Source organism: Rhizobium sp. NZLR10, assembly GCF_019685125.1.
GTDB lineage: Bacteria > Pseudomonadota > Alphaproteobacteria > Rhizobiales > Rhizobiaceae > Rhizobium.
In genome coordinates this window covers 57,672-170,491 of record NZ_JABDWE010000018.1, presented here as the reverse complement: position 1 = coordinate 170,491, position 112,820 = coordinate 57,672, and the positions used below count along the sequence as shown (strand labels likewise).

Annotated in this window: 110 protein-coding genes, 1 tRNA gene and 1 other RNA gene (2 of these 112 cut by a window edge); 65 read left to right on the top strand and 47 right to left on the bottom strand. The window is 61.9% G+C overall.

All coding sequences use genetic code 11. From position 1 onward, the window contains the following. The 8 genes from HJB82_RS24625 to HJB82_RS24590 all read left to right on the top strand — a co-directional run. Positions 1-408, top strand: the end of a protein-coding gene (locus tag HJB82_RS24625) for an aminotransferase (protein ID WP_221141777.1). Its footprint begins 2,514 nt before the window's first position; the window shows 408 of its 2,922 coding nt (coding positions 2,515-2,922); its start codon lies off the left edge, out of view; it ends in the stop codon at positions 406-408. 522 nt (positions 409-930) lie between these two features. Further along, positions 931-1,125 (top strand): hypothetical protein, encoded by a 195-nt coding sequence (locus tag HJB82_RS24620; RefSeq protein ID WP_003544544.1) that lies wholly within the window; start codon positions 931-933, stop codon positions 1,123-1,125. A 129-nt stretch (positions 1,126-1,254) separates the two neighbouring features. Beyond that, the gene (locus HJB82_RS24615; RefSeq protein WP_221116509.1) at positions 1,255-2,250 is read left to right on the top strand and encodes a P1 family peptidase; all 996 of its coding nucleotides are present in this window, start codon (positions 1,255-1,257) and stop codon (positions 2,248-2,250) included. Between the two features lie 43 nt (positions 2,251-2,293). Then, positions 2,294-3,214: a LysR family transcriptional regulator gene (locus HJB82_RS24610; protein ID WP_207582501.1), complete on the top strand. Its 921-nt coding sequence runs from the start codon at positions 2,294-2,296 to the stop codon at positions 3,212-3,214. Positions 3,215-3,366: 152 nt separating this feature from the next. Beyond that, the gene (locus HJB82_RS24605) at positions 3,367-4,896 is read left to right on the top strand and encodes an ABC transporter substrate-binding protein (protein ID WP_221141776.1); all 1,530 of its coding nucleotides are present in this window, start codon (positions 3,367-3,369) and stop codon (positions 4,894-4,896) included. Between the two features lie 182 nt (positions 4,897-5,078). Continuing rightward, positions 5,079-6,026 carry an ABC transporter permease gene (locus HJB82_RS24600; protein WP_221141775.1) on the top strand — a complete coding sequence of 316 codons (948 nt, stop codon included), beginning with the start codon at positions 5,079-5,081 and terminating at the stop codon, positions 6,024-6,026. A 3-nt stretch (positions 6,027-6,029) separates the two neighbouring features. Then, the gene (locus tag HJB82_RS24595) at positions 6,030-6,890 is read left to right on the top strand and encodes an ABC transporter permease (protein ID WP_207582498.1); all 861 of its coding nucleotides are present in this window, start codon (positions 6,030-6,032) and stop codon (positions 6,888-6,890) included. A 36-nt stretch (positions 6,891-6,926) separates the two neighbouring features. Beyond that, positions 6,927-8,318, top strand: a complete 1,392-nt coding sequence (locus tag HJB82_RS24590) for an amidase (protein WP_207582497.1) — start codon at positions 6,927-6,929, stop codon at positions 8,316-8,318. Here the strand turns inward: HJB82_RS24590 and HJB82_RS24585 are convergent, their stop codons facing one another. The 3 genes from HJB82_RS24585 to HJB82_RS24575 form a co-directional block, all read right to left on the bottom strand. After that, complete coding sequence (locus HJB82_RS24585) at positions 8,319-9,176, bottom strand: NlpC/P60 family protein (RefSeq protein WP_207582496.1); 858 nt, start codon at positions 9,174-9,176, stop codon at positions 8,319-8,321. A 47-nt stretch (positions 9,177-9,223) separates the two neighbouring features. After that, positions 9,224-9,574 (bottom strand): MarR family transcriptional regulator, encoded by a 351-nt coding sequence (locus HJB82_RS24580; protein WP_003589207.1) that lies wholly within the window; start codon positions 9,572-9,574, stop codon positions 9,224-9,226. 175 nt (positions 9,575-9,749) lie between these two features. Next, positions 9,750-11,141 (bottom strand): M17 family metallopeptidase, encoded by a 1,392-nt coding sequence (locus HJB82_RS24575; protein ID WP_221141774.1) that lies wholly within the window; start codon positions 11,139-11,141, stop codon positions 9,750-9,752. A 142-nt stretch (positions 11,142-11,283) separates the two neighbouring features. Here HJB82_RS24575 and HJB82_RS24570 point away from each other — a divergent pair, with 142 nt between their 5' ends. Beyond that, complete coding sequence (locus tag HJB82_RS24570) at positions 11,284-12,120, top strand: tetratricopeptide repeat protein (RefSeq protein WP_207582494.1); 837 nt, start codon at positions 11,284-11,286, stop codon at positions 12,118-12,120. Positions 12,121-12,127: 7 nt separating this feature from the next. Here the strand turns inward: HJB82_RS24570 and HJB82_RS24565 are convergent, their stop codons facing one another. The 10 genes from HJB82_RS24565 to HJB82_RS24520 all read right to left on the bottom strand — a co-directional run bounded on the left by HJB82_RS24565 (position 12,128) and on the right by HJB82_RS24520 (position 21,666). Next, positions 12,128-12,760, bottom strand: a complete 633-nt coding sequence (locus tag HJB82_RS24565) for a LysE family translocator (protein ID WP_207582493.1) — start codon at positions 12,758-12,760, stop codon at positions 12,128-12,130. Positions 12,761-12,835: 75 nt separating this feature from the next. Next, entirely contained in the window at positions 12,836-13,822 is a 987-nt protein-coding gene (locus HJB82_RS24560; RefSeq protein WP_207582492.1) for a type II secretion system F family protein, read from the bottom strand. 17 nt (positions 13,823-13,839) lie between these two features. After that, positions 13,840-14,847: a type II secretion system F family protein gene (locus HJB82_RS24555; RefSeq protein ID WP_207582491.1), complete on the bottom strand. Its 1,008-nt coding sequence runs from the start codon at positions 14,845-14,847 to the stop codon at positions 13,840-13,842. A 5-nt stretch (positions 14,848-14,852) separates the two neighbouring features. After that, entirely contained in the window at positions 14,853-16,328 is a 1,476-nt protein-coding gene (locus tag HJB82_RS24550; RefSeq protein WP_207582490.1) for a CpaF family protein, read from the bottom strand. A 31-nt stretch (positions 16,329-16,359) separates the two neighbouring features. Beyond that, positions 16,360-17,637, bottom strand: coding sequence for a CpaE family protein (locus HJB82_RS24545; RefSeq protein WP_207582489.1), 1,278 nt, complete (start codon positions 17,635-17,637; stop codon positions 16,360-16,362). 14 nt (positions 17,638-17,651) lie between these two features. Continuing rightward, complete coding sequence (locus tag HJB82_RS24540; RefSeq protein ID WP_221132980.1) at positions 17,652-18,410, bottom strand: CpaD family pilus assembly protein; 759 nt, start codon at positions 18,408-18,410, stop codon at positions 17,652-17,654. Beyond that, on the bottom strand, positions 18,407-19,906 hold the full coding sequence (locus HJB82_RS24535; RefSeq protein ID WP_207582487.1) for a type II and III secretion system protein family protein: 1,500 nt from the start codon (positions 19,904-19,906) through the stop codon (positions 18,407-18,409). The genes HJB82_RS24540 and HJB82_RS24535 overlap by 4 nt, the downstream gene beginning before the upstream one ends. Before the next feature lie 12 nt (positions 19,907-19,918). Further along, entirely contained in the window at positions 19,919-20,734 is an 816-nt protein-coding gene (cpaB, locus tag HJB82_RS24530) for a Flp pilus assembly protein CpaB (protein WP_207582486.1), read from the bottom strand. Between the two features lie 110 nt (positions 20,735-20,844). After that, on the bottom strand, positions 20,845-21,357 hold the full coding sequence (locus HJB82_RS24525) for a prepilin peptidase (RefSeq protein WP_207582485.1): 513 nt from the start codon (positions 21,355-21,357) through the stop codon (positions 20,845-20,847). A 123-nt stretch (positions 21,358-21,480) separates the two neighbouring features. Further along, on the bottom strand, positions 21,481-21,666 hold the full coding sequence (locus HJB82_RS24520; protein WP_007634070.1) for a Flp family type IVb pilin: 186 nt from the start codon (positions 21,664-21,666) through the stop codon (positions 21,481-21,483). A gap of 380 nt (positions 21,667-22,046) precedes the next feature. On the opposite strand from HJB82_RS24520, the gene HJB82_RS24515 reads away from it, so the two are divergent. From HJB82_RS24515 to HJB82_RS24485, 7 genes are all read left to right on the top strand, one after another. Continuing rightward, complete coding sequence (locus HJB82_RS24515) at positions 22,047-22,457, top strand: pilus assembly protein N-terminal domain-containing protein (RefSeq protein ID WP_221141773.1); 411 nt, start codon at positions 22,047-22,049, stop codon at positions 22,455-22,457. Positions 22,458-22,571: 114 nt separating this feature from the next. After that, positions 22,572-23,207, top strand: coding sequence for a TadE/TadG family type IV pilus assembly protein (locus HJB82_RS24510; RefSeq protein WP_207582483.1), 636 nt, complete (start codon positions 22,572-22,574; stop codon positions 23,205-23,207). Next, complete coding sequence (locus HJB82_RS24505; RefSeq protein ID WP_207582482.1) at positions 23,207-23,788, top strand: TadE/TadG family type IV pilus assembly protein; 582 nt, start codon at positions 23,207-23,209, stop codon at positions 23,786-23,788. The genes HJB82_RS24510 and HJB82_RS24505 overlap by 1 nt, the downstream gene beginning before the upstream one ends. A 109-nt stretch (positions 23,789-23,897) precedes the next feature. After that, a complete protein-coding gene (locus HJB82_RS24500) occupies positions 23,898-25,118 on the top strand; it encodes a phosphopentomutase (protein WP_207582481.1) in 1,221 nt (406 codons plus the stop codon). Next, the gene (locus HJB82_RS24495) at positions 25,115-26,083 is read left to right on the top strand and encodes an adenosine deaminase (RefSeq protein ID WP_207582480.1); all 969 of its coding nucleotides are present in this window, start codon (positions 25,115-25,117) and stop codon (positions 26,081-26,083) included. Before HJB82_RS24500 ends, HJB82_RS24495 begins: the two co-directional genes overlap by 4 nt. 111 nt (positions 26,084-26,194) lie before the next feature. Continuing rightward, positions 26,195-26,824, top strand: coding sequence for a uracil phosphoribosyltransferase (upp, locus tag HJB82_RS24490; RefSeq protein WP_003544477.1), 630 nt, complete (start codon positions 26,195-26,197; stop codon positions 26,822-26,824). 126 nt (positions 26,825-26,950) lie between these two features. Then, positions 26,951-27,520: a TIGR02281 family clan AA aspartic protease gene (locus HJB82_RS24485; RefSeq protein ID WP_207582479.1), complete on the top strand. Its 570-nt coding sequence runs from the start codon at positions 26,951-26,953 to the stop codon at positions 27,518-27,520. A 4-nt stretch (positions 27,521-27,524) separates the two neighbouring features. Here the strand turns inward: HJB82_RS24485 and deoA are convergent, their stop codons facing one another. The 9 genes from deoA to HJB82_RS24440 form a co-directional block, all read right to left on the bottom strand. Next, complete coding sequence (deoA, locus tag HJB82_RS24480; protein ID WP_221141772.1) at positions 27,525-28,832, bottom strand: thymidine phosphorylase; 1,308 nt, start codon at positions 28,830-28,832, stop codon at positions 27,525-27,527. A gap of 1 nt (position 28,833) precedes the next feature. Beyond that, positions 28,834-29,610 carry a deoxyribose-phosphate aldolase gene (gene deoC / locus HJB82_RS24475; RefSeq protein ID WP_207582477.1) on the bottom strand — a complete coding sequence of 259 codons (777 nt, stop codon included), beginning with the start codon at positions 29,608-29,610 and terminating at the stop codon, positions 28,834-28,836. Continuing rightward, the gene (locus HJB82_RS24470; protein ID WP_221141771.1) at positions 29,603-30,412 is read right to left on the bottom strand and encodes a purine-nucleoside phosphorylase; all 810 of its coding nucleotides are present in this window, start codon (positions 30,410-30,412) and stop codon (positions 29,603-29,605) included. The genes deoC and HJB82_RS24470 overlap by 8 nt, the downstream gene beginning before the upstream one ends. After that, positions 30,409-30,798: a cytidine deaminase gene (locus HJB82_RS24465; RefSeq protein ID WP_207582475.1), complete on the bottom strand. Its 390-nt coding sequence runs from the start codon at positions 30,796-30,798 to the stop codon at positions 30,409-30,411. The genes HJB82_RS24470 and HJB82_RS24465 overlap by 4 nt, the downstream gene beginning before the upstream one ends. A 1-nt stretch (position 30,799) precedes the next feature. Beyond that, a complete protein-coding gene (locus HJB82_RS24460) occupies positions 30,800-31,771 on the bottom strand; it encodes an ABC transporter permease (protein ID WP_207582474.1) in 972 nt (323 codons plus the stop codon). Between the two features lie 10 nt (positions 31,772-31,781). Further along, positions 31,782-32,885, bottom strand: coding sequence for an ABC transporter permease (locus tag HJB82_RS24455; protein WP_207582473.1), 1,104 nt, complete (start codon positions 32,883-32,885; stop codon positions 31,782-31,784). A 7-nt stretch (positions 32,886-32,892) separates the two neighbouring features. Then, positions 32,893-34,404 carry an ABC transporter ATP-binding protein gene (locus HJB82_RS24450; RefSeq protein WP_221141770.1) on the bottom strand — a complete coding sequence of 504 codons (1,512 nt, stop codon included), beginning with the start codon at positions 34,402-34,404 and terminating at the stop codon, positions 32,893-32,895. An 88-nt stretch (positions 34,405-34,492) separates the two neighbouring features. After that, a complete protein-coding gene (locus HJB82_RS24445) occupies positions 34,493-35,485 on the bottom strand; it encodes a BMP family protein (protein WP_207582471.1) in 993 nt (330 codons plus the stop codon). Positions 35,486-35,801: 316 nt separating this feature from the next. Beyond that, positions 35,802-36,119: a hypothetical protein gene (locus HJB82_RS24440; RefSeq protein ID WP_207582470.1), complete on the bottom strand. Its 318-nt coding sequence runs from the start codon at positions 36,117-36,119 to the stop codon at positions 35,802-35,804. A gap of 227 nt (positions 36,120-36,346) precedes the next feature. Here HJB82_RS24440 and HJB82_RS24435 point away from each other — a divergent pair. Then, positions 36,347-36,436, top strand: a tRNA-Ser gene (locus tag HJB82_RS24435). A 255-nt stretch (positions 36,437-36,691) separates the two neighbouring features. Here the strand turns inward: HJB82_RS24435 and HJB82_RS24430 are convergent. Then, positions 36,692-37,429 (bottom strand): hypothetical protein, encoded by a 738-nt coding sequence (locus HJB82_RS24430; protein ID WP_207582469.1) that lies wholly within the window; start codon positions 37,427-37,429, stop codon positions 36,692-36,694. Between the two features lie 221 nt (positions 37,430-37,650). Here HJB82_RS24430 and HJB82_RS24425 point away from each other — a divergent pair, with 221 nt between their 5' ends. Together HJB82_RS24425 and HJB82_RS24420 are read left to right on the top strand one after the other, a co-directional pair. After that, a complete protein-coding gene (locus HJB82_RS24425; protein WP_207582468.1) occupies positions 37,651-37,860 on the top strand; it encodes a KTSC domain-containing protein in 210 nt (69 codons plus the stop codon). 380 nt (positions 37,861-38,240) lie between these two features. After that, positions 38,241-38,480 (top strand): CrpP-related protein, encoded by a 240-nt coding sequence (locus HJB82_RS24420; RefSeq protein WP_207582467.1) that lies wholly within the window; start codon positions 38,241-38,243, stop codon positions 38,478-38,480. On the opposite strand, the gene pncB is transcribed toward HJB82_RS24420, so the two are convergent. The 8 genes from pncB to HJB82_RS24380 all read right to left on the bottom strand — a co-directional run bounded on the left by pncB (position 38,462) and on the right by HJB82_RS24380 (position 47,485). Then, the gene (pncB, locus tag HJB82_RS24415) at positions 38,462-39,766 is read right to left on the bottom strand and encodes a nicotinate phosphoribosyltransferase (protein ID WP_207582466.1); all 1,305 of its coding nucleotides are present in this window, start codon (positions 39,764-39,766) and stop codon (positions 38,462-38,464) included. The genes HJB82_RS24420 and pncB overlap by 19 nt on opposite strands. 187 nt (positions 39,767-39,953) lie before the next feature. Beyond that, a complete protein-coding gene (locus tag HJB82_RS24410) occupies positions 39,954-40,319 on the bottom strand; it encodes a hypothetical protein (protein ID WP_221132970.1) in 366 nt (121 codons plus the stop codon). A gap of 130 nt (positions 40,320-40,449) precedes the next feature. Beyond that, the gene (locus tag HJB82_RS24405; protein ID WP_207582464.1) at positions 40,450-41,406 is read right to left on the bottom strand and encodes a glyoxylate/hydroxypyruvate reductase A; all 957 of its coding nucleotides are present in this window, start codon (positions 41,404-41,406) and stop codon (positions 40,450-40,452) included. 8 nt (positions 41,407-41,414) lie between these two features. After that, positions 41,415-43,052 (bottom strand): ABC transporter ATP-binding protein, encoded by a 1,638-nt coding sequence (locus HJB82_RS24400; RefSeq protein WP_207582463.1) that lies wholly within the window; start codon positions 43,050-43,052, stop codon positions 41,415-41,417. Then, positions 43,049-44,197: an ABC transporter permease gene (locus tag HJB82_RS24395; protein WP_207582462.1), complete on the bottom strand. Its 1,149-nt coding sequence runs from the start codon at positions 44,195-44,197 to the stop codon at positions 43,049-43,051. The genes HJB82_RS24400 and HJB82_RS24395 overlap by 4 nt, the downstream gene beginning before the upstream one ends. After that, positions 44,197-45,285 (bottom strand): microcin C ABC transporter permease YejB, encoded by a 1,089-nt coding sequence (locus HJB82_RS24390; protein WP_207582461.1) that lies wholly within the window; start codon positions 45,283-45,285, stop codon positions 44,197-44,199. Before HJB82_RS24390 ends, HJB82_RS24395 begins: the two co-directional genes overlap by 1 nt. A 150-nt stretch (positions 45,286-45,435) precedes the next feature. After that, positions 45,436-47,265, bottom strand: a complete 1,830-nt coding sequence (locus HJB82_RS24385; protein ID WP_207582460.1) for an extracellular solute-binding protein — start codon at positions 47,263-47,265, stop codon at positions 45,436-45,438. A gap of 16 nt (positions 47,266-47,281) precedes the next feature. Beyond that, entirely contained in the window at positions 47,282-47,485 is a 204-nt protein-coding gene (locus tag HJB82_RS24380) for a hypothetical protein (protein WP_207582459.1), read from the bottom strand. A gap of 46 nt (positions 47,486-47,531) precedes the next feature. Between HJB82_RS24380 and mepA the strand changes: the two genes are divergently transcribed. The 6 genes from mepA (at position 47,532) to HJB82_RS24350 (ending at position 53,576) form a co-directional block, all read left to right on the top strand. After that, positions 47,532-48,608 carry a penicillin-insensitive murein endopeptidase gene (gene mepA / locus HJB82_RS24375; RefSeq protein ID WP_207582458.1) on the top strand — a complete coding sequence of 359 codons (1,077 nt, stop codon included), beginning with the start codon at positions 47,532-47,534 and terminating at the stop codon, positions 48,606-48,608. Between the two features lie 111 nt (positions 48,609-48,719). Continuing rightward, positions 48,720-49,100, top strand: a complete 381-nt coding sequence (locus tag HJB82_RS24370; protein WP_164006080.1) for a methylglyoxal synthase — start codon at positions 48,720-48,722, stop codon at positions 49,098-49,100. 17 nt (positions 49,101-49,117) lie between these two features. Continuing rightward, the gene (locus HJB82_RS24365; protein ID WP_221141769.1) at positions 49,118-50,143 is read left to right on the top strand and encodes a glucokinase; all 1,026 of its coding nucleotides are present in this window, start codon (positions 49,118-49,120) and stop codon (positions 50,141-50,143) included. Positions 50,144-50,291: 148 nt separating this feature from the next. After that, entirely contained in the window at positions 50,292-52,079 is a 1,788-nt protein-coding gene (locus HJB82_RS24360) for an ABC transporter ATP-binding protein (RefSeq protein ID WP_207582455.1), read from the top strand. A gap of 15 nt (positions 52,080-52,094) precedes the next feature. Next, complete coding sequence (dapB, locus tag HJB82_RS24355; protein WP_207582454.1) at positions 52,095-52,919, top strand: 4-hydroxy-tetrahydrodipicolinate reductase; 825 nt, start codon at positions 52,095-52,097, stop codon at positions 52,917-52,919. Positions 52,920-52,940: 21 nt separating this feature from the next. After that, entirely contained in the window at positions 52,941-53,576 is a 636-nt protein-coding gene (locus HJB82_RS24350; protein ID WP_164006076.1) for a 2,3-bisphosphoglycerate-dependent phosphoglycerate mutase, read from the top strand. 44 nt (positions 53,577-53,620) lie between these two features. Here the strand turns inward: HJB82_RS24350 and phnF are convergent, their stop codons facing one another. Then, positions 53,621-54,358 (bottom strand): phosphonate metabolism transcriptional regulator PhnF, encoded by a 738-nt coding sequence (phnF, locus tag HJB82_RS24345; RefSeq protein WP_221116492.1) that lies wholly within the window; start codon positions 54,356-54,358, stop codon positions 53,621-53,623. A gap of 108 nt (positions 54,359-54,466) precedes the next feature. On the opposite strand from phnF, the gene phnG reads away from it, so the two are divergent. From phnG to HJB82_RS24270, 15 genes are all read left to right on the top strand, one after another. Next, on the top strand, positions 54,467-54,943 hold the full coding sequence (phnG, locus tag HJB82_RS24340) for a phosphonate C-P lyase system protein PhnG (protein WP_207582452.1): 477 nt from the start codon (positions 54,467-54,469) through the stop codon (positions 54,941-54,943). Next, on the top strand, positions 54,943-55,551 hold the full coding sequence (phnH, locus tag HJB82_RS24335; protein ID WP_221141768.1) for a phosphonate C-P lyase system protein PhnH: 609 nt from the start codon (positions 54,943-54,945) through the stop codon (positions 55,549-55,551). Before phnG ends, phnH begins: the two co-directional genes overlap by 1 nt. 4 nt (positions 55,552-55,555) lie before the next feature. After that, complete coding sequence (locus tag HJB82_RS24330; RefSeq protein WP_221116490.1) at positions 55,556-56,662, top strand: carbon-phosphorus lyase complex subunit PhnI; 1,107 nt, start codon at positions 55,556-55,558, stop codon at positions 56,660-56,662. Then, positions 56,659-57,534, top strand: a complete 876-nt coding sequence (locus HJB82_RS24325; RefSeq protein WP_207582449.1) for an alpha-D-ribose 1-methylphosphonate 5-phosphate C-P-lyase PhnJ — start codon at positions 56,659-56,661, stop codon at positions 57,532-57,534. The genes HJB82_RS24330 and HJB82_RS24325 overlap by 4 nt, the downstream gene beginning before the upstream one ends. Then, on the top strand, positions 57,531-58,307 hold the full coding sequence (gene phnK, locus HJB82_RS24320) for a phosphonate C-P lyase system protein PhnK (protein WP_207582448.1): 777 nt from the start codon (positions 57,531-57,533) through the stop codon (positions 58,305-58,307). The genes HJB82_RS24325 and phnK overlap by 4 nt, the downstream gene beginning before the upstream one ends. Positions 58,308-58,387: 80 nt before the next feature. Continuing rightward, on the top strand, positions 58,388-59,095 hold the full coding sequence (phnL, locus tag HJB82_RS24315) for a phosphonate C-P lyase system protein PhnL (RefSeq protein ID WP_207582447.1): 708 nt from the start codon (positions 58,388-58,390) through the stop codon (positions 59,093-59,095). After that, entirely contained in the window at positions 59,092-59,709 is a 618-nt protein-coding gene (locus tag HJB82_RS24310; protein WP_221141767.1) for a DapH/DapD/GlmU-related protein, read from the top strand. The genes phnL and HJB82_RS24310 overlap by 4 nt, the downstream gene beginning before the upstream one ends. A 128-nt stretch (positions 59,710-59,837) precedes the next feature. Next, a complete protein-coding gene (gene phnC / locus HJB82_RS24305) occupies positions 59,838-60,683 on the top strand; it encodes a phosphonate ABC transporter ATP-binding protein (protein WP_207582445.1) in 846 nt (281 codons plus the stop codon). Between the two features lie 86 nt (positions 60,684-60,769). After that, positions 60,770-61,675: a phosphonate ABC transporter substrate-binding protein gene (gene phnD, locus HJB82_RS24300; protein WP_207582444.1), complete on the top strand. Its 906-nt coding sequence runs from the start codon at positions 60,770-60,772 to the stop codon at positions 61,673-61,675. A gap of 65 nt (positions 61,676-61,740) precedes the next feature. Then, positions 61,741-62,700, top strand: a complete 960-nt coding sequence (phnE, locus tag HJB82_RS24295; RefSeq protein ID WP_207582443.1) for a phosphonate ABC transporter, permease protein PhnE — start codon at positions 61,741-61,743, stop codon at positions 62,698-62,700. Positions 62,701-62,707: 7 nt separating this feature from the next. Further along, complete coding sequence (gene phnE / locus HJB82_RS24290; protein WP_221132961.1) at positions 62,708-64,051, top strand: phosphonate ABC transporter, permease protein PhnE; 1,344 nt, start codon at positions 62,708-62,710, stop codon at positions 64,049-64,051. Between the two features lie 144 nt (positions 64,052-64,195). Further along, positions 64,196-64,891: a DUF1045 domain-containing protein gene (locus HJB82_RS24285; RefSeq protein ID WP_207582441.1), complete on the top strand. Its 696-nt coding sequence runs from the start codon at positions 64,196-64,198 to the stop codon at positions 64,889-64,891. A gap of 13 nt (positions 64,892-64,904) precedes the next feature. Further along, complete coding sequence (locus HJB82_RS24280; protein WP_207582440.1) at positions 64,905-66,044, top strand: alpha-D-ribose 1-methylphosphonate 5-triphosphate diphosphatase; 1,140 nt, start codon at positions 64,905-64,907, stop codon at positions 66,042-66,044. Continuing rightward, on the top strand, positions 66,041-66,637 hold the full coding sequence (phnN, locus tag HJB82_RS24275) for a phosphonate metabolism protein/1,5-bisphosphokinase (PRPP-forming) PhnN (protein ID WP_207582439.1): 597 nt from the start codon (positions 66,041-66,043) through the stop codon (positions 66,635-66,637). Before HJB82_RS24280 ends, phnN begins: the two co-directional genes overlap by 4 nt. Positions 66,638-66,655: 18 nt before the next feature. Next, positions 66,656-67,159 (top strand): GrpB family protein, encoded by a 504-nt coding sequence (locus HJB82_RS24270; RefSeq protein WP_221116486.1) that lies wholly within the window; start codon positions 66,656-66,658, stop codon positions 67,157-67,159. A 29-nt stretch (positions 67,160-67,188) separates the two neighbouring features. On the opposite strand, the gene HJB82_RS24265 is transcribed toward HJB82_RS24270, so the two are convergent. Together HJB82_RS24265 and polA are read right to left on the bottom strand one after the other, a co-directional pair. Next, positions 67,189-69,534: a DNA translocase FtsK gene (locus tag HJB82_RS24265; protein ID WP_221141766.1), complete on the bottom strand. Its 2,346-nt coding sequence runs from the start codon at positions 69,532-69,534 to the stop codon at positions 67,189-67,191. A 267-nt stretch (positions 69,535-69,801) separates the two neighbouring features. Continuing rightward, complete coding sequence (gene polA, locus HJB82_RS24260) at positions 69,802-72,801, bottom strand: DNA polymerase I (RefSeq protein ID WP_221141765.1); 3,000 nt, start codon at positions 72,799-72,801, stop codon at positions 69,802-69,804. Between the two features lie 509 nt (positions 72,802-73,310). Between polA and HJB82_RS24255 the strand changes: the two genes are divergently transcribed. Further along, entirely contained in the window at positions 73,311-73,727 is a 417-nt protein-coding gene (locus HJB82_RS24255; protein ID WP_164006058.1) for a MarR family winged helix-turn-helix transcriptional regulator, read from the top strand. Between the two features lie 19 nt (positions 73,728-73,746). Here HJB82_RS24255 and HJB82_RS24250 read toward each other — a convergent pair whose 3' ends face one another. Next, positions 73,747-76,125, bottom strand: a complete 2,379-nt coding sequence (locus HJB82_RS24250; RefSeq protein ID WP_207582435.1) for an EAL domain-containing protein — start codon at positions 76,123-76,125, stop codon at positions 73,747-73,749. Positions 76,126-76,347: 222 nt separating this feature from the next. Here HJB82_RS24250 and HJB82_RS24245 point away from each other — a divergent pair, with 222 nt between their 5' ends. The 7 genes from HJB82_RS24245 (at position 76,348) to HJB82_RS24215 (ending at position 86,214) form a co-directional block, all read left to right on the top strand. Then, the gene (locus tag HJB82_RS24245; protein ID WP_207582434.1) at positions 76,348-77,736 is read left to right on the top strand and encodes a dipeptidase; all 1,389 of its coding nucleotides are present in this window, start codon (positions 76,348-76,350) and stop codon (positions 77,734-77,736) included. Positions 77,737-78,096: 360 nt separating this feature from the next. After that, entirely contained in the window at positions 78,097-78,765 is a 669-nt protein-coding gene (locus HJB82_RS24240) for an SH3 domain-containing protein (RefSeq protein WP_221141764.1), read from the top strand. A 459-nt stretch (positions 78,766-79,224) separates the two neighbouring features. Then, positions 79,225-79,446, top strand: coding sequence for a hypothetical protein (locus HJB82_RS24235; protein WP_164006054.1), 222 nt, complete (start codon positions 79,225-79,227; stop codon positions 79,444-79,446). A gap of 331 nt (positions 79,447-79,777) precedes the next feature. Continuing rightward, positions 79,778-82,117, top strand: a complete 2,340-nt coding sequence (locus HJB82_RS24230) for a transglycosylase domain-containing protein (protein WP_221141763.1) — start codon at positions 79,778-79,780, stop codon at positions 82,115-82,117. Between the two features lie 381 nt (positions 82,118-82,498). After that, on the top strand, positions 82,499-84,415 hold the full coding sequence (gene dnaK / locus HJB82_RS24225; RefSeq protein ID WP_007634141.1) for a molecular chaperone DnaK: 1,917 nt from the start codon (positions 82,499-82,501) through the stop codon (positions 84,413-84,415). A gap of 86 nt (positions 84,416-84,501) precedes the next feature. Then, positions 84,502-85,629 (top strand): molecular chaperone DnaJ, encoded by a 1,128-nt coding sequence (dnaJ, locus tag HJB82_RS24220; RefSeq protein ID WP_207582431.1) that lies wholly within the window; start codon positions 84,502-84,504, stop codon positions 85,627-85,629. 384 nt (positions 85,630-86,013) lie between these two features. Continuing rightward, on the top strand, positions 86,014-86,214 hold the full coding sequence (locus HJB82_RS24215) for a hypothetical protein (RefSeq protein WP_007634143.1): 201 nt from the start codon (positions 86,014-86,016) through the stop codon (positions 86,212-86,214). Positions 86,215-86,359: 145 nt separating this feature from the next. Here HJB82_RS24215 and HJB82_RS24210 read toward each other — a convergent pair whose 3' ends face one another. Further along, complete coding sequence (locus tag HJB82_RS24210) at positions 86,360-86,725, bottom strand: helix-turn-helix domain-containing protein (RefSeq protein ID WP_207582430.1); 366 nt, start codon at positions 86,723-86,725, stop codon at positions 86,360-86,362. A 376-nt stretch (positions 86,726-87,101) separates the two neighbouring features. Between HJB82_RS24210 and recF the strand changes: the two genes are divergently transcribed. From recF to HJB82_RS24195, 3 genes are read left to right on the top strand one after another with little or no spacing between them, the layout of a single operon-like run. Further along, a complete protein-coding gene (gene recF / locus HJB82_RS24205; RefSeq protein WP_207582429.1) occupies positions 87,102-88,226 on the top strand; it encodes a DNA replication/repair protein RecF in 1,125 nt (374 codons plus the stop codon). Beyond that, positions 88,223-89,047, top strand: a complete 825-nt coding sequence (locus tag HJB82_RS24200; RefSeq protein WP_207582428.1) for a molybdopterin-synthase adenylyltransferase MoeB — start codon at positions 88,223-88,225, stop codon at positions 89,045-89,047. The genes recF and HJB82_RS24200 overlap by 4 nt, the downstream gene beginning before the upstream one ends. After that, positions 89,044-89,532 carry a GNAT family N-acetyltransferase gene (locus HJB82_RS24195; RefSeq protein ID WP_221141762.1) on the top strand — a complete coding sequence of 163 codons (489 nt, stop codon included), beginning with the start codon at positions 89,044-89,046 and terminating at the stop codon, positions 89,530-89,532. Before HJB82_RS24200 ends, HJB82_RS24195 begins: the two co-directional genes overlap by 4 nt. 22 nt (positions 89,533-89,554) lie before the next feature. On the opposite strand, the gene HJB82_RS24190 is transcribed toward HJB82_RS24195, so the two are convergent. Beyond that, on the bottom strand, positions 89,555-90,556 hold the full coding sequence (locus HJB82_RS24190) for a D-glycerate dehydrogenase (RefSeq protein ID WP_221116479.1): 1,002 nt from the start codon (positions 90,554-90,556) through the stop codon (positions 89,555-89,557). 184 nt (positions 90,557-90,740) lie between these two features. On the opposite strand from HJB82_RS24190, the gene HJB82_RS24185 reads away from it, so the two are divergent. Beyond that, positions 90,741-91,280, top strand: coding sequence for an SH3 domain-containing protein (locus tag HJB82_RS24185; RefSeq protein ID WP_207582425.1), 540 nt, complete (start codon positions 90,741-90,743; stop codon positions 91,278-91,280). Here the strand turns inward: HJB82_RS24185 and HJB82_RS24180 are convergent. Beyond that, entirely contained in the window at positions 91,273-92,265 is a 993-nt protein-coding gene (locus HJB82_RS24180) for an adenosine kinase (protein ID WP_207582424.1), read from the bottom strand. The two genes, HJB82_RS24185 and HJB82_RS24180, sit on opposite strands and share 8 nt — an antisense overlap. A 510-nt stretch (positions 92,266-92,775) precedes the next feature. Here HJB82_RS24180 and HJB82_RS24175 point away from each other — a divergent pair. After that, on the top strand, positions 92,776-93,723 hold the full coding sequence (locus HJB82_RS24175; protein ID WP_207582423.1) for an AEC family transporter: 948 nt from the start codon (positions 92,776-92,778) through the stop codon (positions 93,721-93,723). 72 nt (positions 93,724-93,795) lie between these two features. Here HJB82_RS24175 and HJB82_RS24170 read toward each other — a convergent pair whose 3' ends face one another. Further along, positions 93,796-94,353 (bottom strand): cytochrome c family protein, encoded by a 558-nt coding sequence (locus tag HJB82_RS24170; protein ID WP_221116478.1) that lies wholly within the window; start codon positions 94,351-94,353, stop codon positions 93,796-93,798. 153 nt (positions 94,354-94,506) lie between these two features. On the opposite strand from HJB82_RS24170, the gene HJB82_RS24165 reads away from it, so the two are divergent. Both HJB82_RS24165 and HJB82_RS24160 read left to right on the top strand, forming a co-directional pair. Continuing rightward, positions 94,507-95,262, top strand: coding sequence for a 3-deoxy-manno-octulosonate cytidylyltransferase (locus HJB82_RS24165; protein WP_207582421.1), 756 nt, complete (start codon positions 94,507-94,509; stop codon positions 95,260-95,262). Positions 95,263-95,272: 10 nt separating this feature from the next. Next, a complete protein-coding gene (locus tag HJB82_RS24160; RefSeq protein WP_207582420.1) occupies positions 95,273-96,127 on the top strand; it encodes a prephenate dehydratase in 855 nt (284 codons plus the stop codon). Positions 96,128-96,192: 65 nt separating this feature from the next. On the opposite strand, the gene HJB82_RS24155 is transcribed toward HJB82_RS24160, so the two are convergent. From HJB82_RS24155 to HJB82_RS24135, 5 genes are all read right to left on the bottom strand, one after another. Beyond that, entirely contained in the window at positions 96,193-96,561 is a 369-nt protein-coding gene (locus tag HJB82_RS24155) for a VOC family protein (RefSeq protein ID WP_207582419.1), read from the bottom strand. A 131-nt stretch (positions 96,562-96,692) separates the two neighbouring features. Further along, positions 96,693-96,953 carry a hypothetical protein gene (locus HJB82_RS24150; protein WP_207582418.1) on the bottom strand — a complete coding sequence of 87 codons (261 nt, stop codon included), beginning with the start codon at positions 96,951-96,953 and terminating at the stop codon, positions 96,693-96,695. A gap of 72 nt (positions 96,954-97,025) precedes the next feature. After that, the gene (locus HJB82_RS24145) at positions 97,026-97,718 is read right to left on the bottom strand and encodes a YafY family protein (protein ID WP_049731259.1); all 693 of its coding nucleotides are present in this window, start codon (positions 97,716-97,718) and stop codon (positions 97,026-97,028) included. A 4-nt stretch (positions 97,719-97,722) separates the two neighbouring features. Next, on the bottom strand, positions 97,723-98,682 hold the full coding sequence (nudC, locus tag HJB82_RS24140; RefSeq protein WP_207582417.1) for an NAD(+) diphosphatase: 960 nt from the start codon (positions 98,680-98,682) through the stop codon (positions 97,723-97,725). Continuing rightward, positions 98,679-99,089 (bottom strand): HIT domain-containing protein, encoded by a 411-nt coding sequence (locus HJB82_RS24135; RefSeq protein ID WP_207582416.1) that lies wholly within the window; start codon positions 99,087-99,089, stop codon positions 98,679-98,681. Before HJB82_RS24135 ends, nudC begins: the two co-directional genes overlap by 4 nt. 88 nt (positions 99,090-99,177) lie before the next feature. Between HJB82_RS24135 and ffs the strand changes: the two genes are divergently transcribed. From ffs to HJB82_RS24120, 3 genes are all read left to right on the top strand, one after another. After that, an RNA gene (gene ffs, locus HJB82_RS24130) (signal recognition particle sRNA small type) lies at positions 99,178-99,274 on the top strand. 45 nt (positions 99,275-99,319) lie between these two features. After that, positions 99,320-101,197: a DNA polymerase III subunit gamma/tau gene (locus HJB82_RS24125; protein ID WP_221141761.1), complete on the top strand. Its 1,878-nt coding sequence runs from the start codon at positions 99,320-99,322 to the stop codon at positions 101,195-101,197. A 22-nt stretch (positions 101,198-101,219) separates the two neighbouring features. Beyond that, complete coding sequence (locus HJB82_RS24120; protein WP_007634163.1) at positions 101,220-101,543, top strand: YbaB/EbfC family nucleoid-associated protein; 324 nt, start codon at positions 101,220-101,222, stop codon at positions 101,541-101,543. A 28-nt stretch (positions 101,544-101,571) separates the two neighbouring features. On the opposite strand, the gene HJB82_RS24115 is transcribed toward HJB82_RS24120, so the two are convergent. Continuing rightward, complete coding sequence (locus HJB82_RS24115) at positions 101,572-102,201, bottom strand: MOSC domain-containing protein (protein WP_207582414.1); 630 nt, start codon at positions 102,199-102,201, stop codon at positions 101,572-101,574. Positions 102,202-102,258: 57 nt separating this feature from the next. Here HJB82_RS24115 and recR point away from each other — a divergent pair, with 57 nt between their 5' ends. After that, positions 102,259-102,864: a recombination mediator RecR gene (gene recR, locus HJB82_RS24110; protein ID WP_003589338.1), complete on the top strand. Its 606-nt coding sequence runs from the start codon at positions 102,259-102,261 to the stop codon at positions 102,862-102,864. Positions 102,865-103,049: 185 nt separating this feature from the next. Further along, positions 103,050-104,321: a lytic murein transglycosylase gene (locus tag HJB82_RS24105; RefSeq protein WP_221141760.1), complete on the top strand. Its 1,272-nt coding sequence runs from the start codon at positions 103,050-103,052 to the stop codon at positions 104,319-104,321. 4 nt (positions 104,322-104,325) lie between these two features. Here the strand turns inward: HJB82_RS24105 and HJB82_RS24100 are convergent, their stop codons facing one another. Continuing rightward, positions 104,326-104,778 carry a GNAT family N-acetyltransferase gene (locus HJB82_RS24100; protein ID WP_207582412.1) on the bottom strand — a complete coding sequence of 151 codons (453 nt, stop codon included), beginning with the start codon at positions 104,776-104,778 and terminating at the stop codon, positions 104,326-104,328. A gap of 8 nt (positions 104,779-104,786) precedes the next feature. Beyond that, positions 104,787-106,418: an MFS transporter gene (locus HJB82_RS24095; protein WP_207582411.1), complete on the bottom strand. Its 1,632-nt coding sequence runs from the start codon at positions 106,416-106,418 to the stop codon at positions 104,787-104,789. Between the two features lie 244 nt (positions 106,419-106,662). Between HJB82_RS24095 and rimP the strand changes: the two genes are divergently transcribed. The 5 genes from rimP to rbfA form a co-directional block, all read left to right on the top strand. Beyond that, on the top strand, positions 106,663-107,268 hold the full coding sequence (gene rimP, locus HJB82_RS24090; RefSeq protein ID WP_012559489.1) for a ribosome maturation factor RimP: 606 nt from the start codon (positions 106,663-106,665) through the stop codon (positions 107,266-107,268). A 59-nt stretch (positions 107,269-107,327) separates the two neighbouring features. Beyond that, the gene (gene nusA, locus HJB82_RS24085; RefSeq protein ID WP_207582410.1) at positions 107,328-108,929 is read left to right on the top strand and encodes a transcription termination factor NusA; all 1,602 of its coding nucleotides are present in this window, start codon (positions 107,328-107,330) and stop codon (positions 108,927-108,929) included. Beyond that, a complete protein-coding gene (locus HJB82_RS24080; RefSeq protein ID WP_207582409.1) occupies positions 108,926-109,624 on the top strand; it encodes an RNA-binding protein in 699 nt (232 codons plus the stop codon). The genes nusA and HJB82_RS24080 overlap by 4 nt, the downstream gene beginning before the upstream one ends. A 101-nt stretch (positions 109,625-109,725) precedes the next feature. Beyond that, positions 109,726-112,482 (top strand): translation initiation factor IF-2, encoded by a 2,757-nt coding sequence (gene infB / locus HJB82_RS24075; RefSeq protein WP_207582408.1) that lies wholly within the window; start codon positions 109,726-109,728, stop codon positions 112,480-112,482. A gap of 159 nt (positions 112,483-112,641) precedes the next feature. Further along, on the top strand, positions 112,642-112,820 hold the 5' portion of the coding sequence (gene rbfA / locus HJB82_RS24070) for a 30S ribosome-binding factor RbfA (RefSeq protein WP_164006026.1). 226 nt of this gene lie beyond the right edge of the window; 179 of the gene's 405 nt are visible here — the first part of the coding sequence; its start codon is at positions 112,642-112,644; the stop codon falls past the right edge of the window.

Here is a 112,820-nt window from a genome sequence, read left to right as displayed (position 1 = left end):
GAGGGCACGTTCTTTTCCTCTACCGGTGGCAGCCCGGTCAGCTGCATCGCCGGCATGGCGGTGCTCGACATCATGGCCGAGGAGATGCTGCAGGAAAATGCCCGGACGGTCGGCGATCATCTGAAGGCGCGGCTTGCCGCACTGATCGACCGCCATCCTATTGCCGGCGCCGTGCATGGCATGGGGCTCTATCTCGGCCTCGAATTCGTCCGCGACAGAACGACGCTGGAGCCGGCCACCGAAGAGACGGCGGCAATCTGCGACCGGCTGCTGACCCTCGGCGTCATCATGCAGCCGACCGGCGATCACCAAAACGTGCTGAAGATCAAACCGCCGCTCTGCCTCAGCATCGAAAGCGCGGATTTCTTCGCGGACATGCTGGAGAAGGTGCTCGACGAAGGCTGGTGAGAAAGGCTCTCTCCGGATTAACCAAATCGGTCATTTCGAGGCATTTCGATTTTTAACGAAACGGGCCATTGCCTGATTCAGCCGGGCTTCCTATGTCTGCTGCGGCGATCGATAGAACGCTGATTCTGTCATGCGAATTTTACGAAGAGCTGATATGTTTCTTTCCGTAAGTTTCCACTTGGATGGAATGAAATTTTTCGGATCGTCGATTTTTTGACACGTTTCGGAATATGTTTCTGACAGGCTGTAGGGTAATCTCTATCAAGTTGGTAGATTATCAAAGACAGCCATCGCCGGCCCCGGGCTCTTCCGGGACCTCTCAAGTGCAACGCCAACGCAAGGAACGAGCATGATAGATATCGATATTCTCGCCGATCTCCTTGGGCGATTTGTGCTTGGCAATGACCGTCCGGGCGCCCTCTCCCGCCCGAACTGTCGAATGTGACGTTCGTCCTCCTTTCAACGGTACCAGACAAGTCAATTCGCCATGGCCGCGCATGTCGCGTGGCAGGAGTTCTATCTATGAAGAAGCAAGTTATCGAATATGCAGGCGTTCCTGTCGGGATCGTCATTCCCGATGAAGACCGGCTGAAGTTCATCGCCGTGAAATTTCATGTCCACGACCTCGACGAGCAGCGTTTCGGCTCGCCGGACGAGGTGCGGCTGGCCATCCACGATCTGATGACCCGCCGTCATCCGAAGCCGCTTCATGCCTGAGGGCATGAGGCCGGCACTCGCATTCACGGCTTTTCCCGATGTTCGACCGGTCCCGCCATTCGGGGCCGGTCTTGTTTTTTGAGGGTAATTGCAGTCCTATCGGCGGCCTTTCCGCATAAGGATCCGCCGTTGCCCGATCTTCTCAACCTCATCACCGACATCGATGGCGTTTCCATCGGCCATGCGACCGACCTTGCGCTCGGTTCCGGCGTCACGGTTATCGTCTTCGACGCGCCGGCGGTCGCCTCCGGCACGGTGCTCGGCGGCGCGCCGGGCGGACGCGACACCGGCCTGCTCGATCCGTCGATGACCGTCAACGCCGTGGATGCCTTCGTGCTCTCCGGCGGATCGGCTTTCGGGCTGGATGCCGCCGGCGGCGTGCAGGCGGGATTGCGCGAACTCGGCCGCGGCTTTGCAGTCGGGCCGGTGCGTATACCGATCGTGCCGCAGGCGATCCTGATGGACCTCTTGAACGGCGGCGACAAGGATTGGGGGCTGCACGCGCCCTATCGCGATATGGGTTACGCCGCCTTGAAGGCGGCCGCCAAGGGCGCCTTTGCGCTCGGCACTACAGGCGCCGGCACGGGTGCGACGACGGCCACGTTCAAGGGCGGGCTCGGCTCGGCCAGCGCCGTCAGCAGCGCCGGCCACCGCGTCGCGGCTGTTGTCGCCGTCAATGCGCTCGGCTCGGCGACGATCGGCGACGGGCCGCATTTCTGGGCGGCACCCTTCGAAAAAGACGCAGAATTCGGCGGGCTCGGCATGCCAGATGCGGCCGATCACAGGATGCGGCTCAAGGGCATGAACGGGCCGGCGACGACGATCGGCGCGGTGGTGACCGACGCGCAGCTGACCAAGGCGGAGGCGCACCGGCTGTCGCTGGCCGGCCATGACGGGCTTGCTCGGGCGCTGCTGCCGGCACACCTGCCGCTCGACGGCGACACCGTCTTTGCCGCCTCGACCGCCAGGCATCGCAGAGACGACATGGCGAGCCTGATGGAACTTTGCCACCTTGCCACTATCGTCATGGCACGGGCGATCGCACGTGGCGTCTACGCCGCCACCGCGCTGCCGGTCGAGGGCGGGCAAATGGCTTGGCGCGACCGCTATCCTGACGGTCATTGATTGAATAGGGTCGCAACCCGGGCAGAATGGCGGAGAGACGTGAATGCAGATCCGGGCGCTGATGTATTTCGACGAGCTGGTCAGGACCAATTCTATGCGCCAGGCGGCCGAGAACCTCAACGTCGCGCCGACGGCGATCAGCCGGCAGATCGAGAACCTCGAACATCATTTCGGTGCGCCGCTCGTCGAACGCAGCGCCCGCGGCGTCAAGCTGACGGCCGCCGGCGAGCTGCTTGCTGCCCGCGCTGGCCGGACGCTGCGCGAACTCGATCACGTGCAGCAGCTGATCGAAGACCTGAAGGGCCTGCAGCGTGGCCGTGTCAGCATCTATGCCAACGGCGCGACCGTCGCCAATCTGCTGGCGCCGGCGCTGGCCGAATTCAGCCTGAAATATCCGCAGCTGCGTTTTAGCGTGATGATCACCAGCGCGCGGCAGGCGATCGATGCCGTCAACAGCGCCGAGGCGGATATCGCGGTGACGCTTTTTGCGCCGATCCTGTCCGGCACCAAAGTGCGGCTGCGCTCCGAGATCGCCTATGATCTCATCGCCACGCCGCAGCATCCGGCGGCCGCGCATGCCGAAATCCCGCTGAGGACGCTCGCCGACTACGCGTTGGCACTGCCGGATCAATCCTTCGGCTTCCGCCAGGCCTTCGACACGCTGTTCGAGAAGGAGGGGTTGAGCCTCGATCCGGTCTTCGTCACCAGCTCGCTCGAAATGTTGAAGGAACTGGTGCTCAGCGGGGCCGCAGCCACGCTGTTGCCAGCACTTGCCGTCCGCCGTGAGATCGAAGCGGGCCAGCTTCTGGCCATTCCGCTTTCCGGCAAGACCGGCATCCGCACCCATGTCGATCTCTGCGTCGCGCCCGACCGGCAGCTGTCTTTCGCCGCGACGAAGCTGCTCGACTTCATCGAGAGGTTCATGCGCGAGCAAACGAACCGCCGAGCCGAGGCAAAAGCCTGACGCTTCCGGCTTGCCTTGACGGCCGATTTGCTGTGTAGCTTTTTCGGCTACACTGAGCACACAAAATCGTCATTGTGTGTGCACCTGGATAGTGTCACTCTTTTCGCAAAAGGGGCCTCCGCCAACTGAGCGTGGCCAGACAAGGGAACATGATGATCGAGCTTTCCTTTGCGCCGTCAGCGCGTTTCGTCCGACGGCTTTCCCTCGGTGCCGTCGTTTCGGCCGGCCTCGTGATGACGGCGATGACGCCGGCGGAAGCGGCAAAGACCACCCTCACTCTCGGAATGAGCGTCGAGCCGACCGGCCTCGATCCGACGATCGCAGCACCGGTGGCGATCGGCCAGGTGACCTGGCAGAACGTGTTCGAGGGCCTGGTGACGATCGATCAGGCCGGCAAGATCCAGCCGCAGCTGGCAAAGAACTGGAAGGTCTCCGCCGATGGCCTCACCTATACGTTCAAGCTGCAGGCCGGCGTCAAATTCCATAACGGCGAGGCCTTCGATGCCGCTAGCGCCAAGTTCTCGCTCGACCGCGCCCGCGGCGCGGATTCGGTCAATCCGCAGAAGCACTTCTTCGCCTCGATCGCCTCGATCGATACGCCCGATGCCGAAACCCTGGTGCTGCATCTCTCAGCGCCGACCGGCAGCCTGATCTACTGGCTCGGCTGGCCGGCATCGGTGATGGTCGCGCCCAAGACGGCGGCCGACGACAAGACGACGCCGGTGGGCACCGGCCCCTTCAAATTCGCCAGCTGGGCGAAGGGCGACAAGGTCGAACTGGAAAAGAATGCCGATTACTGGGACAAGGATGCGGCCGCCAAGCTCGACAAGGTGACTTTCCGCTTCATTGCCGATCCGCAGGCGCAGGCGGCTGCGCTGAAATCCGGCGATCTCGATGCCTTTCCGGAATTTGCCGCACCCGAGCTGATGACTTCCTTCGACGGCGATGCGAGGGTGGTCACCAGCATCGGCAATACCGAACTCAAAGTCGTCGCCGGTATGAACAATGCCAAGAAGCCGTTCGACGACAAGCGCGTGCGCCAGGCGCTGATGATGGCAATCGACCGCAAGACGGTGATCGACGGCGCGTGGTCCGGCCTCGGCACGCCGATCGGCAGCCACTACACGCCGAACGATCCGGGCTATCAGGACATGACAGGCGTGCTCCCCTATGACGTCGAGAAGGCAAAGGCGCTGCTTGCCGAAGCCGGCTATCCCAACGGCTTCAGCTTCACGATCAAATCGCCGCAGATGGCTTATGCGCCGCGCAGCGCTGAGGTGATGCAGGCGATGTTTGCCGAAATTGGCGTGACGATGACTATCGAGCCGACCGAGTTTCCAGCGAAATGGGTCCAGGACATCATGAAGGACCGCAACTTCGACATGACAATCGTCGCCCATGCCGAGCCGCTCGACATCGACATCTACGGGCGCGATCCCTATTATTTCAATTACAAGAACCCAGCCTTCAACGCGCTGATGCAGAAGGTCCAGGAGACGGCCGATCCCGCCGCGCAGAGTGCGATCTATGGCGAAGCACAGAAGATCCTCGCCGAGGACGTGCCGGCGCTCTACCTCTTCGTCATGCCGAAGCTCGGCGTCTGGGACAAGAAGTTGAAGGGGCTGTGGGAAAACGAACCGATCCCTTCCAACGTGTTGTCTGGGGTTTCCTGGAAAGAGTGAGGCGGTAGGTTTGTTAGGTGGGTGGTTGCGCCGGCTTTGGGGAGATCCGACATGCTTTTGGCCGATATAGCGCGCAGCCCTGCCCCTGCCTCACTAAGTCCATTCAGCCCGGGACGACATTGTTTAATTTCGCTGGCGGATGGCGCGGGGAGCCGCCGTGCCACCCCGGCAGCGTGGCCCACATGATCGCGCTCCTCGCCCGCCGTCTCACCGGTCTCCTCGTTACGCTTCTGATCGTCTCACTGCTGATCTTCGCCGTCATGGACCTGCTTCCCGGCGATCCCGCCTCGATCATGCTCGGCACCTCTGCAAGCCCGGAGACGCTGGCGGCGCTGCACCATGATCTCGGCCTCGACCAGCCGCTCATCCTGCGTTACGGGCAATGGCTTGCCGGTGTAGTGTCAGGCAATCTCGGTCAATCCTACACCTACGGCGTTCCGGTGGCGGGGCTGATCGTCGAGCGACTGGCGGTGACGCTGCCGCTGGCGCTGATGGCGGTCGTGCTTTCGGTGATGATCGCCGTGCCGCTTGGCGTGCTGGCCGCCTCGCGCCGCGGCGGCATCTTCGACATCATCGCAACGCTGTTTTCGCAGATCAGCATCGCCGTGCCCGCCTTCTGGGTGGCGCTGCTGCTGATCATCCTGTTTTCGACGATGCTCGGGCTGATGCCGGCGGGCGGCTTCCCGGGCTGGAGCGCCGGCGTTCTACCGGCGCTCCAGGCTCTGGTGATGCCGGCCGTCGCACTGGCTATGCCGCAGGCCGGCGTGTTGACGCGGGTGGCGCGTTCAGCGGTGCTCGACACGATGCACGAGGATTTTGCCCGCACCGCGGTGGCCAAAGGGCTTTCACGCAGCGCCGTGCTGTGGCGGCATATCGTGCCGAATGCGCTGATCCCGATCCTGACCATGATCGGGCTGCAGTTTACCTTTCTCATCGCCGGCGCGGTGCTGGTGGAAAACGTCTTTAACCTGCCCGGACTCGGGCGGCTCGCGCTTCAGGCGCTCTCCCAGCGCGACATCATCGTGATGCAGGATGTCGTGCTGTTCTTCGCAGCCCTCGTCATCGTGATGAATTTCATCGTCGACCTCTCCTATCTGGCGATCGATCCCAGGATGAGAAAGGCGGCATGAAGCATGGCTCCTGCTGTTCCTGCCGTCGCCAGCCGCGGCCGAGCCTTTATACTTAGCCGGCGAATGAACCTGATCTCGGGAGCGGCGATCATCGGTCTGCTGATGGCCGTTGCGCTGCTGTCGCTCGTCTGGACACCGCTGCCGCCAGCGAGGATGCAAATCATTCACAAACTGCAGCCGCCTCTTGCCTTCGGCGTGCTCGGCACGGATCAGTTCGGCCGCGACGTGCTTTCCATGCTGATGGCGGGCTGCTGGAATTCGCTGTCGATCGCCATCACCGCGGTTGCGATCGGCGGAACGATCGGCTCGATCGCCGGCATTTCGGCGGCGGCCATCCGCGGCCCTTTCGAAGCGCTGCTGATGCGCATCTGCGACGTCATCTTCGCGTTGCCGCCGATCCTGTCCGCCATGGTGCTTGGCGCCTTTCTCGGGCCTGGCCGTTTCACCGCGATTACCGCGATCGCGGTCTTCATGATTCCGGTCTTTGCACGCGTGACGCTTGCCACCTCGCTACAGGCATGGAGCCGGGATTATGTGACGGCGGCGCGCGCGATCGGCAATACGCGCCTGACGATTTCTCTCCGTCATGTGCTGCCGAATATAGCGAGCCAGATCATCGTGCACGGCGCAATCCAGCTCGGGCTGGCGATCCTCACCGAGGCGGGCCTCAGCTTCCTCGGGCTCGGAATGGCGCCGCCGGCGCCGACCTGGGGCCGGATGCTCGCCGATGCACAAACCTATCTGGCGTTGGCGCCCTGGCTGGCGATCCTGCCCGGCCTTGCCATCGCGCTTACCGTCTTCGGCTTCAACATGCTCGGCGACGGGTTGCGCGATCTTCTCGACCCGCGCGAGGCGAGCCGCTGATGTTCTTCCGAGACGAAACGCCCGAAAGACCATGCCATGACCGAAACCGACCTCACCATCCGCGAACTCAGGCAGCACTTCGCCGATAAAAGCCTCTCACCCCTCGAATACTGGCTCGCACTCGAAGATCATATCGCGGCCTGGGAGCCTTCGATTTCAGCACTCTACCTCTACGACCCGGAAGCAGCGCGCGCGCTGGCGAAGGCCTCGACGGAGCGCTGGGCGAAGGGCGAAACGCTGGGAGTCCTCGACGGCATCCCGGTGACGTTGAAGGAACTGATCGCCACGAAAGGCCAGCCGGTGCCGCTCGGCACGAAAGCAGTGGAACTCAAACCGGCTGATGCCGATGCGCCCGCCGCCGCGCGGCTTCGGGAAGACGGCGCGGTGATCTTCGCCAAGACCACCTGCCCCGATTACGGCATGCTTTCCTCCGGCCTTTCGAGCTTTCATCCTCTCAGCCGCAACCCCTGGAATACGACGCAAAATCCCGGCGGATCGAGTGCCGGGGCGGCCGCGGCCGCGGCGGCCGGATACGGACCGCTGCATATCGGCACGGATATTGGTGGCTCAGTGCGCCTTCCCGCCGGCTGGACCGGCATTTTCGGCTTCAAGCCGAGCCATGGCCGCATCCCGGTCGACCCCTATTATGTCGGGCGCTGCGCCGGGCCGATGGCGCGCACGGTCGAGGACGTGGCCTCCTCGATGGCGACGCTGTCGAAGCCGGACTGGCGCGACGGAACCAGCCTGCCGCCGAACGATTTCAACTGGATGGATCTCGACCTTGACGTGTCTGGCATGAGGATCGGGCTGATGCTCGATGCCGGCTGCGGGCTTGCAGTGGACGACGAGATCAAGGCCGCGGTCGAAGCGGCGGCGCGGCACTTCGAGGATGCCGGCGCGACCATCATCGCCGCCCAACCGGTGCTGACACGCGCGATGCTCGATGGGCTCGACGATTTCTGGCGCTCCCGCTTCTGGGGCGATATTGCGGAGCTCGACGAAGAGCGACGCAACGGCATCCTGCCCTATATAAGGGATTGGGCGAAGGGCGGTGCCGATATCGCAGGCGTCGATGCGGTCAAGGGTTTCAACCAGACGATCGAGATGCGCAAGAACTGCGGACGGCTGTTCAGCGAGGTCGACGCCGTGCTTTCGCCGACCAATCCGATCATCTCCTACCCGGCCGAATGGGCATCGCCGACCAACGATCCGGCCCTGCCCTTCGAGCATATCGGTTTTACGGTGCCCTGGAACATGTCGGAGCAGCCGGCCGCCTCGATCAATTGCGGTTTCTCCCGGTCGGGCATGCCGATCGGGCTGCAGATCGTCGGGCCGCGTTTTGACGACATGCGGGTGCTTCGGCTGTCGAAAACCTTCGAGGATTGGGCGGGCGGGGTGAGCGCCTGGCCGCGGCGACCGATCCGCTGATCAGCCGGTCGGGCGGCGGTAGCCGGTTGGCTGCTCGTAAAGCCAACCGATACGCTTTACGGCGGCCTCGAAATTCTCGCGCGCCACCGTCATGCTGTGGCCGTTGGCGTGGAGGATGGTTTCCGGATCCTCGAAGACGGCGACATGGCCCTTCCAGAAGACCAGGTCGCCGCGGCGGATTTCGGCGCGGTCGATCGGCTGGCCGAGGCCGGCCGCCTGCATGTCGGTATCGCGCGGCGCATCTCGGCCGCTCATCAGCATCGCCAGCTGGACGAGGCCGGAGCAATCGATGCCGAGGCCGGAGCGTCCGCCCCAGAGGTAGGGCGTTTCCAGAAAACGGGCCGTGATTTCGACATAGTCGGCGCCAGCGAGGGCGCCGATCGGCTGGAGGTGCTTGGCAAAAATCGCGGTTCCGTCATCGAGCACGACATAGTGATTGCCGCGCGCTTCCGCCTCGCCGGCGACATGGACGCGGCTTCCCATCGACAGGATGGCCTGGTGCGGCTTGCGCAATTCCGGCTCCGAATAAAGGAAGGTGCGCTGGACGGTGACGATGTGGGTGGGGGGCGGCCGGCCTTCCGACAGCGCGTCTGCAGAGAGATAACCGACGTAACCGTCCGAAGCGGCTTTCACCCAGCACCAGCCGCCGGCGCGATCGAACACCGTCACGTCCTCGCCAAGAAGCAGTTCGGTATCGATGCCACGCGCAAGGTCCGGTTCGGGGCGCAGGCCGACGACCGGAACGGCGACACGCGCCAGGGCGCCGTCCACGAAGCGCAAAGCCTCTACCTTGCCTTCGAGCCCCGCTTCGGCGAGATCGGGCCGATAGGCATGCAGCCGGCGGTCGAGCATCGTCATTGGCATTCCTTTCAAGTGGCCTTTCAAGTGGCCATTCAGATGGCCTCTCAGAGCGGCAGCCGGCGGGCCTGATCACGGACGAGGTCGCCAAGCTTTTCCAGGTACAGCGCGCCGCCGACGGTGCGCTTGATGATTACGCTGCGCCGGTCGGCATCGTCGCGCACACGATCGACCAGGCCCATTTCGCCCATCGTATCCAAGGCGCGGGTGATGACCGGCTTGGTGACGTCAAGGGTGGCGGCAAGCCCACGCACCGTATGCGGCGGCGGCACCAGATAAATATGCAGCAGGATCGCCATCTGGCGCAACGTCAAATCGCGGTCATCGTGACGGACCTGATCGAGCGCCACGCCATGCCAGAGCCCCAGCGCCTGCGAGGCGGTCAATTCGATCGGCACGGCCCCTCCGGAAGATCGTTACGCTAACGTTTCATTTTCCGGCAGTTGGCATCGACATGCAAGAGGCGGCAGGAATTGCCGCCCGGCACGGTGAATAAAATTTTAACGATCGGCAGCGACGTGCAGCGCATGAACAGGGTCACGCGATGCGCCTCCACTCCAGCTTGCCATGGCGTCAGCGCAGGCTCTCGCGGATATGATGGAAGAGCGCGCGGATTGCCTGTGCTTCACCACCGCCCGGCGAATGCGGCCGTTCGGACTGCGCCCAGCCGTAAATGTCAAAATGCGCCCAGCTCTTCGCCTTGCCGACGAAACGCTTGAGGAAGAGGGCCGCGGTGATCGCCCCCGCCATGCCGCCGGCCGGCGCATTGGTCAGATCGGCGAACTTGGTGCGGATATCCTTTTCGTAACCGGAATAGAGCGGCAGGCGCCAGATCGGATCGTCTGTTTCCAGGCTCGCTTCGGTCAGATCATGCGCCAGATTGGCGTCATCGGTGAAGAAGGGCGGGAGGTCAGGACCGAGGGCGACACGGGCAGCACCGGTCAGCGTCGCCATGTCGATCAAGAGCTCGGGCTCGTCCTCGTCGGCATAGGCGAGCGCATCGGCTAGGATCAGACGGCCTTCAGCATCGGTATTGTCGATCTGGACGGTCAGACCCTTGCGGCTCTTGTAGATGTCGCCGGGGCGGAAGGCATTGGACGAGATGGCGTTTTCGACGACCGGGACGATGACACGCAGGTCGACCTTCAGCTTGGCGTCCATGATCATCAGGGCAAGCCCCATGACATTCGCCGCGCCGCCCATATCCTTCTTCATCAGCAGCATGGAGGCGGCAGGCTTGATATCGAGACCGCCAGTATCGAAGCAGACGCCCTTGCCGACGAGTGTCACCTTGCGATGGCCCTTTTTGCCCCAGCGCAATTCGAGAAGGCGCGGTGCATCGGCGCTGGCGCGGCCGACGGTATGGACCAGCGGGAAGTTTTGCTCGAGCAGGTCGTCGCCTTTGATAACCGATATCTCTGCCTTGTAATGTGCGGCCAGGCCGCGGAAGGCCGCCTCGAGCTGTTCCGGCCCCATATCATTGGTCGGGGTATTGATGAGGTCGCGGGCGAGAAAGACGCCGGCGAGCTGGCGCTTGATGTCGGCACTGTCGGCATCGCGGGGGATCATCAGCGTCGCCGCCGGCGTTTTTTCGGACTTGTAGCGGTCGAAACGGTAGCTGCCGAGACCAAAGCCGAGAGCCAGGCGATTTGCCGTCAGCGGTGCAGTCTCGATGTGCCAGTCGCCGGCCGGCAGCGCCCGGGCGAGCCTGCCAGTAATATAAGGCTGCTCGGATGGATTGGTGCCGAGGCCAAAAAGCGCGCCGCCGAGATGGCCTTCGGCCGTCGGGATCAGCAGCACCGACCCGCCTTCGGCCTTGTAGCCCGCCCTGCGCGCCCAATCGAGCGCGATCGGATCGATCGTGCCGGTCTCGATATGGGCGGGGGTGACGGCAAAGATCGGCAGCGTCGAACCGCCCTTGGTGTTGAAAGGGGTCGCTCTCTCGATGAACTGATAGGGGGCCATGATTATCCTTCGGCGGTCGTAAGGAATCACTCCTTAACGGTCTGTTAGGGTTAACAGACTATTGCTGGAGCGAAGATTGCGTCAAACCTTTCCCTGTTCCGCTTCGAGGTCAGGCGCCGATTTCGGAATTCAGGAACGCGTCATGCCCGCCTCGCTTACATCCACATTCACGAATCGTATCCTGCAGGGCGCTGCGGCATCGCTCATCGTCCTGGCGGTTGCCGGCTGCTCGACGACCAAGGACCGGATGACGACAGGCTCGGTGCCGAAGCTCACCAAGCCGGTTGAAGAGATGGACGCGACCGAGCTGCGCTCGGCAACCGACCGGCTCGGTCAGGCCTATGAAAAGAACCCGCGCGATCCCGTCACCGGCGTCAGCTATGCCAACCTGCTGCGCATGAACGGCCGTGACACGCAAGCGCTCGCCGTCATGCAGCAGGTGGCGATCAGCAATCCCGCCGACCGCAACGTGCTGGCCGCCTACGGCAAGGCGCAGGCAGCGGCCGGCCAGTTCCAGCAGGCGCTCGATACGATCGGCCGCGCCCAGACACCCGACCGTCCGGACTGGAAGCTGATCTCGGCCGAAGGCGCGATCCTCGACCAGATGGGCCGGGCAAGCGACGCCAGGCAGCGCTACCGCGACGCGCTCGACATTCAGCCGAACGAGCCCTCCATCCTGTCCAACCTCGGCATGTCCTACGTGCTGACAGGCGATCTGCGCACGGCCGAAACCTATCTGCGCTCCGCCGCCAGCCAGCCGACCGCCGACAGTCGCGTCAGGCAGAACCTTGCCCTCGTCGTCGGCCTGCAGGGACATTTCCCCGAGGCCGAGCAGATCGCCCGGCGCGAACTTTCGCCGCAGCAGGCCGATGCCAATGTCGCCTATCTCAGAGGCATGCTCTCGCAGCAGAATTCCTGGCAGAAACTCGCCGCCAAGGACAAGACGCCGGGTGCCGCGGAGGCCAGCAATACCAACTAACAATGGTCTAGCGGACACTCAGGCCCGAAAGAATGAGACGAAGTCCGAGGCCGCCCATCACGGCACCGGCGGCCCGGTCTATCCAGCTCTTCGCAGCGAGATAGAGCCGCCGCGGATGGCGGGCCGAAAAGGCGAAGGCCACGATCGAATACCACCCCGCTTCCACCGCAAAGACGCCAAGCGGCAGCGCAACCATTAGATCGAGCGGCACCGTCCTCGGTAGAAGCGCGGCAAAGAGGCTGGCATAGACGATGATGGTCTTCGGGTTGCTGAGTTGGGTCAGCAGCGCGGTCGTGAAGCTCAGCATCGGCGCGCGTTGGCTATCGCCGGCGTCGGAAACCTCCAGCGGCTGGCCAGCACCTCTCCAGATATTGACGGCGATATAAATGAGATAGGCGCCGCCTGCGACCTTCAGCAAGACATAGAGCCATTCGAACTGAGACAGCAGCGCCGTCAGCCCGGCGAGTGCCAGCACGGCAAAAACGACGCCGCCGGCGCCCATGCCGAGTGCGGCCGCAAGACCATCCAGCCGTGACCGCGAAATGGCAATCCTGGAGACGACGACGAAGCTCGGGCCGGGGCTCATAGCGCCGACTGCCAGGGCTGCCATGATGCTGATGAAAACGCCTGCGGAAGACATCCGAAAACCCTCGTTTGAGATCGGAGGTTACCGCATAATTCCTCAAATCGGAATCGATTTAAGCGGCGGCAATCATCAGAACTTGTCTGAGACCTGAATGCCGGCCGGGCCAAGAATAACAGCGATCAGCACCGGCAGGAAGAACAGGATCATCGGCACCGTCAGTTTCGGCGGCAGGGCGGCCGCCTTCTTTTCGGCTTCGTTCATGCGCTCGTCGCGGCCTTCCTGGGCGAGGACACGCAGCGCCTGCGCGACCGGCGTGCCGTAGCGATCGGCCTGGATCAGCGCTTGAGTGACCGAGCGTACCAGCTCGATCTGGGTGCGCGTGGCAAGATTTTCGAGCGCCATGCGGCGATCCGGCAGGAAGGAGAGTTCAGCCGTGGTCAGCACCATCTCCTCGGCGAGCGCCGGCGACTGCTCGCCGAGTTCTTCCGACACGCGACGCATCGCGGCCTCGATCGAGATGCCGGATTCGACGCAGATCAGCATCAGGTCCAGCGCATCCGGCCAGGCACGTTTGATCGAGTGCTGGCGCTTGCCCATGCGGTTCGAGACATAGATGTTCGGCGCGTAGAAACCGACATAGCCGATGGCGATGACAGCGAACATGCGGATGGGCAGGCCCCTTTCGGCGAGATGGCCGAGACCGAAGACCCAGAAGACGGCAAGCGCCAGGAAGAGGAAGGGCAGCAGGAAACGCGCCACGAGGAAGGTATTCAGCGCATTCTCGGAGCGAAATCCGGCAGCACGCAGCTTGTTGACGGTATTCTCGTCGACGAGCGCCTTGCGCAGGTTGAAGCGTTCGACGATCTGGCGGACCGAACGATTGTTCTGGCTCCTGAGCGAGGCTTTGCCGGCGCCGGTTTCGGCGTTCATGCGGGCGCGTTCGCGAGCGCGGATCTGCTCGCGCTCGGTCGAGACGGCCTTCATACGCTTGTTGAGATCGCCGCGCTCGAAGAAGGGGATGGCGATCGTGTAAAACGTGGCGAAGACGGCGACCGCGACGAAGAGCGCGATCAGCATGCTCGGATTGGTCAGGGTTGCGGCAAGGTCCTGCGACATGGGGTGCGTCCTTCCGTCTAGATGTCAAAATTGACCATGTTGCGCATGACGAAGATGCCGATCGACATCCAGATCGCCGAGACACCCATGATGAAATGGCCGCGCGGATCGGTGAAAAGGATCATCATGTAGTTCGGCGACGTGAGATAGACGAGGGTCGCGACGATGAAGGGCAGAGCACCGATGATGACGGCCGACGCCTTGGCTTCCATCGAAAGCGCCGAGACCTTGGCCTTCATTTTCCTGCGCTCGCGTATCACCTTGGAAAGGTTGCCGATTGCTTCCGACAGATTGCCGCCAGCCTGCGACTGGATGGCGATGACGATGGCGAAGAAGCTGACTTCCTGGAGCGGCATTTGGGTCGTCATGCGGGCGCAGGCGTCGGGGATGCTGAGGCCCACCTGCTGCGCCTCGATCACGCGCCGGAACTCGCTCTTCACCGGCTCGGTACCTTCGGTGGCGATGAGACGGATCGCATCGTTGAGCGGCAGGCCCGATTTGATCGAGCGGGTGATGACGTCAAGCGCATTGGGGAGCTCGTTGAGGAACTTGTTCTGGCGGCGCTTGATCAGGAAACCGACGATCCAGCGCGGCAGGCCGAGACCGGCGACGACGGCAATACCGATTATCACCATCAACGATACACCGATGATGAAAGCCATGAGCAGCAGCACACAGGCGAAGATGGCGCTGATGAGATAGAATTTCCCGACCGTGATCGTCAGGCCGGCCTGCACCAGCCGGGATTTCATCGTCAGGGTCTTCTTGGTCTTTTCGTGCTGGCGCTTTTCCAGATCCTTCAGATTGTCCTGCACCGATTTCCGGCGCTTCGACATTTCCTGCACCCGGTCGCGGGCGGCCTTGACCTTGACCCGGTCGCTTTCAGCCGATTTGACGCGGTTGATGCGGCTTGCCGATTTCTTGTCGGCCTCGATCCGGGAAAACATCAGGGCATAGGCGACCGCCGCCGCGGAGATGGCGGCGAGGACGACGATTGCCAGCACTATCGGATCGAACCCGAACATCTCGCCTAATCCTTCGTTTTCGCTTCCATCGCGTCAAGGGCAGCGGCAAGACGCTTTTCCTCGTTGAAGTAACGGGCGCGATCCCAGAAATGCGGCTTGCCGACGCCGGTCGACATGTGCCGGCCGATCAGGCGGCCGCCCGCATCCTCGCCTTCGATCTCGTAACGCATCAGGTCCTGGGTGATGATGACGTCGCCTTCCATGCCGATCACCTCGGTGATCTGGGTGATGCGGCGCGAACCGTCGCGAAGGCGCGCCGCCTGGATGATCACGTCCACCGAGCTGGAGATGATCTCACGCACCGTCTTTGCCGGCAGGGTGAAGCCCCCCATGGCGATCATCGATTCGATACGGCTCAGGCATTCGCGCGGCGTATTGGCGTGGATGGTGCCCATCGAGCCGTCGTGACCGGTGTTCATCGCCTGCAGCAAGTCGAAAACCTCAGGTCCGCGCACTTCGCCGACGATGATGCGCTCGGGACGCATACGCAGGCAGTTCTTGACGAGATCGCGCATGGTAATCTCGCCCTCGCCTTCGATATTCGGCGGGCGCGTTTCGAGACGTACGACATGCGGCTGCTGCAGCTGCAGTTCGGCGGTATCCTCGCAGGTGATGACGCGTTCATCCCTGTCGATATAGTTGGTGAGGCAGTTCAGCAGCGTCGTCTTGCCCGAGCCGGTACCGCCCGAAATGACGACGTTGCAGCGCACGCGCCCGATGATCTGCAACACGGTCGCGCCTTCCGCCGTGATCGCACCGAAACGGACGAGCTGATCGAGCGTCAGCTTGTCCTTCTTGAACTTGCGGATGGTGAGCGCCGGCCCGTCGATCGACAGCGGCGGCGCGATAACGTTGACACGCGAGCCATCGGGCAGGCGGGCATCGCAGATCGGGCTCGATTCGTCGACACGGCGGCCGACCTGGCTGACGATGCGCTGGCAGATCGAGAGAAGCTGCGCATTGTCGCGGAAGCGGATCTCCGATTCGATCGTCTTGCCGCCGACTTCGATGAACGTCTGGCCGGCGCCGTTGACCATGATATCGGCGATATCGTCGCGCGCCAGCAATGGCTCCAGCGGACCGTAGCCGAGAACGTCGTTGCAGATATCCTCGAGCAGCTCTTCCTGCTCGGAGATCGACATCGCATAGTTCTTGATGGTGATGATGTCGTTGACGATGTCGCGGATTTCCTCGCGCGCGCTTTCGCCGTCGAGCTTGGAAAGCTGCGAAAGATCGATCGTATCGATCAGCGCGGAAAACACCTGCGCCTTGGTGTCGTAATATTCATCGGTACGAACAGGGCGCTTGCGCTGCGGCGTCTGCATCGGCGGCGGCGTCACCTGCTGGCGTGCGGGCTCGCGAGCGGGTTCGACCAGAATCGAGGGGGAAGAGGCCGCAGGGGCAGCGGCCGGAGCCGGCGGCGGGGGAGCAATCGCCCCTCCAACCTTTCCGGAACCTTCGTTTCCGCGTTTTCCAAACATGCCGCTTAATCCAATCTGCTTGTTCTACTTGCTACTTGCGCTTCAGGAGGCCCAGCAGTCCGCCCTTCTTCGCCTTCTTGATCGCGACACGGCCGGTGACGATGTGCGATATCTGCGAAAAGGTTTCCGCCGTCGGCGACTTCGGGTCGACTTCCGAGATCATCCGGCCGCTATTGGCGGCATTGCCGAAAAGATGGATGTCGAAGGGAATGATGGCGATCGGATCGATCTCCAGCGGCTCACAGAAATCCGATGGTGAAATCTCCGGACGTTTCGGCATGCCGACCTGGTTGAGGATCAGATGCGGCGGCTTGTCGTTCGGCCGCATCTTGCGCAACGCGTCCAGCATGTTCTTGGCATTGCGCAGGTTGGCGAGATCGGGAACCGCTGTGATGACCACTTCGTCGACACTCGACAGCACCGAGCGTGTCCATTCCGACCATGTATGCGGAACGTCGAGCACGGTAACGGGCGCGCTGCGCTGCAGCACATCGAGCACCGGCTGGAACGCCTGGCCATCGAAATCATAGGCACGGTCGAGCAGCGAGGGTGCCGCAAGCAGGGAGAGATGTTCGGAACATTTCGTCAGCAGGCGGTCCAGGAAGACCTCGTCGAGACGGTCGGGCGCGAAGACAGCTTCGGCGATGCCCTGGGCCGGATCCTGGTCGAAGTCGATGTTCGCGGTGCCATAGGGCAGGTCGAGATCGGCGAGGATCGTCTCGGATGAGAAGAGGTTGGAAATGCCGAAGGCACAATTATGCGCGATGGTCGAGGCGCCAGTACCGCCCTTCGAGCCGATGAAGGCGATGCTGCGGCCGAGCGGCTCGGCTTCCGGATCGACGAAGATCGAGGCCATCGACGCCAGGATATCGGGCATGGCAACGGGCTGGACCATGTATTCGGAGATGCCGTTGCGGATGAGGTCGCGATAAAGCCCGATATCGTTGTAGTAGCCGATAATGACGACTTTGGTCGTCGGATCGCAGACGGCGGCGAGCGGCGCGAGTTCGGAGAGCAGGTTTCCGGCATTCGCCTTGGTCTCGAGGATGATGAGGTTCGGCGTCGGGGCGCCGGAGAACATATTGGCGGCAGCGGCGATGCCGCCGCTGGTGATGCGCATGCTGACCTTTGCCACGCGCCGATCATTGGCGCAGCGTTCCATGACCTGCTGCAGAGCCTCGCTCTCACAGAAGGCATGCACGGAGATGCGCGGCAGCGGCCGCATGTTTTCCAGATCGGCCATGCGCACCGCCTCCTCGGCGTGGCGAAGCTCGCTTTGATTCTTGATTTCGTACTCTATCGCGCTCATCGTCCCGTTCCGCCTCAGAAGCTGCTGTCGCTGCCGGCGACCTCTTCGATCGTCGATGTCGTCGTCCGATATTCCTGGATCGCGTTGTTGCGGCGCTGCGCGTCGATCGGGGTCATGCCGCGGGGCGCCACCAGATCCTCCGGATTGGCGATCTGGGCGGCGAGGTTGTTCTGCGAGGCGCAGCCGAAATTATAGTAATTCTGGTTGGTCAAATCGCTAGAGATGTCCTTCGGCCACTGGCCGCATTGCGTGGTGATCGCCGTGGTGCCGGTAAAGCTCAGCCGGATCGGTGCCGCATCGCCGGGGCCGACCGCGGCGTAGGAGGTGTTGACGATTTTCGAGCTTGCGATCCCCCTCCTCGCCAGCTCGGCACGGACCTGATTGCGCAGTTGATAGGCTGCCGCCGAATTGGGCGAGCCTTGCGGCGACAGCACGTAAACCGGACCCGAGGCGCGCGCGATGTAGTTTGCGGCAAAACCGCGAATGAGGTCGCGCTGGGCGTTGGTCAGGCGGCGATCGGTGGAGGCGACGGGAATATCCACCGTCTGCTCCGCTTCGGTCACGATGATCGGGTGACGCGCGCGATAGTCGTCGGGAATACCGCCGGTCGTCAGCTGGTCATGTGGGCCGGCGCATCCGGAAAGGACGGCCAGCGACATGGCAACCGTGGCAAAAAGCGCCTTCGAGATTCCGAGGCGGGGTGTCGTCGAATTGATATGGGCCATCACCTGATCCCTGTTCTCTTCCATTGCTGCCGACCATGCGCCGCTCATTTGTAGATGAACCCAATTGAGCCGTGGAACTGCGCGTCGGCAACGGGCGCCTCGCGGCGACCATAGACTTTGTTGACTCGGTTGAGGAAGAAGGTTGCACCGTCATTCTCAGGGCTGAAATTGTCGTCCGGCCGGTTGAGCTGATTGCGCGCCACCGGACGCACGAGATAGGGCGTTGCGATGATGACGAGCTCGGTTTCCTGACGCTCGAAACCCTTCTGACGGAAGAGGGTGCCGAGCAGCGGGATCTTCGAGACACCAGGCGTGCCGCCCATCGTCTGGGAAACGTTGTCGCGGATCAGGCCGGCCAGCGCGATCGAGCCGCCCGAGGGCAGCTCCACCGAGGTCTCCGCCGAGCGGCGCTGATAGGTCGCGCCGCCGCTGCCGGCCACCGGTTCGGAGACATTAGTCTTGATCTGCAGGCTGATGCGTCCCGATGAGAGCACGACCGGCTTGAAGGCGAGGTTGATACCGTAGTTGAACGGCACGACGGTGACGTTGCCGTTGCTGTCGGTTGTCGAATAGAGCTGTTGGCCGCCGGAATTGAAGGTCGCGGCCTGGCCCGATATTGCCGTCAGCGTCGGCTCGGCAAGCGTCTTGACGACCTTGGCCTGCTCCAGCGCGTTGAGGTAGGTCGAAATGTCGTATTTTCCGATCGTGCTCTTGAACAGCGCCGCCAGGCCGCCGCCAACGACGGATGTGGCGCTGTCGGCGCTGGGGCTGCCGAGCTGTGCGACTGTCATGCCGGAGGAATTGGAAACCAGATTGTCGAAGCCGAGCTGCTTCAGCACCTCGCGGCGGACCTCGGCGATCGTCACCTTGAGGGTGACCTGGTCCTCGCCCTCGATCTGCAGCAGGTTGACAACCTGCGAGCTCTGACGGGCTTCGGCAAAGAGCGCCACCGAGCTGTCGCCGCCGGTGCCCGATGCCGTCTCGCTTCTGGTCGTCGCTTCGCCGCCCTTCAGGAAGACCTGCGCCAGATCGGCCGCCTGTGTGGCATCCTGCGGGGTGCGCACGGTGCCGGTCAGCACGATGTTGTCGGAGACGATTTCGACGTTGATGTTGGAGTCTGGAATGAATCGGCGGAGATTGACTTCGAGGCCGGAAACGTCGCGCTCGATCTCGATGTCGAGATTGACGATTTCCTGTCCACCGGCGCCGAAGACGAAGATATTCGTCTGGCCGACCTTTTTGCCAAACAGGTAGATGCGCCGCGAGGTGCGGGTCACGGCATCGGCCATGGTCGGATCGGATACGAGGATATCATGCGCATCCTCGGGCAGATCGACGACGACAGCCTTGTTCAGCCCGAGCTTCAGCCGGCGGTGGGCATCGCGGCCGGTTTGCGAGATGCGGACCAGGTTTTCGGAATCGGCGCGCGCCTCGCCTGGTACAAGAAGCAGCGCGAAAGAGGCCGACATTATACCGGAGACGGCGACTGCCAGCGACAGGCAGCCTGTCAGGAGAAGTCCGGCGCGCCGCGTAGAATTGCCCATGTGCACGTCCCTTTACTCCGCCTTCGGCGCTGCGCTGGCATCGGTGACGATGGCGCCCGATTTGATGACCTGGATGCTCGCACTGCCGTTATCGCCGCTCAGCAGATAGTCGGCTGCGCTGGTGTCCTGCTCCTGCGCATCGGCGACCGAGCGTAGCGCGAGCGACAGCCGGTCCGCCATCTGCTGGGCGACAGCGAGCACCTTCGTTTGATCGGGGGTGAGTTCGAGCGTCGCCGTCGTGCCGACCACGGCCTTCGAGCCGTCGTCCTTTTCCTGGATCTGCTGGTCAATGGCCAGAACGCGGACATTGCTCAGCACGGTCTCGGTGATGAGCTTGTTGGCTTCGGTGCCCTTGCGGACCATGATGACGTCGACGCGGTCGTTCGGCAGGATGAAGCCGCCGGCACCTGTTGCCACCGATATCTCGGTCGCGACGGCGCGCTTGCCGGCCGGCAACAGCGAGGAAAGGATGCGGCTGCTGGAATCGGCGACCTTTTCCGGCCGGATCGGTTCGCCTTCGAAGATCGGCAGGCGCACGACGGCACCCTGCAGATCCTTGATCGCATCCGGCTTGTCGGCTTCGGTGATCAGGCCCGGGACAACGGCGCCCTGCGGCCAGGCCATCCAATGAACGGACTGGTCGCTCAGCCTTTCGCCGACCGCCAGATTGGCGCCCGAGACCAGGACGTTGACCGTCGGTTCCTTCTCGATGACCGACTGGACCTGGGTAACGACACCGCCACTGCCTGCCATGCGCATCGCCAGGAGGCCGGCGAGGCCGGCTGCCACCACGGCGACAGCAAGGATTATAAGGCGGGCCGGTTTCATCGATCATTCCTCAGGGCACGATATGTTCGCCCTGCAGAATGCTCAGCAATTGGTATAATTATGGTTAATGGAACGCTTACATTTTAAGTTAACGGGCATTTAAAATGCCGTTATTTCAGGCTTTCCAGCGCAGCTAGGAAGAGCGGCGAAGAAGGGAAGGCCATGAAGCCGCCGATCGCGATGGCGATGCCGTAGGGGATCTTCTTGGCCAGCAGGACCGAATTCGGCACCGGCAGGCCGATGGCAAGGATGGTGTTCGATTGCGCTCTCACCAGCAGGATCAGCAAGGTTATCAGACCGCCGATCATGGCGACGTCGACCATCAGGAAAGCGAGCGATTGATTCAGACCAAACCAGAGCGCGGTGGCGCTCAACAGCTTGGCGTCTCCGCCGCCCATCACATTGAACGCAAAAAGAGCGAAGCAGGCACTAAAGACGATTGCCGCGCCGGCAAGATGCAAACCGATCATCTCCCAGCCCAGGCCGGACAGCGGCGCGAGGATGAAGAAAGAGGCAATCAGGATCAGGGAAACGCGGTTCGGAATCGTCATGGTGAACAGATCGGAAAAGGCCGCCATGGCGAGGCAGAGCGGCAATATCACAAACACTGCAGCGGCGATCATGTGTATACCCCGTCATAACGAGATGCGAAAAGGCTCACGGCCATTCAGCCTGTGAGCCCGCTCGATAGATCAGTCGGAGCCGATCCGGCCGTATAATATGGGCGCCAAGTGGCTGCCCCTATCTTAGTTCGACGCCGTAACGCCGGTGTTCATCTTGGTGCTCAGATTGTTGAACGTGGTGCTGATGCTGTTGCCGAGAGCCGTTGCGCCGGTAATCAGCGCTACGGAAATGAGGGCAGCGATCAGGCCGTATTCAATTGCGGTCGCGCCGGATTCGTCCTTCAGAAAACGGCTAAAAAGCTTGGTCATGGTAACTCCTAACTCCAGTTGATGTTCAGCACGTCCGCCAACTGTTTGCCGTTGATCGGATGGCATCAACCTAGCGAATGGGCGTTTCCATCGGCTTAAAGAAAAGAGTTAACGAGGCGTCAACGAGACACCAGCCCCTTGCAGGGTAAGTATTTTCTTATGCGACTACTTCAATATTTAACAATCTTCCCGGAATAACCGCTGGATTCATCCGGTAATAGCACAGGTCTTACTTCCAACCGGAGCGTGTGCGGTCCTGAGGCCGTGCCAAATCGGATCATTGCGCCTCATCCCGGAACAGGGAGGCGGGCTTAAGGCTTCGTTCACCATTTTTTTCCATTCTATGCGGATATTGCGCTGTGATCGTGAAAGAGGACCAAATGTCATCGAGCGGCAAAACCATTTTCTTTGCCGGCATGATCGCCGTTTTCGGTAATTCGGGAGTTTCCTCGGCCGCAGGCGATGACATGCTGCGCGTCTATATGGATCACGCGCGCGTATTGAAGCTCGACCGCCCCGTCAGCAAGGTCATCGTCGGCAATGCCAAGGTCGCCGATGCGACCGTCGCCGACGCCAAGACCATCGTTCTCACAGGACGCAGCTTCGGCACCACCAATCTGGTTCTACTCGATGCCGATGGCAATGCGATCCTCGACGAGCGTATTCTGGTGTCGATCGATGAGGGCAACACGGTGCGCGTATACCGGCAGACCGAACGCTCCGTACTGTCCTGCACGCCGAACTGCGAGCAGCATGCACAGCAGGCGACCACCAGCACTACCTCGCCCTGATTGGCTTACCTCTCTTCTTCGGCCATTCGTTAAAATCGTCGCCTCAGACTGAAACGGAAAATCAACGAACGGACCCTAGTGTGGCGGACAGAGAATGTCGCTCGGGTCCAGGCAATGACGGTAATTGATCAGAAGACGGATAAAGCGCGCGTCTGCGCGCCGTTCCGTTTTTCACGGTTTCGCGCTCTCGGCCGATCGCGCGAGGGTTCCGCGGCGATCGAATTCGCGTTGCTTGCCATTCCCTATTTCCTGGTGATTTTCGCAGTCCTCGAAACCTTCGTCGCCTTTGCTGCCGAGGAACTCGTCTCCAACGCCGTCGATACGATGAGCCGCAAGATGCGAACCGGGCAGATCACCTATAATCTTGGCCGCACGACCGATATGAACCAGGCGCAGTTCCGCCAGGCTTTCTGCGATGAGATCTCGATCCTGATCCGCTGCTCGACGAGCGAAGTGGCTACGCCGAGCAAGCTCTACCTGGATGTACAGACATTCAGCACCTTTTCGGCCATTCCGACGACGATTCCCAAGCTTTCGACCGACAAATATGCCGACCTCAACACGGCGGCCTTCAAATATGCGCCGGGCGGCGCAGGCACCATCAACATGGTCCGCGCCTACTATCGCTGGGAAATCACGGCGGATCTGGTCCGGCCCTATATCACGACGATACGTCCCTCCGACGGTTCGATGCCGAGGGAATATCTGATCATCGCGACCGCGGCCTTGCAGAACGAGCAGTATCCATAATGGCGTTACGCAACCCGTTCAGCAGACTGGTATTGACGGCGCGGCGGCTGGCCCGAGACCGCAAGGGCGCCGGAGCGATCGAATTCGCGATCCTCTTTCCCGTGCTCGTCATGCTCTATATCGGCGCTTTCGAGATCACGATCGGCCTCAGCGTCAGCAAGCGGGTGACACGCGCTGCAGGGACGGTGGCCGACCTCGTCACCCAGCAGCAATCCATCACGAAGAGCACGCTTGCACAGATGCCGTCGGTCGCAACCGCGATCTTCGTGCCTTACAACAACACGTCGCTGACGCTGAAGATCACCGGAATTACGATCGACGCCAGCGCCAATGCGAAAGTGCTGTGGTCGTGGGCGCAGGACGGGACCTCGCCCTATGCCAAGAATACGGCCGTGAGCAATGTGCCGTCCGACATGAAGACCGCCAACAGCTTCCTTGTTCGCACCGAGCTCAGCATCCCCTATACGATGTTCCTGTTTGCGCCGAATTTCCTGCCGGACGGCATGCGCACGATCACCATCAGCCGCAGCTATTTCTACCGCCAGCGGCAAGGCGACTCGATCGCCTGCAGCGACTGCTGACAGCCCTCCCCTTCTTCCCGAATTTGCCAAGCCGGCCGCAGCATTATATGCCTGAGGCTCTGCCGCTCCGACGTCCCTGGGGCCGGCGATCGGCTCTCTCGGGTGTAAAATGGCGCGTGCCTTTCTTTTCGTTCTGGATTCTTTCGGCGTCGGCGGAGCGCCGGATGCGGCGGCCTATGGCGACGAGGGCGCCGATACGCTCGGCCATATCGCCGAGTTCTGCGCAGCCGGAGCCGCAGATCGTGCCGGATTGCGCAGCGGGCCGCTTTCCCTGCCCAACCTGTCGGAACTCGGGCTGATGCAGATCGCCCGATCGGCCTCCGGCCGGTTCCCGGCCGGCATGCCCGTTCCCGAGAAGGTCTACGGAATTTATGGCGCCGCCACCGAAATCTCCCGCGGCAAGGACACGCCATCAGGCCATTGGGAGATCGCAGGAACACCTGTCAGTTTCGATTGGGGTTACTTCCCGATGGAGGGCGAGGCCTTTCCTGCCGAATTCATCGAGGCATTGTGCAGGGAGGCCGATGTGCCCGGCATTCTCGGCAACTGCCATGCCTCTGGAACGGAGATCATCGCCCGGCTCGGCGAGGAGCATATCCACACCGGCAAGCCGATCTGCTACACCTCCTCGGATTCGGTCTTCCAGGTCGCTGCGCACGAGGTGCAGTTCGGTCTCGATCGCTTGCTCACTTTCTGCCGTCTAGCCCGCGGGATGCTCGATCGCTACAATATCGGTCGCGTCATCGCCCGGCCCTTCATCGGTCAGTCCCCCTCGACCTTCCAGCGCACCGGAAACCGGCGCGACTTCTCCGTGCTACCGCCGGAGCCGACGCTGCTCGACCGGCTTATCGAACACGGCCGGCACGTGCATGCTGTCGGAAAGATCGGCGACATCTTCGCGCATCAGGGCATTTCCAGGGTCATTAAGGCAAATGGCAACGATGCGCTGATGGATGCATCGCTCTCAACCATCGACGAGGCCGAGGACGGCGATCTCGTCTTCACCAATTTCGTCGATTTCGACATGATTTACGGCCATCGCCGCGATGTGCCGGGTTATGCCGCGGCACTCGAAGCCTTCGATGCCCGATTGGCCGAAGTCCACAAGAAGCTGAAGCCAGGCGATCTCGTCGTGCTCACCGCCGACCACGGCTGCGACCCGACCTGGCGCGGCACGGACCATACGCGCGAGCGCGTGCCCGTCATCGCCTATGGCCCAGGCATCCGGTCGCGTTCGATCGGCGTGCGCCGCAGCTATGCCGATATCGGCGAGAGCTTAGCGCGCCATCTCGGCATTCCGGCGGGACCGCATGGAAGGAGTTTTCTGTGACGTCGCATTTGAAGAAGGTCGAACTGCACTGTCATCTGGAGGGTGCGGCACCTCCTGAATTGACCGAGGCGCAGGCGCACAAATACGGTGTCGATATCAGCGGCGAGCTTCGCGGCGGCGCCTATGTCTGGCATGATTTCGCAAGCTTCCTCGAATGTTACGACAAGGTTTCCGAGGTCTACAGGACCGAGGAGGACTATGCGCTTCTGACCGAAACCTATCTCGACCAACTCGCCGGCATCAATACGATCTACAGCGAACTGATCGTTTCGCCCGACCACGGCAAACGCATCGGGTTGGGTGCCGACGCCTATATATCAGGCATCTGCGAAGGCATCCGGCGGGCCAGGGAAAAGAGCGGTATCGAGGCCCGGCTGATCGTCACCGGCGAGCGGCATTTCGGTCCGGAGAGCGTGATCGGCGCCGCCGAATACGCGGCAAAGGCCGGCAATCCTCTGATTACCGGCTTCAACCTTGCCGGCGAGGAGCGGATGGGGCGCGTCGCCGACTATGCCAGGGCCTTCGATATCGCCCGCGATGCCGGCCTGGGGCTCACCATTCATGCCGGCGAGGTCTGCGGCGCCTTCAGTGTCGCCGACGCGCTCGATGCCGTGCGCCCCTCGCGCATCGGCCATGGCGTGCGCGCCATCGAGGATCTCGATCTGGTGAAGCGGCTTGCCGATCTCGGCACCGTGCTGGAGATCTGCCCGGGCTCCAATATCGCGCTTAAGGTCTTTCCCGATTTCGCTTCGCATCCGCTGCGCCGGCTGAAGGACGCCGGCGTGCGCGTGACGATAAGCTCGGACGATCCGCCGTTCTTTCATACCTCACTGGAGCGGGAATACGAACTTGCCGCCGAGGCTTTCGGCCTCAGCGACGACGAGATCGATGCGATGACACGAACGGCAATCGAAGCTGCCTTCGTCGACGATGAGACACGCAAGGCCCTGCTCGCCCGACTTTGAGAGCCAAAGGTGGAGCGAGGCTGGGGATGATCGGCGCAAATTGGCCGCCACTCTTGCAGTCGGGCCGATTTCCGTGAAAGAAACATTCGATAGAAAATGAAAGGCTTCCCCATGGACGGCGTCACGGTCATCGATCACCCGCTGGTGCAGCACAAACTCACCATCATGCGGCGCAAGGAGACATCGACGGGAAGTTTCCGTCGGTTGCTGCGCGAAATCTCGACGCTGCTCTGTTACGAGGTGACCCGCGATCTCGAACTGACAATGGAAACGATCGAGACGCCGCTGCAGACGATGGAATCGCCAATCCTCGAAGGCAAGAAGCTGGTCTTCGCCTCGATCCTGCGCGCCGGCAACGGCCTGCTCGAAGGCATGCTCGATCTCGTGCCTTCCGCCCGCGTCTCGCATATCGGCGTTTACCGCGACCACGAAACGCTGCAGCCGGTCGAATATTACTTCAAGGCTCCGGAAGACGTGGCCGAGCGGCTGATCATCGTCGTCGACCCGATGCTTGCAACCGGCAATTCGTCGATCGCCGCGATCGACAAGCTCAAGGAACGCGGCGCCCACAATATCCGCTTCCTCTGCCTGCTTGCCGCTCCCGAAGGCATCCGCAACTTTCGCGCCGCGCATCCCGATGTTCCCGTGTTCACTGCGTCGATCGACAGTCATCTCAACGAAAAGGGCTATATCATGCCCGGCCTCGGCGATGCCGGCGACCGCATGTACGGCACCAAGTAATTTCAGATTTCGTTTACCAAATCGAAAGCCTTGAAGGCCCGGTGGTTCATTCCGGGCCTTTTTGTTGGCGATATTAGCAACTTGTCAGCACTTGAGGTTTAGCAATTCCGAAGCATGAGGCCCCGCATGAAGCGGGGTTTATACAGGAAGGATTTCTGTTTCATGCTCGTGCGTACCGTCCTATTCGCCAGCATCGCCGCGGTGCTCGCAACACAGGTGCCTTCCTTCTTCGGAGACACCGGCCAGCGGTCTGCTGACGCGCTTTCCGCCAATTACCTATCGACCGAAAGCGACAAGCCCGCGGCACCCGCACCGGTCTCAGGCAGCAATGCGATCCGTCTGCAAGCGGATGCCCAGGGCCATTATACCGGCGGCTTCAAGATCAACGGCAAGTCGGTGCAAGGCCTGATCGATACTGGCGCCACCTATGTCGCGCTCAACGAGACGCTCGCCCGCCGACTGGGCTTCACCGCAAACCAGCTCGATTTCCGCTACGGGGTGAACACCGCAAACGGCCAGACGAAGGCGGCGCATGTGATGCTCGACCGGGTGGAAATCGGCGGCATCCGCGTGCGGGACGTCGAAGCCTTCGTCCTCAAGGACGAAGCGCTGACGACGACGCTAGTCGGCATGAGCTTCCTACAGAAGCTCGCCTCCTATTCCGTCGCCGACGGTTCGCTCAGCCTGAAGCAATAAACCATCAGATCCGGGTCGAGATCACCGGCGGCAGCTCCGGCTTTTCCTTGGTGATGCGGTAATGCGCGGCGAGTGCCGCCGCTGCCCGTTCCGCCGCCGCTTCGTCGGCGGCGTGAACCAGCGCGATCGGTTCGCCGGCGCTGACACGGGTGCCAAGCGACAGAAGCTCGGAGAAGCCGACGCGATGATCGATCCGGTCGGCCGGATGGCGTCTTCCGCCGCCGAGATCGATGACGCTGATGCCGATACCGCGCGCGTTGCAGGCGGCAAGCCAGCCGGACCGAGGGGCGAGAACAGGTTTTTCCGCAGGCGCCCTGGCCAGATATTTGCCGGGGTTTTCGATAAGATCGGCCGGACCGCCGAGCATGGAGACCATGCGGGCGAAAACCTCGGCCGCCTGTCCCGATGACAGCGCCTTGCGCGCCATCCCCTCGCCTTCATCAGGGGAAGGTGCAATGCCCGATTTCACCAGCATCTCGGCGGCGAAGGCAAGAATGACGGTTTCGAGCCGCGTGTCCGCCTTCCTACCCGCCAGGAAATCCAGGCAGTTGCGCATCTCGACCGCATTGCCGGCTGCATCGGCGAGCGGCTGGTTCATGTCGGTGATCAGCGCCGAGGTCTTCACGCCTGCGCCATTGGCGACCTCGACCAGCGACTGCGCCAGGATCTCCGCCTGGGCACGGTCGGCCATGAAGGCGCCGTTGCCGACCTTGACGTCCAGCACCAGCGTCTGAAGCCCGGCCGCAAGCTTCTTCGACAGGATGGAGGCGGTGATGAGGGGAATGGAATCGACGGTTGCAGTCACATCGCGCACGGCATAGAGCCGGCCGTCGGCAGGCGCAAGGGCCCCAGTCTGGCCGATGATGGCGCATCCGGCCTCCTTCACGACCTTGTGGAACAGGTTCGCATCCGGGGTAATCATATAGCCGGGAATGGATTCGAGCTTGTCCAGCGTGCCACCGGTATGGCCAAGGCCGCGCCCTGAAATCATCGGAACGGCGAGACCGCAGGCCGCAGCGATCGGCGCCAGCATCAGCGAAACATTGTCGCCGACGCCACCGGTCGAATGTTTGTCGGCGATCGGGCGGTCGATATCGGCCCATTGCAGCCTGTCGCCGGAGTCGGCCATCGCCAGCGTCAGGGCGACGGTCTCGGCCCGCGACATGCCCTTGAACCAGACGGACATGGCGAAGGCGCCGATCTGGCCTTCCGACAGCTGACCGGCAGCGAGTGCTGCGATGAAGGACCGGATATCGTCGGGGTCGAGCTCGTCGCCATCGCGCTTGCGCCGGATGATCTCCTGCGGGATCATCTCAATAGCTCGACGCCGCAGCCGGTGCAGACTGTGTTCCGCTCAGAACCGCCAGGATATCGTCAAGCAGACTGGAAGCGCCGAAACGGAAGGTCGACGGCATCGCCCAGTCGGGCGCCATGATGGTTTCGGCAAGACTCAGATAGAGCGCGGCATCAGCCACCGAACCGATGCCGCCGGCTGGCTTGAACCCGACCTTGCGGCCGCTTTCGCGAATGGCGCGGATCATGATGTCGGCGGCCTCGAGTGTCGCATTGACGGCGACCTTGCCGGTAGATGTCTTGATGAAATCGGCGCCGGCGTCGATGGCGAGTTCAGAGGCGCGGCGGATCAATGCCGCATCCTTCAACTCGCCGCTCTCGATGATGACCTTCAGAAGGACAAGGCCGGCGCATTCGGCGCGCACGGCCCTGACCATGTCGGTCACCGCCTTCTCATTGCCGGAAAGCAGCTTGCGATAGGGGATGACCAGATCGATCTCGTCGGCGCCGTCGGCAATCGCCTCGCGTGTCTCGGCGGCGACGTCGGCCACTTCCATATCGCCGGAGGGGAAGTTGACGACGGTAGCGATGCGCACGGCATGGCCGATGCCGAGGATATTGCGGGCCTGAGCGACGAAGCGCGGCCAGATGCAGATTGCAGCGCTGTTGCCGTAGGGCGTCTGCGCGCGGGCGCAGAGCACATCGATCTGCGCCTCGGTGCAATCGTCCTTCAAATTGGTGAGATCGAGAAGGGAAAGGGCGACAGCCGCCGTTTCCCGGATGGAATGGCTATTCATCTTTACTTCCTCCGGCCGCAATCATGTCTTTCAATATGGCGGCGAGACGGGCGCCGCCGATGGGCGCCATGTCCTTGGTTTCTTCATGGCTGAGCTCATTGCCGGTCATGCCAGCCCCATAGTTGGTGATAACCGAGGCGGCGGCAACCCTCAGGCCCAGCATTCTTGCAATGATGACCTCGGGCACCGTCGACATGCCGACGGCATCGGCACCGAGGATGCGGGCCATGCGGATTTCGGCGGGCGTTTCGAAGCTCGGGCCCGAAAACCACATATAGACACCGCGCGCCAGCTCGATTTCGAGTTTGGCCGCTGCCCTTTGCATCGCCCCAGCAAGGCCCGCATCATAGGCATTGGTCATACCGACGAAACGATGGTCGCTTTCCTCGCCGATCAGCGGGTTCATGCCGGAATAGTTGATGTGATCGGTGATTTGCATCACCGAACCGGGCGGCAGGTCGTCGCTTAGCGATCCGGCAGAATTGGTCAGGATCAGCGCTTCGACGCCGAGCGCCTTCAGCACCTCGATCGGCAGGCGCATGGCGCTGGCATCGCCCTTTTCGTAATAATGCACACGGCCGGAGAGCATGACGATAGGCACGCCTCCAAGGCGGCCGGCGACGACTTCGCCCGCGTGACCGGAGACGGCACTGACGGGAAAGCCCGGCAGGTCGCGATAGGGAACACGCACGGCGCCGTCCAGCTGGCCGACCAGGGAGCCGAGACCGGAGCCGAGCACGATGCCGTGGCGCGGCTTGATGCCGCCGAGCAAAGCGGCAAGCAGGTTGACTGTCGCCTTCATCCGAGTTCGGTCTCGAAGCTGAAGGGAAGAAGCTCTTCCATCGTCATCGTCTTCTGCACGCCTGCGTCATCACAGAGATAGATCTTCGTCTCCTTGGAGGCGAATTCGGAGATCTTCTGGCGGCAACCGCCGCAGGGCGGGCAGAGCGGCAGCTTCTCGGCAATGACCGCCATTTCGACGATCTTCTTGGCGCCGCCCATGATCATGGCGCTGATCGCCGTCGGCTCGGCACACCACCCTTGCGGAAAGGACAGGTTTTCGATGTTGGCGCCGGTATAGACCTTGCCGTCCTCGGCGCGGATCGCCGCACCGACCGGGAATTTCGAATAGGGCGCATGGGCAAAAGCCATCGCGCCGCGGGCGGCTTCGAACAGGTCGTGGGACATATCAACGCTCCTTCGTATAGGGCACGCCGCCGGCTTTCGGCGGGGTCGCGACGCCGATGAAGCCGGCAAGCAGGACGCAGGTCAGGATATAGGGCAGCGCCTGAAAGACCTGCACTGGCACTTCGCCGATCAGCGGCACCTGCTTGCCCTGCATGAAATTGGCCAGCGCATCGAGGAAGCCGAAGAGCAGGCAGGCAAACATCACCGGCACCGGCTTCCACTTGGCGAAGACGAGGGCGGCGAGCGCGATGTAGCCCTTGCCGGCCGACATGTCCTTGATGAAGGCGGCGGACTGGGCGATTGCCAGATAGGTGCCGGCAAAGCCGCAGAGGATGCCGGCGCACATGACGGCGCGGTAGCGCAGCCAGGCGACCGAGATGCCGGCCGTATCCACCGCACCGGGGTTTTCGCCGACGGCGCGCAGCCGCAGGCCGAAGCGGGTGCGGTAAAGCACCCACCAGGAAAACGGCACGGCAAGAAAGGCGAGGTAGGTCAGAATATTGTTGCCCGATATGACATTGGCATAAAGCGGGCCGAAGATCGGTATGTCGCGGGCGGCATCGGCACCCGGCAGGATGATCGGTGCGAAACGCGCATCCGGCGACAGCTGCGGCGTGCGCCCGCCTTGGCCGAACCAGGCCTGACCGAGCACGATGGTGATGCCGGCGATGAAGAAGTTGATCGCCACACCCGAGACGATCTGATTGCCGCGGTTGGTGATCGAGGCAAAGCCATGCACCAGGCTGAGCGCCACCGAACAGACGATGCCGGCACCGAGCCCGAGCCAGGCCGAATCGGTGAGATAGGCGATGCAGGCGGCAGCAAAGGCCGAGCCCAGCATCTTGCCCTCAAGGCCGATATCGAAGATGCCGGCGCGTTCCGAAAACAGACCGGCAAGGGCGGTGAAGATCAGCGGGATCGACAGGCGGATGGTCGAGCTCAGAACGCTGATGAAGATGTCATAATAATCCATCGCCCGCTCCTTAACCGCGCTTGAACTGTTGGTAGAGCCGCACCATCGCCGGCCGGAACATGTATTCCAGCGCGCCGGCGAAGAGGATCACCAGACCCTGGATGACAAGGATCATCTCGCGGGTGATGTTCGGCATTTCGAAGGAGACCCAATCGCCACCCTGGTAGAGGATGCCGAACAGGATCGCCGCCATGATGATGCCGAGCGGATGGTTGCGGCCCATCAGCGACACGGCGATGCCGACGAAGCCGGCACCACCGACGAATTCCACCTGCAGGCGGGCCGACGAACCCATGACGGGGTTCAGCGCCATCATGCCGGCAAGGGCGCCGGAGAGCAGCATGGCGACAATGACCGTGCGGGCATAGGGGATGCCGGCATAGTCGGCCGCCGTTCGGCTGACGCCCAGCGTGCGCATCTCGAAGCCGAGCTTGGTGCGCCAGATCAGGACCCAGACAAACCAGGCGGCAAGAAGGGCGATGATAAAGGAGACGTTGAACGGCGCAGCACCCAGCTTGGCTCCGAACGTCGTCATGAGCCAACCAAGCTTTGGAAGCTGCCCTCCCTCAAGGAAGGTGCGGGTTTCAGGCGCCATCTTGCCCGGCACGATCAGCACGTGCACCAGCAGATACACCATGAGGGCGGCGGCGATATAGTTGAACATGATCGTCGTGATGACGATGTGGCTACCGCGCTTTGCCTGGAGGAAAGCGGGGATGAAGGCCCAGGCCGCACCAAAGAGACCTGCGCCGATGACGGCGATCGGCATCGTCACATACCAGGGCACGTAACGATCGAGCGCCAGTGCCACCAGCGCGCAGCCGAGACCGCCGACATAGGCCTGGCCTTCGGAGCCGATGTTGAAGAGGCCGGCATGGATTGCCACCGCGACGGAGAGGCCAGTAAAAATGAAGCTCGTCGCATAGTAGAGCGTGAAGCCGATGCCTTCGCCGTTGCCGAGCGCGCCCTCGAGCAGCAGCGACAGCGCGTCTAGCGGGCTTTCGCCGATCAGCCAGACGACAAAACCGGAGATCAGGAAGGCGACGACGAGGTTTAAAAGCGGAATCAGGCCGTAGTTGATCCAGTGTGGTAGCGGAACGGAAGCAGTGCTCATAAAGGCCTCACGCGGCAATGCCGGCCATCATCAGGCCGAGGGTCTGTTCACCGGCATCGGGCGTCTTCTCGCCGACCACATGGCCGGCAAACATGACAAGGATACGGTCTGAAAGGGAGCGGACTTCATCGAGTTCGACGGAGACGAGCAGGATCGCCTTGCCGGCGTCACGCATTTCGATGATCCGGCGGTGGATGAATTCGATGGCGCCAATATCGACGCCGCGGGTCGGCTGGCCGATGATCAGCATCTTCGGATCGCGCTCGATCTCACGGGCAACGACGATCTTCTGCTGGTTGCCGCCGGAAAAATTCGCCGTCTTCAGCCGCGGGTTCGGCGGACGGATATCGTATTTCTCGATCATCTCCATCGCATCCTTGCGGATCGCTTCGAGATCAAGTAGCGGACCTTTGCTGTAGCCCGGGCGCCGGTGATAGCCGAGCACGGAATTTTCGTATTCCTCAAATCTCAGCACCAAGCCCATGTGGTGGCGGTCTTCGGGAATATGGGCGAGACCGAGTTCGCGCAGGCGGGCGGGATCGGCCTTGTCGATCGTCTGGCCGTCGAGAAGGATTTCGCCGGAGGTCGGCTTGCGGATGCCGGCAATCGCTTCCAGCAATTCGGACTGGCCGTTGCCGGCAACCCCGGCAATGCCGACGATCTCGCCGGCGCGCACGTCGAAGGAGACATTGTCGACCATGGTGACGCCGCGATTGTCCTTGACCGAAAGGTTGCGGACGGAGAGCACGGCGGCGCCGGGGTTCGCCTCGCCTTTCTGTACGCGCAGCAGCACGCGGCGACCAACCATCAGCTCGGCAAGCTCCTCCACCGTCGTTTCCGCCGTCTTGCGGGTCGCGACCATCTCGCCGCGGCGCATGACCGAGACGGTATCGGTGATCGCCATGATCTCGCGCAGCTTATGGGTGATGAGGATGATCGTCTTGCCCTGGTCGCGCAGCACCTTGAGGATGCGGAAGAGGTGATCGGCCTCTGCCGGCGTCAACACGCCGGTGGGTTCGTCGAGGATCAGGATCTCGGCGCCGCGATACATGGCTTTCAGGATTTCGACGCGCTGCTGCAGGCCGACCGGAAGCTCTTCGATCAGCGCATCCGGATCGACCTCGAGACCGTATTCCGTTTCCAGCCGCTTGAGTTCGGCGCGGGCCGATGCAACACCTCTCGCCAGCAGCATGCCGCCTTCGGCGCCGAGCATGATGTTCTCAAGCACCGTGAAATTGTCGACCAGCATGAAATGCTGGTGCACCATGCCGATGCCGGTGGCGATCGCCGCCTGGCTGTCGCGGATGGTGACGGGATTGCCGTTGACGCGGATCTCGCCGCTATCGGCATGGTAGAAACCGTAGATGATCGACATCAGCGTCGATTTGCCGGCGCCGTTTTCGCCGATGATGCCGTGGATCGTCCCCCTGGCGACGGTGAGGTTGATGTCCTTGTTGGCATGGACGGCACCGAATTTCTTATCGATGCCGACAAGCTCGATAGCGGGCTTATCTGTCACTGCAGGCTCCAAATAAGAAAAGGGCGTATGGCGAAAATCCCCTCCGCCATACGCCCGATCTCAATCGTCGATCATTTCCGGGCGCGGATCACTTCGGGCAAGCGTTGTCCGAGGTGTAATCGTGAACCTTGATGGTCCCCGCGATGATATCGGCCTTGGCCTTGTCGACGGCCGCCTGCATTTCCGGCGTGATCAACGACTTGTTGTTGTCGTCGATCGCTGCGCCGACACCCTCTTCCTTGACGCCGAGCGCCTGGACGCCACCGGTGAACTTGTCGTTCTTAGTGTCGGTATAGGCGTTGTAGACGGCGAGATCGACGCGCTTGACCATCGAGGTCAGAACAGAGCCCGGATGCAGATGGTTCTGGTTGGAATCGACGCCGATCGAAAGCTTCTTGTTGTCGGCGGCCGTCTGCAGAACGCCGAGACCGGTAGCACCAGCTGCCGCGTAGATGACATCGGCGCCCTGATCGATCTGGTTCTTGGTGAGTTCGCCGCCGCGAACCGGGTCATTCCAGGCTGCACCCGTGGTGCCGGTCATGTTCTGGAAAACTTCGACATCGGCCTTGGCGGCGCGTGCGCCCTGTTCATAGCCACATTCGAACTTGCGGATCAGCGGAATGTCCATGCCGCCGACGAAGCCGACCTTGCCGGTCTTCGATGCCATGCCGGCGAGAACGCCGACGAGGTAAGAGCCTTCTTCTTCCTTGTAGACCACCGAGCGAACGTTCGGTTTATCGACGACGGAGTCGACGATGATGAACTTGGTGTCGGGGAATTCGGCTGCGACCTTCTCGATGGCCGAGGTCCAGGCGAAGGAAACGGCTACCACCGGATTGAAACCGCGGCTTGCAAAGTTGCGGATGGCCTGTTCGCCCTGGGTGTCGCCCGTCGGCTCGAAGTCGCGATAGGCAATGCCGGTCTCGGCCTTGAACTTCTCGGCGCCGTTGTAGGCCGCCTCGTTGAAGGACTTATCGAACTTCCCGCCGGTGCCGTAAACCAGCGCCGGCTTGACATCGGCAGCGAGCGCCGTCGTCGACATGGCAGCCACGGCAAGGAGAGTGAGAAGGGTTTTTTTCATTGTGCAGCCCTGTTGTTGCTATTCGTTAGGGGTCCTCCCGCAAGTCCTTTTCGGACATGTCTGCGGAACCACCGACCTCCCCCCGGAGGCCTGGCTGCGTGCATCCTTGCATGGCTCACGGAAAAATTCACCAGAAATTTTTCAGCTGGTAAAGATTTGCAGCGATTGCCGAAAATCCGTTCTTCGGGGCTGATTTTTAGACATTTCCGTCGTCGGGATGCGAAATTTCCAGCCAATCCGGCAGCCATGTCGGGGCTACGGAAACAATGGAGGCCGATCGGATTCCCGGCCGGGTCGCGGCGGCAAAAGGGCTTGCCTATGCGGTGAAGCGACCAGCCACCGGCGGCTTCTTATAACCGATCATCCAGAGAAGCAGCGCGATCACCAGGAAAACGGCAAAGGCCGGCTGGAGCATCAGCCATTGGAAGATGAAGGTGTAGAACCGCGGGTGGACATAGTAGGAAAGGGAGGATTGCAGCGACATGAGGGTTGTCGGGCTCACATCCTGCCAGGCATCGGAGATCGGCGTCATCACCACTGAGGACGCTGCAACCGATTGGATCGAATCGATGGTCCCGGCAATAACGGCCGCCGCAAGCGCGACAAGGCTGGCCAGACGCAACAGGAAACGCATCAATTCCTCCGACGCTCGTTATGCCAGACAATTCCGGCCGGCCGCGCCATTCTCCACCTTGAGAATTACATAGTCATCGATGATGTGAAGCACAATGGACGGGTCGAGGCGAGTTTTATCTGAAGAAGTCAAAAAACTGTTAGATTTCGGTTGATCGACAAAAATTCATCGGTATATATCGCGCCGTTCCGACGATTTGCTCCTATCCAGGCGCGAACGCCAAAGAAGGACAGGTGGCCGAGTGGTTTAAGGCGCACGCCTGGAACGCGTGTGTACGTGAAAGCGTACCGTGGGTTCGAATCCCACCCTGTCCGCCATACCGCAAGGGGACCCCTTGCATCTTCAGCGACACCGCAAGATTCGAGAAAATCGATTGCGTGCCCGAAGGCGCGTACCCGGAGAACAGTCTGCGCTTGCAGACATCTGCGCTTCTCACCTGACCATGACGAAACCGACTCGAAGAAGCTTGAGGCTCCGACTTGTGGGACAGAACTCAAAAGCCTTTTCGCTCAGCCGCCCGGCGATCGAATTGCCTGCCAAGAACGATCCAACGTGATCACGGTTACGGATACCTATTGGAAAATTTCCGAGATCTCGCTTGTCGCTGAGATTGTATGAAGCCCTCCCTCGGACATCTGAAATTTGCGAGCCAGAACGATGGAGGCATAGCATATTCCAAATGTCCCTAGGCTTTGCGAAACAATAAGCAGTGCCAAAGCCGCGAGGCTTATTTTTCCACCCTGAAAAACAGCAGCCGCTTGGTATGACATAGACGCCGCTATGGCCATCAATAGAAACGGAACGATAGAGGGAAGAATAATCCCGGCAAACAGGCGCAAAAAGGTTGGAACGAAGCCATGTCGGCCCCTGGCAAAGGCATCTGCAAGTCCGCTGGTTGAACCTGCAATTCCGGCAGTCGGCCAGGTTCCGACAAGGGCGAGGAGCGACGGATAGCTAATTGCGAACAGCCCGCCGCATACCAGTACAAGTCCACCCGTCGACAAGGAAGCGGCGCCGAAGGCGAGAGGGAGGCCGATTACGATAGCCATTACGACAAGCACAATGAGGAAATTTTTCCAGATGTAGCTGCCAAACCCAACCATCCCTCGGTTGATCTGCACTCGTTCCGTTCCGCTCAATATGGTATTTTGGGCACAATATCCTAAATATAGCGCAACAAAAAACTGAGTTGAACCGCCACGACTGCTCTCATTGTACTCAGAAAATACTATGACCGCGCAACTTATTGCAACAACAAAACAAATAAGAAACAGATTATGCCTTAGGAAGGAAATCGTGTCACTCAGCATTGTCACCCCTGCTAGCCTGCCGCTCGCTGCCGAGTCGAGATATCGTCATCAAAATACAGCGCTGTCAAATGCAGGGCGCGTCATCAACGTGCTGGGAACCAAGAATATGTCGACGGCCCACAGCGCGTCGAACGATTCCTGATTTTTTACCATGCCGCTTCACCGCGTCTTTGCACGTTTGGGTTTATCTTCTGCCAAACTAAAACACGGAGATTAAACAGGTGGAAGAACTGTCGGTAAAGTCGAAGATCATCAAGTCCGTCTATTTCAGCCAGGAAGACGCGCGGCTCAGGATTTGCTTCAAGAATGGGGAGGAGCGGCTGTTCGAAGGCGTTCCGTCCTCGGAAGCCCATGCGATGACAGTGGCGCCGTCTCCCGGCCATTATTACCTCGACCGGATCAGAACCCGGTTTCGGAGACTGGCTGCCTGACAAGCGGAGGCGCCAGCTTACGTCCCGGAATGCTCCCGATCGGGACAGGTCCGGTGGATATTAACGGCCCTTTAACCCTCCCTGTTATCCTGGTTGGATCGCGTCGGCCGGAAGGCGGCAACGTGTCGGCGCTGCCGGCTTGTTCAGGGTCGGCTAGCCGGGAGGCTCGGTGGCGGACCCCAGCCAGAAAGCCGGGCCTCCCCGTCACGCTATTTTCGTTGATCGTGATCGCATGATCCCGGGTCGTTGCGGTCTCCGTTACCCCTGAACTAGCGATTAGGGGCTAATCCTGTGAAAAACTCCAATCATCGAATCCGGACTCGACAATGTTTTATTAGCATGATTGCATAAATCTATCGGATAGGACCAAGGGGGTGACGATGTTCGAGACTCTGCTTGAGATGCAGGAGCGTGGCGTACGGGACCGTGCGCGTGGCCGCAGCTTGGCCGACAATCCGATGTCGAAGCCGGATATTCTGCCGATCACCGATTTCCAGGAATGGTACTCGATGTTTGACGCCTGGCGCTTCGGCTGGTCGATCGAGGATGCGATGGCGGGGCAAAGCAATGCGCCACGGGATGGCGGCGCATTGTCGCTCGCCTACACCAGAACGGTCTGATCGATCCTGTCCTCGGCGCCGAAGAATTTCAGGTAGCGCTCGACCTCTGCGGGGTCACCCGTCGCCTTCTGCGGATTGTCGGAGAGTTTGACCGCCGGACGGCCGTTGGCGTCGCTGACCTTGCAGACGACCGAGATCGGGTTGAGGCCGGATATTTCGATCGGCGCACAGCCGGAAAAATCGTTCGTCAGGTTCGTGCCCCAGCCGAAGCTCATGCGCACGCGGCCTTCGAAATGCCGGTAGGTATCGATGATGGCGTCGACATCGAGACCGTCGGAGAAGATCAGCAGCTTCTGGCGCGGATCGCGACCCATTTTCTTCCACCAGTCGACAATCTTTTCACCGCCTTCGATCGGCGGGGCACTGTCCGGGCGAAAGCCGGTCCAGTCGGCGACCCATTCCGGCGCGTCGCGCAGGAAAGCGGCAGTGCCGAAAGCATCCGGCAGGACGATCAGAAGGTTGCCGCCATAGAGCTTGTTCCAGTCGCGCAGGATCTTGTAGGGCGCGTTGCGCAGCTGCTCATCGGTTTGCGCAAGGGCGGCAGCCACCATCGGCAGTTCGTGGGCATTGGTGCCGACGGCCTCGAGATCGGAATCCATCGCCAGCAACACGTTGCTGGTGCCGGTAAAGGCCGGGCCGATGCCTTCCTTCAGCGCTTCGACGCACCAGCGCTGCCAGAGGAAACTGTGACGGCGGCGGGTGCCGAAATCGGAAATGCGCAAGCCCGGCAGTTCCTTCAGCCGTTCGACCTTCGACCACATCCTCGCCTTGGCGCGGGCATAGAGCACATCGAGGGTGAAGGGACCGAGCGCCTTCATCGCCGAGCGCGACCGCAATTCGTTGACGATGGCGAGCGCCGGGATCTCCCACATGGTGGTTTCCTTCCAGGCCCCATGGAAATCCAGTACATATTGACCGTCCTTCTTCGACAGCTCGTATTCGGGCAGCTGAAAGTTGGAAAGCCAGGCGAGGAATTCCGGCTCGAAGATCTGGGCGCGGCCATAGAAACTGTTACCCGCCAGCCAGATCATCTCCTTCTTGGCGAGTTTCAGCGTGCGGGCGTGATCGAGCTGTTCGCGCAATTCGCCTTCGTCGATCTCATCGGCAAGGCGCACGCGCTTGGTCCGATTGATGAGGGTAAAAGACGCGTTCACGTCAGGATAAAGCTTCCAGATCATCTGCAGCATCAGAAGCTTATAGAAGTCGGTATCGATCAGGCTGCGAACGATCGGATCGAGTTTCCAGGCGTGATTGTAGACGCGTCTTGCAATATCGGTCCTGGCCATAAAATTCCTGCCCCTGTCCACTCCGGTCAGGTGCCGCCAAATTCCCGGCTATTGCCAAGTCCGGGCCGGCGCACGAACCGGCTCGTGCGCCTTCTTATCGAAAAATCGACAGACAAAGTCCAGATAAAACAACAAGCATCCCGCGGCGCGAATGGCGGCGGGATGCGAGAGGTCATTTACCGAATGCTTATTGGGCCGGCGCTACGGGTTGGGCCGGCGCTGCAGGCGTGACACCAGGGGCGGCCGGCTTAGTGTTTGGCGTCTCGGTCGGAACCGCAGTGCCGTTTTGCAGCGTTGGCGCAGGTGCCGTGGCAGGCTGCTGCGACTGCAGCTGCTGGCCGGGCTGCTGCGGCGCCACCTCGTTTGCTTCGCGCTTGCCCCAGATCTCCACCGGGATCCAAACCACGAAAGCCAACACCAGCGCGGCGAGCAGCACCAGCAGGATGCGATAACCCGTGCGCCCCTGCCTCGCCTTCACCGGGGGGATCTGCTCTTCCTCGTGAAGCTTGCCGTCAGACTTTTCCCAGCGTGTTTCCGTCTGATGTGCCATCATCGTCTCCTTCCGCTGTCTTGACGGGCCGATCCGGCCCGAGAATTCCACAGGGAAACGGGTGGCCGTCTGGAAGGTTCCGGGGGCCTAGATCCGGATGATTTTAGGCGCTGACAGGTTTCTGCATGACGCTCTAATAGCCGACGGCGCGGTCGACCACGAATTGCAGCGGCTCGCCGCGCTCGAAACGGGCGATCTGCGTCTCGACATGGCGGAACAGCGCGTTTTCTTCGGAGACCGCCGCGTCGTGCGGCGTGATGAAGACGTTCTCCAGTTCCCACAACGGGTTGTCGAGCCCAAGCGGCTCCACCTCGAAGACATCCAACGAAGCGCCGCCGAGGGTGCCGTCGCGGATCGCGGAAACGATATCGGCTTCGACCTGGCTCTTGCCGCGGCCGGCATTGATGAGGATCGGGCGCCCGAGCGCGCCGTCGCAGCGCAGCTTTTTGAATAGCCCGCTATCATAAAACCCCGTCGTCTCAGCGGTGAGCGGCAGCAAGCCGACAAGGATGTCGGTCCTTGCGAGGAACCCGTCCAATGCGCCGGCATCAAAGGTTTCGACGCCGTCGATCTCCTTGCGGGTGCGCGACCAGCCGATGACGTTAAAACCCATCACCTTCAGCTTGGCGACCACATCCAACCCGAGAATGCCGAGGCCCATGACGCCGACCGTCACCTCCGCCGCTTCCGGCGCGATCAGCTTGGCCCATTGGCGCTGCCGTTGGTGGCTGTCATGGGCATATTGCCCCCGCAGATGCATCAGGCACTGCATGACCACCCATTCGCTCATGCGGGTCGTCAGGCTGCGATCGACGAAACGGACGATCGGGATCTCCGGCAGACCGTCCATGCCGATAATATGGTCGACGCCGGCGCCGCCGGAGAAGATCACCTTGAGGTTTGGCGCCCGTGCGAAAAGGTCGGCATCCGGCTTCCAGAGCAGCGCATATTCGGCCTCGCGGAGATCGCGCATCCGATCGGCCGCATCGGCGAGATTGATGCTGCCGCGATCGGAAAAGGCCGTCTTCAACACGCGGGCGACGCCTTCGGGATTGAACTTGATATCGACGAGAACGGGAGGTGTCGGCATGATCATCTTTACTGCTGCACGGCAGGCGTCGGCACCGCCTCGATGTTGAAAGCGGCCGCCATCAGCGCCCTGGTGTATTCGTCCTTCGGCGCGCGGAAGATTTCCGATGACGGGCCCTGCTCCACCACCTTGCCAAATCGCATGACGATGACGTCGTTGGCGAGCGCCTTCACCACCTTCAGGTCATGACTGATGAAGAGATAGGCGAGATCGTGCTTCCTCTGCAGATCGCGCAAGAGATCGACCACCTGGGCCTGCACGCTCATGTCGAGCGCGGAGGTTGGCTCGTCGAGCATGACGAAGCGCGGTTTCAGCACCATCGCGCGGGCAATGGCGATGCGCTGGCGCTGACCGCCGGAGAATTCGTGCGGATAACGCCAGCGGGTCAGGGGATCGAGACCGACTTCCTCCAGCGCCCAGCAGACGCGCTGGTCGCGCTCTTCCGATGTCAAAGAGCGCTCATGGACCTTCAGCCCTTCGGCGACGATATCGCCGACCGACATTCGCGGGCTGAGCGACCCGTAGGGATCCTGGAAAACCACCTGCAGCTGGTTGCGCAACGGCCGCATCTCGCTGAACGAATAGCCGGCTATATCCTTGCCGACGAAGGCAATTCGCCCTTGCGAGGAAATCAGCCGGGTGAGCGCCAGGCCAAGCGTGGTCTTGCCGGAACCGGATTCGCCGACGACACCGAGCGTCTGCCCGGCACGCAGCGAAAGATCGATGCCGTCGACCGCCTTCACGTGATCGACGACGCGGCGCATCAGCCCTGCTTTGATCGGGAACCAGACGCGAATGTCGGAACCTTCCATCACCATCGGCTTTGCGGGATCGGCAAGCGGCGGCTCGCCTCGCGGTTCGGAGGCGAGGAGGTGGCGGGTATACTCGTGCTTCGGATTGGCGAAGACGTCCTCGACCGTTCCGGTTTCGACGATCCTGCCCTTGGTCATGACGCAGACGCGATCGGCAAATTTACGCACGATGCCGAGGTCATGGGTGATGAACAGCATCGACATGCCGTGCACGGCCTTCAACTGCCGGAGCAATTCGAGGATTTGCGCCTGGACGGTGACATCGAGGGCGGTGGTCGGCTCGTCGGCGATCAGCAATTCCGGCCGGTTGGCGAGCGCCATTGCGATCATGACGCGCTGGCGCTGGCCGCCGGAGAGCTCGTGCGGATAGGCCTTCAAGCGCTTCTCAGGCTCGCGGATGCCGACCTGGTTCAACAGTTCCAGTATGCGCTGGCGCGCCGGCTGGCCGGTGAGGCCCTGGTGCAGCGCCAGGATCTCGGCGATCTGCTTCTCGATCGAATGAAGCGGATTGAGCGAGGTCATCGGCTCCTGGAAGATCATGGTGATGTCGTTGCCGCGCACTTCGCGCAACGCCCGTTCCGACGCTTTCAGAAGGTTCTTGCCCTTGAACAGGATCTCGCCGGAGGGATGGCTTGCCGAGGGATAGGGCAAAAGCCGCAGGATCGAGTTGGCCGAGACCGACTTGCCGGAACCGGATTCGCCGACCAGCGCCACGACCTCACCCTTGGCGATATCGAAGGAGATGTGATCGACAGCAAGCGAGGTCTCGCCGCCCTGATGAAAGGCAACAGAGAGATCGCGGACGGAAAGGAGCGGTTCTGTCATGTCACTCATTGAAACGTCTTCCTCGGGTCGAAGGCATCGCGCACTGCTTCGCCGATGAAGATCAGCAGGGAAAGCATGATCGACATGGCGAAGAAGGCCGTCAGCCCGAGCCACGGCGCCTGCAGGTTGCTTTTGCCCTGAGCGATCATTTCACCGAGCGAAGGGGAGCCAGGCGGCATGCCGAAGCCGAGGAAGTCGAGCGAGGTCAGGGTGGTGATCGAGCCTGAGAGGATGAAGGGCAGGAAGGTCAGCGTCGCGACCATGGCGTTCGGCAGCAGGTGGCGCCACATGATGGTGCGATTGTTGACGCCGAGCGCGCGGGCGGCGCGGACATATTCGAAATTGCGGGCACGCAGGAATTCGGCTCGCACGATGCCGACGAAGCCGACCCAGGAAAAGAGCAGCATGATGCCGAGCAGCACGAAGAAGCCGGGCGGCAGCAGGGCCGCGATGATCAGTAGGATGTAAAGCACCGGCATCGACGACCAGATTTCAATGAAACGCTGCAAAAGCAGATCGGTCCAGCCGCCGAAATAGCCCTGCACCGCACCCGCGGTCACGCCGATGATCGCCGAGCAGATGGTCAGCACCAGGCCGAAGAGCACCGAAATCCGGAAACCGTAGATGACGCGCGCCAGCACGTCGCGGGCCTGGTCGTCGGTGCCGAGCCAGTTGAGATTGCCCAGCGTGCAATCCGGATCGTTCACGGCCTGCGGATAGCCGGCGCAGCGCTCCTCCCTGGTCATCAGCCAGAAGGGGGCAGTCGGTGCCGAATGCGGAATGTTTGAGTTGACCGAGCGGTAGGAATAACGGATCGGCGGCCAGATCATCCAGCCATTGGCATTGATCTCATCCGATATCACCGAGGAACGGTAGTCGGTCTCGGCGAGGAAGCCGCCGAACTTCTCCTCGGGATAGTCAATGAGAACCGGCAAGAGGATCTCGCCCTTGTAGGAGGCGATGATCGGCCGGTCGTTGGCGAGGAACTCGGCAAACAGGCTGAGGACGAACAGCAGCAGAAACAGCCACAGCGCCCAGTAACCGCGGCCATTCGCCCGGAAATTCTGCCAGCGACGGATGTTGGTCGGCGACAGCAGGCCCTTGCGCGGCGGCTTGACGGGCGCTGCAACAGCAGGATTTGCGGCGGCGTCCATCAGACATCCCTCCGCTCGAAATCGATGCGCGGATCGATCCAGGTGTAGATCAAGTCGGAAACCAGGCTGACCGCGAGGCCGAGCAGCGAGAAGATGTAGAGCGTGGCAAAGACGATCGGGTAATCCCGATTGATGACCGAGAGATAGCCGAGACGGCCGAGGCCATCCAGCGAGAAGATGTTCTCGATCAGCAGCGAGCCGGTGAAGAAAGCCGAGATGAAGGCGCCGGGAAAACCAGCGATGATGATCAGCATGGCGTTGCGGAAGACATGACCGTAGAGCACCTGCCGCTGGTTCAGGCCCTTGGCGCGGGCAGTGACGACATATTGCTTCTTGATCTCCTCGATGAACGAGTTCTTGGTCAACAGCGTCGTCGTGGCGAAGGCCGACAGCGAAAGCGAGATCAGCGGCAAGGTGAGATGCCAGAAATAGTCGAGCGGCTTCTGCCACCAGGCCAGCTGGTCGAAATTATCGGAGACCAGGCCGCGCAGCGGAAACCAGTCGTAGAAGGAGCCGCCGGCAAAAAGCACGATCAGCAGAATGCCGAAGAGGAAGCTTGGTACGGCATAACCGACGACGATGACGCCGGACGTCCAGACATCGAAGGTCGATCCATCCTTGATCGCCTTGCGGATGCCGAGCGGGATGGAAATCGCATAGGAGAAGATCAGGATCCAGATGCCGAGCGAGATCGACACAGGCAGCTTCTCCTTGACGAGTTCGAGCACGGAGGTATTGCGGAAGAAGCTCTCGCCGAAATCGAAGCGGATGTAATTCCACATCATTTCGCCAAACCGCGTCAACGGCGGCTTGTCGAAGCCGAACTGCTTTTCGAGCTTGGCGATCAGTTCCGGATCGAGGCCCTGGGCGCCTCGATATTTAGAGCCTTCGTCGTTACCGCCGCCGCCGAGAAGATCGCCACCGCCGGACAGACGCTGGTCGGCACTGTCGGCCTGACCGGTCAATTGGGCGATCACCTGCTCGACGGGGCCGCCGGGGGCGAACTGAATGACGGTGAAGGAAATCGCCATGATCCCGATGATGGTCGGGATCATCAATAGCAGGCGGCGAAAGATATAGGCGCCCATCAGCCTTCAGCCTCCGGGAATGATTTTTCTGCCTGCCCGCCGTCCAGTCCAATGCCGCTCAATCCGTCAGCCTTCCGTTGCCGGCCCTGCCGACGTGTCGTGATTCGCTCGTGCCATTTGGAGCCCAGGACCCCTGTATTGCAAGCCCGCTCATTTTGCCGAGGTCGACCACCAGGCATCGGGGAAGCCAAGGCTGTAGGCCGGAAACTCGGCCGGATGCGTGACAGTGTTCCAATAGGCGATGTTGTAGGTATCACGGTAGAACAGCGGGATGACGTAGTGATTTGCAAGCAAGACCCGGTCCATGGCCTTGATCGCAGCGACCTGTTCGTCGCGGTTCGGCGCGAAGATAATCATGCGAATGAGCTCATCCACGGCCGGGTTGGCAATGCCGGCGTAGTTGCGAGAACCCTGCTGGTTGACCGAGCCGGATCCCCAATAGTCGGCTTGCTCATTGCCCGGATTCATCGTCTCCGCCCAGACATTCCAGATCATATCGTAATCAAAGCTGCGTTCGCGGTTGACAGCTTGCGAAGCGTCGACTGTCCGAACCCGCGCATCTATGCCGATTTTCTTGAGATTGCTGGCATAAGGCACCGCCCAGCGCTCCAACATGGCGCTCGACAACAGTATCTCGAAACTCATCGGCTGGCCGGTCTTGGTATTGACCATGCGATTGCCCTTTAGCTCCCAACCGGCTTCTTTCAGAAGAGCAATCGCCTTGCGGAGGTTGTCGCGGCTCTTCTGCGGATCGCCGCCGACGGGATTGGTGTACGGCGTTGTGAAGACCTCCGGGGGAATCTTGTCTTTCAGGCCTTGCAGTAATTCGAGCTCACGCCCCTGCGGCAGACCGGAGGAGGCGAGGTCGGTGTTCCAGAAATAGCTGTCGATGCGCTTGTAACTGTTAAAGGCAACGGTGCGGTTCAGCTCCTCGAAATCGAGGCCGTAGTTCAGCGCCTCGCGGACCCGCTCGTCCTTGAAGAGGTCACGCCGCATGTTGGGTACGAGCGCTTGCAGGATGCCGGTGGAGCGTAGCGGATTTGCAACCTCCTCTTTTTTGACGCGTCCTTCCTTGACTGCAGGAAAATCATATCCCGTCGCCCAGCGGGCAGCCGTAGTCTCCTGCCAATAGTCGCTATTGCCGGCGCGAAAGGCTTCGAACTCGACATCCCGATCACCGAAATAGGTGTAGATGACATTGCGGAAATTGTTCTGGCCGACATTCACATTGAGATCCTTGCCCCAATAGTCGTCACGCAGTTCATAACGGATCGTGGCGCCGGGCGAGAAGGAAGCAATCTTGTAAGGCCCGGAACCCATCACCGGCTCCAGAGTCGTCTTGGTAATGTCGCGCGGCTTGCCATCCGGTCCGGCCGCCTCCCACCAATGTTTCGGCACGATCATCAACTGGCCAAGAATGTTTGGCAGTTCGCGGTTGTTCTTCTCGTCGAAGATGAAGGTGACGTCCCGATCGCCGGTCTTTTCCGCCTTGACGACGTGATGGTAATAGTTACCGGCGAGGGGGTTCAATTCCTTGGTCTTGTCCAGGCTGAAGATGACGTCTTCGGGCGTTACCGGCTGACCATCTGCCCATTTCGCCTCCTTGCGCAGGCGAAATGTCGCGCTGGAGACGTCAACGGGATAGGATAGCCCCTCGGCAAGCAGACCGTAGGAGACCAGGAGTTCGTCATCTGCCGGCTTCATCAACGTGTCGTAGGCAAGCGACAGACCTATCGCTGTTTGGCCTTTTGCCAGCAGAGGGTTGAAGGTGTCGAAGGCGCCGCTTGCTGAAAGGCGCAGATCTCCGCCTTTCAGTGCATCAGGATTGACATAGTCGAAATGCGCAAAGCCCGGCTTGTACTTCATCTCGCTGATGACGGAGCTGCCGATCTTAAAGGGCTGGTCCTGACCCGTTGCCGTCATGGGCGCCAAGGCCCCCGCAAGCGATAGAAATACACCGATCTTCGACCACAGAGCCATTCACGCTTTCCCCTGATTATTGATGGGTTCGACAATACGAAAAATACCGGCGAAAAACAGGAGAGAGTTTGGTTTTTGCCGGGCACGCGAAAATTTGACCTGGCTCGGCCGCGTCAAGGTTGAAAGCGTCAGCGGGATCGGGCGAGCGCTGCGGCGATCCGTCACCGCCTGCGGCGATCCCCGCCAGCCAAATCATCGATTCACCAAAATCGCTTTTCACGATAGATTCGACGCAAATCACTTCGGCAGCGGTTCAAGGAAATAGTATGGCTTTCGGCTTCGCGCAGGCTTTCAGGAGATTCGGCAAACTGACGCTTGCCGGCGCAATCGGCGCAGGCCTTGCCGCCGGCGATGTCGGCGCTGAGCAGAAGACGCCAAGCCCAGGCAGCGCCAAAGGCCAGTTCGGCGCCGTCAGCATGCCGACCCAGGGGTCGGCGCAGCCGATCGGCTTTTACGCCAAGGGCTGCATGACCGGGGCGGTGGCGCTGCCGACCGACGGGCCGACCTGGGAGGCGATGCGGCTTTCGCGCAATCGCCGCTGGGGCAATCCGGCGATGATTTCGCTGCTCGAACGTCTTTCTGAGGACGGGGCCAAATATGCCGGCTGGCCGGGTATCCTCGTCGGCGATATTGCGCAGCCGCGCGGCGGGCCGATGTTCAACGGTCATGCCTCGCACCAGATCGGCCTCGATGCCGATGTCTGGTTTACGCCGATGCCGGCGCGCCGCATGACGGCCAAGGAGCGCGAGGACCTGCCCTTCACCACGATGCTGCAGAAGGACAAGTTCCTGACCGTCGACCCGAACGTGTGGACGCAATCGCGGGCGCGGCTGCTGATGCTGGCGGCAAGCTATCCCGAGGTGCAACGCATATTCGTCAACCCGGCGATCAAGAAGAAGATGTGCGACACCTGGACGGGCGACCGCACCAATCTCGGCAAGCTTCGGCCGGAATACGGCCATGACTCGCATTTCCACATCCGCATCAAATGCCCGGCCGGTGCGGCCGGATGCACGCCGCAAGCCCCTGTTGCCGCCGGCGATGGCTGCGACAAGTCGCTCGCCTGGTGGTTCACGCCGGCCCCCTGGGCGCCGCCGAAACCGCCGAAGCCCGGCGCCAAACCGCCGAAACCGCCGCGCGAGATGATGGTTTCGGACCTGCCGAAGGGCTGCGCCGCGGTGCTCGATGCCGCTGCCGTCGCCTCGATGCAGGCCGCCACCTATAGCGGAGCTTCCGCCGCAAGCGCGCTCACCGCCGCTCCGGCAGCAGAGCCGGCCGCCGATCCCGATGGGGCACTGCCGGATGTCGGGCCGGTTCCAAACGACAAGCCGGCGATACAATGAAGGGCGGCCCGAGACCGAGGCGCCGAGGGAGGGCGCGCTGTCTTTCAAATCGCAAATTCTTGGTATAGAAGCGGTCAAATCGATTGAATTGCTTGGGCGGAGATTGGGTTCATGGCCGGCGGCAAATGCCTTGCATTGATTGCGCATGACCAGAAGAAAGACGACATGGCGGATTTCGCCCGCGCTCACCGGGACATCCTCTCCCGCTGGAAGATCGTCGCCACCGGCACGACCGGCGGGCGGGTGCTCGACGCCGCCCCGGATCTCGACGTCACCAGGCTGAAAAGCGGACCGCTCGGCGGCGACCAGCAGATCGGCGCGCTGATTTCGACCGGCGAGGTCGACGCCCTGATCTTCTTCGTCGACCCCTTGACGCCGATGCCGCACGATGTCGACGTCAAGGCGCTGATGCGGCTGGCGATCTTTTACGATATTCCGATGGCGCTCAACCACGCGACCGCTATAAAACTTCTTCCCACACTCGAAGCCTGATCAGCACGGAACCGGCCATGCCAAAACCGAACAACAGCACCGCTCCGCTGCCTTTCCCGATCCTGATCGGCGATATCGGCGGCACGAATGCCCGCTTCTCCATCCTGACCGATGCCTATGCCGAGCCGAAGCAGTTTCCGAACGTGCGCACGGCGGATTTCGCGACGATCGAGGAAGCGATCCAGCAAGGCGTGCTCGACAAAACAGCCGTGCAGCCGCGTTCGGCGATCCTTGCTGTCGCCGGCCCGATCAACGACGACGAGATCCCGCTGACCAATTGCGACTGGGTGGTGCGGCCAAAGACGATGATCGAGGGCCTCGGCATGGAGGACGTGCTCGTCGTCAACGATTTCGAGGCGCAGGCGCTGGCAGTCGCCGCCCTTTCGGATGAGAACCGCGAACGCATCGGCGACGCCACCGGCGACCTAATCGCCTCCCGCGTCGTGCTCGGACCGGGCACCGGTCTCGGCGTCGGCGGGCTGGTGCATGCCCAACACAGCTGGATCCCGGTTCCCGGCGAAGGCGGCCATGTCGATCTCGGACCGCGCAGCAAACGCGACTATCAAATCTTCCCCCATATCGAGACGATCGAAGGCCGCGTCTCCGCCGAGCAGATCCTCTGCGGGCGCGGCCTCGTCAACCTCTACCACGCCATCTGCTTGGTCGACGGCATCCAGCCGACGATGAAGGATCCGGCCGACATCACCTCGCACGCACTTGCCGGCAGCGACAAGGCGGCCGTTGAGACCGTCTCGCTGTTTGCCACCTATCTCGGCCGGGTGGCGGGCGACATGGCGATGGTTTTCATGGCGCGCGGCGGCGTCTATCTGTCCGGCGGCATCTCACAGAAGATCCTCCCGGCGTTGAAGAGGCCGGAATTCCGCATCGCCTTCGAGGACAAGGCGCCGCATACGGCGCTGCTTCGCACCATCCCGACCTATGTGGTGACGCATCCGCTGGCAGCGCTTGCCGGGCTTTCCTCCTATGCCCGCATGCCGGCGAATTTCGGCGTCTCGACGGAAGGCCGCCGCTGGCGGCGCTGACCCCGGCGCGCAGAGCAATAGAGCGCCCCTTTCGCGTCCTATCCGGACGCGCGGCGCTCTAGCCAAACCAGTCCCAACTCTTTATAGAGCCGGCAAAAGTACGCGTCGCCCCCGCGCCGCGTTTGGTCCGAGACAGGAAACCTCATTTTTGGAAGCGGCGGAAAGCAGAACGCAGAGCGTCAGCAGCGATACCGTAACCGGCATCCTGAAGCGCATCATCGCTGAAAACGGCCGCGATCATCTCTGGGGCTATGTCTTTGCGATTGCCTGCTTGATCGTGGTGGCGCTTTCGACGGCGTTTACCGCGTGGATCATGCGGGCGATCATCGACGAGGCCTTCGCCAACCGGCGCGCCGACGTCGTCTGGATCATCTGTCTTTCGATTTTCATCGCTTTCGTGCTGCGCGGTTTTGCCAGTTACGGCCAGGCGGTGACGCTTTCCAAAGTCGGCAACGATATCGTCGCGCGTTACCAGCGCCGGCTCTATTCGCATCTGATGACGCTTTCGGTCGGCTTCTTCAGCGAGGCCCGCTCTGCCCATATCGCCGCGCAGGTGAGCCAGAACGTCAGCGGCATCCGCGATGTGCTCAACTTGACGATCACCTCGACGGTGCGCGACCTGCTGACCTTCATTTCGCTGCTGGCCGTGATGATCCTCCAGGATCCGTTGCTCAGCCTTGCGGTGTTCATCATGGCCCCGCCGCTGCTTTATGCGCTGCGTTATGTTTCCAAGCGGCTGCGCTCGGCGACGCGCGAAGCCGTGCATTTGAACAGCCACGTTCTCGGCGCCATGCAGGAGACGATCCAGGGCATCGCCATCGTGAAAGCCTTCACGATGGAAGACGAACTGGAACGCAAGGTCACCAAGCTCATCAAGGGTGCCGAAAACAGGGCGAACCGGATTGCCCGGCTTTCCGAACGCACGTCTCCGCTGACAGAAAGTTTCGCGGGCTTTGCCGTCGCCAGCGTGCTGGCCTATGCCGCCTACCGCTCAATCTACTACAATGTGCCGCCCGGCGCCTTTTTCTCTTTCGTCACGGCGCTGCTGCTTGCCTATGACCCGGCCCGCCGGCTTGCCCGCCTGCAGGTGCAGATGGAGCGTGCCGTCGTCAATGCGCGGATGATCTATGAATTGCTCGACATGGAGCCGCGCCAGCGCGACCTGCCGGATGCCCAGCCGCTGACGGTGACGCAAGCCAGAATCGAATTCCGCAACGTTTCCTTCGGCTATGGCAGTGAGAGCGTGTTGAGCGGTGTGAGCTTCATCGCCGAGGGCGGCGCGACCACGGCGCTGGTCGGCCCTTCGGGGGCCGGCAAATCCACCGTCATCAACCTCATTCCGCGCTTCTACGATCCGCGCGAGGGCGAAATCCTGATCGACGGACAGGACATCGCCCACATCACCAAGAAGTCGCTGCGCCAGCAGCTCGCCTATGTCTCGCAGCAGCCCTACCTGTTCGAGGGCACGATCCGCGACAATATCCGCTATGGCCGGCCGGAAGCGACCGATGCCGAGGTGGAAGAAGCGGCCCGGCTTGCCTATGCGCATGATTTCATCTCAGCCCAGCCGCAGGGTTACGAGACGCCGGTCGGCGAAAACGGCGTGACGCTTTCCGGCGGCCAGCGCCAACGGCTGTCGATTGCGCGTGCCCTGGTGCGCAATGCGCCGATCCTGCTTCTCGACGAGGCGACCTCAGCCCTCGACACCGAATCCGAAGCGGCCGTGCAGAAGGCGCTCGACGAGGCGATGACCGGCCGTACCGTCGTCGTCATCGCCCACCGGCTTTCGACCGTGGTGCGCGCCGACAAGATCGTCGTCATGCAGCAGGGCCGCGTCGTCGAGGAAGGCAATCACGAGACGCTTGCGAAGGTCCGCGACGGTCTTTACGCTCGCCTCAACAATCTGCAGAGGCCTTCGGCCTCAGATTCAAACTGACCTGGTGAGCCTGACATGAGCGATGCTGCGATGAAACTGGTGGTGGTTGGCGCAGCCGGGCGCATGGGGCAGACGCTGATCCGGCTCATCCATTCCATTGAGGGCGCCACACTCCATGCCGCAGTCGAGCGCAGCGGTTCGCCCTTTATCGGCAAGGATGCCGGCGAGATCGCCGGTCTCGGCCCGACCGGTGTCATTATCGGCGACGATCCGCTCAATGCCTTTCTGGATGCCGAAGGCGTGCTCGACTTCACCTCGCCTGCCGCAACAACGGAATTCTGCGGCCTCGCCGCTCAGGCCCGCATCGTCCATGTCGTCGGCACGACCGGCTGTTCGGCTGAAGACAATGCCAAGATCGCCGCCGCCGCCCGCCATGCCCGTATCGTCAAATCAGGCAATATGAGCCTCGGGGTCAATCTGCTCAGCGTGCTCGCCGAGCAGGCCGCGCGTGCGCTCGAGCCTGATGACTGGGATATCGAGATCCTGGAAATGCACCACAAGCACAAGGTGGATGCGCCTTCCGGCACCGCCCTTCTGTTCGGCGAGGCCGCAGCAAAGGGGCGCGGCATCGATCTTGCCGCAAAATCCGTGCGTGTGCGCGACGGCCATACCGGCGCCCGGCAAGCCGGCACGATCGGCTTTGCGACGCTGCGCGGCGGCTCCGTCATCGGCGAGCATTCGGTGCTGTTCGCCGGTGAAGGCGAAATCGTCACCCTGTCGCACAGCGCAGCCGACCGCTCGATCTTTGCGCGCGGCGCCATCAAGGCCGCACTCTGGGCGCGCGACAAGAAGCCGGGTCTCTATTCCATGCTCGACGTGCTCGGGCTTTCTTCTTCATAACGATATTGCGGAGGCAAATTCATGAGCGGTACCCTCGTCCTCGTTCGCCACGGCCAGAGCGACTGGAACCTGAAGAATCTCTTCACCGGCTGGAAGGATCCCGATCTGACGGCGCTCGGCATCGAGGAGGCCAATGCCGGCGGCAAGGCGCTTGCCGAATACGGGATCAAATTCGACGTCGCCTACACCTCGGTGTTGGTGCGCGCGCAGCACACGCTGAAGCTCATCCTCGACAAGGTCGGCCAGCCCGATCTGCCAACGATCCGCGACCAGGCGCTGAACGAGCGCGACTATGGCGATCTCTCCGGTCTCAACAAAGACGATGCTCGCGCCAAATGGGGCGAGGAACAGGTGCATATCTGGCGCCGCTCTTATGACGTGCCGCCGCCCGGGGGCGAGAGCCTGCGCGATACCGGCGCCCGCGTCTGGCCCTACTACCTCACAGAAATCCTGCCGCGCGTGCTCAACGGCGAGAAGGTGCTGGTTGCCGCACACGGCAATTCGCTGCGCTCGCTTGTCATGGTGCTCGACAAGCTGAGCAAAGAAGGCGTGCTTGCCCTCAATCTCGCGACCGGCGTTCCCATGGTCTACAAGCTGAAGGCGGATTCCACCGTCGCGTCGAAGGAAGTGCTCGGCGATATGTCCGGCGCACACTGAATTCTGACGTCCGTGCCAGCCGGAGTCGGCTGGCACCTCATGTCTCAATTCTCGATGGTGAACTGCACCCGGTCGGCTGCGAACCGGCTGATCGAATATTGCACCGGCACGCCATCGAGATCAGTGTTCATCGCCTTTGCGATCAGCAGGATCGCGCCGGGGGTGAGTTCGAGGTCGGCCATATCGGCTGCATTCGCATGGGCGGCCGTCACCTCGGTCGTTGCACGGACATAGTCCGACAGGCCGAGCTCGGCGAAAGCCTTGGTGATCGATTCGTGCTTGCGGTAGGCCTCGCCGATCCCGGCAAAACGCCCGGCAGGAAACCAGCTCGTCGCCTTTGAAACCGGCCGCCTGTCGGCATGGCGCAATGTTTCCAGCCGGATCACCTGCCCCCCTGGCTTGATATTCAGCCAGCGGGCGACCTCGGCGCTGGCCTCCTCCTTCACCTCGTCGAGCAGAAGGCCGCGCATCTCGCGCGCCTGATCGCCGATGCCGGCGGTAAATCGCGTGCGCCGGGTAATCGGGAAATTCAGCCGCTCCTTGCGCTCGATCAGCGTGCCGCGACCTTGTACCGCACGGACGATCCCTTCCTGCGCCAAGGCCGCCAAAGCGCTCCGCACCGTATGCCGGTTGACGCCGAATTGCAGCGCCAGGACCGTCTCCGGCGGCACCATTCCGGTCTCGTCATAGGTACCCGTGCTGATTGTCTCACGGATCCGGTCGGCGATCTGGCGCCAGAGCGCCACACCAGTCTGCCTTTGCACCTGCTTTAATCCTGGCATTCCGCCCCCGTTCCCACGTCCGATGTCACACGCTTGTCACCACATCGATTTAAGCGTAGGTATATCTTGTATGGTTGTCTATATCAATAGACATTTGAGGAAGCGACAATGATATCAGCGGATAGGACAGGCGCAACGCCACAGACGGCATCCGGGCGCAAACGCGCCGCCGATCTGCTGGCGCGCGCGGAACTGAGCGAACTCTCGGCGGTCTGGAACGCGTTGCCGGAAAAGCCCGCGGCACATCCGGTGCGCGGACCGGAGACCGGGTTGGTGATGGTCCGCGGCCGCATCGGCGGCGGCGGCGCTCCCTTCAATCTTGGCGAGGTCACAGTGACCCGGGCCACGGTCCGGCTCGTCTCCGGGGCGATCGGCCATGCCCAGGCGCTGGGCACCGACCGTGAGAAGGCCCGGCTGGCGGCGATCTTCGACGCGCTCTGGCAGGAGGAGGCGACGAAGGATTTTGTCGAACAGGCACTGCTTTTGCCCGTCGCCGAACGGATCGCCGATGCCGAACGCCGCAAGGCGGACGAGACGGCAGCGACCCGCGTCGATTTCTTCACCATGGTGCGGGGAGACAACTGATGGGGCTGAAGACAGAAGCCCTCACAGGTGGCTTTGCCGACCCGGTCTTCCACGCCCAGAGCGTCTTCAAGATGCTGATGGACGGCATGGCTCGCCCCGGCACGATCCAGACCGTCCGGCCCGATGTCGCGCCGCCTGTGCCGTTCGGTATTGGCGCCGGCACGATCGCGCTGACGCTTTGCGACCACGACACGCCTGTCTGGCTGTCCCAGGGACTGGCGAAATCGGCCGTGCCGGAGTGGCTCGGCTTCCACACCGGCGCGCCGCTGACCGGTGAAAAGGCTGAGGCCCGCTTCGCCTTCACGGAGGCCGGCACCGCGCTTTGCTCCTTCGGCCTGTTTGCATCGGGCACGCAGGAATATCCCGACCGCTCGACGACTGTTGTCATCGAGCTCGCCGATCTCGAGGGTGGACGCAGGCTGGCGCTGATGGGGCCCGGTATCCAGAGTGTGACGGAAATCGCGCCTGTCGGGCTGCCGGAGACCTTCCTGCGGCTCTGGACCGAGAACCGCGCGCTCTTCCCGCGCGGCATCGACATCGTGCTGACGTCGGCCGAGCGTTTCCTCTGCCTGCCGCGCACCACCAAGATCACAGCAACGGAGATCTGAGCTCATGTATGTTGCCGTCAAGGGTGGCGAGGCCGCCATCGCCAATGCCCACCGCCTACTGGCCGACCGCCGCCGCGGCGACCGTTCGTTGCCCGCGATCGGCATCGAACAGATCGTGGCGCAGCTGGCGCTCGCCGTCGACCGGGTGATGGCCGAGGCCTCGCTTTTCGACCGCACACTCGCAGCGCTTGCCGTCCGCCAGTCGCGCGGCGACATGATCGAGGCGATCTTCCTGCTGCGCGCCTACCGCACGACGCTGCCGCGTTTCGGCTATTCCAAGCCGCTTGACACGGCTGATATGACGATCGAACGCCGCATCTCGGCGACCTACAAGGATCTGCCGGGCGGCCAGCTTCTTGGGCCCACCTTCGATTATACCCACCGGCTGCTCGATCCGTCGCTGCTTTCCGACGAGGCGGTCGAGACGCCTGCCCAGCGCACAGCCGAGACCGGCCGCGTCATGCGCGTCTCCGAGATCCTCGGCGAGGAGGGGCTGATCGAGGCCGACGGCGACATGCCTGAGGATCACGAGATCGGCGACCTGACCCGCGAGCCGATGGAATTTCCGATGACCCGCGATCTGCGCCTGCAGGCGCTCGCCCGCGGCGACGAAGGTTTTCTGCTGGCGCTCGGTTATTCCACCCAGCGCGGCTACGGCCGCAACCACCCCTTCACCGGCGAGATCCGTATCGGCGAGGTCGAGGTGGAATTCGACGTGCCGGAACTCGGTTTTGCCGTCTCGCTAGGCACGATCCAGATCACCGAGTGCCAGATGGTCAACCAGTTCAAGGGTTCGGCGAAGGCACCCCCGCAATTTACCCGCGGCTACGGCCTGGTCTTCGGCCAGAGCGAGCGCAAGGCGATGGCGATGTCGCTGGTCGACAGGGCGCTTCGTGCCGAAGAGCTCGGCGAGGATATCACCGCCCCGGCACAGGACGAGGAATTCGTCATCTCGCACTCCGACAACGTCCAGGCGACCGGCTTCGTCGAGCACCTGAAGCTTCCGCATTATGTGGACTTCCAGGCCGAACTCGATCTCGTCCGCCGCATGCGTCGCGAATTCGAAGCCGCCCGCAACGCTGGCGAAGACATGAAGGAGGCCGCCGAATGAGCGATCTGGCCAGCTACAACTTCGCCTATCTCGACGAACAGACCAAACGGATGATCCGCCGCGCCATCCTGAAAGCGATCGCCATTCCCGGCTATCAGGTGCCTTTCGCTTCGCGCGAAATGCCGATGCCTTACGGCTGGGGCACCGGTGGCGTGCAGGTGACGGCCTCGATCATCGGACCGGATGACGTGCTGAAGGTCATCGACCAGGGTGCCGACGACACGACCAACGCCGTTTCCATTCGCGCTTTTTTCCAGAAGGTCGCCAATGTCGCGGTGACGACGCGCACAGGCGAGGCGACGATCATCCAGACGCGCCACCGCATTCCGGAAGAGAAGCTCGGGCCCGGCCAGGTGCTCGTTTACCAGGTGCCTATCCCCGAGCCGCTGCGTTTCCTCGAACCGCGCGAGACCGAGACGCGCAAGATGCATGCTCTCGAGGAATACGGCCTGATGCATGTGAAGCTCTACGAGGATATCGCCCATAACGGCCGCATCTCCAAGACCTATGCCTATCCGGTGAAGGTACACGGCCGTTACGTCATGGACCCGTCGCCGACGCCGAAATTCGACAATCCGAAGATGCATATGTCGGACGCGCTGCAGCTTTTCGGCGCGGGACGCGAGAAGCGCATCTATGCGGTTCCGCCCTATACCGACGTCGTCAGCCTGGATTTCGATGACTATCCCTTCGACATCCAGCGCTTCGACAAGCCCTGCGCCCTTTGCGGTGCCGAGGATGTCTATCTGGACGAGGTGGTTCTCGACGACAAGGGCGGGCGCATGTTCGTCTGCTCCGACACCGATCACTGCGAAGACCGCCGCGCCCATGGGCATGCCGGCGAGATGTTGGCCCGGGAGGCTGCAGAATGAGCGATATCCCGCTTCTCAAAGTCCATGACGTTTCGAAATTTTACGGCAACCGGATCGGCTGCCGCGACGTCTCCTTCGATCTCTGGCCGGGCGAAGTGCTCGCCATCGTCGGCGAGTCCGGCTCCGGCAAGACGACACTGCTGAACTGCCTCTCCACCCGGCTGCTGCCGAGCACTGGCAGCGTCGAATACCACATGCGCGACGGCAGCTACCGCGACCTCTACCGCATGAACGAGGCCGAGCGGCGTTTCCTGATGCGCACCGACTGGGGCTTCGTGCACCAGAATCCGGCCGACGGCCTGCGCATGACCGTCTCCGCCGGCGCCAATGTCGGCGAACGGCTGATGGCGATCGGCGACCGGCACTATGGCACGATCCGCGCTTCGGCGATCGATTGGCTGGAGCGCGTCGAGATCGACGCCGACCGCATCGACGACCAGCCGCGCGCCTTTTCCGGCGGCATGCGCCAGCGCCTGCAGATCGCCCGCAACCTCGTCACCGGCCCGCGCCTCGTCTTCATGGACGAACCCACGGGCGGCCTCGACGTCTCGGTGCAGGCACGCCTGCTCGATCTGGTGCGCGGCCTCGTTAACGATCTCGGCCTGTCGGCGATCATCGTCACCCACGATCTCGCCGTCGCCCGCCTGCTCTCACACCGGATGATGGTGATGAAGGACGGCTACGTCATCGAACACGGGCTCACCGACCGGGTGCTCGACGACCCGCGCGAACCCTACACGCAACTGCTCGTCTCCTCGATCCTGCAGGTCTGAGCAATTCAAGACTTTACAGCGTCCTTGCGCGTCTTTTCAGGGCCCGGCGCTGTAAATCCGAAACCAGGAAAGAAGACATCATGCCAACGCCCCTCGTCGTTTCCGAAGTCTCGAAAAGCTTCACCATGCACCTGCGCGACGGCATCAGGCTGCCCGTCGTTTCCAATGTCGCCTTCTCGGTCGCCTCAGGCGAATGCGTCGTGCTCGGCGGCCCATCGGGCGTCGGCAAGAGCTCGCTGCTCAAGATGATCTACGGCAATTATGCCGTCGACACTGGCCAGATCCTCATACGCCACGACGGGCGCATCGTCGACCTCGCCGCCGCCGATCCGCGCACCGTGCTCAACGTGCGGCGCCACACGCTCGGCTATGTCAGCCAGTTCCTGCGCACAGTACCGCGCGTCGCGGCGGTCGATGTGGTTGCCGAACCGCTTGTGGCGCGCGGCGAAGACGCCGCCACGGCACGGGAAAAGGCGGGCGCCCTGCTTGCCAGGCTCAACCTGCCGGAAGCGCTCTGGCAACTTCCACCCGCCACCTTCTCCGGCGGCGAGCAGCAGCGCGTCAACATCGCCCGCGGCTTCATCACCGAGCACACGATCCTGCTTCTCGACGAACCCACAGCCTCGCTCGATGCCAAAAACCGTGCCGTCGTCGTCGGCATGATCGAGGAGAAGAAGAAGGCGGGTGTCGCGCTTCTCGGCATTTTCCACGACGAGGAAGTGCGCGAGGCGGTCGCCGACCGCATCCTCGACGTCCAGCTGTTCTCGCCTGGAAAGATCGCCGCATGAGCCGCAAGCTTGGCATCGAGCCCTATGTGCATGAGACGGCATCCGTCAGCGACTCCACCTTCGGGCGCTATACGGAGGTCTCCGAGCGCTGCCGCATCAGCGAGGCCACGTTCGGCGACTATTCCTACATCATGCAGGATGGCTCAGTCTGGTGCGCAACGATCGGCAAGTTCGTCAATATTGCCGCCGCCGTGCGCATCAACGCCACCAATCATCCGACCTGGCGGGCGACGCTGCATCATTTCACCTATCGTGCCGCCGACTACTGGCCGGACGGCGACATGGAAACCGATTTCTTCGCCTGGCGGCGGGCAAACCGCGTGACGATCGGCAACGATGTCTGGATCGGCCATGGGGCGACCATCCTGCCCGGCGTCACCGTCGGCAACGGCGCGGTGATCGGCGCCGGTGCGGTGGTATCGAAGGATGTCGCTCCCTACGCGATCGTCGGCGGCGTGCCGGCCAAACCAATCCGCGAACGCTTTCCAAGAGAGATCGGCGAACGGATGGACAGGCTTTCCTGGTGGGATTGGGAGCACGACCGGCTGCGCCAGGCGCTGGAGGATTTCCGCAACCTGAGCGCGGAAGATTTCCTGTTCCGCTACGGTGGTTAAACCGCCGATATAGATGCGCAACAAGCGCGGGGATATGTGACAGGACTTACACAAATATGACATGGGAGGTTCATCAAGCGGGACTAATGCGATGCTGACCAAGGCCTGGAGTGCAAAGGGAAAGCATGATGTTCGAGCTGAAGAATGTCACACGTCGTTTCGGAAAAAAGCTCGCCGTCGATTCCGTCACGCTCGACATTCCTCAGGGCCAGATGGTCGGCATCATCGGCCGATCCGGCGCCGGCAAGTCGACGCTCTTGCGCATGATCAACCGGCTGCAGGAACCGAGCTCCGGCTCCATTCATTTCGCCGGCGTCGAGGTCTCCGGGCTTCGCGGCCGGGCGTTGCGCAACTGGCAACGCGATTGCGCGATGATCTTCCAGCAGTTCAACCTGGTGCCGCGCCTCGACGTTCTGACCAATGTCATGCTCGGCCGCCTCAACCACCGCTCGACGCTTCTGAGCCTGCTCAACATCTTCACCCGCGAGGAACGTGTGCATGCCATCGCTGCGCTCGAACGCCTCGGCATCGAGCAGACGGCGTTGCAGGCATCCGGCACGCTTTCCGGCGGCCAGCAGCAGCGCGTGGCGATTGCGCGAGCGCTGATGCAGAACCCGAAGATGGTTCTCGCCGACGAGCCGATCGCCTCGCTCGATCCGCTGAATGCCAAGATCGTCATGGATGCGCTGCGCGATATCAACGAGCGCGAGGGCATCACCGTCATCACCAACCTTCACACGCTCGACACCGCCCGCAACTATTGTGAGCGCATCGTCGGCATGGCCAGCGGCCGCGTCGTCTTCGACGGCAAGGCCTCGGAACTGACCGCCGAGGCAGTGAAGGCAATCTACGGAACGGACAAGGATGGCGCCGGCATCGACGAAACGATGACCTCGACATCCATCAATATCGCTCCCGAGCGGGCAGACAATCAATCCGCCGGCGCCCAACCGCTGGCGCTGGCCGGTCTCTGAGCGAGGCGGCCGCGATCGCGCGCCCGCGTCAAGGGCACACTTCTTCGTAACGGAAGACCGGGGGCACCGGTCAATAGGAGAGACACATGTTGAAGAAAGCACTCTTTGCGGCAACGGCGCTCTTCGCGCTCGCCGGCGCCGCCAACGCGGCAGATCTCAAGGAATTCCGCATCGGCATTCTCGGCGGCGAAAACGAAACCGACCGCCTGCGCAACTATGCCTGCCTTGCCGACCACCTGAAGCAGGAATTCGGCTTCGAGAAGGTGTCGCTGTTCCCCGCCGCCGACTATGACGGCGTTATCCAGGGCCTGCTCGGCGGCACGCTCGACTTCGCCGAACTCGGCGCTTCCGGCTACGCAGCCATTTACATCAAGGACGAGAAAGCTGTTACGCCGATCCTGACGACGCAGCAGAAGGACGGCTCGACGGGTTACTACTCGGTCGGTCTCGCCCTGAAGTCCTCCGGCATTAAGAACATCAAGGACGCCAAGGGCAAGAGGCTCGGCTACGCCGATCCAGATTCCACCTCCGGCTATCTCGTGCCGCTGACGCAGATCCCCAAGGACACGGGCATGCCGAACGACAAGTTCTTCGCCTCGACGCAGTTCAACGGCGGCCACGAGAACAACCTGCTTGCCGCTTATGACGGCAAGGTCGACGTTGCCGTCGACGACTCGTCGGGCATCGGCGAATTCAAGGACGGCTACACCTCCGGCACCTTCCGCAAGGAAGTCGACAAGGGCGCCGTCGATCCGAACAAGCTGGTTGAAGTATGGCGTTCGCCGCTGATCCCGAACGGCCCCCTCGTCGTTCGCAACGCCCTCGGCCAGGACTGGCAGACGAAGCTTGCAGCCTTCTTCACGGCTCTGCCGGAGAAGGATCACAAGTGCTTCGCGGCTGTCGAAGGCGGCGACTACAAGGGTTACGCCCCGGTCAAGCACGACTTCTACAACGCCGTCGTCGAAGTCCGCAAAGCTGCCATCGGCGGCTGATCGGTTTCTGGAATGCGGGGCGGCCGGAAACGGCCGCCCTTTATCTTTGATCGGGCGAGGCGTCCATGACTATTGCCGATACACAGCCGCACATGCAGAGCACGCAGGAGATCGGCACCGCCTGGGAGCGGATGGTCGCCAAGCGCCGCTTCTACACTATCCTCGGCCTGGTTATCTTGATTGCGGCCTTCGTCAGTTCCGTCCGCTTCGCCGACGAGAGCAATGCCGGCCATTTCTTCGACCGCCTGCCGCATATCTTCGACTTCCTGAGCTGGCTCATCCCCAGGGACTGGAACGATGTCTGGCGTGCGCTGTTCGACATTGCGAGCGTCAACGACAAGGGCGGCGAGGAATTCAATTTCGACAAGGGCCGCGTCTACGTCTGGGGCGCTTTCTACATCCCCGAATATTTCGAGCTGATGATCGTCACGATCAACGTGGCGCTGATCTCGACGATCGTCGCTTTTGTCTTTGCCGTTCCCTTGAGCTTCTTTGCCGCCCGCAACCTGACCAGTTCATGGCCGCTGCGCATCGTCGCCAAGCGCCTGATGGAATTTTTGCGCGCCTTCCCTGAGATCGTTATCGCCGGCCTGTTTTCCGCGATCCTGTCGATCGGGCCGGTGGCTGCCATCATCGCCATCACCCTGCACACGATCGGCGCGCTCGGTAAACTCTTCTACGAAGTGGCCGAGAATATCGACATGAAGCCCGATGAGGGCATGAAAGCCGTCGGCGCCAACTGGTGGGAGCGCGTCCGCTTCGCCGCTCTGCCGCAAGTGCTGCCGAATTTCACCTCCTATGCGCTCTTACGCCTAGAGATCAACGTGCGCGCCTCGACCATCATCGGCGCCGTCGGCGGCGGCGGCATCGGCGAGGAGTTGAAGCTTTCGATCTCGCGCGGCTTCGGCGCGAAGACGATGGCGCTCGTTCTGCTGCTGTTCGTGACGATCGTCGCCGTCGACCAATTCTCCGCATGGCTGCGCCGCCGCCTCGTCGGCGAGCACGCCTTCCTTCTGCAACATTGAGGCCGCCATGACGGTGATCGACGCAAACCGCATGCATGAGATAGAAACACGCTATCCGGAATATTTGCACCGGTCGTTCCGCCAGCGTTTCGGCGGGCTGATGATCCTGATCGCGACGCTGCTCTATAGCCTCTATGCCGTCTGGTTCTTCGACCTGCCCAAGCTTTTCGCCGAAGCCCATTGGGAGCGCGTCGGCATCTATCTCAGCCAATGGGTGAGCTACGACGTTCAGCCGGAATTCCGCATCGGGGATGACGGTTCGATCGACATCCACTATCCACGCTTCTCGCCGCTCGGCGACAATCCGCATGCGGACTGGCTGGTCAACAATCCCGATGGCAGCATCACGGTTTCGATCAGCGGCACCAGCCGCACCGTCACCGTCTCGAAGAGCGAGACGACCGTCACCGCGCATGGCATCAGCGTTCCCGTCGAGGTTTCGAGCGGTGCGCCGAAAGTTGTCGGGCCGGTGCCCGGCTGGATGACCGTCTATGACGACAATGTGCTCGCCGATCTCGGCTTTGCCGGCGACGTCAGCATTTCCGTCGACCGGGTGAAGATCCGCAAGCGTTTCATCGGCTGGGCGAATTTCATCTTCGACACGCAATCGTCCTTCTTCGACAAGCCGGTCGGCGAGGTCGTCAGTCTCATCGTTTCCGGCCCGCGCATCAAGCCCGACCAGTCCAACCTGGCGCTCGCCTTCGACGACATTTGGAACAACAGCGAATGGCAGCACGGCGATGTCTGGACCAAGCTTTTCCAGACGATCGTCATGGCATTCCTCGGAACGCTGCTCGGCTCGCTCACAGCCTTCCCGCTGGCCTTCCTGGCGGCGCGCAACATCACGCCGAACCGGCTGCTCAATCAGATCCTGAAGCGCTTTTTCGATTTCCTGCGCTCGGTCGACATGCTGATCTGGGCGCTGTTCCTGACGCGCGCCTTCGGGCCTGGCCCGCTTGCCGGCAGCGGCGCGATCTTCCTCACCGAGACCGGCACGCTCGGCAAGCTCTATTCCGAAGGGCTGGAGAATATCGACAACAAGCCACGGGAAGGCATCAAATCGACCGGCGCTCAGACCGTGCTCGTCCATCGTTACGGCATTATGCCGCAGATCGTTCCCGTCATCGTCAGCCAGACGCTCTACCAATGGGAATCGAACGTGCGCGGCGCGACCATCATCGGCGCCGTCGGCGCGGGCGGCATCGGCCTCAAATTGTGGGAGGCCATGCGCACCAACGCCAACTGGGAAAACGTCGCCTACATGGTCATCCTGATCCTGATCGTCGTGTTCATTTTCGACGCCGCCTCGAACGCGCTGCGCCACCGGCTGATGGGCACGAAAACCCACTGATATATCCGCTCCAAAGGCCGTGGCGGCGCTGCCGCCATCATCATTCTGTCACGGAAATCTTTTAGCCGGGAGCCTGCTTGCGGTTCGCCGCCAAATCACTGCACATTGCGCTCCCCCGTTTCGATGTCCTCAGGATAAAAGCCCTTGCGCTATGCTCTCTATTTCTCGCCGCCGAAGGACGATCCCCTGACCGGCGAGGCGTCGCTCTGGCTCGGCCGCGATGCGTTCACCGGCGAGACCTATTCTGCGTCAGAACATGAGAGACTGGGTGCGGCGGAGCAGTTCGAGCTGACCGCGGATCCTCGCCGCTACGGCTTTCACGCGACGATCAAGGCGCCGTTTTCGCTCGCCGCCTCGGTCACCGAGAAGGATCTCATGGCCGTTGCCGAGGATTTTGCCGCGCGCACTGAAGCTTTCGAGATTCCTGAACTCGTGCTGGGCCAGCTCGGTCGTTTTTTTGCCCTCGTTCCCGGTTCTCTTCATCAACCTCTTCAGGATTTCGCCGCGAAGGTGGTAAGGTCCTTCGAACCGTTCCGCGCAACGCTTTCCGAGGCCGATATGGCGCGGCGCAACCCGGAGAAGCTCAGCGACAGCCAGCGCACCCATCTGCAGCGCTGGGGTTATCCTTATGTGATGGAGGATTTCGGCTTCCACATGACACTCACCGGCCAGGTGCCCGAGACACGCGCCGCAGTGATGAAAGCGATCCTGACCGAGCGTTTTGCCGATTTCACCGGTCGGCCGCTTACGATTTCGGGCCTTGCCGTCTTCACCGAAGAAACGCGCGGCGCCCCGTTTAAAGTTCATTCCTGGCTGCCGCTTGCCGGCGCCAAAAGCTGAAAGACCAGACGAGATGAGCAAAGAGACCGTGTTTTCCAACGCCCGCATCGTTCTTGAGGATGACATCCTCTCCGGATCGATTCTCATTCGCGACGGCAAGATCGCCGACATTTCCGAAGGCAACTCGGTAGCCGGCGAAGATTTCGAGGGCGACTACGTCATTCCCGGCCTCGTCGAGCTGCATACCGATCATCTTGAAGGCCATTATCAGCCGCGTCCCGGCATTCGCTGGAACAAGACCGCCGCAATCCAGGCGCATGATGCCCAGATCGTCACTTCAGGCATCACCACGGTGTTCGACTGCCTGCGCATGGGCGCGGACGAGGACGGCGGCTTCGAACATGGCGAGATGCGCGAGATGGCCGACGCCATCCAGTCGGCGGAGAAGGAAGGCCGGCTGCGCGCCGAGCACCTGATCCACCTGCGCTGCGAGGTCTCGGCCGACAATGTGCTCGAACATTTCGCCGATTTCGAAAACGATCGGCATGTGCGGCTGGTCTCGCTGATGGATCATGCGCCCGGCCAGCGTCAATTCCAGACGATGGATCAATATATCTTCTACTATCAGAAGAAGCGCGGCCTGAGCGACGAGGTCTTCGCGCGTTTCGTCGCCAAGCGCCAGGCGGAATCGGCGCGCAACTCGACGCCGCATCGCAACGCCATCGCCAAGGTCTGCGCCGAACGCGGCATCACCGTGGCAAGCCACGACGACGCGACGCTCTCCCATGTCGGCGAGGCGATCGACAACGGCGTGCGGCTTGCCGAATTCCCGACCAGCTTCGACGCAGCCCGCGCCTCGCACGGTCACGGCATGAGCGTGCTGATGGGCGCGCCGAACATCGTGCGCGGCAAATCCCATTCCGGCAATATCGCTGCCCGCGACCTTGCCGAGATGGGCGTGCTCGACGTGCTTTCCTCCGATTACGTGCCGCTCAGCCTGCTGCATGCACCCTTCATCCTCGCCGATGAAGTCGAGAGCATTACCCTGCCGAAGGCGATCGCCATGGTGACGTCGACGCCCGCCCGCACCGTCAGCCTCGACGATCGCGGCCGGATCGCCACCGGACTGCGCGCCGATCTCGTCCGCGTCCACCGTTCGCATGGCGTGCCGGTGACACGCTCCGTCTGGCGCCAGGGACGCCGTGTCGCATGAGCCCTTACGAACCCCATCCAGGAGCCGGAGCCGAGCGCGGCATCATGGTCGTCGTCGTCGGGCCGAGCGGCGCCGGCAAGGACACGCTGATGAACCTCGCCGCGCGGCATTTCGCCGGCCGCGCCGACGTACATTTCACCCGCCGCGTCATCACCCGCCACCGCGACGCCGGCGGCGAAGACCATCTTTCCGTCTCCCTCGAAGGGTTTGCCGCGATGGAGCAGTCGGGCTCCTTCGCCGTCTGGTGGGAGGCGCATGGCTTGAAATATGGTATTCCGGCCGAGGTCTCGGTGGCATTGTCGCGCGGCCATGTCGTTGTCGCCAACGGCTCGCGCTCGGCGCTTCACCGTTTCCAGGCGGCTTTCCCGCGGCTCAAGGTGATCAACGTCACCGCTCGCCCGGAAGTGCTCGCGAGCCGGCTGGAGGCGCGCGGGCGCGAGACGCATGAGGATATCATGGCGCGGCTTGCCCGCGGGCCGCTGACGGTGCGCGGCGACTACGACGTGGCGGAGCTCGACAATAGCGGCTCGCTCGAAGAGGCCAAGCAGAAGATGGTCACGATCCTCGACGGGCTGCTCGCCGAGATTCACTGACCGAGATCGGAAGGAAGCATGCGCGCCATCAAAGTGGTCGACTACGATCCCTCCTGGCCGCTGCTGTTTGCCCAAATCAGCAGTGAAGTCTCTATTTTGCTCAGTGATTCCGTGCTGTCCATCGATCATATCGGCAGTACGTCTGTGCCTGGTCTGGCGGCCAAGCCGAAGATCGACCTCGATATCGTCGTGATCTCAGACGCCGTTCTGCCGACGGCGATCGAAGCGGTGCGCTCTGCCGATTTCGTCTTCCACGGCGACGCTGGAGAGAACCGGTGGGCCTTCACCCGAGATCATGACGGCTACGGGTTCAGGCTCTGTGTCTGCGGACCCGATCATCGCGGACACCAGGAGCGCATCCTGTTTCGCGACTATCTCGTGGATCACCCTGAGAGAGCTGCAGCCTATGCCGACCTGAAACGTCGGCTGGCTGCGGAGGCAGACGGAAATTGGGACTTTTATACCGGCGGAAAGACCGAGTTCGTCAGCGAGACGGTGCGGTTGGCAGTCTCAAGAATGTGAACGGAGTGCGTGGCGCACTCCGCGCCTGATTAGTCGCCGTCACCCCGCCCGGAAACGATCTCGCGCTTGCCGACATGGTTGGCCGGGCCGACCAGACCTTCCTTCTCCATGCGCTCCACCAATGAGGCGGCTCTGTTATAGCCGATGCCGAGGCGGCGCTGGATGTAGGAGGTCGAGCACTTCTTGTCGCGCAGGACGACCTTCACCGCCTGTTCGTATAGCTCGTTGCCATCCTCGGAGGCCATGGCGCTCTTGTCGAAGACGGCGCCGGCTTCTTCCTCTTCCGTTTCTTCCTCTTCGTCGGCGGTGACGGTGTCGAGATATTCGGGGCGGCCCTGGGTTTTCAGATGGGCAACGACCTTTTCAACCTCGACGTCAGAGACGAAGGGACCGTGGACGCGGGAAATCCGGCCGCCGCCCTGCATATGCAGCATGTCGCCCTGGCCGAGGAGCTGCTCGGCGCCCTGTTCACCGAGGATGGTGCGGCTGTCGATTTTCGAGGTCACCTGGAAGGAGATGCGGGTCGGGAAGTTCGCCTTGATCGTACCGGTGATGACGTCGACCGATGGGCGCTGCGTCGCCATGATCAGATGGATGCCGGCGGCGCGGGCCATCTGGGCGAGGCGCTGGATCGCACCTTCGATCTCCTTGCCGGCGACCATCATCAGGTCGGCCATTTCATCGACGATGACGACGATATAGGGCATCGGCGTCAGGTCGAGCGCCTGGCTTTCCTCGATCGGGACGCCGGTGCCCTTGTCGAAGCCGACCTGGACCATGACATGGATCGTCTCGCCCTTGTCGCGGGCCTGCGCCACGCGCTCGTTATATCCGTCGATATTGCGGACGCCGAGGCGCGACATCTTGCGATAACGCTCCTCCATTTCGCGCACGGCCCATTTCATCGCCATCACCGCCTTCTTCGGATCGGTGACGACAGGCGTCAGAAGATGCGGGATGCCGTCATAGACGGAAAGTTCGAGCATCTTCGGGTCGACCATGATCAGCCGGCACTGTTCCGGCGTCAGGCGGTAGAGCAGCGACAGGATCATCGTGTTGATGGCGACCGACTTGCCGGAGCCGGTAGTGCCGGCGACGAGCAAATGCGGCATCTTGGCGAGTTCGGCAATAACCGGCTCGCCGCCGATGGTCTTGCCGAGACCGAGCGCCAGCTTGTAGCCGCTCTTCTCGAAATCCTGGCTTTCGATCATCTCGCGGAAATAGACGGTTTCACGAGTGACGTTCGGCAATTCGATGCCGATGACGTTGCGGCCGGGGACGACGGCGACACGGGCCGAGAGCGCCGACATCGAGCGGGCGATATCGTCGGCAAGACCGATGACGCGCGACGATTTCACGCCCGGCGCCGGCTCGAATTCATAAAGCGTGACGACTGGGCCGGGGCGGACATGGATGATTTCACCCTTGATGCCGAAGTCCTCGAGTACACTTTCCAGAAGCCCGGCATTCTGCTCCAGCGTCTCCTGCGACATGATCTCGCCGAGGCGTTCCGGCGGTTCCTGCAGGAGGGCACGCGGCGGAAACTCATAGCCGGATGCGTCGATCTTTTCGGGTCTTGTCACACGACGCGGCGAGGGCAGGACCGCGGAGACGGGCGGCGTAGAACGGGGTGTCGGCGCAGCCTCAGGCGCCAACGCGACTTGAGGAGCTGGCGCAATCTGAGGGGCTGGCGCAGCCTGGGGGGAAGGTACGACCGGTGCCTCGACAGGAATGCGCCGGAGCCGTTCCAGGGATATTGCGGCCGGAGGGCGGACGGCGAGCTTTGCGGAGACCGCGGCGGGCGGCTGAACCGGGCGGGAGGCGACGGGCGCGGGGGCCGGCCGGCCGGGGCGCCATTCCATGATGCGGAACAGCGACGTGATCGATTCGGGCGCAGTCTCGACCTTCGGGAACGAGATCAAGGCAGGCGCGCGAACCGGCTCACCTTCTTCGAAGGCCATGACTTCCCAGAAGGCGAAATCCGAAATGGAAGAAAGCTCGGCACTGGCGCGGAAGGCAGGCGCGGCGGGCCCTTCGGGCAAGGGTGACGGTTGCAGTTCGATCACGTGCGGTGCTGCGGAAAGTTCGTAGGGCTCCGGCAGATAGGCATCGAACGGCACGTCGACGGCGACCGGCTCGATGCGTATCGCCTGCTGTCCAATCTGCGAATCATCCCGAACAAGCTCATTCGGCGCCCGCCGCTTGCTGATCAGCGTTTCCGGCGTGCGGGTGAAACGGACATTCGGCGCGAGAGAAAAATTGCTCTGCCAGATCGGTGCCGCCGGCTTTTCTCCGGGATTTATCTCCGGAAGCTCGGTTTCAATCTCGCTGGAAAAGTCCCCGGCGTCCGTCAAATTGGTTCTGGGAAAACGCATGCGTCCGCTACTCACTCATGCCTAACAAATTACGACCCTACCGGGATAGAAAAGGAAGGTTAATAAGTTCCTTCCCGCCGTATCGTTCTGATACGGCTCCCGTCGCTAAATCGCTGCGATTTCAGTGAGTTGAGTTAAGCGGAAAAATCTTTGCCAATTTTGTGAGGACCCGAAGTGCGGCGCATCGACTCTGATGATGCGGAGCCTATCAGGCCCTCGTTTTCTGCATGTCGTTTACCCAAGATGCACACATTTGGGCGACATGGATCAATGCGCCTCGTCCCAATTGCTGGCAGCGCGCGCATCGACCCTCAGCGGCACGCGCATTTCGAGCGCCGGCATGGTGGCGTTTTCCATGACCGAGACGATGATCGGCATCGCCTTTTCGACATCCTCGTCCTCGACTTCGAAGATGAGTTCGTCATGCACCTGCAGCAGCATGCGGACGCGATCGCCAAGGCCGACTTCAGCCAGCGCCGGCTCCATCTTGATCATCGCCCGGCGAATGACGTCGGCAGCCGAGCCCTGGATCGGCGCGTTGATCGCCGCACGCTCGTTGAAGGCGCGTACCGACGGGTTGGAAGAGCGGATTTCGGGATAGTTGATTCGCCGCCCGAAGATCGTCTCGACATAACCCTTGTCGCGCGCCATGGCCTTTCGGCTTTCCATATAGTCGCGGATGCCCGGGAAACGCTCGAAATACTTCTTGATGTAGTCGCCGGCTTCCGAACGCTCTATCGATAGCTGATTGGCGAGGCCGAAGGCCGAGATGCCGTAGATGATGCCGAAATTGATCGCCTTGGCGCGGCGACGCACCTCGCCCGGCATGCCCTCGACCGGCACACCGAACATTTCCGACGCGGTCATCGCGTGAATGTCGACGCCATCCTCGAAGGCCTTGGTCAGCTGCGGGATCTCGGCCACATGGGCAAGCACGCGCAATTCGATCTGGCTGTAGTCGGCAGAAATCAGCTTGTGGCCAAGTGTCGAGATGAAGGCGGTGCGGATCTTGCGGCCTTCGGCGGTGCGCACCGGAATGTTCTGCAGGTTCGGCTCGGAGGAGGACAGGCGTCCCGTCGTCGTCGATGCCAGCGAATAGGAGGTGTGGACCCGTTTGGTTTCTGCGTGGACATAGCCCGGGAGCGCGTCGGTATAAGTGGACTTCAGCTTGGTGACCTGGCGCCAGTCGACGATTTTGCGCGGCAGCTCGAAACCGGCGGCGGCCAAATCCTCGAGCACCTGCGCGGAGGTGGACCATTGCCCGGTTTTGGTCTTGCTGCCGCCGGCAAGGCCCATCTTGCCGAACAGGATGTCGCCCAGCTGCTTCGGCGAGCCGATATTGAAGCGCTCGCCGGCCAGCACATAGATCTCGTCTTCCAGCCTGGCGGCGCCCTGGGCCAGCTCGCCGGACAGGCGCGACAGGATCTGCCGGTCGACGGTGATGCCGCGCGCTTCCATGCGCGCCAGCACCGGCAGCAGCGGCCGCTCCAGCCGTTCATAAACGCTGGTCAGTCCTGCCGCCGCCAGCCGTGGCTTCAGCACCAGCCAGAGGCGCAGCGTCACGTCGGCATCCTCGGCCGCATAATGGGTGGCGCGATCGATATCGACGAGATCGAAGGTGACATTCGCTTTGCCGCTGCCGGCCACGTCCTTGTAGGGGATCGGGGTATGACCGAGGAATTTTTCCGAGAGCGGGTCCATGCCATGGGCGCCGGTGCCGGCGTCGAGCACGTAGGAGATCAACATCGTGTCGTCGAAACTCCTGGTCTCGATGCCGTAGCGCTTCAACAGCAGATAGTCGTATTTCAGGTTCTGCGCGACCTTGAGAACCGCCCCGTCCTCCAGCAATGCCTTCAGCCGCGGCAAGGCATCGCGCATGGCGACCTGGTTTTCGACAAGGCCGCCGCCGAGCAGATCGCCGACGCCGTTCTTGTGGGTGAGCGGCACATAGGCGGCGCGGATCTTGGTGCCGGTGGGATCGGCCACATTGTCGGCGATCGCCAGCGAAAAGCCGACAAGCTCGGCCTGCATCGCATCGAGCGAGGTGGTCTCGGTATCGAAAGCAACGAGGCCGGTATCGCGCGCATCGGCGATCCACCGGTCGAGCGTCGCCAGATCGCGGATCGTCACATAGGCCGAATGATCGAAGGGCAGCGTCGCAAAGGCGTCGGCGCGCGCCTTGGCAAGATCGGCGGGTGAGAAGGCGCCTTCGACGGCGGTCTTTGCCTTCGCACGGGCTGGCACCGGCACCGATTCGCCGGAAACCTCGGGGATGCCGCCGGCAACGGGGGCCGGCTCGGCCGCATCGAGATCGGGGCCGTGGGCAGCCTTACCCCATTCGACGTTGACGATCGCCGGTTCGATGGCGTTCGCATCGCAATCGCAGACTTCGGCGACGCGGCGCGTCAGCGTCGTGAATTCCATGGTCTTGAGGAAGCCTATCAGCTTCGGGCCGTTCTGCGGCTCCAGCACCAGCGCGTCGAGATCGAGATCGAGCGGCACATCGGTGCGCAGCCGCACGAGGTCGCGCGAGAGCCTCGCCATATCGATATTGGCGAGGATCGTCTCGCGGCGCTTGACCTGCTTGATCTCGGTGGCGCGTTCGAGCAGCGTGTCGAGATCGCCGTATTCCTCAAGAAGCTGGGCGGCGGTTTTCGGGCCGATGCCGGGAATTCCGGGAACATTGTCGACGGAATCACCGGTCATCGCCTGCAGATCGATCATCTTTTCTGGCGGCACGCCCCATTTCTCGATGACGTCAGGAATGCCGATCTGCTTGTCCTTCATGCTGTCATACATATGGACATTGGGACTGACGAGCTGCATCAGGTCCTTGTCGGAGGAGACGATGGTGACATCGGCGCCGGATGCCTCAGCCTGGCGGGCGTAAGTGGCGATGATATCGTCGGCCTCAAAACCTTCGGTCTCGATGCAGGGCAGGTTGAAGGCGCGGGTGGCTTGGCGGATCAGGCCAAATTGCGGGATGAGCTCCTCCGGCGGGGCGGACCGGTTCGCCTTATATGCGTCGTAAAGATCCTTGCGAAACGTCTTGGCGGAATAATCGAAGATGACTGCAAGGTGTGTCGGCTTCACGCCGACATCGGTATTGCGCGCATCCCTCAACAACTTCCACAGCATGTTGCAGAAACCGGAAACGGCGCCGATCGGCAGGCCATCGGTCTTGCGGGTCAGCGGTGGCAGTGCATGAAACGCCCGGAAGATGAATCCGGAACCATCGATTAGGAAGAGGTGATCGCCTTTTTTCATGGGTGCATGGATAGCGCGGGCACGGGACGAGGTCTATATAAAGTTCGGCGCGCGAAAAGGGTTACGCACCTCTATTCAGAGGCGCAAAGGACGCTGTCGCACTTTGAATGGACGCATAATTTTTTCCTTAAACCGCATTCCGAATCGAGGAATTGTGCAGCGGAGATTCCGCTCACCAAACTGTTACCGATTTGTAACGGTCGCCCTCCCTTGAAAAACCACATTCACAGGCACAAATCCATGTCACCGGCGCTTGATCGCGCCGCGGGTCTGACTACCGGCTTGTCCCCCGCCGCGTCAGGCTTGGACAAAGGCCTTATCCCCCTCTCCGGGCCTTTGTCCCCACTTTAAGGTCGCCATGGCCAACCTCCAGGCCATGGCGACTTTTGTTTTTCCCGGACACTCGAAATTATCATCGTCGCTTGCATATTTTGAAGCATCGCATGCGATTTGCTGCATTGTCTCCAGCATGGTTTTGAGCCTAACTTGCAATCATGGGATTTAACCGCATGGATTCGGGAGCCTACCTTGCCAGCCAGCTGGCGAAGGGTTTTGCCCGCTCGCTGCACCAGCGCGCGGTCGGGCTCGGTTTTTCTCCGGGCCAGTTCCCCATTCTGCTGGAACTCTGGGCCGAAGACGGGCTGACCCAGAAACAGCTTCTCGAGCGGGTCGATATCGAGCAGGCGACCATGGCCAACACGCTTTCGCGCATGGTCCGCGACGGGTTGATCGAACGCCGGCCGCATCCATCCGATAAGCGGGCGCAACTGCTCTTCCTGACGCCGAAGGCCAGCGCCATGGAGGCCGAGGCGATCGAGACCGCGCGTGAGGCCGACCTTGCGCTGTTTAAAGGTTTTCGGGTTTTCGAGCGCGAGCTGACACTTGAATATATCCGCCGGCTTCTGGAAAACGCCAAGGCGCTCTGACCGGGATTATTTGCTGAGATTATTCGTTGACAAGGCGTGTGCGCCGTCGCGGCGGCATGCCGGGTCCGGCCTGCCGGACGTTTTTACCGACGGCTAGCTTCAAGCTCGGCTCGATATCCGGCTTGCCGAGCAACAGGCCCTGCACCTGTGCGCAACCTTCCTCGACGACGATCTGGCGCTGCATCTCCGTTTCCACACCCTCGGTGACGACGGGCATGCCGAGGCTGTGGCCGAGACCGATGATAGCGCGCACGATCGATCGCGCCGCCGCGTCATGCTCCAGCACGCCGGTGAAGCTGCGGTCGACCTTGATCTTGTCGAAGGGAAACGAGCGCAGGTTCGAGAGCGAAGAGTAACCGGTGCCGAAATCGTCCATGACAATGTGCACCCCCAACCTCCGCAGGCGCTGCAGCATTGCCATCACCCGGTCGCGATCGCGGATCAGCGCTGCCTCGGTGATCTCAAGCTCCAGCCGATCGGGTGCGAGCCCGGTCTCGGCAAGCACCGCCTCGATCCGCTCGCACAGGTTGGGCAGCATGAACTGCACCGGTGAAACATTGACTGCAATCGTCAGCGGCTGCGGCCAGCGCGCGGCCTCCATGCAGGCCTGCCGCAATATCCATTCGCCGAGCTGAACGATCGAACCGCTTTCCTCGGCGACGGGGATGAAAATGTCGGGCTCGGTCATGCCGTGGCCCGGCCGGTGCCAGCGCATCAAGGCCTCGTAGCCGCTGATCTCGCCGCTCTGTGCATTGAGGATCGGCTGATAGTTGACATGGAGTTGATTGCGGATGATTGCATGGCGCAGGTCGCTTTCGATCTGGCGGCGGTTCCGCGCCGCTTCGTCCATCTCCGCGTCGAAGAAACAAGCCCGGCCGCGACCATCATGCTTGACGCGGTAGAGTGCGGTATCGGCATTGTTGCAGAGTTCTTCGGCCGTGCGCCCATCTCTTGGATAGAGCGCGATGCCGAGGCTGACGCCGACGGCTGTGGGGTCACGGGCCGTGTCCATCTCGGCGGCGAATTCGTCGATGATATCAGCCGCAAGCTTTTGCGCCGACGCCGGCTGCTGCCCAGCGGATTGGATGATGGCGAATTCGTCGCCGCCGAGCCGGGCGATCGTATCGCTCTCACCGGCCACCCGGCGCAGGATAGAGGCAACCTTGCGGAGAATGCGGTCGCCTTCGGCGTGGCCGAAGATGTCATTGACGGCCTTGAATCGATCGAGGTCGAGACAGAACAGCGCCACCTCGGTGTTCTTTCGCTCCGCCACCTGCAGCGCCTGCCGGATGCGGGTGTCGAACAGCGACCTGTTCGGCAGATCGGTGAGCACGTCGTGATGGGCGAGATGCTCGATCATCTCCTCGGCCTGCTTGCGCTCGGTGAGATCGCGCACCGCCAGCACCTCGCAATTGCGGCCACGATAAACGATCTTGCTGGAGGTCGCTTCTACGGCAATCTCTCGGCCGGCGCGGGTGTTTAGCAGCGTCTCGCCGGGCCGGTTCTCCCGAGGTCCCTGAACGACCGTCAGCACATCCGAGGGGACCTTACCCGAGAGATCGGCAAGCTTCCAGCCTGATAAGGCCTGGAATCGTTCGTTGGCATCGATGATCCGGCCTTCGCGCAGGATCAGCAACCCCTCCTGCGAGGCATTGGCAAGCCCGCGCAGATCCGTCAGATGGCTTTGGACGAAGACCACGGCAAGTGCGACCAGGATAAGAGCCGTTGCCGCCACCACGACGATCGCCGCAAGCACCCTGGTGTCGAGCACCGATGTGGGAACCTCCATACCGGGGTCCGGGACGAGCGTAATGCTGCCCATCGAAATGAAGTGAAGAGTGCAGATGGCGAGGACGAACACCAGCGATGAGGTGAGGAGACGCCTCATCCCCTTCAGACTGAAAAAGATATGGAAAGCGGCGCTCGACAGAAGCATTCCGGCAAGGACCGCCGTCAGTGTCATCAGAGGATCGTAGAGGATAACAGCCTGCGCCTCGATCGCCTGCATGCCGGTCAGGTGCATGGAAGCGATGCCGAGGGCCATCAGAACGCCGCCGCGGATAGAGGAAAATCTTCCGTCACGTTGCGAAGCGGCGAGGATCGCCACCCATGAGCCGACCACCGACAGGAGAAAGGAAAGCAGCGTCAGGTCGAGCGCGTAGCTGATTGGCGTGCCGCCATCATAAGCGAGCATCGCGATGAAATGCGTTGCCCATACGCCGGTGCCGAAGGCAAAGCCCGACGCGCCGATCCAGAGCTTGCGGCGTCCGGCGTCGCAGTCCTGGGCACGGGAATACAGCAGCATCGCCGCCATGACGCCAACCAGGCAGACCGCGGCCGCCGCCACGACTAGCCGCCAATCGTGATTGTCGCGAATACATGCAATGACCGAAAACATCTGCGCCCCCGAACAGCTGGTTTTGGCCGATGCTATTTAGGTTGTGCTAATTAACTGTAAATTGAATTAGGTCTTTCTTTATTATCGTGAAACGGCCCTCCATAAGACCGATCCACGTCGCTTCAGCACTCTTGCGCCTCCCGCCTGATTTTTACGTTTTCCGCCTCGCCTGCTTTCCTGGTTTGGTCTATCGTCCGGCCAAATTTCGAAAAGGAGTCGAAAATGACCGATATACAACCGGTGCTTTCGCGCGCGGATCAGAACCTTTCATCAAGCCTCGAAAAATTGTTCGAACTGCTGCGCATCCAGTCGATTTCCACCGATCCCGCCTACAAAGCCGAATGCCGCAAGGCCGCCGAATGGCTTGTCGCATATCTCCAGACGCTCGGCTTCGAAGCCTCGGTGCGCGACACACCTGGCCATCCGATGGTGGTCGCCCATCATGCCGGCGCGTCCACCGATGCGCCGCACGTTCTGTTCTATGGCCATTACGACGTTCAGCCGGTCGATCCGATCGAGCTCTGGGAAAACGACCCCTTCGAACCATCGATCAAGGATGTCGGCGACGGCCGCAAGATCCTGACCGGCCGCGGCACGTCCGACGACAAGGGCCAGTTGATGACTTTCCTCGAGGCCTGCCGCGCCTATAAGGAGATCCACGGCGCACTTCCCTGCCGCGTCACCATTCTCTTCGAGGGCGAGGAAGAATCCGGTTCGCCGTCGCTGAAGCCTTTCCTCGAAGCCAATGCCGCCGAGCTTAAGGCCGACTGTGCGCTGGTCTGCGATACCGGCATGTGGGATCGCGACACGCCGGCGATCGCCGCCGCGCTGCGCGGCCTTGTCGGCGAAGAAGTAACCGTGACGGCCGCCGACCGCGACCTGCATTCCGGTCTCTTCGGAGGCGCTGCCGCCAACCCGATCCATATTCTCGTCGAGGCTCTCGCCGGCCTGCATGACGAAACCGGCCGCATCACGCTCGACGGCTTCTACGACGGCGTCGAGGAAACCCCTGAGAACATCAAGGCGTCATGGGAGACGCTGGGCAAGACCGCGGAGAGCTTTCTCGGCGAAGTCGGCCTTTCCGTTCCCTCGGGCGAAAAGGGCCGTTCGGTGCTCGAACTCACCTGGGCGCGGCCGACCGCCGAAATCAACGGCATCTGGGGCGGATATACCGGCGAAGGCTTCAAGACAGTGATCGCCGCCAAGGCTTCGGCGAAGGTTTCGTTCCGCCTCGTCGGCACGCAGGATCCGGCCGCCATCCGCGAGGCTTTCCGCAGCTATGTCACCTCGAAGATTCCCGCCGATTGCTCGGTCGAGTTCCATCCGCATGGCGGTTCGCCGGCTATTCATCTCTCCTATGATTCGCCCGTTCTGACCAAGGCGAAGACCGCGCTTTCCGACGAGTGGCCGAAACCCGCCATCGTCATCGGCATGGGCGGCTCGATCCCGATCGTCGGCGACTTTCAGAAGATGCTCGGCATGGAATCGCTGCTTGTCGGCTTCGGCCTCAGCGATGACCGCATCCATTCGCCGAACGAGAAATACGAGCTCGTCTCCTACCACAAGGGTATCCGTTCATGGGTCCGGATTCTCCAGGCGCTCGCCGCCTGAAGGAAACGCAATAACAAAAAGGCCGGTTAAAACCGGCCTTTCGTCATCCACTCGCTCAGTGCCAGTTCATCCGTGGTCAATGAGAAGCGGGTATGGCAGCCAGACTGCCTCCGAAAGGTTAACGGATCGTTAACGGCGCACGCGATCGCCAGGTTGTCGGAAGCACTGCGCCACATCGATAGAAATTCCCCGTTCAAGCTACGTTCATCACGGACCACTATAAGCCATTGAAAGACAAAGTGAATAATAACGCTCTCGCAAGTGCGGGGCGGTCGTTTCACCTTTCCTTTCAGACGGCAGATGCCAGGCAAGTGCAGCCGGGCGCAGCCCCAAAATGCGCCTATGAGGAGTGAGAAAAGCGTGAAAAATCTGTTTGCTAAAATCGCCGCGGCTGGTCTCTTCATGCTGGCGCCTGTCATGGCGCAGGCTGCCGAGGGCTATTCGACGGCGAACGTCAACATGCGCGCCGGTCCGAGCACCCGATACCCCGCCGTCGCGGTGATACCCGCCGGTTCTTCCGTCGAGATCCGCGGGTGCCTTCCCGACGTCAACTGGTGCGATGTGGAGTTCTACGGCGGCCGCGGCTGGGTATCCGGCCAATATGTGCAGGCTCTCTACCAGCAGCGCCGTATCTTTGTCGGTCCGCAATATTACCGTCCGCTCGGCATCCCGGTCATCCGCTTCAGCGTCGACAATTACTGGGATCGCTACTACCGCAACCGCGATTTCTATCGCGAGCGGGACCGCTGGAGCCGCGGCCCGGACGACTATTACCGCGACAATCGAGATCGCGACATTCGGGATCGCGACAATCGCGATCGCGACAACCGGGATCGAGACAACCGGGATCGCGATCGGAAATGGCGCGACGGGGATCGCAACCGGGACGGCGATAGAGACTGGCGCAATCGAAATGGCAATCAGGATGGGCGCGACGACAATCGACGGGGCGACCGGAGAGATGGAGATCGCAGACCCAATGGCAGGGATTTTGATTGCCGGCCCGGCGATCCCTCCTGCGACCAATGAGATCCAAAGGGGCGGCCGCAGCGCCGTCCCTTTCGAGGTTTTCCCGGGCACCGGCGGGTACGCAAGAAAAAGCCCGGCGCTCCCGAGAGGGATGCACCGGGCCTGATGTCGATCGGCGCGTGTTGAGGGGAGACGGCCGATCATGCGCGGAACGTGAGGGGTTGTCCCGCTTTTCCCTAAACAATCGCGGCGCCAATTGGTTCCGACCAGCAGACAGAAGATGTGCGACGAACGCAGCGCGCGCATTTCGGCGTCACGCCGATAAAGATCATCCGGCGGCTTTGCTCCGTCCCGTCGAGAGTGAGATTTTTGACAGTCGCCATGACTGGCATCCATGCCTGCAACAGGCCACCGACAAATTGATCTGAGAGCACGCTTGATGCTCTTGTCTTGCGGGATTCTTTGTTGCAGTTTTGAGACGTTGCGGATCGATTTCGATCCGTTCGAGGCTGGACCCTGATGACGCAAGACTACTTGGCTTTCCTAGGGCTTTTCGGCGCTCGGGCAGCCGCGATAGACGTTACCGTATGGCATAAACACAACCCACTCCTTCCTGTGCGACTTACCGATGGGGCGAACCTCAACCCTTCCGGCCAGATCTGGCGCCGCTTTCATCTCGGCGAGTGGGAATATAAGCAGGACCCGGAAACGCTCGACGATTACGAGGCCCGCCAGTTCTGAGCGCCAACGCATGTCGCCCAAAAGTGCGCAGCGGTTTTGGGATAAAGCGCATCGCATATAAAGCAGGAATGACGACGCGCTTTTTGGCGCGATCTGCTTTGCTTTCCATAATTAATACCCCGTTAAATCGCCGCATTTACAGTCCAGTCGGATGATCGCGGCGCCCGTTGCATGATTCCCTAAATCGGAACCGATTTGGGGATAGAATTATGCAGCCATTCAAAGTGCTACAGCGTCCTTTGCGCGTCTGAGAAGACGCGCGGCGCTGTGGAAGAGTGCCGTTGTGCGAAGTCACGCTTCGCGATCGAACATGGGGTGTGACCGGTCGGCGATGGCAGGCAGAAGCAGATCAGGCGACAGAATCGAACCGTCGTTCAACGGCCGCCCGGCACGCGACGATGACGCATTTTCGCTCGATGCCGACGATCGCATTGCCGGAAGCCGATCCCCGCGGCGCGGCGGCTCAAAACCGCCGCCGCAACGTGCCGTCCCTCGGCGGCGGCGCGAGCCGCGGGAGCGCGAAGGCGGCGGCTTTTTCGGCTTCCTGCGCCGCGTGATCTACTGGTGCGTCGTGCTGTTCATCTGGGCCGGCATCGGCGTTGCCGGGCTTGTCGTCTATTATGGCTCGCGCATGCCGAGCGCCAGCACATGGGCGATCCCGGAACGGCCGCCGAACGTCAAGATCACCGCCGTCGACGGCAGCGTCATCGCCAATCGCGGCGCCACCGGCGGCGAAGCGCTGTCGCTCGAAAACATGTCGCCCTATATTCCGGAAGCCGTCATCGCCATCGAGGATCGGCGTTTCTATTCGCATTTCGGCGTCGATCCGCTCGGCCTCGGCAGGGCGATCGTGACCAATTTTACGGCTGGCCACATGGTGCAGGGTGGCTCGACGCTGACACAGCAGCTTGCCAAGAACCTCTTCCTCTCCCCCGAAAGGACGCTGGAACGCAAGGTGCAGGAGGTGCTGCTCTCGCTCTGGCTGGAGCAGAAATACACCAAGGACCAGATCCTTGCGATGTATCTCAACCGGGTGTTCTTCGGATCGAACGCCTATGGCGTCGAAGCGGCCTCACGCCGTTATTTCAATAAATCGGCGCGTGACGTGAACCTCGGCGAGGCCGCGGTGCTGGCCGGCCTGCTCAAGGCGCCGTCGCGACTTTCGCCGGCCCGCGACCCGGAAGCCGCGAATGCGCGCGCCCAACTCGTGCTTGCGGCAATGCGCGAGCAGGGCTTCATTACCGATTCCGAAGTCAAGACCGCGATGTCGCAGGCCCCGGCTTCGGCCAAGAGCTATTGGTCAGGGGCCGGACACTACGTCGCCGACATGGTGATGGACGAACTGCCGGGCCTGATCGGCGACGTCAAGGAAGACGTCATCGTCGATACGACCATCGACAAGTCGCTGGAAAAGAAGGCCGAGCAATCGCTGGTCGACGTGCTCGACAAGGAGGGCGGGAAGCTCGACGCTTCGCAGGCGGCCCTCGTGTCGATCGACGGCACCGGTGCGATCCGGGCGCTCGTCGGCGGCAGAGACTATGCGACGAGCCAGTTCAACCGCGCCGTCAAGGCCAAGCGCCAGCCGGGCTCCTCGTTCAAGCCCTTCGTCTATGCTGCCGCCCTGGAGAAGGGGCTGACGCCCTATTCGGTGTTCAATGACGCGCCGATCCGGATCGGCGACTGGACGCCCGAAAATTACGAGAAGAAATACAATGGCGAAGTGACGCTGGCTACCGCACTTGCCAAGTCGCTGAACACCGTGGCCGCCCAGCTGGTAATGTATGACGGGCCGGATCAGGTGATCAAGCTTGCCCACCGGCTCGGCATCGAAAGCGAGCTGCAACCGAACGCCTCGATCGCGCTCGGCACTTCAGAAGTGTCGCTGATGGAACTCACCGCCTCCTATGCCGCCTTCATGAATGGCGGCTACAAGGCGACGCCGCACGTCATCCGCCGGGTGACGACCGCCGAAGGCAAGGTTCTCTACGAAAATACCTATGACAGCCCGCCACGTGTGCTGTCCGAGCAGATCGTCGCCGAAATGGATGCGATGATGATGGGCGTCATCGACAACGGCACCGGCAAGAGCGCCAAGATCCCCGGCTGGCAGGCGGCAGGAAAGACCGGCACGACGCAGAATTCGCGCGACGCGCTCTTCGTCGGCTTCACCAGCAACCTCACCACGGGGGTCTGGTTCGGCAATGATGACGGCAAGCCGATGAAGAAGGTGACCGGCGGCGGCTTGCCCGCCAAGGCCTGGAAGGAATTCATGGTCGCCGCCCACAAGGGACTTTCGCCAGCGCCGCTCTTCGGCAACGGCCAATTGATCGCCGATCCGAATAATGGTCAGCCGATGGCGCAGACAGCACCCGGGGCTGGACAATCTGGAAGCGGGCAACCGATGACGGCCGAAGCGTCGCCTTCGACGATCGGTGGGATCATTTCCGGCGTCTTCGGCGGCAACGACAATGCAAATCGCTATCCGCAAGCGCCTGCCCGACAGCAGGCGGCGACCTCCGGCAACGGCCCGGTTCCGCCTGGAGACATTGCCGGAGGCGGCGGTTCTGGCTACGAGGGCATGGTTCCACCCGGCGATGTCGGGGCGCCACAGACAACCTCTACCGTCCAGCCGCGGCGCACGACGCTGCTCGATCTGATCATGGGCCAGTGAGAGTTTTGCTGCATGCACGGCGCGGGCCCGATGCTCAGAAGCGCGTTGCGTCGGAATTGGTTCAGCGACGCACTTTGGTCTTTGTTTTGATGCACGCCGTTATTCCGGAACCGCTTCACACGTGAGGACGACAGGCATCAGAAATCGGCGGCTTTCCGGACATGGGGCGACCTCCTTCCCGGTGACTGTAAAAAATGAATGCAACACATTCGTTTTGCTGGATTCCGGGCGATTTCTCGCCTTGCAGTCCAGAAAACCGCTCCTTATATACGCCGCATCACCGCAATCACGATTGCGTAATCAAGTAGACCCATCCCGTAAGGGGCTGTCAGGGAAATGCCTTCTCGGGGTTCCGACAGCTTGCTTCAAGGAGAGAATGACATGGCAAAAGTAATTGGTATCGACCTTGGAACGACGAATTCCTGCGTCGCAGTCATGGACGGCAAGGACGCGAAGGTTATCGAGAATGCGGAAGGTGCACGCACGACCCCTTCCATGGTGGCATTTTCCGAGGATAGCGAACGCCTCGTCGGGCAGCCGGCCAAGCGCCAGGCGGTCACCAACCCGACGAACACACTCTTTGCGGTCAAGCGCCTGATCGGCCGCCGCTATGAGGACCCGACCGTCGAGAAGGACAAGCACCTCGTTCCCTTTACCATCGTCAAGGGTGACAATGGCGACGCCTGGGTCGAAGCCAATGGCAAGGGCTACTCGCCCGCACAGATTTCCGCGATGATCCTTCAGAAGATGAAGGAAACTGCCGAATCCTATCTCGGCGAAAAGGTCGAGAAGGCCGTCATCACTGTTCCCGCCTATTTCAACGACGCGCAGCGACAGGCAACCAAGGATGCCGGCCGCATCGCCGGTCTTGAAGTTCTGCGTATCATCAACGAGCCGACCGCTGCCGCACTCGCCTACGGCCTCGACAAAAAAGAAGGCAAGACGATTGCCGTCTACGACCTTGGTGGCGGTACCTTCGATATCTCCATCCTCGAGATCGGCGACGGCGTCTTCGAAGTGAAGTCCACCAACGGCGATACGTTCCTCGGCGGTGAAGACTTCGACATGCGCCTCGTCGAATATCTCGTCGGCGAATTCAAGCGGGACAACGGCATCGACCTGAAGAACGACAAGCTTGCCCTGCAGCGCCTCAAGGAAGCTGCGGAGAAGGCGAAGATCGAGCTTTCGTCCTCGCAGCAGACCGAAATCAACCTGCCGTTCATCACGGCCGATGCCTCCGGCCCGAAGCATCTGACGCTGAAGCTGACCCGCGCCAAGCTCGAGAGCTTGGTCGACGATCTGGTTCAGCGCACGATCGCGCCGGCCAAGGCAGCGCTCAAGGATGCCGGCGTCACCGCCGCCGAAATCGACGAAGTGGTTCTCGTCGGCGGCATGAGCCGCATGCCGAAGGTACAGGAAGTCGTCAAGCAGCTGTTCGGCAAGGAGCCGCACAAGGGCGTCAACCCGGATGAAGTGGTGGCCCTCGGTGCCGCCATCCAGGCCGGCGTTCTGCAGGGCGACGTCAAGGACGTGCTGCTTCTCGACGTGACGCCGCTGTCGCTTGGCATCGAGACACTCGGTGGTGTCTTCACCCGCCTGATCGAACGCAACACGACGATCCCGACGAAGAAGAGCCAGACCTTCTCGACAGCCGAAGACAACCAGCAGGCCGTTACCATCCGCGTTTCGCAGGGCGAGCGTGAAATGGCTGCCGACAACAAGCTGCTCGGCCAGTTCGACCTCGTCGGCCTGCCGCCGTCGCCGCGCGGCATGCCGCAGATCGAAGTCACCTTCGACATCGACGCCAACGGCATCGTGCAGGTTTCGGCCAAGGACAAGGGCACCAGCAAGGAACAGCAGATCCGCATCCAGGCTTCCGGCGGACTTTCCGACGCCGACATCGAGAAGATGGTGAAGGATGCCGAAGCCCATGCCACCGAGGACAAGAAGCGTCGCGAGTCCGTCGAAGCCCGGAACCAGGCCGAAAGCCTGATCCATTCCACGGAAAAGTCGTTGAAGGATTATGGCGACAAGGTTTCCGAGGCCGACCGCACCGCGATCTCGGATGCAATCGCCGCGCTGAAGACGGCTTCGGAAGCATCCGAGCCGGATGCCGACGACATCAAGGCGAAGACCCAGACGCTGATGGAAGTGTCGATGAAGCTCGGCCAGGCGATTTATGAAGCGCAGCAGGCCGAAGGCGGCGCTGCCGGCGATGCCTCTGCGGAAGGCGGCGACAATGTCGTCGATGCCGACTACGAGGAAATCAAGGACGACGACCGCAAGAAGTCCGCGTAATCCGCGACGGCGTGGTTATGCTTCAACATCTGATCCGGCTGCTCACCATGGCAGCCGGAAAATCCATTTCCGGGGTTTAATTCTTAATGGCAAAAGCGGACTATTACGAAACTCTGGGTGTAGCCAAGACGGCGGACGAGAAAGAGCTGAAGAGCGCCTTCCGCAAACTGGCGATGAAATTCCATCCGGACAAGAACCCGGATGACAAGGACGCCGAACGCAAGTTCAAGGAAATCAACGAAGCCTACGAGATGCTCAAGGACCCGCAGAAGCGGGCGGCCTATGATCGTTATGGCCACGCGGCCTTCGAGCATGGCGGCATGGGCGGCGGGGGCGGCGGATTTGCCGGCGGCGGCTTCTCCGACATCTTCGAGGATATCTTCGGCGAGATGATGGGCGGAGGGCGTGCGCGCCAGCGCTCGTCGGGCGGCCGCGAACGCGGCGCCGATCTCCGCTACAACATGGAAATAACGCTGGAAGAATCGTTCGCCGGCAAGACGGCGCAGATCCGCGTTCCCACCTCGATCACCTGCGACGTCTGTTCGGGTTCGGGTGCCAAGCCCGGCACGCAGCCGAAGAATTGCGGCACCTGCCAGGGAAGCGGGCGCGTGCGCGCCGCACAGGGCTTCTTCTCGATCGAGCGGACCTGCCCGACCTGCCACGGCCGCGGCCAGATCATTCCCGATCCCTGCCCGAAATGCCACGGCCAGGGCCGGGTGACGGAAGAGCGTTCGCTCTCGGTCAATATTCCGGCCGGCATCGAAGACGGTACACGCATCCGCCTGCAGGGCGAGGGTGAAGCCGGCGCCCGCGGCGGGCCGGCAGGCGACCTCTATATCTTCCTGTCCGTCAAACCGCATGAGTTCTATCAGCGCGACGGAGCCGATCTCTATTGCGCCGTTCCGATCTCGATGACGACGGCCGCTCTCGGCGGAACTTTCGACGTGGCGACGCTCGACGGCACCAAGTCGCGCGTCAGCGTGCCCGAGGGCACGCAGGCCGGCAAACAGTTCCGCCTGAAGAGCAAGGGCATGCCGGTGCTGCGTTCGGCGCAGTCGGGCGACCTCTACATCCAGATCCAGATCGAGACGCCGCAAAAGCTCACCAAGCGCCAGCGCGAACTGCTGCAGGAATTCGAGCAGCTTTCCTCGAAGGAGAACAATCCCGAATCGACCGGCTTCTTCGCCCGGATGAAGGAATTCTTCGAGGGCTAATGCATGTCATCAGGAAGTGTGCGGCAGTTCCGGGATAACGACATGCCTAAAAACAAAAGCCTAAAGCGCGTCGGATGAATCAAATTTGACGACGGGCTTTGGCCGCAATCGACATCACCATTTCCAAGGCCGGGGACGGAAACGCCTCCGGCTTTTCGTTCAGCAGATCCCGATTTGAGACATTTGCCGTGCATCTCCGCCGCCTTGTCCCAGATCGACACGGCCGCGCGCCGGAACACGACTTGCGTTAACGCAGCCACGTGATGTCGCTTGCAAGTTTTCCAAATGAATTCAGTCTCTGCCGTCAGCGCATAACCCGAAAATCAAAATCGATTTTCGATACGCGGCGCTCTACCGGGAACAATTAAACCAAGGGTATCTGCCATGGCGCCAGCCTTTTCCTCCCAGTCCGACGACGTCGACGTTCTCGCCGGCGCCCTCTACACATGGTGCGCCGAGCGCAACATCAAGCTTCGCAGCCAGCAGGGGCTTTCCGTCGCCAGCATCGCGATCGACCTCTATCATGCCGGCCACCAGACGCAGGACGATCTGCTGATGGCGCTGCACGAATGCGACATTCACTAAAACGCGCGACGTAGAATCTCAATCAACAGACATGCGTCCGGTCTTCGTCTTGATGCACGTCGCCTCCCCAAATTGCCGCACGGCTATATGTGTCCAGATATCATCCGGATCCGGGCAGGTCATGCTTTGCGTGGCGCTCGGTGAATCAGGCGGCGGTTTCGACCGCTTGGCCAGTCATCAGGGTGACGATGGTCTTGACCGCTTCCTTGCCTGCCGGCGAGCTCAGTCTGTCGTAGCTCAGCGCCAGCGCATAGGCGTCGGGGCTGAGTTCGATGCGGCTGCCGAATTGCGATATGCCGGCTCCCTCGAAAAGAGCAGATATCTCAACATCAAGAAAAACCGCGATCTGATGCAGCTTGCTGGCGGAAACGCGGTTCGTCCCCTTTTCGTATTTCTGGATCTGCTGGAAAGTCAGTCCGAGTGCTTCGCCAAGCTCGAGCTGGGAAACACGGCGAAGGGCGCGAAACTGCCTTACGTTGCGACCAACGATAATATCAACCGGATCTGGCACTTCATCACTCTCTGATACATAAACCGTTCGTTTACCATATCGTTTTTGCAGGATAACTCAACCCTGCAGTTGCAAACTTCAACTTGCTTTTTTGTGCCTTACGTCACGTCAGCCGCCTGAGGTAATTGTGGCGAAACCCCGAATATCCGGGGTTCGAAGGGACTGAAAGATGCCGTCGCCCATACTGCCTCGGCAACGTTGGCGCCTCCTCCAAAGGTTGTATTTTTAGCGAGAGTTGAACCCGCCTAGCGTCGTGCTCGGAGCTTATCGCGCACCGATCGACAGTAGCGACAACGTTCCGCGGCGACGAAGCTGCGAGCCTTGCCATCAACGCCGCTTAGGCTTAGCTGTCACGCTTCACGATTCCGGACATTCGATGCCGCACAAGGTTGCTCTTTCCCGTCTGAAGCTGACAGATTTCCGCAACTATGCGGCGGCGTCCCTTGCCCTTGACGGTCGGCACGCCGTGCTGACGGGGGACAATGGCGCTGGCAAGACCAATCTCATGGAGGCAGTCTCGCTGCTTTCGCCTGGCCGCGGTCTGCGCCGCGCCGCCTATGGCGACATTACCCGTGTCGGTGCGGCCGGCGGTTTTTCGATCTTCGCCGCGCTCGACGGCATGGAAGGCGAAGTCGAGATCGGCACCGGCATCGAAACAAGCGAGGAAACCACCTCGCGCAGACTGCGGATCAACGGCACCCCCGCCAAGACCGCCGATGAACTGACTGACCATCTGCGCCTTCTCTGGCTAACACCGGCGATGGACGGCCTCTTTACCGGCGCCTCCTCCGACCGGCGCCGCTTTCTCGACCGGCTGGTGCTATCGCTCGATCCCGCCCATGGCCGCCGCGCCAGCGATTTCGAGCGTGCCATGCGCAGCCGCAACAAATTGCTGGATGAAGGCCGTTTCGACCCCTCCTGGCTCGCCGGTATCGAACAACAAATGGCCAGCCTCGGCATCGCCATGGCGCTCGCCCGACAGGAGATGCTCGGCCTGCTGACCCGCCTGATCGAGGAAAGGCCGGAAAGTTCACCCTTCCCCTCGGCAGCGCTGCAGCTCTCAGGCTTCATGGACGGTCAGTTTTCGCGGCCCTCGGTCGACCTCGAGGACGACTATGCGGCAATGCTGGCGGAGAGCCGTTACCGCGACGCCGGCGCGGGGCGCACGCTGGAGGGGCCGCACCGGGCCGACCTCATCGTGCACCACCGCGAAAAAGCGATGGAGGCGGAACGTTGTTCCACCGGCGAGCAGAAAGCGCTGCTTATCGGCCTGGTGCTTGCGCATGCGCGCCTCGTCGGCAATCTCACCGATCATGCGCCGATCCTGCTGCTCGACGAGATCGCCGCACACCTCGACGAGGGCCGCCGCGCCGCGCTGTTCGACCTCATCGACGGGCTCGGCGGCCAGGCCTTCATGACCGGAACGGATCGCGAGATGTTTTCGGCGCTCGGCGACAGGGCTCAGTTCTTCACCGTTGCCGACGGGAAAGCTTTCGAATGACCGAGGCGGCTTTTCCCAGCGCCGGGCGCCATGATAATATCGGCGCTATGGAACCGCTCAGCCCGGACGAAATCGCCCGCTATCACCGCCACATCCTGCTCCCCGAGATCGGCGGCGCCGGCCAGCAGCGGTTGAAAGCCGCCCGTGTGCTGGTGATCGGTGCCGGCGGCCTCGGTGCGCCGGTGCTGCAATATCTCGCCGCAGCCGGGATCGGCACACTCGGTATCGTCGACGACGACCGGGTGTCGCTGTCGAACCTGCAGCGCCAGGTGATCCATGATTCCGGCACGATCGGCGAGTTGAAGACGGAAAGTGCCGCCTTGGCCATCGCCAGGCTCAATCCGCATGTCCGGCTGATCCGCTTCGAGGAACGCTTTTCCCCGGAAACTGCCCGCCGGCAATTGTCCGGCTTCGATTTGCTGATCGACGGCTCCGACAATTTCGACACGCGCTACGCCGCCGCCGATGCGGCGGAGGAAGCACGTATTCCGCTCGTCAGCGGCGCCGTCGGGCGTTTCGATGGCTCGCTGACGGTTCTCAAGCCTTATGAGAGCGCCGAGGACGGGACGCCCAACCCCAGATATCGCGACCTCTTTCCGGAAGCGCCGCCGGCGGGGCTGATTCCGGCCTGCGCCGAGGCCGGCATCATCGGCGCGCTCACCGGTGTCATCGGCACGATGATGGCGATGGAGGCGATCAAGCTCGTCACCGGCACCGGGGAGCCGCTGGTCGGGCGGCTGCTGCTCTACGACGCGCTCAAGGCCCGGTTCGACACTGTGCGCTATAAACGGCGCCGCACGACAGAAAGACAGGGCGGATGACGATTATCCCTCTTGATCATCGTTTCACGCGCTGGGACGAGCTGCTCGCACTCATCCTCGCCTCCTTCGCTTCGATGAACGGCAGGATTGATCCGCCTTCCTCGGCGCTCGCGCTGACGGCGGGGTCGCTGGCGGAAAAGGCCGATGCAGAGATCGGCCATGTCGCCATCGACGGCGACAAATTGATCGGCTGCCTGTTCCTGCGGCCGGAGGCCGATTGCCTCTATGTCGGCAAGCTCGCCGTTCTGCCTGAGGTGCAGGGCAAGGGCCTCGGCAAGCGTCTGGTGGCAATTGCCGAACTGACGGCCGCAAGGCTCGGTCTTCCTGCTTTGCGGCTGGAAACCCGCATCGAGCTTACCGACAATCACGCCGTCTTTGCCGCCTGGGGATTTTCCAGAACCGCCGAAAAGGCGCATCCCGGCTTTGCCAGAATGACATTCGTCGAGATGCGCAAAATGCTTGCTCCTCAGATCCGCATCGTCTGAATCCAGCTCGACGCGGCCTCCTTCAGCGGCCGGGCAGCACCCGGTTCGGCGGCCTGTGGCCGTCGATGAAGGCGCGGATATTGATGATGACCTTGTCGCCCATGTCGATGCGGCCTTCGATCGTCGCCGAACTCATATGCGGCAGCAGCACGACCTTGCCCTCATTGGCGAGCTTGATGAGCTTCGGATTGACGGCGGGTTCGTTTTCGAAGACGTCGAGGCCGGCGCCGGCAATCCGACCCTCCCTCAGAGACTTGATCAGTGCAGCTTCATCGACGACGTCGCCGCGTGCGGTGTTGACGAGATAGGCCGTCGGCTGCAGCAGCGCCAGCCGGCGGGCCGAGATCAGGTGGAAGGTTGCCGGCGTCGATGGACAATTGACCGAAACGATGTCGACGCGGGCAAGCATCTGGTCGAGGCTTTCCCAATAGGTCGCCTCCAATTCGTCCTCGACGGCCGGATTGACGCGTTTGCGGTTGTGATAATGGATCGACAGGCCGAAAGCCTTGGCGCGGCGGGCCACCGCCGTGCCGATGCGGCCCATGCCGACAATGCCGATGCGCTTGCCGTGAATGCGCCGGCCGAGCATCCAGGTGGGAGACCAGCCGGCCCATTCGCCCGGCTTGTCGGTCAGCACGCGCGCGCCTTCGCCGAGCCGTCTCGGAACCGCGAGGATGAGCGCCATGGTCATATCGGCGGTATCCTCGGTCAGGACGTTCGGGGTGTTCGTGACGGTGATACCCTTGCGCGCCGCCGCCTCGACGTCGATATGATCGGTGCCGTTGGAGAAGCTGGCAATCAGCTTCATCTGCGGTCCCGCCTGATCGATCAGCGCCGCGTCGATGCGATCGGTGACGGTCGGCACCAGCACCTCGGCGGTCTTGACCGCGGCGACAAGCTCGGGAACGGAACGCGGCGCGTCGTCGATGTTCAGCTCGGCGTCGAAGAGCTCCCGCATCCGGGTTTCGACGGCATCGGGCAGCTTGCGGGTGATGTAGACCTTCGGTTTTTTCTTCGCTGTCATGGCTGGCTGTGGTGCCTTGTTCAGAGGTCTTTAACCAAGAGGGGTGATAATTTTCCCATCCGGGCATTTTCTACCAGACCCGCACGCGAAGACAAACAAAACTCGCGGTGCGGCCGGGGAATGTCAGAGCCCGGACCGCGAACAGGCCGGGCCTGTCCGCGAATTCGAGCAAACGGAAACTTCCATGCGCAGCAAAGTCCTGAAGTCCTGCCTCGCCCTGGCCATCGCTCTGGCCGCATCCATGGGAACCGTCGAATTTGCCCATGCGCAGGCCGCCAAGGGTCCAAGCGGACTGCCATTGCCGCGTTTCGTCACGCTGAAATCCAAGCGCGTCAACCTGCGCATCGGCCCGGGAACGGATTATGCCGTTTCGTGGATGTACCTGAAATCCGGGTTGCCGGTGGAGATCATTCAGGAATACGACAACTGGCGCCGCATTCGCGATGCGGACGGTACCGAAGGCTGGGTCAACCAGTCACTGCTGTCAGGCCAGCGTGCGGCGATCGCCGCCCCGTGGATGAAGACGAAGGGTAAGGGCGTCTTTGTCAATCTGCGGCGCGAGGCGCAGCCCTCCGCATCGATCGTCGCCAAGCTGGAACCCGGCGTAATGGTGACGATCGGCGAATGCAACGGTGACTGGTGCCGCGCCGAAACCGACGGCGCCTCCGGCTGGGTGGCGCAGTCGGAGATCTGGGGCGCCTATCCCGGCGAAGCCTTCAAATAAGCCCAGCCTGTTTGGCAGCCTCGGAAAGCGAGGTCATCGGGCGCGGGCCGATCTGCTGGATAACGATGCCGGCGGCGAGGCAACCGAGCTTGCCGCAATCCTCCAGAGAGCGTCCCTGCGTATAACCATAGAGGAAGCCGGAGGCAAAGAGATCGCCGGCACCTGTCGTATCCACAACTTCCCTGATCTTGATCGCATCGACGTAATAACGCTCGCGGCCCTTCAGGATGACGGCGCCGTCCTCGCTCATGGTCACGGCGGCGATCTTGCAATCGGCGGCGATCCTGTTCAGCGCCTCTTCGAAATCGTCGGTTTCATAGAGCGACAGCGCTTCCTGGCGATTGGCGAAGACGATATCGACCTTGCCGGAGCGCATCAGATCGAGGAATTCGCCGCGATAGCGGCCGACGCAGAAGCTGTCGGACAGCGTCATCGACATTTCGCGGCCGTTTTCATGGGCGATGCGGGCACAATCGAGGATCGCTTCCTTGGCGCGTGGCGGATCCCACAGATAACCTTCGAAATAGGTGACCTTGGCGTCGGCCACGACGTCGGTCTCGACGTCCTCAGGCCCGAGTTCGACGCAAGCGCCGAGATAGGTATTCATCGAACGCTCACCGTCCCCGGTGACGAAGATCATCGAACGGGCCGTCGGCGGGAAGGTGCCCTTGGGCCGGGTCTGGTAGTGGACGCCTTGGGCGCGGATGTCGTGGGTAAAGATGTCACCCAACTGATCTGCGGCGACATTGCCGAAATAGGCAGCCTTGCCGCCGAGGTTAGCCACGCCCGCGGCCGTGTTGCCGGCGCTGCCGCCGGAGGCTTCGAGCGCCGGTCCCATGCGCGAATACAGCAGTTCGGCGCGCTCGGCATCGATGAGGTTCATGGCCGCCTTGGTGATCTGGTTGTCAATGAGGAACTGGTCGTCACAACGGGCAATGATATCCACGATTGCGTTGCCGACTGTCAGAACATCGAATCTTGTCATGAAATGGGGAGTCCCGGATTTGTGATAGCCGGGGTTTGGTCTTAGCGAAATTTCTACAGTTTGGAAGGATAAATGGCGGATGGCACATCTATTTCTTCGCAAAACTGCCGCCTATTCGTCATGCCCGTGTCATCTTCAAAATCTAGAAACAGTCGCAAGAAGACCGGCATGAGCAGCTTTCGGTTGCAGCCGGGCGCCCGAGGGATGATCCCTTCGATCTTACCGGCGCGATGCTGACCACGGATGAACTGGCAGCTTCGCGATCGGATATCCGGCAGGTCCGGAGCGGAAAAGCGGGCTGTGCCCGCTTTTTTTGCTCTGCGGATGCTGCCGGATTGGCGATTGGCTTTTCAATCCAGAAGGCTTGCTGCTGTCGCGCCGCTACGCCTTCTTAGACGCGCAGCGCCGTAGAACTTTGAATTGCTGGATAATTTTCTCCTTAAACCGATTCCGATTTGAGGAATTATGCAGTAGAGGTTGATACTCCCCCCGCGCAAAGCAGCCTCCCCCATGTCAGCCATCATTCTCGACGTTCTTCCCATCTTCATCCTGATCCTCATCGGCTGGGTGATCGTCCGCAGCGGCCTGATGGCATCGAATGTCGGCGAAGCGCTCAGCGAATTTGTCTTCAAGATCGCCGTGCCGCTACTGCTGTTTCGCACCATCGCCGAGGCGGATTTTCATGGCGCCTCGCCTTTCCGGCTGTGGATCGTCTATTTCTCAGGCGTTGCCATCACCTGGGCGACCGGCCATATCGCCGCCACGCGGCTCTTCGGCCGCGACGAACGGATCGGCGTGCTGGCCGGCGTTTCCTCCGCCTTCGCCAACAATATCTTCATCGGCCTGCCGCTCGTCGAGCGGACCGTTGGCGATGAGGGGCTGGTGGCGCTGTCGATCCTGCTTGCCGTGCATTTGCCGGTGATGATGGTCGCCGGCACCGTGCTGATGGAGCATGCCGAGCGCAAGATCGCCGGCAAAAGCGATCGCAGCATGATGCTCGTGCTGCGCCAGATCGCCGTCAATCTGGTGCGCAATCCGCTGGTGATCGGGCTTGCGGCCGGCATGGCCATGCATCTTTCCGGTCTCACCATGCCCGTAACCCTGGCAACGGTCGTCAAGCAGATCGCCGGCATTGCCGGTCCGGCGGCGCTGATCTCGCTCGGCATGGCGCTGGAGAAATACGGCATTTCCGGCAATCTCGGCATCGCCAGCGTCACGTCAAGCTTGAAGCTGCTGATGCTGCCCGGCTGCGTATGGGCGGCGAGCCATCTCCTCGGCCTCAGCCCCGAATGGACGGCGGCGATCGTGCTGACCTCCTCGGTGCCCACAGGCGTCAACGCCTGGCTAATCGCCAACCGCTTCGGCGTCGGTCATAGCATCGCCGCCTCGACGATCACGGTGACGACGGCGCTCGGTGCAATCACGGTGTCGCTCTGGGCCTATTTCCTGGGTGCCTGAAAAACTCTTTGCACAACAAAAAGCCCGGCTTCGCGGGCCGGGCTTCTATGACATGCGATTATTCCGTCCGCGTCACTGCGTCGCGGTCGGCAGCGGCACCGGCGAATCGGCGAGCGTGTGCAGGTAGAGGATAACGTTGGCGCGATCCTGATCCTTCGGCAGACCGGCAAAGCCCATCGCCGTGCCGGGAACATCCTTCTTCGGCGCCATCAGGAACTTGTTGAGAAATTCGAAGGTCCACTTCTCGCTGCTGCCCTTGGAAAAATCCTTGATGGCAGCGGAATAGGCAAAGCCCTCATGCGAGGCGATCGGGCGATCCACGACACCAAAGAGGTTGGGACCGACCTTGTTCGGTCCCCCTTTGGTGCCGTCATGACAGGCCTGACACTTCTTGAAGACCGTTTCACCGGCCTTGGCATCGGCAGAAGCGAGCAATTGCGCGATCGGAACGGCAGCAGCGGCAGGCGCAGCTTCGCCACCAGCGGCGGGCGCCTCTTCGGCAACGATCGCGAAACCTTCCTTTTCCGGTGCTTCGGAATGGAAGATCCCTTCGGACGCGATGGAGACCGACATCAGAACGAAAATCGTTCCGAGCAGCGCCCCAACGGCCGTATTGACGTATGAATTCATCTGCAATGCTCCCCTTGCAGCCGGCAGACCATAACCCGACCATCTTGAAATCGCGCGGAACCTATGTCTTTTGGCTGATCGTTGCAACTGTCTAAATGGTCTTGTGCGTGAGACTTTTTGACACTTTTCAGCCCGGAATAGAAGGCCCGACCAATGAGTGATTCAAATTTAGATGACGTGCTTGTATTGATCCCGGCGCGTATGGCCTCCACCCGACTTCCGGGCAAGCCGCTCGCCGATATTTGCGGGCTGCCGATGATCGTCCAGGTGGCGATGCGCGCCAGGGAGGCAGCCATCGGCCGCGTCGTCGTCGCCGTCGACGACGCCCGGGTGTTCGATGCCGTTTCGGCCGCCGGCTTCGAAGTCGTCATGACCAGCAGTGATCATCAATCTGGTTCCGATCGGATCTTCGAGGCGCTGAAGAAAGTCGATCCTGCCGGCAGGGCAAAATTCATCGTCAACGTCCAGGGCGATCTGCCGACGATCGATCCGGAAACCGTGCGCGCGGCTTTGCGCCCTCTCGAGAACGAGGCGGTCGATATCGGCACGCTGACGACCGAAATCGACAATGAAGCTGATAAAACCGCGCCGCATATCGTCAAGGTTGTCGGTTCGCCCGTTTCCGACACCCGACTGCGCGGGCTCTATTTCACGCGTGCGACGGCACCTTACGGCAAGGGCCCGCTCTACCACCATATCGGCCTTTATGCCTATCGGCGCGCGGCGCTGGAACGGTTCGTCGCGCTCGGGCCTTCAACGCTCGAAAGGCGCGAATCGCTGGAGCAGTTGCGGGCGCTGGAGGCCGGCATGCGCATCGACGTTGAGATCGTTGACACGGTTCCGCTCGGTGTCGATACTCCCGCCGACCTCGAAATAGCGCGGCGCATCCTCTCCGCAAAGTCGAACTGACGGAACCATCATGAACATCAAGACCAACAGGATCGCCTTCCAGGGCGAATTCGGCGCCAATTCCGACATGGCCAGCCGGGACATGTTTCCGACCATGGAGCCGCTGCCCTGCCAGACCTTCGAGGATGCGTTCACGGCGGTCGACAACGGCGACGCCGATATCGGGATGATCCCGATCGAGAACACGATCGCCGGGCGCGTCGCGGATATCCATCATCTGCTGCCTGAATCGCGGCTGCACATCATCGGCGAGTATTTCATGCCGATCCGCTTCCAGCTGATGGTGCTGCCGGGGGTGACCAAGGACGAGATCCGCACCGTGCACAGCCACATTCACGCGCTCGGCCAGTGCCGCAAGATCGTTCGGGCCAATGGCTGGAAGCCTGTGATCGCCGGCGATACGGCAGGCGCGGCAAAGCTGGTGAAGGAAACCGGCGACCGCTCGATGGCCGCCCTGGCGCCGCGGCTTGCCGCCGATCTCTACGGGCTCGAGATCATCGCCGAAAATGTCGAGGATACCGAAAACAACGTCACCCGCTTCGTCGTGTTGTCGCGCGACGAGGAATGGGCGCAACGGAATTCGGCGGACGAAAAGGTCGTTACCACCTTCGTCTTCAACGTTCGCAACATTCCGGCCGCGCTCTACAAGGCGCTCGGCGGGTTCGCCACCAACAATATCAACATGACCAAGCTGGAAAGCTATCAGCTCGGCGGAAGATTCGTGGCGACACAGTTCTACGCCGATATCGAAGGCCATCCGAACGATCCAAACGTGCGGCGGGCATTGGAAGAACTGCGGTTCTTCTCCGAGAAGGTGCGCATCCTCGGCGTCTACAAGGGGCATGCGATGCGAGGCCTGCTTTAGTTTTTTGCATATCGCCCGGAACCACCTTCCGGGCGGCATGCATGAGAGGCCTCGCATATCAGCTATTATTTATCCGGCTCACAGACACGCAGGCGATGACCATCCGGATCGAGCACGACGAAGGTCGGGCCGAAGTCCAGTTCGGTTAGTTCCTGGGCGATCGGCAGGCCGCGCTTGCGCCAGTCCTCATAATGGTTGGCGACAGCATTTTCCCCCGCAACCATGAAGGCCACCTCCCCGCGGTTGCCGATGGCGGAGGGCTGCGGTTCGACCTTGCTGCGCCGCCAGAGGCCGAGGGTGAAGCCGCCATCGAGCGGAAAGGCGACGAAATTCGGTGCTTCCACGGTCGGTTCGCGGTTCAGGAGGTTCCGGTAGAAGCTTGCGCTTTCGCCGGGGTCCTTGACGTAGAGGATAATCAGATTGGGGCTGGTCATTTTGGTTCTCCCGGTGGTGTTAAATGGTGGACGAGGAATTACCTGCTGCCAATTTATGGCAGCAGGGCACAAAGGGCGTTGCCGAAGCAACGCCCTCGTCTCCTCGCGGATGCGGATAACGATGAGGTGGCCTAGAGCGGGAAACCATCCTTGTGGCGTGGGTTGCGCCCATCCATGAAGCCGAGGTCGCGCTTCAGATAGTCGGGTGTCGCTTCAACGTCGAGCTTGGAGCGGCTTCCCCCGGGGATCCAGAAAAAGCTGATGGCCAGGCGCAGCAGGCCGGAGCGTGCCGATTGGCGGACGTCGGCGAAAGTTTCGGCCGAAATGATGTCGGCAAAGCTATCAGTGGCGAAGCGGTCGCCGGCCCGCTGAATGACTGGAGGCATTGCCATGATCAGTACTCCTTCCTGTTGAATTGGTACTGATGATAACCCCGACTGCTGACAGTTTATGGCAGCAGCGTTTCAGTTCTCGAGCGGCACGTCCTGCTCGCGCCATTCCTTGAGAAGAACCGTGCGGCGGCGCGGATAACGCACCTCATGCAGCGTCATGTCGATGATGCGGTCGGTGCGGAAATGGCGGAAGTCCTGGCGCAGTTCGCACCAGGCCATGAGGACGCGTACATGCTCGAAATAGCCGAGTGCGAAAGGCCAGACGCGGCGACGCGAGATCCGGCCCTGCTCGTCGCCATAATGCAGTTCGAGGATCCGCTCCAGGCGGATCGCCCGGCGGATGGCCGAGACATCCGCCTTGTCCTCGTCCCGGCGTTTGGGGCCGACGAAAAGGGCTGCCGAATCGATCATCTCCCGCATATCGGCCGGCAGCACGGCGGCAATCTTGGCGAGCGCATCGGCGCCGGCGCCGGCCAGGCGCGGTTCGGCGGCGCGGGCGACCCAGCGCGAGCCGAGCACCAGTGCTTCCAGCTCCTCTTCGGAAAACATCATCGGCGGCAGCATGAAACCCGGCTTCAGCACGTAGCCGATGCCGGCTTCGCCTTCGATCATCGCACCCTGGGCCTGCAGGCTGGCAATATCGCGATAGAGCGTGCGCAGGCTGACGCCGGTTTCCTCTGCAAGCACGATGCCGGTCACCGGCCGCCGGTAACGCCGGAGCGTCTGGAGCAGCGTCAGCAGCCGTTCCGAGCGGGCGACCGGCATGGCGTTACCGCTTCCACTCCACCCAGTCGCGCATCAGGCGGTGGGCGATCGCCCCTTTCGGCGGAGAGGCCTTGCCTGTCGCGCTCGGGCGTTCCAGCATCTCGATCGTTTCCTCGCGGGTGAACCAGCGGCAATCCTCCAACTCCGTCTCGTCGCGGGTGATTTCGGCGGATCTGGCCTCGGCGTAACAGCCGATCATCAGGGAATGTGGCATCGGCCAGGGCTGCGAGGCGTGGTAGCGGATGCGGCCGGTGCGGATGCCCGATTCCTCCAGCGTTTCGCGGCGCACGGCGTTCTCGATGGTCTCACCAGGTTCAACGAAGCCAGCAAGACAGGAATACATGCCGGGCGCGAAATGCGGACTGCGGCCGAGCAGACAGAGGTCGCGGCTCTCATCGATCGTCAGCATGATAACGACAGGGTCGGTGCGGGGGAAGATCATGTGTTCGCAGGCAGCGCAGACACGTTTGTAGCCGCCGATGTGGATCTCCATCGCCGAGCCGCAACGGCCGCAGAAGCGGTTGTCGCCATTCCAGCGGATGAGGCTCGCGGCCTGGGCGAATTCGCCGAGCAGCACCTCGTCGATCAGCATTTCGCGAAACAGCGTGCGGCCGTCGGCAGGCTTGTATTGGCTGGTGAGATCGTCGACGTCGATACCGACGGGAACCGCAAGGCGCGGCTCGCCTGATTTGCGGTAGCCGAGAAGCACCGTCTCGTCCCAATTCGGCCGAAGCTCCTGAAGCTCATAGCGGGCAAAGAGCGGATCGAGCACCTGGCCGTCATGCTTCAGCACCAGCTTGTCGCCGGCGAAGGCGAAGATATGCGTGCCCTCCTTGGCCAGCGCTTTTTCGACGGAGCGTTCGTCGCGATGTTCGGAATCGCGATTGAGGTCGTTGGCGGCAAAAGCCGTGAGATTGCTGGGCTCCGGATGCGGCACATCCGAATCGAAAAGCGAATGACTCATGATGAAAGGGCTTCCCGCAGCTTCGCTGTGAATTCGTCTCTCTTTTCGTCTTCGTAGGGTTCCGCGCGTCCGAAGCCCCAGACGGGACCCGGCCAGTTGGCATCGCCTTCGAAGCGGGCAATCACATGAACATGAAGCTGGCGGACGATATTGCCAAGAGCCCCGATATTGATTTTTGCGGCACCGGTGATCTGCTTCAGCGCCGTGGCAGTGAGCTCGGTCTCGAAGGCAAGCAGCACCTGGTCGAGCGGCGTCAGCTCGAAGATTTCGGTGATGCCTGCCCGGCGCGGCACGAGAATGAGCCAGGGCCAGCGGGCATCCCTCGACAATCTCAGATCACAGAGGCCCGTGATCATGATGCTGACGCTGTCGTTTTCCAGCCGAGGGTCGAGCATAAAGCCGTTCAAGGGCATTCCTCCTGTCTTTTCCAACGACTAGCAGTTTTTTATCATGTTGGCTTGCTTTTGATGACGATATTGCCGATATGTGCATTCGGGAGGTTGGTGGTGGACGAGCCACTCGCCAACCGGGTCAGGTCCGGAAGGAAGCAGCCCTAACGAGCCCGGCACGGGTCATCGTGCCAGCCTCCCACCTTCTCTCCACGAAGTGCCCGACGATCCGGGCGACAAGCAGGGCGATGAGCGACACCGAGCGACAATCAAAAGATGCCGCCTCGACGGGCACCGGATACCGGGTGCTGGCTCGCAAATACCGCCCCAAGGATTTCACGGACCTGATGGTCGGCCAGGAGCCGATGGTCCGCACCCTTACCAACGCCTTCGAGACCGGCCGCATCGCCCAGGCCTACATGCTGACCGGCGTGCGCGGCGTCGGCAAGACGACGACTGCGCGCATCCTGGCGCGAGCGCTGAATTACAAGACAGCTGATGTCGACAAGCCGACGATCGACCTTCGCACGCCCGGCGAGCACTGCCAGGCGATCATGGAAGGCCGGCATGTCGACGTGATCGAGATGGATGCCGCCTCCCATACCGGCATCGACGATATCCGCGAGATCATCGAGCAGGTGCGCTACCGGCCGGTTTCGGCGCGCTACAAGGTCTACATCATCGACGAAGTGCACATGCTGTCGACGCAGGCCTTCAATGGCCTCTTGAAGACGCTGGAAGAACCGCCGGAGCATGTGAAGTTCATCTTCGCCACGACCGAGATCCGCAAAGTGCCGATCACCGTGCTGTCACGCTGCCAGCGCTTTGACCTGCGCCGCATCAGCGCGTCGGATCTCGTCGGGCTGTTTTCGACGATCGCCGCCAAGGAAGGCATCGAGGCGGAACCGGACGCGCTGGCAATGATCGCGCGTGCCGCCGAAGGCTCGGCGCGCGACGGGCTGTCGCTGCTCGATCAGGCGATCGCCCATGGTGCCGGCGCCGTGCAGGCGGAAGCCGTGCGCGGGATGCTCGGTCTTGCCGACCGCGCCCGGATCGTCGATCTCTTCCAGCATGTCGTCCAGGGCGACGTGGCCGCAGCCCTCGGCGAATTCCAGAGCCAGTACGAGGCCGGCGCCAATCCCGTGGTGGTGCTGACCGATCTTGCCGATTTCACCCATCTGGTGACGCGGCTGAAATATGTGCCGGATGCGGCGAACGACCCCTCGCTCAGCGAAGTCGAGCGCACCAAGGCGGCGGAATTCGCCAAGGGCGTTGCGGTAACGACGCTGTCGCGCATCTGGCAGATGCTGTTGAAGGGCATTCCGGAAACGGAAGGCTCGTCGCGGACGGCAGGTGCGGCCGAAATGGTGCTGATCCGGCTGGCGCATGCCGCGCATCTGCCGGCGCCCGAAGACGCGGCGCGGCGGCTTGCCGAATTTTCCGGCGACAATGCCGGCCCGCGGCCCGCCTCCCCGCCTTCAGGCAGTGGCGGCGGCAACGGCACGCGGGTTCCCTATCAAAGCAGTGTCGCGGCACGCGCGCCGGAAATCGCACCGAGCAAACCACAGGCGTCCGCGCCGGTGGCAATGCTGCGTGCGGTGCCGAGCAGCCAGCCCGAGACGATGCCTATCGGCCGAATCGAGACGAAACCGGCGGAAGCGCTAAAGTCGCTCGTCCAGGTCAACTCGGTCAGCGATATCGTCGATCTTGCCGCCGAGAAGCGCGATCCGAAGTTGAAGGCGATGGTGCGCGCCTTTGTGCGCCCGGTCCGGATCGAGCCCGGCCGCCTTGACGTCAGCCTGACCGAGGGCGCGCCGACGACACTGCTCAACGAGCTTGCCGTCAAGCTGAAGGAATGGACCGGCATTCACTGGATCGTCAGCCTCAGCCGCGAAGAGGGCAAGCCGACGCTGGTGGAAGCGGAGGCCAGGACCCGGGAGCAGCATGTCATCGACGCCCGTCAGGACCCTGACGTGGCAGCGATCCTGGCGCATTTTCCAGGGGCGAAAATCATCGACGTGCGCGTGCGGGCGCCCGAACCGGAAGAGGAAGGCGAGGCAACGCCACCGGCCGCCGCCGAATCCGAGGAAGGCGACATCCTGCCTGGCGACGACATAGAGTTCTAGAGTTTCAACAAGGAGCAAGACGATGCGCGACATCATGGGCATGATGGGCAAAGTCAAGGAAATGCAGGCCAAGATGGAGCAGATGCAGGCGGAGATCGCCGAGCTCACGGCCGAAGGCAAGGCCGGCGGCGGCCTCGTCACTGTGCTCATCTCGGGCAAGGGCGAGCTGAAGAGCCTGAAGATCGACCCATCGCTGTTCAAGGAAGACGATGTCGAGATCCTCGAGGACCTGATCGTCGCCGCCCACAAGGACGCCAAGGACAAGGCCGAGGCGCTCGCCGCCGAAAAGACCAAGGCACTCACCGCCGGCCTGCCGATCCCGCCCGGTTTCAAGCTGCCGTTTTGATCGAGCCGCAAACAAAATAGGCCCGCGCCTATGCCCAGTGTTCGTGCGCGGCTTCCAACACTGCTTTCAGTTTGTAGTGGATCGGTGATGCGAGATATCTCGCCCGGTCCACCTCAGACAGGCGCCGGCCGAAGGTTTCCATTAGCTCCGGCATCGTCACCTTCTCTCCCGCAAATGGTTGGTGATCGACCGGCATTCCGGCCTCGGCCACCCCACCCCTGATCACGCGGCAATAGATGCCGGGACGGGCGGCGGCGGTGTAACGCTTGACGAATGTCGGATCGTCCATCCTGGCGGCGAAGGTAGCGCAGGGAATGCGACATGAGGTGACTTCTAGGACGAGATCGCCCGCGGCAAAGCGGTCGCCGACGGCGACGTCGCGGTTGTCGAGATCTGATATCACCATGTTTTCACCGAAAGTGCCGGGCTCGTATGGCCGGCCAAGCTCCCCGCTCCACCAGTCGAGCGTCAGCGACCCCTCGACATAAACTGCCTGATCGACTCCGCCATGGTGTTTTCGGTTGCAGATGGCATCACCGACCAGTCCTTCAGCATCGATTATCACCGCGCCGTTGACGGCATGCTTGAAGATGCCGGTCTTATAGCTCTTGCCCGGCAGTTTTTCCGGATTGCCGGTGCACAGCGCCAGGATTTTCATGGGACGGCCGATCCTTCCGCGATTCCGTTTTCGTTCCATATCAGTTAAGAACGGCGCATGGCAAAACGAGTCACCGGCCCCGAAATCGAAAAACTCATCCAGCTTCTGGCGAAGGTGCCGGGCCTCGGGCCGCGCTCGGCACGCCGGGCGGCACTGCATCTGATCAAGAAGAAGGATCAGCTGCTTGGCCCGCTGTCGAATGCGATGGGCGAGGCCTATGACAAGGTGAAGATCTGCTCTCGCTGCGGCAATGTCGATACCGTCGATCCGTGTACCGTTTGCACCGACACGCAGCGCGATCAATCCATCATCATCGTCGTCGAGGACGTATCGGACCTTTGGGCGCTGGAGCGGGCAGGCGCAATGAACGCCGCCTATCATGTGCTCGGCGGTACGCTGTCGCCGCTTGACGGGATCGGGCCCGACGATCTCAACATTCGCGGGCTGATCGACCGGATCGGCGAAGGTGGCATCCGCGAGCTGATCATCGCCGTCAATGCCACCGTCGAGGGCCAGACGACGGCGCATTACATCACCGACCAGTTGCAGGGGCTCGAGGTGAAGATCACCCGCCTGGCGCACGGCGTGCCTGTCGGCGGCGAGCTCGACTACCTCGACGAGGGTACACTTGCGGCGGCCCTTCGGGCGCGGACGGTGATATGAGAGGCTTGGGTATGGCGCACCGCACCCCCCTCTGCCCTGCCGGGCATCTCCCCCACAAGGGGGGAGATCGGCTAGGGGGGACCTCTTGCCTTGATCAACGGCCACAGATGGCCGAAACCGCTTCGCTCACGACCAAGATTCCGCGAAGCCGGCGCTTCTTGCCGATCTCCCCCCTTGTGGGGGAGATGTCCGGCAGGACAGAGGGGGGTATTCTACGGCGGCTGCGGATATTCGCACTCGCTGCAATGGCCGCTCTCCTACCCCTCCCCGCCCTCGCAACCCCTTCGAAAGCCGATGTCGAAGCGCAGTTCGAGACGTGGGTGCAGAAGGACCTCTGGCCCGAGGCGAAGGCAAACGGCATTTCGGAGAAGACCTTCCAGGCCGCTTTCTCCGGCATTAGGCTGAATTGGGACCTGCCCGATCTGGCGCCGCCCGGCTTCCCGCCGCCGAAGGAGCAGAAGCAGACGCAGGCGGAGTTTTCCTCGCCCGGTCCCTATTTCAACGAGGACCATCTGAAGAGGCTTGCCGCGACGGGGCGCGGCTTTGCCGCGCAATATGGTTCGACGCTGAAGCGGATCGAGAAGACCTATGGCGTGCCGGGCTCGATCGTGCTTGCCATCTGGGGCCGGGAGACCGGCTTCGGCGCGGCGAAGATCCCGAATTCGGCGATCGAGGTGCTGGCGACCAAGGCTTTCACGTCGACGCGTAAGGAGATGTTCCGCACCGAATTGGTGGCGGCGCTGCATATTCTCGACGGAGGCGACGTGACGCCCGCCGATTTCAAGGGTTCGTCGGCGGGCGCGCTTGGTCAGCCGCAGTTCATGCCGACCAGCTATCTGAAATATGCCGTCGATTTCGACGGCGACGGCCATCGCAACATCTGGACCTCGGTGCCGGATACGCTCGCCTCGATCGCCAATTTCCTGGTCAAGAAAGGTTGGCAGCGCGACCGCGACTGGGGCTTCGAGGTATCGATACCGGAGGCGGTCTCCTGCGCGCAGGAAGGCCCCGACCTGGCAAAGCCGCTGTCGCACTGGGCCTCGCTCGGCATCGACCGCATCTCCGGCAAGGGTTTTCCATCGGGCGAGATGAAGGCTGAGGGCATGATGCTGGTCCCGGCCGGCCGCGACGGGCCGGAATTCGTCGTCACGCCGAATTTCTACATCATCAAGGAATATAATAATTCCGATCTCTACGCGCTTTACATCGGCAATCTCGCCGACCGGATCGCCGATAATGGCGGCGCCTTCCAAGGCCGATGGGGAGATGTCGGCAAGATGCTGCGCTCGGATGTCGCCGCCATGCAGAAGGCGCTGGAACGGCAGGGCTACGATGTCGGCGGTTCCGACGGCCTGCCGGGCTACAAGACCCGGCGTTCGATCGGCCAGTGGCAGGCGAAGAACGGCATGAAGCCGACCTGCTTTCCCGAAGCCACGATGAAAGGCAAGTTGAAATAAGGATTCAGAGCGTGCGCTTCAGCCCCTCATGGCTGGCGACGAAGCCGAGCTTCTCGTAGAAGCGCATCGAGCCTGCTCGCGTCTTGTCCGATGTCAGTTGCACGAGGCCGCAGCCGCGCGCGGCGCATTGGCCAATCGCCCATTCGATCAATTCTGCGCCGAGACCCGAGCCGCGACGATCGCTTGCAACACGCACACTTTCGATCTGACCGCGCCACATGCCCGTCCTCGACAGGCCGGGAATAAAGCTCAGTTGCAGGCAGCCGACGACCCGATCGGCCGCATCGATTGCAACGGCCAAAAGCTGATTGGCATCCGCCTCGATCGCGGCAAAGGCCGAGAGATACCGCGCATCGACGGGGTCGGCGACGATTTCCCTGGTGCCGCCAAGATCGTCGTCGGCCAGAAGCCGGACGATGGCGGCGAGATCGGATTGGCGGGCGAGCCTGAAACTCATGCTTGGCCTCAATGATGCAGATCGATCGGCGCCTTGTGGAAGACATCGTCGCCCGGCGGGATCGCCTGGCGTTCGATCATCCGGTGAACATGCAGCGGACCTTCGCCGCGGTGAAGCGCACGCAGCCTGTCGGTGTTTTCGGCATCGGCCTGCGTCCGCCGCTGGTTGTGTCTGATGTATTCGACCCAGGTCGGCGTATGGTAGGTTTCCGTCCACAGTCCGGGGTTTTCGAGATCGCGCATCAGCGCCCAGTTGCGGGCGCCATCGCGGATGCGGATACGGCGCCGTTCGCCCATCAGCTCCATGAATTCGGCCAGGTCGTCATCTCCGATCTCATAATCGACCTGAATGACGATCGGGCCGCTGCGCGGCGTAATGTCGAGACTGAGGGCCGGCTCGGTGAAGCGGTTCAGCGGATCGAGATTGAGCGAGGCGAAGGCCGGCATGGAAAAACGCAGGCCGATCACGATGCCGAGCAGCATGACGGTCGATGACATCAGCAGCGCATCGGCGACGCCGTATCGATCGGCGGCAATACCCCATAGCCAGCTGCCGCCGGCGATGCCGCCAAAGGTAACGGTCTGGTAGAGTGACAGCGCGCGGCCGACCACCCAGCGCGGCGTCGAAAGCTGGACGATGGTGTTGAAGAGCGAAAGTGCGGAAACCCAGCAGGCGCCGGAGACGAGCAGCCCGGCAGAGGTAAGGACAGCGCTTGGGCTGAAGGCGGCGATGACGGCGCTCAGCGCGAAGCCGGCGAAAGAGAGGCGGATGATCATCTCGCTGGAAAGCATTTGGCGCAGTCGCGCATTCAGCACCGCCCCGCCGATCGCACCGATGCCGAAGGCGCCGAGCATGAAACCATAGGTCAGCGGGCCACCGCCGACGAGATCGAGCGCGACGATCGGCAGCAGCGCCAGGATCGAGCTGGCGCCGATGCCGAAGAGCAGTCCCCTGAGGAGAACCTTTTCGAGATTGGGCGACATCGAGACATAACGCAGGCCAGCGAAGATGGCGCTGCCGAGCGCCTCCCGCGGCAGAGTCGAGACCGGCGTGCTCGGCCGCCAGCGCAGCAGGGCATAGATCAGCGCGAGGTAGCTTACGGTGTTCACTGCGAAAGCTGCAGCGGCGCCGGCTGCGGCGACGATGACGCCGCCGATCGCCGGCCCAACGCTGCGAGTAATGTTGAAACCCATGCTGTTCAGCGTGACGGCGCCCGGCAGATCGGCGCGCGGCACCATGTCGCCGACCGAGGCCTGCCAGGAGGGATTGTTGAGTGCTGTGCCGCAGCCGATCAGGAAGGTGAAGAAGAGCAGCAGCCAGGGGGTGATCCAGCCGAGAAGGGCGAAGATCGTCAGCAGAGCCGAAACCGTCAGCATCATGCATTGCGCCGTCAGCATGACCCGCCGGCGGTCGTAATTGTCGGCGAGCGCACCCGATATCAGCGAAAACAGCATGATCGGCAGCGCCGTCGAGGTCTGCACCAGCGCGACCATATCCTCCGAGGCGCTGATCGTCGTCATCATCCAGGCAGCACCAACCGCCTGGATCAGGCCGCCGAAATTCGAGGACAGGCTGGCGAACCAGATGGTGCGGTAGGTATCGTGCCGCAGGGGCGCCAATGTCGACGAAGTGTAGGCCACGATTTCTCCGCTTTTGTTGTTGCGCCGCAACGGCAATATATGCGCAAGATCGGCGCTGGCCATAGGCCCACCGACGTCACCCGACACGAATTGGCGGAATCAGCCGCAGACCTTGCAATTTCGGAAAAACCCGACTATATGGCTCTCAAATTCTTGATCGCTTGATGAAGAGTGGGCCGCAAGGACCCGCTCTTTTTTATTAGCGCGATCCCTAAAAAGCATGAAATTGCGAGGAGCGCACCGCTTGTCGGACATGACAAACGCAGGCAACGAACTTGAGCCGCGGCTGATTACCGAAACCGGGCTCGACCAGCGTCTTGCCGATATCATCGAACCTGTCCTCATCGGCATCGGCTTCCGGCTTATCCGCGTCCGCATGCTGAACCAGAACGGCGTGACGATGCAGGTGATGGCCGAACGCAACGACGGGACGATGACGGTTCAGGACTGCGAAGAAGTCTCGATGGCGATTTCTCCTGTCCTCGATGTGGAAGATCCGGTCGATAAAGAGTATCATCTCGAAGTGTCTTCGCCCGGCATCGACCGTCCGATGGTGCGGAAATCCGATTTCGTCCGCTGGCAGGGCCACCTTGTGAAATGCGAGACGTCGATCTTGATCGACAATCGCAAGCGCTTCCGCGGCAAGATCGTCGAAGCAGGCGTCGATGGTTTCACGCTCGAGCGTGACCAGGTCGCTTACGGGGAAGAGCAGAAGGTCACCATTCCCTTCACGGCGCTTAGCGATGCGAAGCTCATTCTGACCGACGACCTGATCCGCGACGCGTTGCGCGCCGATAAGCTGGCGAAAGCCGAGGCCGCCAACCAGAACGAAGCGGACGACCAGGAATAACCGATCAACAGACCGCTACAGGGACGGGAACCCTGGAGTAAAGACGGAGAAACAAGACAATGGCAGTCAGTGCGAACCGGCTCGAACTTCTGCAGATCGCAGATGCAGTGGCGCGCGAAAAGGTCATCGACCGCGAGATCGTGCTGGCCGCAATGGCCGACGCCATCCAGAAGGCGGCACGCTCCCGTTACGGCACCGAGTCCAACATCCGGGCCGATATCAATCCGAAGACCGGCGAAATCCGTCTGCAGCGCCTGCTCGAAGTTGTCGACAAGGCTGAGGATTATTCGACGCAGATCCCGCTGGAGCTTGCCCGCGACCGCAACCCGGACGCCGCACTCGGCGATTTCATCGCCGATCCGCTGCCGCCAATGGATTTCGGCCGCATCGCCGCACAGTCCGCCAAGCAGGTGATCGTGCAGAAGGTGCGTGAAGCCGAGCGCGACCGCCAGTTCGACGAATTCAAGGATCGCGTCGGCGAAATCGTCAACGGCACCGTCAAGCGCGTCGAATATGGCAATGTCATCGTCGATCTCGGCCGTGGCGAAGGCATCATCCGCCGCGACGAAATGATCCCGCGCGAAAACGTCCGCTATGGCGATCGCGTCCGTGCCTATGTTTATGATGTCCGTCGCGAGCAGCGCGGCCCGCAGATTTTCCTGTCGCGTACGCATCCGCAGTTCATGGTGAAGCTGTTCACCATGGAAGTGCCCGAGATTTACGACGGCATCATCCAGGTGAAGTCGGTCGCCCGCGATCCGGGCTCGCGCGCCAAGATCGCCGTGATCTCGAACGATAGTTCGATCGATCCGGTCGGCGCCTGCGTCGGTATGCGCGGCTCGCGCGTTCAGGCCGTCGTCGGCGAACTCCAGGGCGAGAAGATCGACATCATTCCGTGGTCGCAGGACCCGGCGACCTTCGTCGTCAATGCCCTGCAGCCGGCCGAAGTCGCCAAGGTCGTTCTCGACGAGGATGCCGAGCGTATCGAAGTCGTCGTTCCCGACGAGCAGCTGTCGCTTGCGATCGGCCGCCGCGGCCAGAACGTCCGGCTCGCCTCGCAGCTGACCGGCTGGGACATCGACATCATGACGGAGGCCGAGGAATCGGAACGCCGCCAGAAGGAATTCAACGAGCGTACCAACCTGTTCATGGATTCGCTCGACGTCGATGAAATGGTCGGCCAGGTTCTGGCCTCTGAAGGCTTTGCAGCGGTCGAAGAACTGGCTTATGTCGATCTCGACGAAATCTCCTCGATCGACGGTTTCGACGAAGAGACGGCGCAGGAAATCCAGCAGCGTGCCCGCGAATTCCTCGAGCGTCTCGAAGCCGAGATGGACGAGAAGCGCAAGGCGCTCGGCGTTCAGGACGAGCTGCGCGAAATCGACGGTATCACCGCCCAGATGATGGTGGCGCTCGGCGAAGACGGCATTAAGTCGATCGAGGACTTTGCCGGTTGTGCCGCCGACGACCTCGTCGGCTGGACGGAACGCAAGAACGGCGAAACGAAGAAGTTCGAAGGCCTGTTCTCGAAGTTCGACGTCTCGCGCGTCGAGGCCGAACAGATGATCGTCCAGGCCCGCCTTTCGGCCGGCTGGATCACGCAAGAGGACCTGGCTAAGGGGACCGAAGAAGAGGTCGCCGAAGCCGAACAGGAAGTATGATGACCGCGCATGAGCCGGACGCTCTCCCTGATGAGGACGACGATCTTGCAGGTTATGACGTGAACGGACGCATGTGCATCGTGACGCGCGAAAGCGGATCGCCGGAAGAGCTGATCCGCTTCGTTGCCGCTCCCGATGGAACTATTGTCGCCGACCTGAAGCGCGAGCTTCCGGGACGCGGATGCTGGGTAAAGATCGACCGGTCGCTGGTCGACAGGGCGGTGGCGAAGAAACTCTTCGCCCGCGCGCTGAAAATGGATGTGAAGGCGGCAGACGATCTCGGCGCGAGCGTCGATCGGCTGCTCGCGGCGCAATTGATGCAGATGATGAACATGGGGCGGAAAGCCGGCCAGTTCGTCAGCGGATCCTCGAAAGTGGATGCCGCAGTTAGAAGCGGGGCAGCGCTTGCGGTGTTCCATGCGACTGATGCAGCGGACGACGGCGTCCGAAAAATCGACCAGGCCCGCAAGGCCTGGCACCTCGGAATGGAGACCGAGGAGGAGATACCTTCCTTCCGTCTCTTCTCGGAGAGCGAAATGGAAGGCCTGATGGGTCAGAATGCTTTTATCCATGCCGCAGTGCTTGCAGGGCAGGCGGGTGAGGGTGTAGTGAAGCGCGCAAAGATGCTCGAACAGTACCGTATTGGCGGTCAGTCCCGGGCAGCAGCGGGCGGCGCTGGCCGGCAAAAACAATGAGGCGGTCACCGGCATCGGCCGGTCGCATCCTCATTGATCGACAGTATTGAACGACAGGGTCTGATCTAGTCATCGCTCCCTGTCCGAAGGAACGGGAACGAATGACCGATAGTAACGACGACAAGACAATCAGCGTGACGGGCAAAAAGACGCTTACCCTGAAACCATCGGGGATGAGCCAGGGCACCGTTCGCCAGGATATGGGTCGAGGTCGCACCAAGGCGGTTGTCGTCGAGACCCGCAAGCGGCGCCCGATGCGCCCGGAAGACGAAAAGCCGATCACACCTGCCGCTCCGGTGGCCCCTGTGCGTGCTGCCGAACCGGCGCCGGCGCCTATGCAGGCGCGCCCGCAGCAGCCGACGCCGGCACCGCGGATCCAGCAGGGCAACAACAACCAGACGAACCAACGTCCGCAGCAGTCCCACCAGGCGCCGCGCCAGAACGATCGTCCGCGTCCGGTAGTGCTGAACCATCTGTCGCCGGAGGAAATGGACGCCCGCCGCCGTGCGCTTGCCGACGCCCAGGCGCGTGACGCCCAGGATGCGATCCGCCGCGCCGAGGACGAAAAGCGCCGTGCCGCCGAAGAGGTTGTCCGTAAGGCAGCCGAAGCAGAAGAAGCTGCCCGCAGGGCCGCTGAAGACGCTATCCGACAGGCTGAGGCGCCCGCCGCCGTTGCTGAACCAGCAGCCGCGGCACCGGCTCCGGCCGAGGCAAGCGCCGACGCCCCACAGCCGCAGCAAACCGCATCGTCGGCACCAGCTGTGCGCCGGCCCGATGCGGCCGGAGCACCGGCTGCTGCCCGTCCGGCAGCGGGCGCTGCCGTTCCCGGCGCCGTTCGCGGCCGTCGCGACGAAAAGGAAGAAGAAGATCGGGGTGCCGCGCGCGGTGGTCCGGTCCGTGGCCGTGTCGTTCGCCCGGAACCGGCAAAGCCGGTCACCACGCGTCCGAAGACGGATGAAGAGCGCCGTCGCGGCAAGCTGACGATCTCCACTGCCAACGTCGACGGCGACGACAATGCCCGCGGGCGTTCGCTCTCGGCGATGCGCCGCCGGCAGGAGAAGTTCCGCCGCGGTCAGATGCAGGAAACCCGCGAGAAGATCTCCCGCGAGGTAGTTCTGCCAGAGACCATCACCATTCAGGAACTGTCGCAGCGCATGTCCGAACGCGCTGTCGACGTCATCAAGTACCTGATGAAGGAAGGCCAGATGATGAAGCCGGGCGACGTCATCGACGCCGACCTTGCCGAACTCATCGCCGGCGAATTCGGCCATACGGTCAGGCGCGTGTCGGAATCCGACGTCGAACTTGGTATCTTCAACGTGTCCGACGAGGATGGCGAACTGGTTTCGCGCCCGCCCGTCGTCACCATCATGGGCCATGTCGACCACGGCAAGACCTCACTGCTCGACGCCATCCGTCATGCCAACGTGGTTTCCGGCGAAGCCGGTGGCATCACGCAGCATATCGGCGCCTATCAGGTGGAGCAGAGCGGTCAGAAGATCACCTTCATCGATACGCCCGGCCACGCCGCCTTCACGGCAATGCGTGCCCGCGGTGCGCAGGCGACCGACATCGCGATCCTGGTCGTCGCAGCCGACGACAGCGTGATGCCGCAGACGATCGAATCGATCAACCACGCCAAAGCGGCCGGTGTTCCGATCATCGTTGCGATCAACAAGGTCGACAAGCACGAAGCCGATCCGCAGAAGGTGCGCAATCAGCTGCTGCAGCACGAAGTCTTCGTGGAATCCATGGGCGGTGAAGTGCTCGACGTCGAAGTTTCGGCAAAGACCGGCAAGAACCTCGACAAGCTGCTCGAGGCGATCCTGCTGCAGGCGGAAATTCTCGATCTCAAGGCCAATGCGAACCGGACTGCTGAAGGTACCGTCATCGAAGCCCAGCTCGATCGCGGCCGTGGTTCGGTCGCGACCGTGCTTGTCCAGAAGGGCACGCTGCGTCCGGGCCAGATCATCGTCGCCGGTGACGTCTGGGGCCGCGTGCGCGCGCTTGTCACCGACAAGGGCGACCATGTGAAGGAAGCAGGTCCGGCAACCCCGGTCGAGGTTCTCGGTCTTTCCGGTACGCCGCAGGCGGGCGACAAGTTCGCCGTCGTCGAAAGCGAAAGCCGCGCCCGCGAAATCTCGGAATATCGCCAGCGTCTTGCCCGTGACAAGGCGGCTGCCCGCCAGTCGGGACAGCGCGGTTCGCTGGAACAGATGATGATGCAGCGCCAGAGCGTCGGCATCAAGGAGTTCCCGCTGGTCATCAAGGGCGACGTGCAGGGCTCGATCGAAGCGATTGCCGGCGCGCTCGAGAAGCTCGGCACCGACGAGGTCCGCGCCCGCATCGTCCATTCGGGCGCCGGTGGCATCACCGAGTCGGATATTTCGCTCGCCGAAGCGTCGAACGCGGCCATCATCGGCTTCAACGTTCGTGCAAATACGCAGGCACGTCAGTTCGCCGAGCGCGAAGGCATCGAAATCCGCTACTACAACATCATCTACGACCTGGTGGATGACGTGAAGGCAGCGATGTCGGGCCTCTTGTCTCCGGAACGACGCGAAACCTTCATCGGCAATGCCGAAATCCTCGAGGTGTTCAACATCACCAAGGTCGGCAAGGTCGCAGGCTGCCGTGTCGTCGAAGGCAAGGTCGAGCGTGGCGCAGGCGTCCGCCTCATCCGCAACGACGTCGTCGTTCACGAAGGCAAGCTCAAGACCCTCAAGCGCTTCAAGGACGAAGTGTCCGAAGTGCCGATGGGCCAGGAGTGCGGCATGGCCTTCGAAAACTACGAGGATATGCGCGCCGGCGACGTCATCGAGTGCTTCCGCGTCGAACATATCACGCGCACGCTCTAAACCGCTGCGGCTGAGCGCAGCATCAGCCTTCCGAAAGCCATTCGCCAGCCGGCGGATGGCTTTCGGGTACCTGCGACTTGACCTTTTCTGCCAAAAGAGTCATGGACGCTCTCCTTTGACGGGTTCGATTCCCAGCCGCATCGGCAAATAGAGATAACAATGACCAGATCGACTTCTTCCGCGCCTTCGCAGCGCATGCTGCGCGTTGGCGAACAGGTTCGCGCCGCGATCACCCAGGTATTGCAGCGCGGCGAAGTGCGCGACGACGTCATCGAAGCGACCGTGATCTCGATCTCGGAAGTGCGCATGTCGCCCGACCTCAAGATGGCCACCGCCTA

What these genes read in the sequence shown, in the direction of transcription:
- HJB82_RS24525 (WP_207582485.1), bottom strand. Translation starts at nt 21,357, where the DNA reads ATGATCGCCGCTGCAGTGTTTGTGATATTGCCGCTCTGCCTCGCCATG.
- recR (WP_003589338.1), top strand. Translation starts at nt 102,259, where the DNA reads ATGGCAAAACGAGTCACCGGCCCCGAAATCGAAAAACTCATCCAGCTT.
- HJB82_RS24120 (WP_007634163.1), top strand. Translation starts at nt 101,220, where the DNA reads ATGCGCGACATCATGGGCATGATGGGCAAAGTCAAGGAAATGCAGGCC.
- dnaK (WP_007634141.1), top strand. Translation starts at nt 82,499, where the DNA reads ATGGCAAAAGTAATTGGTATCGACCTTGGAACGACGAATTCCTGCGTC.
- deoA (WP_221141772.1), bottom strand. Translation starts at nt 28,832, where the DNA reads ATGATCCCGCAGGAGATCATCCGGCGCAAGCGCGATGGCGACGAGCTC.
- HJB82_RS24420 (WP_207582467.1), top strand. Translation starts at nt 38,241, where the DNA reads ATGTTCGAGACTCTGCTTGAGATGCAGGAGCGTGGCGTACGGGACCGT.
- deoC (WP_207582477.1), bottom strand. Translation starts at nt 29,610, where the DNA reads ATGAATAGCCATTCCATCCGGGAAACGGCGGCTGTCGCCCTTTCCCTT.
- HJB82_RS24585 (WP_207582496.1), bottom strand. Translation starts at nt 9,176, where the DNA reads ATGACGATGCTCGACCGCCGGCTGCATGCCTATCGGCCCGATCTCGCC.
- HJB82_RS24440 (WP_207582470.1), bottom strand. Translation starts at nt 36,119, where the DNA reads ATGCGTTTCCTGTTGCGTCTGGCCAGCCTTGTCGCGCTTGCGGCGGCC.
- HJB82_RS24445 (WP_207582471.1), bottom strand. Translation starts at nt 35,485, where the DNA reads ATGAAAAAAACCCTTCTCACTCTCCTTGCCGTGGCTGCCATGTCGACG.
- HJB82_RS24125 (WP_221141761.1), top strand. Translation starts at nt 99,320, where the DNA reads ATGAGCGACACCGAGCGACAATCAAAAGATGCCGCCTCGACGGGCACC.
- HJB82_RS24175 (WP_207582423.1), top strand. Translation starts at nt 92,776, where the DNA reads ATGTCAGCCATCATTCTCGACGTTCTTCCCATCTTCATCCTGATCCTC.
- recF (WP_207582429.1), top strand. Translation starts at nt 87,102, where the DNA reads ATGCCGCACAAGGTTGCTCTTTCCCGTCTGAAGCTGACAGATTTCCGC.
- HJB82_RS24470 (WP_221141771.1), bottom strand. Translation starts at nt 30,412, where the DNA reads ATGAAGGCGACAGTCAACCTGCTTGCCGCTTTGCTCGGCGGCATCAAG.
- HJB82_RS24100 (WP_207582412.1), bottom strand. Translation starts at nt 104,778, where the DNA reads ATGAGTTTCAGGCTCGCCCGCCAATCCGATCTCGCCGCCATCGTCCGG.
- HJB82_RS24150 (WP_207582418.1), bottom strand. Translation starts at nt 96,953, where the DNA reads ATGGCAATGCCTCCAGTCATTCAGCGGGCCGGCGACCGCTTCGCCACT.
- HJB82_RS24395 (WP_207582462.1), bottom strand. Translation starts at nt 44,197, where the DNA reads ATGGACGCCGCCGCAAATCCTGCTGTTGCAGCGCCCGTCAAGCCGCCG.
- HJB82_RS24350 (WP_164006076.1), top strand. Translation starts at nt 52,941, where the DNA reads ATGAGCGGTACCCTCGTCCTCGTTCGCCACGGCCAGAGCGACTGGAAC.
- HJB82_RS24465 (WP_207582475.1), bottom strand. Translation starts at nt 30,798, where the DNA reads ATGTCCCACGACCTGTTCGAAGCCGCCCGCGGCGCGATGGCTTTTGCC.
- HJB82_RS24170 (WP_221116478.1), bottom strand. Translation starts at nt 94,353, where the DNA reads ATGAATTCATACGTCAATACGGCCGTTGGGGCGCTGCTCGGAACGATT.
- HJB82_RS24195 (WP_221141762.1), top strand. Translation starts at nt 89,044, where the DNA reads ATGACGATTATCCCTCTTGATCATCGTTTCACGCGCTGGGACGAGCTG.
- phnC (WP_207582445.1), top strand. Translation starts at nt 59,838, where the DNA reads ATGTTCGAGCTGAAGAATGTCACACGTCGTTTCGGAAAAAAGCTCGCC.
- HJB82_RS24200 (WP_207582428.1), top strand. Translation starts at nt 88,223, where the DNA reads ATGACCGAGGCGGCTTTTCCCAGCGCCGGGCGCCATGATAATATCGGC.
- HJB82_RS24400 (WP_207582463.1), bottom strand. Translation starts at nt 43,052, where the DNA reads ATGAGTGACATGACAGAACCGCTCCTTTCCGTCCGCGATCTCTCTGTT.
- HJB82_RS24385 (WP_207582460.1), bottom strand. Translation starts at nt 47,265, where the DNA reads ATGGCTCTGTGGTCGAAGATCGGTGTATTTCTATCGCTTGCGGGGGCC.
- HJB82_RS24565 (WP_207582493.1), bottom strand. Translation starts at nt 12,760, where the DNA reads ATGTCTTCCGCAGGCGTTTTCATCAGCATCATGGCAGCCCTGGCAGTC.
- HJB82_RS24550 (WP_207582490.1), bottom strand. Translation starts at nt 16,328, where the DNA reads ATGTTTGGAAAACGCGGAAACGAAGGTTCCGGAAAGGTTGGAGGGGCG.
- nusA (WP_207582410.1), top strand. Translation starts at nt 107,328, where the DNA reads ATGGCAGTCAGTGCGAACCGGCTCGAACTTCTGCAGATCGCAGATGCA.
- HJB82_RS24500 (WP_207582481.1), top strand. Translation starts at nt 23,898, where the DNA reads ATGGCGCGTGCCTTTCTTTTCGTTCTGGATTCTTTCGGCGTCGGCGGA.
- HJB82_RS24570 (WP_207582494.1), top strand. Translation starts at nt 11,284, where the DNA reads ATGCCCGCCTCGCTTACATCCACATTCACGAATCGTATCCTGCAGGGC.
- HJB82_RS24370 (WP_164006080.1), top strand. Translation starts at nt 48,720, where the DNA reads ATGGCCGGCGGCAAATGCCTTGCATTGATTGCGCATGACCAGAAGAAA.
- HJB82_RS24160 (WP_207582420.1), top strand. Translation starts at nt 95,273, where the DNA reads ATGAACATCAAGACCAACAGGATCGCCTTCCAGGGCGAATTCGGCGCC.
- phnG (WP_207582452.1), top strand. Translation starts at nt 54,467, where the DNA reads ATGATATCAGCGGATAGGACAGGCGCAACGCCACAGACGGCATCCGGG.
- HJB82_RS24590 (WP_207582497.1), top strand. Translation starts at nt 6,927, where the DNA reads ATGACCGAAACCGACCTCACCATCCGCGAACTCAGGCAGCACTTCGCC.
- HJB82_RS24310 (WP_221141767.1), top strand. Translation starts at nt 59,092, where the DNA reads ATGAGCCGCAAGCTTGGCATCGAGCCCTATGTGCATGAGACGGCATCC.
- HJB82_RS24245 (WP_207582434.1), top strand. Translation starts at nt 76,348, where the DNA reads ATGACCGATATACAACCGGTGCTTTCGCGCGCGGATCAGAACCTTTCA.
- HJB82_RS24545 (WP_207582489.1), bottom strand. Translation starts at nt 17,637, where the DNA reads ATGAGCGCGATAGAGTACGAAATCAAGAATCAAAGCGAGCTTCGCCAC.
- HJB82_RS24540 (WP_221132980.1), bottom strand. Translation starts at nt 18,410, where the DNA reads ATGAGCGGCGCATGGTCGGCAGCAATGGAAGAGAACAGGGATCAGGTG.
- HJB82_RS24515 (WP_221141773.1), top strand. Translation starts at nt 22,047, where the DNA reads ATGTCATCGAGCGGCAAAACCATTTTCTTTGCCGGCATGATCGCCGTT.
- phnL (WP_207582447.1), top strand. Translation starts at nt 58,388, where the DNA reads ATGCCAACGCCCCTCGTCGTTTCCGAAGTCTCGAAAAGCTTCACCATG.
- HJB82_RS24280 (WP_207582440.1), top strand. Translation starts at nt 64,905, where the DNA reads ATGAGCAAAGAGACCGTGTTTTCCAACGCCCGCATCGTTCTTGAGGAT.
- HJB82_RS24555 (WP_207582491.1), bottom strand. Translation starts at nt 14,847, where the DNA reads ATGTTCGGGTTCGATCCGATAGTGCTGGCAATCGTCGTCCTCGCCGCC.
- HJB82_RS24330 (WP_221116490.1), top strand. Translation starts at nt 55,556, where the DNA reads ATGTATGTTGCCGTCAAGGGTGGCGAGGCCGCCATCGCCAATGCCCAC.
- HJB82_RS24560 (WP_207582492.1), bottom strand. Translation starts at nt 13,822, where the DNA reads ATGTCGCAGGACCTTGCCGCAACCCTGACCAATCCGAGCATGCTGATC.
- HJB82_RS24230 (WP_221141763.1), top strand. Translation starts at nt 79,778, where the DNA reads ATGGCAGGCAGAAGCAGATCAGGCGACAGAATCGAACCGTCGTTCAAC.
- HJB82_RS24180 (WP_207582424.1), bottom strand. Translation starts at nt 92,265, where the DNA reads ATGACAAGATTCGATGTTCTGACAGTCGGCAACGCAATCGTGGATATC.
- mepA (WP_207582458.1), top strand. Translation starts at nt 47,532, where the DNA reads ATGGCTTTCGGCTTCGCGCAGGCTTTCAGGAGATTCGGCAAACTGACG.
- HJB82_RS24155 (WP_207582419.1), bottom strand. Translation starts at nt 96,561, where the DNA reads ATGACCAGCCCCAATCTGATTATCCTCTACGTCAAGGACCCCGGCGAA.
- HJB82_RS24145 (WP_049731259.1), bottom strand. Translation starts at nt 97,718, where the DNA reads ATGCCGGTCGCCCGCTCGGAACGGCTGCTGACGCTGCTCCAGACGCTC.
- phnK (WP_207582448.1), top strand. Translation starts at nt 57,531, where the DNA reads ATGAGCGATATCCCGCTTCTCAAAGTCCATGACGTTTCGAAATTTTAC.
- phnE (WP_221132961.1), top strand. Translation starts at nt 62,708, where the DNA reads ATGACGGTGATCGACGCAAACCGCATGCATGAGATAGAAACACGCTAT.
- HJB82_RS24430 (WP_207582469.1), bottom strand. Translation starts at nt 37,429, where the DNA reads ATGCTGAGTGACACGATTTCCTTCCTAAGGCATAATCTGTTTCTTATT.
- HJB82_RS24575 (WP_221141774.1), bottom strand. Translation starts at nt 11,141, where the DNA reads ATGGCCCCCTATCAGTTCATCGAGAGAGCGACCCCTTTCAACACCAAG.
- HJB82_RS24520 (WP_007634070.1), bottom strand. Translation starts at nt 21,666, where the DNA reads ATGACCAAGCTTTTTAGCCGTTTTCTGAAGGACGAATCCGGCGCGACC.
- HJB82_RS24595 (WP_207582498.1), top strand. Translation starts at nt 6,030, where the DNA reads ATGGCTCCTGCTGTTCCTGCCGTCGCCAGCCGCGGCCGAGCCTTTATA.
- HJB82_RS24455 (WP_207582473.1), bottom strand. Translation starts at nt 32,885, where the DNA reads ATGAGCACTGCTTCCGTTCCGCTACCACACTGGATCAACTACGGCCTG.
- HJB82_RS24235 (WP_164006054.1), top strand. Translation starts at nt 79,225, where the DNA reads ATGACGCAAGACTACTTGGCTTTCCTAGGGCTTTTCGGCGCTCGGGCA.
- HJB82_RS24610 (WP_207582501.1), top strand. Translation starts at nt 2,294, where the DNA reads ATGCAGATCCGGGCGCTGATGTATTTCGACGAGCTGGTCAGGACCAAT.
- pncB (WP_207582466.1), bottom strand. Translation starts at nt 39,766, where the DNA reads ATGGCCAGGACCGATATTGCAAGACGCGTCTACAATCACGCCTGGAAA.
- nudC (WP_207582417.1), bottom strand. Translation starts at nt 98,682, where the DNA reads ATGAGTCATTCGCTTTTCGATTCGGATGTGCCGCATCCGGAGCCCAGC.
- HJB82_RS24535 (WP_207582487.1), bottom strand. Translation starts at nt 19,906, where the DNA reads ATGGGCAATTCTACGCGGCGCGCCGGACTTCTCCTGACAGGCTGCCTG.
- cpaB (WP_207582486.1), bottom strand. Translation starts at nt 20,734, where the DNA reads ATGAAACCGGCCCGCCTTATAATCCTTGCTGTCGCCGTGGTGGCAGCC.
- HJB82_RS24255 (WP_164006058.1), top strand. Translation starts at nt 73,311, where the DNA reads ATGGATTCGGGAGCCTACCTTGCCAGCCAGCTGGCGAAGGGTTTTGCC.
- HJB82_RS24600 (WP_221141775.1), top strand. Translation starts at nt 5,079, where the DNA reads ATGATCGCGCTCCTCGCCCGCCGTCTCACCGGTCTCCTCGTTACGCTT.
- HJB82_RS24270 (WP_221116486.1), top strand. Translation starts at nt 66,656, where the DNA reads ATGCGCGCCATCAAAGTGGTCGACTACGATCCCTCCTGGCCGCTGCTG.
- polA (WP_221141765.1), bottom strand. Translation starts at nt 72,801, where the DNA reads ATGAAAAAAGGCGATCACCTCTTCCTAATCGATGGTTCCGGATTCATC.
- HJB82_RS24185 (WP_207582425.1), top strand. Translation starts at nt 90,741, where the DNA reads ATGCGCAGCAAAGTCCTGAAGTCCTGCCTCGCCCTGGCCATCGCTCTG.
- phnH (WP_221141768.1), top strand. Translation starts at nt 54,943, where the DNA reads ATGGGGCTGAAGACAGAAGCCCTCACAGGTGGCTTTGCCGACCCGGTC.
- HJB82_RS24410 (WP_221132970.1), bottom strand. Translation starts at nt 40,319, where the DNA reads ATGATGGCACATCAGACGGAAACACGCTGGGAAAAGTCTGACGGCAAG.
- HJB82_RS24620 (WP_003544544.1), top strand. Translation starts at nt 931, where the DNA reads ATGAAGAAGCAAGTTATCGAATATGCAGGCGTTCCTGTCGGGATCGTC.
- dapB (WP_207582454.1), top strand. Translation starts at nt 52,095, where the DNA reads ATGAGCGATGCTGCGATGAAACTGGTGGTGGTTGGCGCAGCCGGGCGC.
- HJB82_RS24105 (WP_221141760.1), top strand. Translation starts at nt 103,050, where the DNA reads ATGTCCGGCAGGACAGAGGGGGGTATTCTACGGCGGCTGCGGATATTC.
- HJB82_RS24485 (WP_207582479.1), top strand. Translation starts at nt 26,951, where the DNA reads ATGAAGCGGGGTTTATACAGGAAGGATTTCTGTTTCATGCTCGTGCGT.
- HJB82_RS24250 (WP_207582435.1), bottom strand. Translation starts at nt 76,125, where the DNA reads ATGTTTTCGGTCATTGCATGTATTCGCGACAATCACGATTGGCGGCTA.
- HJB82_RS24405 (WP_207582464.1), bottom strand. Translation starts at nt 41,406, where the DNA reads ATGCCGACACCTCCCGTTCTCGTCGATATCAAGTTCAATCCCGAAGGC.
- infB (WP_207582408.1), top strand. Translation starts at nt 109,726, where the DNA reads ATGACCGATAGTAACGACGACAAGACAATCAGCGTGACGGGCAAAAAG.
- dnaJ (WP_207582431.1), top strand. Translation starts at nt 84,502, where the DNA reads ATGGCAAAAGCGGACTATTACGAAACTCTGGGTGTAGCCAAGACGGCG.
- HJB82_RS24510 (WP_207582483.1), top strand. Translation starts at nt 22,572, where the DNA reads ATGACGGTAATTGATCAGAAGACGGATAAAGCGCGCGTCTGCGCGCCG.
- HJB82_RS24460 (WP_207582474.1), bottom strand. Translation starts at nt 31,771, where the DNA reads ATGGATTATTATGACATCTTCATCAGCGTTCTGAGCTCGACCATCCGC.
- HJB82_RS24365 (WP_221141769.1), top strand. Translation starts at nt 49,118, where the DNA reads ATGCCAAAACCGAACAACAGCACCGCTCCGCTGCCTTTCCCGATCCTG.
- HJB82_RS24080 (WP_207582409.1), top strand. Translation starts at nt 108,926, where the DNA reads ATGATGACCGCGCATGAGCCGGACGCTCTCCCTGATGAGGACGACGAT.
- phnE (WP_207582443.1), top strand. Translation starts at nt 61,741, where the DNA reads ATGACTATTGCCGATACACAGCCGCACATGCAGAGCACGCAGGAGATC.
- HJB82_RS24165 (WP_207582421.1), top strand. Translation starts at nt 94,507, where the DNA reads ATGAGTGATTCAAATTTAGATGACGTGCTTGTATTGATCCCGGCGCGT.
- HJB82_RS24505 (WP_207582482.1), top strand. Translation starts at nt 23,207, where the DNA reads ATGGCGTTACGCAACCCGTTCAGCAGACTGGTATTGACGGCGCGGCGG.
- phnN (WP_207582439.1), top strand. Translation starts at nt 66,041, where the DNA reads ATGAGCCCTTACGAACCCCATCCAGGAGCCGGAGCCGAGCGCGGCATC.
- upp (WP_003544477.1), top strand. Translation starts at nt 26,195, where the DNA reads ATGGACGGCGTCACGGTCATCGATCACCCGCTGGTGCAGCACAAACTC.
- HJB82_RS24605 (WP_221141776.1), top strand. Translation starts at nt 3,367, where the DNA reads ATGATCGAGCTTTCCTTTGCGCCGTCAGCGCGTTTCGTCCGACGGCTT.
- phnF (WP_221116492.1), bottom strand. Translation starts at nt 54,358, where the DNA reads ATGCCAGGATTAAAGCAGGTGCAAAGGCAGACTGGTGTGGCGCTCTGG.
- phnD (WP_207582444.1), top strand. Translation starts at nt 60,770, where the DNA reads ATGTTGAAGAAAGCACTCTTTGCGGCAACGGCGCTCTTCGCGCTCGCC.
- HJB82_RS24390 (WP_207582461.1), bottom strand. Translation starts at nt 45,285, where the DNA reads ATGGGCGCCTATATCTTTCGCCGCCTGCTATTGATGATCCCGACCATC.
- HJB82_RS24190 (WP_221116479.1), bottom strand. Translation starts at nt 90,556, where the DNA reads ATGACAGCGAAGAAAAAACCGAAGGTCTACATCACCCGCAAGCTGCCC.
- HJB82_RS24115 (WP_207582414.1), bottom strand. Translation starts at nt 102,201, where the DNA reads ATGAAAATCCTGGCGCTGTGCACCGGCAATCCGGAAAAACTGCCGGGC.
- HJB82_RS24265 (WP_221141766.1), bottom strand. Translation starts at nt 69,534, where the DNA reads ATGCGTTTTCCCAGAACCAATTTGACGGACGCCGGGGACTTTTCCAGC.
- HJB82_RS24325 (WP_207582449.1), top strand. Translation starts at nt 56,659, where the DNA reads ATGAGCGATCTGGCCAGCTACAACTTCGCCTATCTCGACGAACAGACC.
- HJB82_RS24215 (WP_007634143.1), top strand. Translation starts at nt 86,014, where the DNA reads ATGGCGCCAGCCTTTTCCTCCCAGTCCGACGACGTCGACGTTCTCGCC.